This window comes from Sphingomonas sp. GW821-FHT10C01 (assembly GCF_059415525.1).
Genome location: NZ_JBWKNK010000003.1, coordinates 57672 through 172161 on the forward strand (window position 1 = coordinate 57672; position 114490 = coordinate 172161).

Genomic DNA, 114490 nt, shown 5'->3' on the forward strand with positions numbered 1-114490 from the left:
GAGTCGATGGAGGGCATGACGCTCGTCTGCCTGCCGATGACCAACTCGTCGACGGCACCGGCCGAGCAGGCGACACAGCGCAATCAGCGCGACGGGTTCGTTCGCAACCTGAACCGGCTCCTCGACGCGATCGCGGCCGAGTCCCGCGCCGACGCCACCGTCAGCACACCGCTCCAGACGCTACTACGCTCGATCTGGCAGAAGGCGCGCGACGTGCTGGGGCTGCGCACGGTCGCCGACCTGCACGCGTTCCTCGAAGCATCCCTGCCGGAATCGGTCGGCGACAACCTCGGCGTCGGATCGACGCAGACCCTGGACATGCTGGGCGACAGTCTCGACGAACTCGACGGCTTCATCCTGTCGGCGATCGAGGAGATGGAACGCCTGTCTGGAGCGCCGGCGGACGTCGAAGCGGCGATACGCGACATCTGGAGCCGGTCCTTCACCCGATACGCCGGCGTCGCGGAGGAATGGCTAGAGGCAGCCTTCGTGAAGCGCGGCGAAGCGCTAGCCGCACGGCTGTATCCCGATCCCGTCCAGCGACGCGCGCTCTACCAGATCGGCTTCACGCCCTACGTCGGGCGGCAGTTCCAGCAGGTGTCGCCCGCCATCCTGGAAGCACTTCGTGGTGCAGCCGACTACGGTACATGGGGCAACGCGGATCGGTTCGCGCTCGTCGAGCGGCTGGGCGAACTCATGCGGGACGGTAGGGGCTTCGGCTTCACGGCGCGTGGAGCGACCGAGCAGGCGCTGATCGACCGGTGGCTGGATGTCGCTGGATGGTGGGTGCAGCGTGACGGTGCGTCGCCGCCGGCGACCGGCGAGCTCCGCCGCTGGCAGGGCTTCGTGGCCAACAACCTGGAGTTCAGGCTCGGCGTCTCTGTCGGCGCGGCGGTCGCGGAGGCATGGAACGCCAACGCCGGCGAGGCCGAAGTCCCCAACCTGACGGAATGGCGCGAGACCACGAAGCTGCCGTGGATCGGTTTCTGGTTCCGCGAGCTGCTGCGCTGGGGCACGCTCGATCCGTTCGTCGCGTTCGCCATGGCGCAGGGGTTGGCCGGGACGCGCGAGGCCGCGACCGTGCTGCGTGCTGAATACGAGACCTGGCTCGCGAGCCGCACGTTGGTCCCCACGGCCGAGGAGCGGATAGATCCGCAGCTCTTCCTTGCCTGGATGGAGGCGCGGCCGCGGGGGATCGTCCCGCCGGCGGTGCCGACGACGGTGGCCGCGGGTCTGACGAGGGTGACCGGTTCTCGCGCCTCGTATGCCGTTCGCCCGATCATTCGCGACGGCACCGTGACTTGGATAGATCCCGCTGGTTTCGAGGTTGGGACCGGGCAGGCGATCCCGGGCGCCGGCGCCGCGCGACCATCCGGGCACGACTATGTAATCGCGAATGATCAGTTCGGCGTGCGGGTTACGCGGACCTTCTGAGCTCCGCCGCAGTGGTTCATCCGAACCGCTTTTTCAGGTCGGTTGCGCTCGCTTCCAACGCCGTCAGGAGCGCGGTCATCATCGCTTCGCAGTCGCGCGGATCGCCGACCCCGAGCTTCGCGGCGACGTCGAGCAGCTTCTTGTCGCCCATTGCATGGTCGGCCCAGAGCCGCAGGTCGTATAGATAGAAGAACGGCGCGATCGCGTTTGCGGTATCGCCGAGGAAATCCTTGTAGACCAACCCGAGCAGCTTGTTTCCCTTCGTGTCCGGCGGCACCGTGATCGATGTCGTCGCAAGGAAAGCCCGCACCGCCTTGTTGTCCACGTCCTCGTTGATGATCTCGTTGAGCTCGCTGACGTAACGGACAAAGTCGTCCTCGCGGTTGATGATGAGCGACCGGTAGCGCCGGACATCCTCGAGCCGCTCGTCGAGGTCGCGACCGCGGTAGAGCTTGGATCCGTGCTTCGCGGCGAAGGCGTCGTTCCATCTGGTCAGCGAGTTGAGCGCGCGCACCCCTACCGGTGGCTCGGTGAAAACTGCTTTGATCTGCGCATCGTAAAACTCGGACCGCACGTCGTGATCCGACGGGACGTTGGACCCCGCCCAGTGGTGCTGCTCGACGACGGGAAGGTCCTCGAGATCGCCTAGCCACGCGACGACTGAGCGCTTCGCGTTGAGCCCGAAGGATATCTGCCAGTCGTCGCCGAAGACGGTTCCGTAGGTTTCGCTGGCGAAGTCCACCGCGATGCGCGGGTCGTAGAGATATTTCACCAGCACGTGTCGGTCGAAGTAGACGGGGCGCAGGAACGGCGACATGCCCTCCGCCGGGTCGAAGGTGAAAGTTGGACCGGCGGTGGACGCCATCATGCTCTCCGTTTTCTCTTTCATTCGCCCCCCCGAGCATGGCAGTAACGCCGGTGCCCGGGAAGGCCGCCACCTCAGCTTCGATCATGTCTCACGCCGCCTCCGCCGAGGTTCCCCGAAGTCGAGCCACGGCGTCGTCGACCGTCTCGACCGACGGGTCCAGCATCTCGCCCATCACGTCGACGAGACGCGGCAGGCAGCTGATGCGATGGACCTCGAGATGGGCGAGTGCCAGCTCCCGCGCCCTGCCACCCGCCCAGTCAATGCTGCCCGCCTGCAACGAGAAGTGGGCTTCGGACTTGATGCCCTCAATTCGGAGCCAGGGGTCCATCCGCTCGGTTCCGTCGTTCGCCGAGCGCCACATCGGCATGTAGTCGCGCGAGAACGTGACGATCGACCCGTCGGCCAGCGTCCAGAACCCGTAGGGCAGCCAGAGCCGGCTCGGGACGAAATCGGGCAGGGCCGACCGGGGCGTCGTGACTTCGAAATCCGCGCGCATGCCGATGCCGCGGTCCAGCATGACGTAGGTCGCACGGCCGGGCCGAAGCAAGTAGCCCGGCTGGTCCTCGCCCGGCGACCGCACGCGCACGACGGTGCCAGCGCGCCCACGTCCGCCCGCGCCGAACAGTCGTGCGCGCCAAATGCGAGCCTGGATCTCCAGCGAACGCGCTAGCGTCATGCCCGTCAGGACCCGCGACTTCGTCAGGGCGTATTGAATGGCGCCGGTCCCGACGCCGAGCTCATCGGCGATGGCGATGACGCATGCGATCGCCGCTTCGTCGTGGACCAGTCCGTTCGCTTCCGTCGTCACGCGCGCGAGGTCGTGCCAGTCGCGGTGACCTGTCGCCTTGGCGATCGCATCTTGCGCCTCGTTCAACCTGACCCCGCTGGCGGCCCGGACGATGAGCTTGGCGGCGGCCTTAGGCCGGTCGGTGCCTTTTAATGTAATCCGCATCGAACCACTCCGCGGTGCTTTTCGAGGCGTGTCCACTAGGCCCGCGCGCACCCTGGAAGGTCCGTCGGTGGCGATGATCTCCTGCCCTCGGGCTTCGCCAACGTGGACGGCGTGGCCGGATCAGCCACAGGTAGGATGGCATCGACCACGGCGACGCGCAAGCTGCGATCGCGCCGCCGGCCGTGTCAACCGTCAGGGGCTCCAGCTGCGCAGCGAGTGGATCGCCCGGTCGGCCTGACCCATGACCTCGTCAAGGGGCGGGCAGTCCGGATAGTGCCGAACGAGGATCGTCTTCACACGTTCGAGCCGCGACACCATGACGCCGCGATCCGCCGTCGGCACGGGGCGTTCGCCCTTGGTATTGTAGTAGAGGTTCGAGAACGTCTCGTGGTCGAGTTCGGTCGTGTCGTATTCGCGCATGACCCATTCGTCGAGGTCGCTGCGGATCCGGTCTACGCGGTTCCGCGCGCCGTCGCGCTTGCGGGCATCGGAGATCACCGACTGAAGCAGCGCACCGACTTCCTGATGCGCGTCGATCGGCATCCGCGCGTCGGGTCGCAGCCGCCGGCCTACGAAGGTCATGTTGTAGGGGACCGACGCCCGCTTGCGCGCTGGGCGTCGCTCCCTCGGCTTGGCGTCACGCTTCGCATCCTCGGCGGCGCGCGTCCCCGGCGTATCCACCGCGGCGTAGTATTCGCCCGACGTTCCTGCCCAACGCGTGGCGGTCACCGGGCGCGGCGACTTGTCCAGCGCCGCCGCCAGATCCGCGACGGTCGGCCCCTTCCCCCGGTCGGCCATGAGGAAGATCGAGCAACCGTGGTCCGGCCAGTAGATGCCGCCCCACCGCGGCTTTACGATCTCCCAGCCGTGACGCTCCGCCCAGGCGATGCGCTCGGCGTTCACGGGCTCATCGTGGTCGACGTAGGGCTCGTCGGTGCGGACGTGCCGGCGGTTCAGCGGATCCCACCAGACGGCGCTGTGGTCCTGTCCGGGGACGCGGTAGTCGATGCGGCCGTCCGGGTATGTGCGTTTCGAATCCGAAGGCTTGAGACCCGTCGCCTCGATGAACTGCAACGTGCGGGCCACCTCGCAGACCCGCCGGCGCGCGAGTTCGGCGTTCTCCGACATCGACATAAGCACAAGGTGGTCGGGCACCTCCGCGCGCACGTTGCCCAGGTATCGGTCGCACCGCGCCTGGGCGGGTGTCAGCAATTCCGCGTAGGTCGCGCCGAGCCCGATCCTGAGCGTTTCCTGTCCCCGCTCCTTGGTCCTGCGATCGAACCAGCGCGCCGTGATCCAGATATCGTGGCGCGGGCGATCCGCGATCGCGCGGTTGGCATGCACGAAGTTCGCGAAGCCGGCAGCGACGGCGGCCCGGTCCAACGCCTCGGCGTGCTTGATTCCCTGCTCGCGCTTGAAGTTCTTGGCGAGGCTCTTGATGCCGTCGATCGTCGACGGCCGAACGGTGTTGTCCGACATGCCATTCTCCAGCCCGTGTCGAAGCGTCGCCCGCCAACCGCCCCTCGAGCCCGAGAGACAAGTTCATTCCGTATCGTCGGCAGTGCTGCTTGCAGCTTCGCTCCTGGCAGGCGGCTGGCTCCTACCTGAGAGCGCCCGCGCATCTTACAGGAAAGGGGCATGCCAGGGAAGTGCGAAGCACGGCCACTGTCCGAGCCGCCCTTCACAACCCGCCACGGATGGTGATGTCTCTCTGGGGTGGCCTGATGTGGGCTCCGCGTGGAATCCCATCGACATGGGAGGACCGGTATGATTGCTATCGACAACATGGACGTCGGCGAGAACATCAGGGCGCTTCGCGCATCCCGGGCAATGACACAGGAGGATCTAGCCGCGTCGGCGGGTGTCGGCATAGCGACCGTGCAGCGAGCCGAGGCGGGGCGCACGATCGCCGCGGCGTCGCTCGCCTCGCTGGCCGCGGCCCTCGGCGTGCCCGCGTCCGAGCTTGGCTCGGCCGGGTGGGGTTCCGACCAGCCTCACGTGCCGCTCGATCGGATCACGTCTGGCCGTGGGGTGATCGGTTTGCTCCGCCGCGGTCGCAACATCGACTTCGGGTTCTGCGAACTGGACAGCATCGACGACGCCCGCTCGATCCAGCTGTTCCAGGAGCATTGCGAGGCGGTGGCTGCGATCGAGGGCGCCCTGCGCCCCGTCGATCAGCTCGTCCGGGAACTTGAGGCGAAAACGCTGCTCGACGGCCTAGCCGCGCGCGGATTCCTGGTCGGCGGCGCCAGCTTCGACGTCCAGTGCTACGACGTGGACGACGACGGTGGTGGCGGCTTGGCGATCCTGATGGCGCAGTGGACCGAGACCAGGATCGCGCTACGCGTCGCCCGGGACGCATCAGGCATCTCGCGCGCTTTCGTGATGGACAGCCTCGGCGAATACGAGGCGCCGCGCGATGGTGTGGTCTTCCCGGAGCGAACCGGGGATGCCGCTGCGTCGACCGATGGGGGGGATTGAGGCGGCATGTTCAACGTGATGATCACTGCAGGCGACAACGCCTGGGAGGAAGGGGCCTACGTCTGGGACCGCAGCCGGGTGCTCGAGCACACCGCCGAGGACATCCGGGCGGCGCTGCTGGCGCTGACCCCCGCGGTGCTGGAGGAACTGGCGAAGCTCCCGACCCTGTTCATGTATGAGCAGTCGGCGGACGGCGTCCCTCGCATCGGGCACATCCGCCGCATCCAGCAGCGCGGCAGCGACATCCGCGTCATCTTCGAGTTCGACGATTTCATACCCCCGCTGACCGATGAGGCGATCCAGGAACTCCGCTGGGACCTGCAGCTGGCGGATTTCGAGTTCAGCCGGACGCATTGGGCCGTGAAGGACGGCGACTTGTTCGCCATCCTTCGCGAGCATGGCCTCATCGGCGCGGTCGCCGCCGAGGCGCCCCGCGTTGAACGCGAGCCGGTGGCCCCGGCAGTCGACGTTACGCCGGCGAAGGTGTTTTTGGTGCACGGTCGGGACGAGGCGGCCAAGCATGCGGTCGCACGGTTCCTCGAGCGCCGGGTAGGCGTCGATGTGGTCATCCTGTCGGAACGGCCGAACCGCGGACGGTCGATCCTCACCAAGTTCCGCGAGGAGGCCGACGGTGCGGCCTTCGCCGTCATCCTTTTGACCGGCGATGACCTCGGTCATCTCCGGCCCGAACTCGTCCCGGCTGGCGAGGCCGCGCCGGTCGCGGTCCGCCGCCCGCGCCAGAACGTGCTTTTCGAGATGGGCTTCTTCATCGGTCAGCTCGGTGTCGAGCGGGTGTGCGCGCTCGTCTCGCCGGGCGTCGAGCGCCCGTCCGATTACGACGGCGTCGTCTACGTCCCGCTGGACGATCAGGATGGGTGGCAGCGGCGGCTGGTGACCGAGCTGCACGCCGCCGACGTGCCCGTGTCCGCGACTTGGTGGCAGGCCTAAGGTGGCCACGCGGAACGAGCTCTACGCGAAGTTCGGCGTCACCGCCGAGGCGGCGCAGCTCTTCGAGACCGAACTCGGCACGCTGATCCTGTGCTTGCGCGGGCTCGAGGCGGGCTGGCACGCCGAGCCTGACGGCGATGCGGCCATGCGGCTGCTGCTCGACATCAACCGCAAGACGCTGGGCGGACTGCTAGCCAAGTTGCGCGAATCTTTCCTGTTCGACGAGGATCTCACCGACCTTTTCGCCACGGCGCTGCACTGCCGGAACCGGCTCAATCACGGCTTCTTCGAACGGCACAACTATGCGATCGCCACCGCGGAGGGCCGGGACGCGATGATCGCGGACCTGGAGGAGTCGCACCAGCGTCTCTTCAACGCGTGGCAGATGGCAAGCCGCATCACGACGACTTTCCAGGAGGCGTTCCTCGCCGCGCGGGAGCAGGCGACCGGCATCCCGAACCCCATATCGAAGGATCTGCCGAAGCGGCCGGTTATGCCAGGCGGCTGAAAGACCGTCAGGCCGGGCCAATCCGCTAGCGCAGGATTTTTCCGAGCAGGCCCGTCGGCTTCTTCCAACCGAAAAGCATCTTCTTGCCCTCGGTGTTGGCCTTATCCGCCGCCTTCTCCAGACGCTCACCGACTTCGCCGCCCATGAGCCTCAGGTCCGGGGTGACGCGCCGTGCGGCATCCATCAGCTGCCGCCGATCGGCCGCCGCAATCGCAAGTTCCAGGTAGCGCCAGCGCTCGTGCGGATGGTTCGCGGCCGCGGCCTGGGCGAACCAGTGGTCGGAATGGCGCGACCTCGCGTAGCTGGTCCGTCCCGCCCTGGCCGCATCGCCGAGGAAGCCGCGCTTCCAGTCGCGTCCGAGCACGGCGTCGGAATGCGGGTTGGCGGGACGCATCGACGCCGCAGTTATCCCCAGCGCCTGGTCGGCCGGCGTGGCGGAGGAGAGCCGTCCGTCGATGTAACCGTCCAGCCACTGGCCTGCGCCCGCCGCCTCCGCAGCGAGCACCACGGTCGCTAGCTGGCCATCGTCGGACGCCTGCTCCAGCACCCTGCCTCGCAACGCGTCGATCTCTTCCGACGCCACCGCGCTGAACAGCGACGTGAAGCGTATCGGATGCTTGGCCGGACCCATCGTCACCGTCACGTGCGGGTCGATGCGCCATAGATGGGCGAAGGTCCTGGCCGAGAGGTCGGCGTCGATCTCGGCGTAGTGCTGCGCGAGGGCGAGGCCGACGTTCTGGAGGTTGCGAAGTGCGCGCTCATCGGTGGTCGAAAGGATGCTGCGCAGCCACCCGGCATATCTGTCCGGTTGCGACCACGCGAGCACGTCCAGGCCGATCGCAAACGGCCGGCGGGCGACGACGAGCGCGCCAGCGCTCGCGAGGCTGTCGAGGAACTGCTCGAGCTGCTGGCCGAGGAGCCGGCGCCTGCTGGCGAAACGGGCGCCCGACGTATCGGACATCGCCTCCTTCAGGCCCTCCATCGGATTGTCGAACTGCTCGCCCCGGTCTTCCATGCTGATGCGGGCGGCGGTCTCCGGCTGCTCGACCTCGAGCGTCAAGATCGCATCCGCTGGTGCCTCGACGTCGATATGGCCCGTGAGCATTTCGACTGTCGCCTCGATCGTGTCCGCCAGGCGGTTGAGTGCCGCGGGCATGCGGGACGCGACCCAGTCCAGATGCTCCACGGGAATGTCCTCGACGAGATCCTCACGGCCGCGTCGCGCGATGGCGGCCGAGATCGCCGCGGAGACGGTTCTCGCCCGCCACGTGCGGTCGACGTCGTTGGGACGCGGGAGCGCGAGCACCACGTCGTCGATATCGGGATCGTCGTGCGTCCTGGCGAACTCGGCCGCCGCCGCGACCACCTCGGCCTCGTCGCTGCCCAGGCAGCCGATGACGAGATCCCGCATTGCCGGCGTGACCTCGACGGCCCCGTCGGAGAGGAAGATCAGCGTCCGTTCGAGGATGTCGGGATCGCCGTCGATGACCGCGGCCAACCGGTCCGCGGCCTCGGCGCCCGTCAGCGGCTTGGCCACCCGCGAGTATCGGAAATAGTAGGGCGCGTCGTTGGGCAGTGACTGGAGGACGTCGAGCTGCGCGGCGCCGTCACGGGTGGGCAGGACGCTCTCCACCATCGTGCCCGTGATCCAGTCGGTGTCGTCCGACGGCGCCAGCGACGGGTTGGCCGCGATGTCGGCGACCCGCTGGTCGATCGCCTCGATGGTCTCGGCGTCGAGGATGGGGCTGAGCCAGGGCAGGTGCCATGCGAGTTGCCGGAGCGGGAGCCCCGTCCGGGTTGAGATGGTCCGCGCGATCCGGTCCAAAAATTCCCGCAGGGTCTCGAACTCGAAGCGGACGAGGCTCCCTATGTTCCGCTCGAGGTCGTGGTCCTCGGCCGTGGTGCTCATGTGGTTCCATATCGCGGCGGGGTCGATTGCCGCTATGCGCCCGGCAGCCTCCGCGATCCCGGCGGGCGGTTCCGAGGCGGGGTCTAGCGGGTCCGGTTCGGGCGCGCCCTTGGCATGCGGCGAGGGTCTCGGCGCGAGCCCCTCGGCCATGTCCTCGTCGGCCTCGGTCCCCATCAGTCGCAGGGCGAACGCGACGGCCTGGCCCGCGAGCGTCGAGGAACCGGGAGCGACGAAGCGTGCGACGTCGTTCCGCACCGCGGCCGCGAATTCCGCCGGATCGATCCGGTTCAGCCGGAGCACCCAGGCGAGTTCGTCGTAGGGCGAATTGTATGTGCCGCCGACCTTGTAGGCGAACGCAAACGCGACCAGCCCGGGCGCGAACGGCGTCTGCGCCCTGCCGGTGAGGTGCAGCGTCGCCGCCATCGCCAGACCGCTCGGCCTCGCGAGTTCGGGGCAGTTCGCGGCGAACCAGGCCCGCTCGTCGGGCGTCAGCGACGCGAGACGGGCGTCGATCTGCTCGTTCCTTTCAGTCTGGCGGCGTTCCCGCTCTGGCCCGTCGGCGCTCTCGGGCAGCGCCCGGGTCCAGCTGCCGAGCCAGCGCACGACGCGCTGGTTCAGCGCGTTCCGCACGCTCTCCCGTTCGGCGGCCGCCTCCAGGATGAAGCGGAGGAAGCGTCCCTCGTCGCGGTCAGTGTCCCGCGATTCGTAGGCGTCGAGGAACGGGCCGGGCCTGGCGGCGATGTGCGGCATCAACTCATCGAACGCGTCCTCGACGTGGTTCTGCAACGATATCCAGACCGCGACGAGCGCGGCGACCCCTGCGTCGGGGTAGCCGGCGTCCATCACGCTCACCGCGACGGCCGCAGTCAGGATGTCGGCGGCCGCGTCGAAGCCCCTGATCGGGTCGATGATCGGCGCGAGCGCTTGGTCTAGGTCTTCCCCTGCGTCGACGTGCGCCCTCAGTTCGTCAGCGATCAAGAGACCGAGAGCGAACCGCAGACTCTCCGGCCGGAACTGATAGGTGTTGCTGGCGCCGTCGAAGAAGCGCCCTTCCTCGATCTCGGTGAGGTCATTCCTGATATCGCGGCCGTCGTCGCGGGTCGCCGCGCCCGAGCGGGTGCGCCACTCGTCCCGGTTGAAGTCGGCGCCCTGGCGTTCGCGGTATTCGCGCGCGTGGCGGACGAGGAGGTCGCGGAAGTCGGTCTCGTTGTGCGCAATCAAGTCGTCGCGCTCCTCGAGCCGGTGCCGCCAGAACTCCATGAGCAGGCGCTCGACGCTGAGGTCCTGCACGCCAGCGAGGCGGGGCAGGATCGTCAGCGCCAGCGCGCAGATCCTCGGATTGCGCATGAACGCGTTGAGGCGCGGGTTCAGATCGTCCGGATCGACGCCGTTCCGGCGTAGCACGTCGGCGAACTCGGCGTCGTCGTAATCGTTCACCTGAACGCGGATGGTCGTGAGGTAGCGTGGCAGGCGGCCGTCAACCTCGCGGTTCCAGTATTGCTCGCGGCAGGTGGCGACGAGGACGCCGCCCAGGTCGCGGACGGCGGGCATCAGGTCGCGCAGTATCGACGCCCACGCCTTGCCGCTCGTCTCGTTGAGGCCGTCGACCACCAGCACGAACGCGTCACGAGATCGGCCACCCTGTAACCACCGCTCGATCCGCCGTCGCCAGCGTGCGACCGCGGTGTCGTCGCGCGGTCCCGACTGGTGCGCCGCAAGCCGTGCGAGTATCTCGACCGGCTCAGTGCCGGGCGAGAGCTGCTCCGCGATCCGCCCGATGGACAGCAGCAGGATCGGGCGTGGGTCCGCGGAAAGCCACCAGTTCGTAACCGCCCAGGTCTTGCCGGAGCCCTCGCCGCCCGCGACTAGCACGAGCGTGTCGCCCTCCGCGTCGGCGCGCGCGGTGTCGACCGCCTCGCCGATCGAGCGCCGCAGCGTCGGCCGGTCGGCGGTGAGCGCCCGGTCCTCGAGCGGCACCAGGAACTGGGAGAACTGGCGCTGAGCGAGCCGCCGGCTTCCGAGGGTGGAGTTCGCCCAGTCGGCGTTGCTGTGGCGGAAGGCATCCAGCCCGAGCAGGCCGGGCGACAGTTTACTGCGGATCTCGGCGAGGCTGGCGTCGAACCCAGGATCGGCGGCGATGTCGGTGAGGCCGGCGGCGAGCGCCGCGTGCTTGGAGGGATTGAGATGCAGCTTCGCGAACGCCTCCACCCGTTCCGGCACCGCCGCGAGCAGGACGGCGAGCGGCGGCAGCCCGGCCGCCGTCCAATCGAGGGTGAGAAGGCTGATGCCGCCCTTGTCGAGGATCTGCTCGAGCTGCCGTTCGGTCGTCTCGCCGACCTCTACGGTGGCCGCGAGCACCCACAGGTCGACGCCCTCGGCAAGCGCGAAGGCGGCGAGCGTCGACTTGCCGACGAGCTCCTGCAGCGGGACCGAGTTCGTGTAGCGCTTCGCCTCCATGGCGATCGCGAACCGGCCCGCGGTGGTTGCGGCGTCGCGGCCGAACTGAGACCCCGACTTGGCGAGCCTAAACGTGTATCCCGTAAAGCCGGCAAGCGCGTCCGCGACTAGGCCCTCGAAGCCGATCGCGCCGGCCGCCGGTTCCCACGTGCGCAGGATCTCGTGCAGGGCTTCGCGTGCGGTGGCGGGAGGTGTCGGCGAGGTGATCGTGATCGTTTTCCGGCGCATCTCGTCGTTCTAATGGCACCGCTGAAGCCCGCAAGACGAAGCGGATACGCTGACAGGATGACGTGAATTCGACTTGTGCGTCGGACATAGAGAAAGACTGCTTCCGGGGAGCGAAAATCTTTTGATCAACGACCGACATGGGGGCGCATAGGTGTCAATCAAGCTGCGCCGTCGTACGCTTGCACGCCCGGCAATGTCGCGCCAGAGCGATGCTATGCTCACTAGCCAATTGCAGGATCTGATTGTCTTCACTCTGGTCAAGCAGGTGGGCGGCACGCAGCGCCGCTGGCGGATCGCACTTGGTCCGATCAGGCTACGCGACCCGCTCAGCTATGTGCATTGCAATTGGGAAGTGGTGCCCAGCGGCACACCGCGCGAGAATGCAGCAATCGAACGTCTGCTGGATACCATCCGCCTCGAGCACCCGACCGCCTCGCCCGGTTGAGGGCTACGGTCAGCTACGCCCCCGCCGCGCGTCCAAAAACGCGCGAAGCGCATCAACGGGCACCAGTGTCATCGCTCCGACCTTGATCACCTCGATGTCACCGGAAGCGATCAGTTCGTACAGCTTAGAACGGCCGATCCCGGTCATTTTGCATGCTTCCTTGATGCGGACCGACAAGGGAGGGATCTGCTCAATCATGTCGTTTCTCCGTTGCGCCGGTAAGCCGCGCGACGATGCCGCCGCTAACCATGCGCCGCTCGACCAAGTCGATGAGCCGAATGTAACGATCACGGCCAAGTTGCCCGGTCTCGTCATCGAACGGCGGCTGATGTGCCACCAGGGTTAGCTGATGCTGGACGAACACCCCAACCAGCTCGGTGAGTGCCTCGACCTTGCGCTCGACCCGTTCGGCGGCGCGGCTCTGCCGGTCGAGCCTTGGTCCGAACCGCTCGTCCAGTTCCTTGTGGCCCGACCGTTCGATCCAGGCGGTAAGCGCATCGGTCAGGATCGCGGTCTTCGATGCCCCGGGTTTGAGCGCCAGCGCATCGAGCTTCTCGGACAGTGCATCAGGCAGGTAGAACTGGTGCCGGGTCTTGGTGGTCCGCATCGCGATTTCCCGAAGGTTTGGACACGTGATGATCGCACTGGTTCGACGAGGACAAAACTACGCTCATTAAGCGCCAAGACGCGCCTTAGCGCAGGTCCGAATCCTCACATGCCGATCGTCGGGCCGCGGCTGCGTCCGATCGTCCAGTCGATTCCGCCCTCGCGCATGATGCCGACGACCTGCTTGCCGATCGCGCGCTCGAGCACTGGCCGCCACGGCACCAACGTGAACTCGTGGGATTGCTCGATCAGCGCGAATTTGCGGTCTCCGATCTGCACGGCGCGGCCGAGCTTGCCTTCGACCGGCTCGCCTGGCGCAGCCGGGGCATAGTGTAGCCTCAGTTCGCGGCTGAGCTGTCCGGCAACGCGCGTTAGCTCGCGCTGCTGCAGCCGGGCAACGGCACTAGGCTTCAGCCGCACCCTGTTGCTCTCGATCTGCGCCAGTTCCTGCTCGACCAGCCATTGCTGGCGCAGGACCAGCGCCGTGCGAACCTCGGTCCCGAACCCGCGTCCAAACGACGCCGGTTTTGCCGCGGACAGCTCACGATCGAGCCATGTCGCGCCGTCATGACCAGGCAGTCGTTCCAGCGGCTGCTCGGACAGGGTTTCGATCGACACCGGATTGTTGCGCGCGACCGAGCGCTCATAGGCCTCGGCACGGGCCAGATGATCGGGCGCGACGATCCATGTACCGTCAGGCTGGCGCTCCACGCCGCCGGTGGTTCGGCGGATCGCCTCAAGCCTGCGGACATGCTTTTGCGCAAAGGCTTCACTTGCCTGCGGGTCACGGCGCAGATGATCGTCAATCGTGTAACGCCCGCCATTGGCGGCAGCGATCTCGGCGACCGTGCGATCGACCTCGCGCGCACCAATCGAGCGCGGCTCGATCCTCACGATACCGCCGTCAGGGATCGGCTCATTGCTGGTTCCGATATCGACATAGCGGCTGATGCCATCGACCCCGTCGACGAGCAGGTAGCGGCGATCATAGAGCTCGTCCGAAAGACCACGGGCAACTACCCGGCCGATTATCGGCGCTGCCTTGCCCTCTCCCGGCTCATAGATCGCATAGTCGGATAGCGCGCGCTGCGGCAGCCGCTCGCGCATAGCGCGGTTCATGGTGCGGATGATGTCGCCGCGCTCGCCCATGCGCCGCAGCGCCGGCTCGAGCTCGGGATCGAGCGCCCAGGTCCCCTTGCTGACCTCGCGCGCCAGCTGCAACCGCGCCAGCGTCTGCAAGCGACCTGCGCGGAGCGACTGCTCGATGCCATCGCGATGGATGGCGCGGACGTGGCCCATCGCATCGGCCGAGCGAATCAGGCGCCGGTCGATCCCGGTGAAGCGTTTCTGGGTGATCTCGGCCTGCTGGCTGCGCGCAATCTCAAGGTCGGAGCGCGGCCCCAGATCGAGGTTGACCAGGGCTGCCGCGCGCTCGCGCAGGCCATGGGTCAGATAGTCGCGTGCGATCACCAGATCCTTGCCGCGCTCGTCGACGCCGCGGACGATGACATGGCTATGCGGGTGACCGGTGTTGAAGTGATCGACCGCGACCCAGTCGAGCCTGATTCCGAGATCGCGCTCGGCATCCGCCATCAGCCGGCGGACCAGGGGCTTGAGATCCTCATATTCCGCGCCATCCTCCGGCGCGACGATGAAGCGGAACTGGTGACGATCCTCGCTGCCGCGATCGAGGAATGCCTTGCCGTCGACGCCCTCCCTCTCGCGTCCGTAAAGCTGACCCCGCTCGCCCTCCCGCGTCGTGCCGTCGCGCTGCAGATAGCGCAGGTGCGCACGCGCCGCATCGACGCCCTTCCCCGCGAGCTTGACGATGCGGGTCTTCACGACGACGCGGCGGGCACGCAGACCGGCGCCGCGGTCGCGGCTCGAAAGCACCCGCCCGACGCCCGCGCCGCGACCGATGCGAGCGCCGGTGAATTTGCTGGCGCGACCACTCGCGGTCCGCAGCTGGCGGCCGGCACGATTGGCGGCAACACGAAGCCTTGCGCCGAGCGGCTTGTCGCTACCGATCCGCCCCAGCCAGAGCCCGAAATCATCCTCGCCCGCCATGGTCGCATCCTTGGAATGCCAAAAGGATTGTCGATGAGGGGCGTGGTGTGGGGCACTTCAAGGGCCTCCAACCGGTCTTGCGGAAAGCCCGCAGAAATCTGCCGCTTTCGCGCAAGCGCGCGACATATGGAGGCAAAGGGTTGCGCATGCCTCCACCAAAAACGCTGTGCAGACCTCGCCTGCCGCTACCTTTGGAGGCAGGCCTTTCATCTTGCCTTACCTGCTCACCTGCCCCGAACCCGCCGCCCCTTCCTGTTGTTCTCATTATGTTCTATTCATCACTGCCAGTGAGTCGGGAACAATGAGGATCAAGATGGGCGTTCGGATTGAAGCACGCGAAGGCGGTCGATTGCTGATGTCGGGCGATGTCGAAACCGCAGTTCAGCTCTCGCCGCGCGCGCTGCGCGACGGGTTTGCCATCGCGGTTTCGGACGGGACTTTGGTGCGGGGCTGCTATGATGAAGCGGCCAATGCATGCCGGTTTTCGGTAGCCACTGAGGGCGCGGCATTGGGCTCGATCAAGCGCGAACAGCGCGGGGATGTAGTCGATCTGGCGTGGCGGATCGACTGGATCAGCATCGCGCCGGATAGCGATGCGCTATGCGTTACCGCGTCGCAAATCGACGACCGGCAACCGGAATTGGGGTTTGCAATGCCGTCGAGGCAAGCCGCTTAAGCGGCGTTGGCGAGGGTCTCGATCCGCTCTTCGCAGATGGTGCGAACAAGGTCGCGCAGTGCCGCGATCCGCTCGCCGAGCCAGTCCAGTTCCTCGGCGGTGATGCGATAGTGGCGCGAGTAGCGCGCCTTCACATAGGCCGCGCGCAGCAGCTCATAGCAGCGCCGTTCGAACTTGGTTTCAGAGGTCCAGATCGTCTTCAGGCGCGGCTCGATCTCCTCGCTCATCGAGCGCAGCCGGTTCAGATTATGGGTCTTTGGACTGTACAGGGTCCGGACCAGAAACAGGCAGTGGTAAAGCCGTTCTGCCGTTTGATGGAGGTCAAAAGCTGCCACCTTCGGGGCGTTATCCGCAACCGCGTGCTCGTACTGTCGATAGAACTGGAGAGCACTTTCGAACCACTCTTCATAGTACTCGCGCGTCTCGGCAAGCGCCTGTTCGGGCGACAGCGGCTGCGGCTTCTCGAACGGGTGTCCGGGTTCCTCGAACAGCGCAATGCCGTCGCGTAGGATGTCCATGAAGAAATAGCGGCCAAGCCGCAGCTTCTCGTTCACATCGTCCAGGCTGTGATAGACGACGCTGACTGGAGTGCGCAGATGCTCGCCCGACGAGAGCTCGGCAAGCAGCCGCTCCTCGGTCCTGATCCAGAATTCGGGAACGTCGGTCAGGTCTTCGTGATCGACCACCACGAGCAAATCATAGTCGGAGAAATAGCGGCCCACCGGATCCTCGACCCAGTCGCCGCGCGCATAGCTGCCGAACAGGATGATCTTGAGCAGCTTGCCGTCGCGAAAGCGCGGGGCGCGCCGCTCTGCGACCGCCTCGGCGAATCCCTCGCGCAGCAGATCGGCCACGAACTCGAGCTCGCGGCGCTTGCCTTCGGGAAGATGATCGAGCCGTCGCTTCATGGGATCAACCTCACCTCTAGAGCGCGGATTGCCAAGCGCAAATAGGTCCGGCGGCGTGAACCAAGCCGCCCGGACCTAGGGCAAGTTTTGGTGAAGTCAGGTGTCTTCATTCATGCCACGTATGCTGACCGACCAGACCGAAAGCTTCGGCGATGTCGATTTGCTTGGGTTCGATGATCCTTCTCCTTCAAACCACGCTGGCCCCGGAAAAAGGGGGGGGGGGCGGCAAGGAGCGGACCGGCAGTCCCGCTTGAGCGGCGTGCCGCACCCGCAGGGCCGCAACGCAAGTGGAGGACCGGCGCAGCCGGTTGCGCCGCGCCGCGGCGGGACTAGAGGGCAGCGCCGCCCAGCCCCCTTGGCCGCGGCCGGACCAGCAAACGCCAGCGCGCCAGCGCTGACCGCAGCATCTCAGCGCAAAGTGCTGCCGGCGCCGCCAGGCGCCCAGCAAACAAGCACTCTCGCAGCCGGGCGTCCGACGCGGCGGCGTGCGCGCGCGACAAGTGCGCCAGCCGCTGCCGCGTCCTCCGCCCGGATCGAATGTGCCACGCGGCAAGCAAAAGCACTGCGACCTCTGGCGGCTGCGCAGCCGTCCGCCAGTGCGCGCTCGATCAAACCGCGTTCTGCTTCCCGGCGGCCCGCCAGCCGCCTTCCGCGTTAGTGATCGTCATCCGAACGGGCCGAGCCCCCCAGGGGCTCGGTGAAGCGCAAGCGGAATATAGCACGATCGCGTCGCAGCGCGAAACGCACGTCTGTACCCCGCACCCGACGCCAAGTGAGGTAAGCGCCGACTTTGCGGATTCCCAACACGATCGGCTCGACTAGACGGCACGTGAATGTCAGGAATTGCGAATGACCAGATTCACGAATGCGCGCAACGCCTACCACGCGGCGCTGAAGTCATCGAACGCGTACGCGCTTATAAGCGGGGAAAAGGGTATCGCCGCCTCGAACGCGGACAAGGACAGCAAGCCGAGCGTCCACATTGCTGCCCATCTTGCAGACGCACTTGGCGTCACAAATATCTTGCCAAAGCGCCTACCGGGCCAGACGGTCGGCGCTAGGTTCGAAAACCATACCGCCGAGTTTCTGCGGGCAACCTTCCTCCACCTACACGGGTTGCGTCCGGGAAGTTGGGACATTGATAGAGTCAGCTCGCGAGGTGGCCTCAATATCGCAACGTACGACCAGTATTCGCACCTTCAAGATGTGAACGAAGCAGCGGAAGATAACCCTTCACTTCGTGTGCTGCTCGGCGAAGACTATATCATCGCGTCTGACGTGGTGGTCGCCAGACGCCCCGAGAGCGACGGCTTCATCAACGTTAAGGAGGCCCTGGTTGACGGCTCCGTAGCAGCTCGCACTTCGATGCGCCTCGCGAACACGGAGAAGCCATCGCTTCATGCTTGTGTGTCGTGCAAATGGACGATGCGAAGTGATCGGGCTCAGAATTCGCGATACGAGGCCCTTCGCTTGATCCGCAGCCGCAAAGGCAGGGTGCCGCATCTGGCCGTAGTCACCGCAGAACCGTTACCTTCGAGACTGGCGTCGATTGCGCTCGGCACGGGCGATATAGACTGCGTGTATCACATCGCCCTGCCGGAGCTTATCAATGCGGTAGCAACCCTCGGCGAAAGCGAAGCCGTGTCTCTTCTTTCGTTGATGGTTGATGGCCGCAGGCTGAAGGATATCGCCGACCTGCCGCTTGATCTGGCTATCTGAGTGGACCGGATTTCGCCTGAGAAGCGAAGCGCCAATATGCGGGCCGTGCGCGGCCGCAACACCAAGCCGGAGATCCGCGTTCGGAGCATCCTTCATCGCGCGGGCTATCGATTCAGACTTCACCGCCGCAATCTGCCTGGCTCCCCGGATATCGTACTGCCGAAATATCACACAGCCATCTTCGTTCATGGATGCTTTTGGCACGGGCATGAGCGGTGTCGGCGATCGAAACTCCCGTCGACGCGCACCGGCTTCTGGCAGTCAAAGATTGAGCGCAACAAAGAGCGAGACGCAGCAACCGGAACGGCATTGATTGATCTCGGCTATCAAGTGGTGACTCTCTGGGAGTGCGAACTTAACAGTGCGACTTCTATTTTAGACCGCGTGAACAACGTTACCGGGCGAGGCGAAGAATCGAATGGCGAGGCGATCACGGCAGCATGATTCGGAAGCGCTTCGGCAGGAATTGATCGACCTTCTCACGAACTTCGAACATCATCTGAGAGACAGCGGCCTACGTGAGCAGGTTCGCGCGCTGGTGCCTGCGCACAAGCAGCTCCAAGATCTCGGCTCATCGCTTGTCCCGCTTGGCGCGCAGCTGTCGGCGCGCGAACGTATCCTCGCCTATCTTCGTGCATTTCCCCGGCAGGTGATCGACGGCGACGAGCTCATGATCGTGGCCGGGATCAGCGAATATGCCCGACGGTTGCGAGAGCTTCGAGTGGAGGAAGGTTGGCCGATCCTGTCCGGAATGACTGCGCGGGAGCAACGGGACGCCGACGAGGAGGGAGGAGATGCAAGTGGTCTTCCCCCCGCTATGCGTCCCGATCAATATCTGCTTCAGGAAGACCGCCAGGACCGCGATGCAGCGCACCGCTGGAATATGGCAAACCAGATCCGCAAGAGCGACGCGGGCGTACGCGACAAGCTCCTGCGCTTTTTCCGGGCGAATGTCGGAAAGCCGATTACCTCGGAGGAACTGCGCTATGTGGCGGGCAATGTCAGCGAATGGGCGCGACGTACGCGCGAACTGCGTACAGAGGAAGGTTGGCCTGTAGTCACGCGGACGAGCGGCGACCCTTCTCTGCCGGTAGGTGTCTATGTCCTGATGCGCGATGAGCAAGCACCGGCACACGATCGTCACATTCCCGAGATTATCCGACGCGAGGTTATGCGTCGCGATAACTGGTCATGCCGCTGGCGAGATTGCGGCTGGCCGAACGGTTTTCCTGAAGCTGATCACAGGTACCTTGAAGCGCATCATATCAAGCAACACGTGCATGGCGGAGCAAACACTGCTGAAAACCTCGTCACTCTATGCAACTTGCACCATGACGAGACCCACCGAACGGGCGTTCTGGATATCGTGCCGCTCTAAGCGGCAGCCCTAATCTTTCCGTCCAGAGCTTGGCGCACTACTGACGCGATTGCTCCGGCCAAAGGCGGCGGCACTGCGTTGCCGATCTGACGCGCGATTTCGATCTTGGTACCAACAAACTCGAAATCATCGGGGAACCCCATGATCCGAGCGGCCTCGCGATGGGTGATCGGGCGATCTTGATCAGGATGCAGGTAGCGTCCCTTTTCCGGCTTAAAAAACTCCGTACGAATCGTGACCGAGGGACGGTCCCACCATAGCCGGCCGAATAGATCGGTCCCGCCGGAGGTTTTGCGGATCCAACAATCCGGCGTGATCTCGGGCGCGTTGCGTTGAAGATCGAAACGATTGCCGCCGGGAGGCACCGCTTTGTATCGCTTAAGGCTCTTTTCCGTAGGCGTCCGCCCGAAATGGAGATTGAGCGGGGCCTTCGCCTTGCGGACCTCAGTTCCTACGGGCTTCGGAAGGTCAGCAATCACATCACGAACCGTCCGCCACACCGGAAGATTGGTAATAGAATTGGGCTGAGCGTGCGTCGGCAGCGGCGGGAACTGGGGAGCTGCCATTTCGCGCTTGTAGCCGACTATAACGGTCCGCTTGCGCGTCTGCGCAGCGCCATAGTCGGCAGCGAGCAGAATTTCCTTCACCGTATTGAAGCCGAGCTTACGAGCGTGCTTCTCGATTTCGGCGCATTCGGGCGATTTCAACAACTCGGCGACATTCTCGATTACGAACATCGATGCGCCGCTACGCTCGACGACATCCATAAACGGGAGCCATAGGGCTCGGCGGCTGTCGCCGGCGCGGCGCTTATTTAGAAGACTGAACCCTTGGCAAGGGGGGCCACCGATAACGACATCAGCGGCAGGTATCGGGCGATTGGAGGACACCCACTCTTCAATGTCGCCGCAATCCGCATGAGGCCCGAAGTTAGCTCGATGCGTCAGGACGGCCGCAGCGTCAAAATCCAACGACCAAACGCTTTCGAAGCCGCCACAAAACCGGCGATCTGTGAAGCCCAGCGTGAGTCCGCCTGCGCCAGAGAACAAATCAATAAGCCGGTATGCCAAGCTGCCCTCCGCGCGCGCTACCTCGCAAGGAAATCCTCCCGATAGGCTACGAGTGCCTACATTGCCTTGGCGCGGTGCGCAATGAGTTCCTCCTATGTTCCACCCCTCGGTCTCCACCTATCTGTGAAGACACCGGCGGAGCGCCTGTCATGACCCCGTCGACAAAATAGCGTTACGCGGCATGTCCCCTGCGCCTCTTCGGCGCAATCTCGCAAATCTCCAGAAAGGCATCGGAGAAGGCGGCTCTGCTCCAATCGTGCGGGTCCGCGATCTCATACAGGTGGAGTTCGATCCCCGTCTTCGACAACGCTTCTGCCAACGCAGGTGTCGGTCGGCCCGGAAGCAGCAGTACCTTGCGGTGACCTTCGAGGCGCCGGAGCATCTTTGCGTAGAGCAGCAGTTGTCCGACCCCGGCATATACGTCGACTGCCGAGCGACCGGTCTTGATTTCAATCAAGACGCTTCCCGATTGCCCGATGATCTCTCCGTCGGTCTCATAACCGCGAGCGGGCGCGGGCTTCCTAAGCTTACGGTTCGATTTTTCGAGAAGCGCGCTTAGTGCTCGCCATACCTCGGCATGCCGCCGCCGCATCAATCGGCTACCGCCTTTCGCCCAGTAGGCCGAGGTCCCGCCCTGTTCATCCTTTCCGAACCGATCCGCAAACTCGGCGACATCGCTCCTGCTCTGCGCCTTGTCCATCGCATCGGGAACACGGATGTTTGCGCATATACGGACGAAACTAGCGGTGCTGCGGCGCATCTCCGCATCATCGTCGGTGATCCGCGTAACTACATACCAGGTGCGGCGGGCAGGCGCGTCGCCGATAAAAACAGCTGCGGGCCTCAGCCCGCTCAGTGCGAGGAAATCGTCCTCGGTAACTAGGTCGGACTGATTATTGGATTGAAGCCTCCCCTGTCGCAGAAGATACATTTGCCCTTCACTGTCACGCGCGACCGCACTCAATCCGTTCTCGGTCGTCGGTGCAGACGGGATATTGATCTGAACCGACCAGTCAGCGCCAGTCGGATCGATGCCGAGCGCGGCCTTCTCGCGCAGCTTTCCGGGCGAGGCGTTACCATAGTCGGCCACCGCAATTTCTTCCTCGGGCAGCCAACCGACCGCACCGGCATAGTCGGCAGTCTTGAGAAGAGCATCCTGCCAGCGCCGAAACCCGCGCGTAACCTCGGCCTTACTGGTGATGATCGTGAGCCGTTCGGCCCGCGCCCAAATGTCAGCGATGATTGCCTCAAGGCGCGGCCGGACGGCGCCGACGTTGTTGAGCGGCGCATAGCCCACGACCGGCTCGACGCCCATGTCGGCTACGACTGCGGAAATATTCTGCATGCGGCGCTCATAGGCTCCCTCGCCCCGACGACTGAGCAACCCACGCACAACCTCGCGCCGGAGCGCCGTCTTGTCGAGCTTCAGTCCCTGCAACTCCGCAGCCCACAATCGACGATAGGCTACAACGCAAGCGAGAAGCTCTTCGTCGCTCCAACTCTTACCCGCCGCGGCACGCTCGAACCGGACCTGTCGGCTATTGCGCTCGTAGTAAGCCAAATAGCCTGCTTCGAGCCACATCCTCCGCCTTGCTAAATGGTGCCGCGTGTTCGCCCAGAATTGGGGAGTTGCAGCATCCTGAGGCAACGGCCCTACCATTTGCTCTATTGTCGCCAAGTCGAGGAAGAGCGTCTCCTCCTGCTGGCGGTCAAGATAGTCGCGGAGGGGTTGATATTTGGTCTGAGATTCTGCGGCCTCGGGCATGCGGATATATACCTCGGTTATCTTATCTCACCTGGTCGATGGTATCGCAATCTACATCGGACAGTAGCTGATCAATGCATAGTGAGTAACATTGCAGCTCCCTGGAATCTAAATTACCCGCAACAACAAATGATTCTATCGTTCTCAATTCAAGTTATAACCGCTTCCGGTGTGAACCTACCGCCTACGACGCTCCTCACAAATTAAGTTGCGTTGCGCCGCCGAAACTCGCCAGACAGGACTTGGCCGCCTTCGCGGAGCTGGTCGAGATAATCCGACCAGTGCTGCATCATGCGGACACGCTCCTCCCAATATTGGCCACGCGCGTAGGCGCGTCGCACACCATTGTTCTCTAGGTGCGCCAGCTGTCGTTCAATCGCGTCGGGGTTCCATATGCCCATCTCATTCAGAAGCGTTGCTGCCATTGCGCGAAACCCATGTGCGGTCATTTCGTCTTTGCCGTAGCCCATGCGACGAAGCGCGAATGTGATCGTATTTTCCGACATCGGGCGCTTCCAGGTGTGACAGGCTGGAAACACATAGGGGCTATGTCCAGTGAGAGGTCGCACCTCATCTAACAGGGCGAGCACCTGTCTGGATAACGGAACCCGGTGCGGCCATCGCATCTTCATCTTTTCGGCGGGAATGGACCAGATGCCGCGATCGAAATCGAACTCCGACCATTCTGCCCTGCGCAACTCACCGGGCCGCACGAATACGTGCGGCGACATTCGCAGCGCGTATTTGGTGATGCCGTAGCCGGAGAACTCCTCGATCCTCCGGAGCAGTTCGCCGACGTCTTTGGGATTGGTGATTGCCGCATAGTGTCTGGTCTTGGGCACAACGATCGCGCCCCTGAGATCGACGGCAACGTCACGCTGAGCTCGCCCGGTCGCGATGCCGTAGCGAAGAATGCGGCTGATCACGCTGCGCATCCGTCTGGCACTTTCATAGCGCCCCGTCGCTTCGAGCTTGCGCAACACCGCGAGCACCTCAAGCGCCTCGATTTGGTTGATTGGCCGCGAACCGATGAGCGGATAGGCCATCCCCAGCAGCCATTGCACTTTCTCAATGGTGATCCCTGCTCGCCCTTCGCGCGTGATCTTCGTGATCCACTCCTCCGCAACCGACTTGAAACTGTTGCCGGCGTCGAACCGCGCGCGCATCCGCTGAAGCTTCTTCTCCGCGGCCGGGTCGATGCCGTCGGCGATCAGCTTACGCGTGGTGTCACGCTTTTCTCTGGCTTCCGCAAGGCTCACCTCGGGCCAAACGCCGAGTGCGAGCACCTTATCCTTGCCGAGATAGCGGTATTTCAATCGCCAGTATTTCGACCCGGTTGGGGTGATGAGGAGGAAGAGCGAACGCTCGTCGAAGAGCTTGTACGCCTTTGCCCGAGGCCGGGCATTCTTGATGGCCAGAACGGTAAGAGCCATGGGGTAATCTCCATCCGAAAACCGGGTGGATTGTGAGCCCCGAAAGTACCCCAAATGCGGGGTATCTGTGGGCAAACCCACCCGAACCTCGCCGGACAAAGTAGCAGAAAAAGCGCTTGCTTTCCAGTCGCTTGGCGGACGCCTATGGCCGCCCGTGGACTGAAAAATGGTGCCCAGAAGAGGACTCGAACCTCCACGGCCTTGCGACCGCCAGCACCTGAAGCTGGTGCGTCTACCAATTCCGCCATCTGGGCACGGGGTAGGCCGGCGCCTCTAGGGGAGGGTCGGGGGGCCTGTCAACTGCTTCTCGCAACAGATTTTGTGATGGTTGCCCTTTCTCTCCGCGCGCGGCATGGGGGACGCATTGGAATAGATTTTCGAGGGCGTGATGAAGGACAGGCTGGTGACGTTGATCGGCGGCGGCGGGTTCGTCGGACGCTATGTCGCACAGGCGCTGCTCAAGACCGGCGCGCGCGTCCGCATCGTCCAGCGCGACCCGCGTTCGGCATGGTTCCTGAAGCCGCTGGGCGGCCTCGGCCAGACCCAGTTCGTCGCCGGCGACATCCGCAAGCCCGATTCGCTCGCCCGCGCGCTCGCGGGATCGGATGCGGTCGTGAACCTTGCCGGCGCGTTCGGGCGTGAGGCGGATGCGGTGAACGCGATCGGCGCGGAGAATGCGGCCAAGGCCGCCGCGGCCGCCGGCGCGACCGCGTTCGTGCAGATTTCCGCGATCGGTGCCGATGCCGAGGCGCGGTCGGACTATGGCCGCTCCAAGGGCGAAGGTGAAGCGCTCGTCCGCGCCGCCTTCCCCACCGCGACGATCCTGCGCCCTTCCTTCATCTTCGGACGCGAGGACAAGTTCGTGAACCGGTTCGCCGGGCTGATCGCGCGCGCGCCGGCGGTGCCGGTTCTGCGCGGCGCGATGCGGATGCAGCCGGTCTATGTCGCCGATGTCGCGGCGGCCGTGGTCAAGGCGGTTGCCGGACCGGAAGCGTTCGGCGGCAAGATTCTCGAACTGGGCGGGCCCGAGGTGATCACCTTCACCCAATTCCACCAGCGGCTTTCCGATGCGATCGGCCGCCTTCCGCTACTGATCGACCTGCCTGATTTCGCGGGCGCTGGGATCGCGACGCTGGGCTTCCTCCCCGGCATGCCGATCACCTGGGACCAGTGGCTGATGCTGCAGACCGACAATGTCGCGACGGAGGATGGGCTGGCGCAACTCGGCGTCGCGCCGACCCTGCTCGGCGCGGTCGCCCCCGGCTGGCTGGTCCAGTATCGCCGCCACGGACGCTTCGCCGGCGCGCATCAAGCCGCCTGAACCCAGACCTTCCGGCACAGTCAAGACCGGGTGATCCCCGGCAGGGGAACCATCCGGCATGAGTAACACGCTGACCTATATCCTCCTCGGCATCATCGAGGGGCTGACCGAGTTCCTGCCCGTCTCGTCGACCGGGCATTTGATCCTCGCGGGCGAGCTGTTCGGGTTCAACGACAGCAGCTCGATCACCTTCAAGATCGCGATCCAGTTCGGCGCGATCCTGGCGGTGCTGGTCGCCTATTGGCGCACCTTCTGGGACCGCGGCACCGGCCTCTTGCGCGGCGAGCCGCAGTCGGTTGCGTTCGTGCGCAACATCCTGATCGGCTTCGCGCCCGCGCTGGCGATCGGCGTCGTCGCCTATGACGCGATTCGCGCGGCGATGCAGACCCCGGTGATCGTCGCCGTCGCGCTGATCGTCGGCGGTTTCCTGATCCTGCTGATCGAACGGATGGTGAAGACGGTTCGCTACAACCGCGTCGAAGCAATCCCGACCGGTACCGCGGTGTCGATCGGGGTCGTCCAGTGCCTGGCGATGCTGCCCGGCGTCAGCCGGTCGGGCGCGACCATCATGGGATCGCTGCTGATGGGGGTCGAACGCAAGACCGCGGCCGAGTTCAGCTTCTTCCTCGCGGTGCCGACGATGCTGGCGGCGACCACCTATTCGCTGTGGAAGGACCGCGCGCTGCTGAGCATGGACGATCTGAGCGCGATCGCGATCGGGTTCGGCGCGGCATTCGTGGTGGCGCTACTGGTGGTGCGGGCGTTCGTGAAGGTGGTCGGGCGCTATGGCTTCGCGCCCTTCGCCTGGTACCGAATCATCGTCGGCAGTGCCGCTCTGATCTGGCTCCTGGCCAGGTAAGTCCGAAACGGCCATTATTATTGAGAGCGGATCGCAACTACCGCTGAAATCGTGATCGATTGTTGCTAAATAGGTCAGCACTGCTTACCTAATTGCCGATTTTCACGTGACTCGCTTCGCGCGAACTGTCACGGCGCGGGCATGGCAAACGAAGTCATGCTCAAATTCGTCGATCGTGCGCAGGCGTTTCCGCCCAAGCGTGAGGCTCAGCTGCGCGCGCAGGATTTCCGCGAGATCGCGGAACGCTATGCGCCGCCCTCGGCCGAGGAACAGGCCGGGCGCTGCTCGCAATGCGGCGTCCCCTATTGCTCGGTTCACTGTCCGCTACACAATCACATCCCCGACTGGCTCCGCCTGACCGCCGAAGGCCGGCTGCGCGAGGCCTATGAGCTCAGCAATAGCACCTCGACGATGCCTGAGATCTGCGGCCGCATCTGCCCGCAGGATCGCCTTTGCGAGGGCAATTGCGTCATCGAATTCTCGCAACACGGATCGGTCACGATCGGGTCGGTCGAGAAGTTCATCACCGACACCGCCTGGGAAGAAGGCTGGGTCGAGCCGCTCGTCCCCGGCCCCGCGCGGGGCCAATCGGTCGGCGTGATCGGTGCGGGTCCGGCAGGGCTCACCGCCGCCGAATATCTGCGCAAGCTTGGCTATGACGTCCATGTCTATGACCGGCACGACCGGCCGGGCGGACTGCTGACCTATGGCATCCCCGGCTTCAAGCTGGAGAAGGAAGTCGTGATGCGCCGCACCGACCGGCTGGCGGCGGGCGGTATTGTCTTCCACCAGAGCTTCGAGGTCGGTCGCGATGCGACTTTGGAGCAACTGCGCGGCAAGCATGACGCGGTTCTTATCGCGACCGGCGTGTACAAGGCGCGCGCGATCAAGGCGCCGGGCGTCGGTGCGGACGGCGTGGTCGAGGCGCTCGACTATCTGATCGCGTCGAACCGCAAGAGCTTTGGCGACGCGGTGCCGGCATTCGACGACGGTAGCCTGAACGCACAGGGCAAGAACGTCGTCGTGATCGGTGGCGGGGACACCGCGATGGACTGCGTCCGCACCGCGGTGCGCCAGGGCGCGGCATCGGTGAAGTGCCTCTATCGCCGCGACCGCGCCAACATGCCGGGAAGCCAGCGCGAGACCGCTAATGCCGAGGAAGAAGGCGTCGAGTTCGTCTGGCTCTCAGCCCCTGAAGCGTTTGAAGGCAGCGACAAGGTAACGGCGGTGAAGGCTGTCGGCATGCGCCTCGGTGCGCCCGATGCCAGCGGGCGCCGCGCGCCCGAACCCGATCCTGGCTCCGCGTTCGACGTGCCTGCCGATCTGGTGATCAAGGCACTGGGCTTCGACGCGGAGGACCTGCCTGTTCTGTTCGGCACCCCCGAACTCGGCGTCACCCGCTGGGGCACGGTGCGCACCGACGCGCGCACGATGATGTCCAACCTCGACGGCGTCTTCGCAGCAGGCGACATCGTCAAGGGGGCGAGCCTGGTCGTGCAGGCGATCCGCGACGGCCGCGACGTCAGCGAGCGGATGCACAGCTGGCTCAAGGCACAGGCCGCTGCGCCGGTGCGCAAGGAGCGGGCGGCGGCATGATGCGCCTGGCCCTCTCCGCCGCTGCGCTGTTGCTGACCCAGCCCGTGCTTGCTCAGACCGCGCCGCCACCCGCGGCTGCAACCGATCCCGCGCATAGTGCCGCTGCGGAAAGGGCCGTCGCGGCACTGGTGCCCAACGGCGTCTACATGAAGATGATGCGCGACCAGTTTCCGCGCATGATGGATACGATGATGACCGAGATGATGGGCATGAGCCCGTCGGAGCTCGGCCTCCCCGAAGAACGCGGTGAGAATGGCAGGACGATGGGCGCGGCGATCGCCACCGCCGATCCCCATTTCCAGGAGCGCATGCGGATCATGACGCGCGTCATGGGCGACGAGATGGGTGCGATCTTCGGCAAGATCGAGCCGCGCATGCGAGCCGGTCTTGCACAGGTCTTTGCGCGCAAATTCACGACACAACAGCTCAATGAGCTGAACACCTTCTTCGCCAGCCCCACAGGCAGCACGTTCGCGGGCGAGTATCTGTCGATGCTCGTCGAGCCGGAGGTCATGAAGGAGATGATGGCCGTCACGCCCGAAATGATGAAGGCGATGCCAGCGATCATGGCGAAGGTCGAGAAGGCCACCGCTCACCTGCCAGAGCCGCCCAAGGCGAAGGCAGTCAAATGATCGCCGCAGCACTTCTTCTGCTGGCCAGCCCACAGGCCGTGGCGGTTGCAGCACCCATAGCGCGCTCGGACGTGGACCTCGACGCACGGATGGTCAAGGCGCGAACAATCGTCGAGCGGACCATGCCTGTCGCGCAGCGCGAACAACTGTTCCGCCAAATGCTCGACGGGATGATGGCCAACATGGTCTCAGGCATGATGCAAGGTGACCCGAAGCTGGCGAAGATTCTTGAGTCCAACGCCGATGCGACAAAGGTGCTCGCGGAATTCCTCGAGCGTCAGAAGAAACTTACCCTGGATGATCTCAGGGAAACCGGTCCGGCGATGATCGAGGCGATCGCGAGCGCGTACGCAAAGCGCTTTACATTGGCCGAGTTGTCCGAGGTCGAAACATTCGTGATCACGCCAACGGGCGCGCGCTTCCTTCAAACGGGGATGCAGGTCTTCAACGACCCGGCCATCGCCGAATGGCAGCGCCAGCTGTTTGCACGAACGCAGGCACGCAAAGCCGACGAGGTGCGCCGCCTGATGGAAGAACTGACCCCCATATTGGAAAAGCAAGATGCCCAGCCGTCCCACTCTTGAGCAGGAACGCCTTCGCCTGGCCGACGAGGGCATGTATCGCCCCGAGTTTGAGGGCGATGCCTGTGGCGTCGGTATGGTCGCAGCGATCGACGGTCAGCCGTCGCGCCGCGTGGTGCAGAGTGCGATCGATGCCCTGAAGGCGGTGTGGCACCGCGGCGCGGTCGATGCCGACGGCAAGACCGGCGACGGCGCGGGCCTCCATGTCGATCTGCCACTACGCTTCTTCGACGACGCGGTGCTGGCGTCGGGCCACCGCGTGCTGCCCAACCGGCTTGCCGTAGGCATGATCTTTATGCCGCGCGTCGATCTCGGCGCACAGGAAGCCTGCCGCACGATCGTCGAGAGCGTGATCATCGAGGCCGGCTATACCATCTATGGCTGGCGTCAGGTACCGGTCGACGTCTCGGTGATCGGCCAGAAGGCGCAGGCGACCCGGCCAGAGATCGAGCAGATCATGATCGCGGGGCCGATGCCCGACGACGTGTCGCAGGACGAGTTCGAGAAGAACCTCTACCTCGTCCGCCGGCGGATCGAAAAGCGCATCATCGCGGCGCAGATCAGCGGCTTCTACATCTGTTCGCTGAGCTGCCGTTCGGTGATCTACAAGGGCTTGTTCCTCGCGGAATCACTTTCGGAATTCTATCCCGATCTCAAGGATGAACGCTTCGTCAGCCGCGTCGCGATCTTCCATCAGCGCTATTCGACCAACACCTTCCCGCAATGGTGGCTGGCGCAGCCATTCCGTTGCCTCGCGCACAATGGCGAGATCAACACGATCCGCGGCAACAAGAACTGGATGCTCAGCCACGAGATCAAGATGGCGAGCCTCGCCTTTGGCGGGGATTCGGAGGACATCAAGCCGGTGATTCCGGCAGGCGCATCCGACACCGCTGCGCTCGACGCCGTGTTCGAGGCGATCTGCCGCTCGGGCCGAGACGCGCCGACCGCGAAGCTGATGCTGGTGCCTGAGGCGTGGCAACTGATCGACGCGATGCCGCAAAAGCATCTCGACATGTACAAGTACCTGGCATCGGTGATGGAGCCGTGGGACGGCCCCGCCGCGCTGGCGATGACCGATGGCCGCTGGGCCGTCGCGGGGGTCGACCGCAACGCGCTGCGTCCACTGCGCTACACCCGCACCGCCGACGGTCTGCTGGTCGTCGGGTCCGAGACGGGCATGGTCCAGATCCCCGAATCCACCGTCGTCGCCAAGGGGCGACTGGGGCCGGGACAGATGATCGCTGTCGATCTGGAAGAGGGCCGCTTCTACGACGACCTCGAGGTCAAGGACCGGATCGCTGCGGAATATGACTATGCCGCGATGATCGGCGAGTTCGTCGATATCGACGGGCTGCCCGGCGTGGACGATACCGGGCCGCATTTCGATCGCGCCGAACTGACGCGCCGCCAGGTCGCCGCCGGCCAGACGCTGGAGGACATGGAGCTGATTCTGTCGCCGATGGTGACCGACGCCAAGGAAGCGGTCGGATCGATGGGCGACGACACCCCGCTCGCCGTCATCAGCGACAAACCGCGGCTGATCAGCCAGTTCTTCCGCCAGAATTTCAGTCAGGTCACCAACCCGCCGATCGACAGCCTGCGCGAGCGGCATGTGATGTCGCTCAAGACGCGCTTCGGCAACCTCGCCAACATCCTCGACACCGGGGAGACGGCAAACAAGGTGCTCGTGCTCGACAGCCCGGTGCTGACCAACAACGACTGGGCGCGATTGAAGGGCCATTTCGGCGATCTTGCCGCCGAGATCGACTGCACCTTCCCCGCCGGCGGGGGGCCGGAGACGTTGCGCGCCGCCATCGCGGACGTCCGCTTCAAGGCCGAACAGGCCGTGCGCGCCGGCGCGACCGAGTTGTTCCTGACCGACGAGCATGTCGGGCCGGATCGCGTCGCGATCGCCGGCGTGCTGGCGGCGGCGGCAGTGCACACGCACCTCGTCCGCAAGGGATTGCGCAGCTATGCCAGTGTCAACGTCCGCTCGGCCGAGTGCCTCGACACGCATTATTATGCCGTACTGATCGGCGTCGGCGCGACCACGGTGAACGCCTATCTGGCCGAAGCCTCGATCGCGGACCGCCACGCGCGCGGGCTGTTCGGCGACACGAGCTTCGAACAGGCGCTGAAGAACCACCGCAAGGCGATCGACGAGGGCCTGCTCAAGATCATGTCGAAGATGGGGATCGCGGTGATCTCCAGCTATCGCGGCGGCTACAACTTCGAAGCGGTCGGCCTCAGTCGCGCGCTGGTCAACGACTTCTTCCCCGGCATGCCCGCGAAGATCTCGGGCGAGGGCTATGCCTCGCTGCACCTCAATGCCAAGCTGCGCCATGACGCCGCGTTCGACACCGGCGTCGCGACGCTGCCGATCGGCGGCTTCTATCGTCAGCGTCATGGCGGCGAGACGCACGCCTATTCGGCGCAGCTGATGCACACGCTGCAGACCGCGGTCGCGACCGACAGCTATTCGACTTATCTGCAATTCTCGCGCGGCGTGCGCGATCTGCCGCCGGTCTATCTGCGCGATCTGCTTGAATTCAACTTTCCCGCGGAAGGCGTCGGCATCGACCAGGTCGAGGCGATCACGGAGATCCGCAAGCGCTTCGTGACGCCCGGCATGTCGCTCGGCGCGCTCAGCCCCGAGGCGCACGAGACGCTGGCGATCGCGATGAACCGGATCGGCGCCAAGGCGGTGTCGGGCGAGGGCGGCGAGGATTCGATCCGCTACAAGCCCTATGAGAATGGCGACAACGCCAATTCAACGATCAAGCAGATCGCGTCGGGCCGCTTCGGCGTCACCGCCGAATATCTCGGCGCGTGCGACGAGGTCGAGATCAAGGTCGCCCAAGGCGCCAAGCCCGGCGAGGGCGGCCAATTGCCCGGCTTCAAGGTCACCGAGTTCATCGCCAAGCTGCGCCATGCGACGCCGGGCGTAACGCTGATCAGCCCGCCGCCGCATCACGACATTTACTCGATCGAGGATCTGGCGCAGCTCATCTACGACCTGAAGCAGATCAACCCGCGCGCGCGCGTATGCGTGAAGCTGGTCAGCTCCGCGGGCATCGGAACGGTCGCGGCGGGCGTCGCCAAGGCGCATGCCGACGTGATCCTGGTCGCCGGCCATGTCGGCGGCACCGGCGCCTCGCCGCAGACGTCGGTGAAATATGCCGGCACGCCGTGGGAAATGGGCCTTTCCGAGGTCAACCAGACGTTGACCCTCAACGGCCTGCGCGGCCGCGTGAAGCTGCGCACCGATGGCGGCCTCAAGACGGGACGCGATATCGTGATCGCCGCGATCCTGGGTGCCGAAGAATATGGCATCGGTACGCTGAGCCTGGTGGCGATGGGCTGCATCATGGTGCGCCAGTGTCACAGCAACACCTGCCCGGTCGGCGTATGCACACAGGACGAGCGGCTGCGCGCCAAGTTCACCGGATCGCCCGAGAAGGTCATCAACCTGATGACCTTCATAGCTGAGGAAGTGCGCGAGATTCTGGCCCGGCTTGGGGCCAAGAGTCTCGATGAGGTGATCGGCCGCACCGAGCTGCTCCGCCAGGTCAGCCGCGGCGCCGAGCATCTCGACGACCTCGACCTGAACCCGATCCTCGCCAAGGTCGATGCCGAGGAGAGCGAGCGCCGCTTCAGCCTCGACACCTGGCGCAACGCGGTGCCCGACAGCCTCGACGCGCAGATCATCGCCGACGCGAAAGCGGTGTTCGAGCGCGGCGAGAAGATGCAGCTCGCCTATAATGTCCGCAACACGCACCGAGCAGTGGGCACTCGCCTGTCGAGCGAGATCACCCGGGCCTTCGGCATGTCGAAGCTCAATGACGGCCATGTCCAGGTGCGCCTGCGCGGTTCGGCCGGCCAGTCGCTCGGCGCGTTCCTGTGCAAGGGAGTCACGCTGGAGGTGTTCGGCGATGCCAACGACTATGTCGGCAAGGGCCTGTCCGGCGGCACCATCGTGGTGCGCCCGCTGGTGAGCTCGCCCTTGGCCAGCCAGAACAACACGATCATCGGCAACACCGTCCTGTACGGCGCGACCAGCGGCAGGTTGTTCGCGGCGGGCCAGGCGGGCGAACGCTTCGCGGTGCGCAACTCGGGCGCGCGGGTCGTGGTTGAAGGCTGCGGCGCCAATGGCTGCGAATATATGACGGGCGGGGTCGCCGTGGTGCTGGGCAAGACCGGCACCAATTTCGGCGCGGGCATGACCGGCGGCATGGCGTTCATCTATGACGAGGATGGCGTGTTCGAGGCCAACGCCAACCCCGACAGCATCGTCTGGCAGCGGCTGTCGTCGGCGCATTGGGAGGCGGTGCTCAAGAACCTGGTCACCGAACATCATGCGGCGACCGACAGCGGCTGGTCGGGCGGCCTGCTCGAGGATTGGGACCGCATCAGCGGCCATTTCTGGCAGGTCGTGCCCAAGGAAATGCTCGAACGGCTGTCGCATCCGCTGGACGACACGCAGCAACTGGTAGCGGCCGAATAGTCCGCGCCTCGTTGCACATGTGAAACGATATCGCCTTCCGGTTCACGCCGGGAGGCGATAGCATCGTCCCACGGCTTCGATGGGGGCAATCATGGGCTATACCGGCTTCTTCGTGCGCGATCAGCTCGGCCAGCAGCCGGGCCAGCAGGGCGGCGGCTTCGACGGGTCGCCCGACATCGTCCTGATGCAGCAACCGGTGCCGTCCACGCAGTTCGCGACGCCCGCCGCCTATGGAACCGACTATGGTTCAGCCGTCGGTACCGGTTCGCCAACCTTCGTCTATCCCCGCGCACTCGCGTCGCAGATCGCCGACACGACCGGCCAGGCCTGGTTCTTCTGGACGATCGGGTCGTTGCTGCTTTGGCCTCAGGAGTGGCGGAGCGACCAGGTCAGCGTCGGCGGCCAGGCGATCAACTATCAGCCTATCTCGGCTGGAGAAGCAGACCAGCCGTGCATCGTTTCAACGCCGTTCGAATGGACCCCGCAACCCGACACGAGCGGATCGACCGACTATTATGCGATCATCTGGATCGATGGATCGGGAACGGGCGGCAATCCGCTGGACATGCTCCAGCCGTTCACGGGGATCGACGCGATCCAGGCATTCGTGACGCAGACACCGAATGTCGGGATGCGCCAGTGTAACGTGCTGGGCGGGTTCGCCGAGCCGCCGACGGAGCGGAGCGGCTGCTTGCCCTTCGAGAAACTGCTGCGTCCCAGCGCATTGCGCTGACCAGAACACCATCGACGTAGCGGGCACGTCACAACTGCGCGATAGCGGGTACCATGCATTTCGACCTGATTCAAAACATCAGCCTTGCTGGCTCCGCCGCCACGCCCAACGACGATCGCTGCGGCGCAACCGCGCGCCTTGCCTGGATGATCGATGGCGCGACCGATCTGGGTCCGCCCGGCCTGATGGGCAGCCAGCCCGGCGCGGCATGGCTAGCCGCAACCGCTTCGCGGGCGTTCGCGGCGCAAGCCGATACGCTCGCTGATGTGCTCGACCATGTCTTCGCCCGGACCGCCGCCGCCTATGCGGCCGAGCGAACCCGCGACCCCATCGATGACTGGGAACTGCCGAGCGCCGCCTTTCTGGCGATCGCGCTGACGGACCGCACGCTCGATCTCGCCTGGCTCGCAGATTGCGTGTGCCTGATGCTGCGCGGCGATACCGTCACACGCCTTGGCTCACAGCCGAGCGCCGATGAGACCGAGGAAGCGCGTGTGCACGCGACGGGCGAGGAACGGCCGCTGGAAATGCTACGTGCAAAGCGGATGCGGCCGGGGCGCTATATCCTGGGAGTGGATCCCGCCCATCGCGCTTTTGTCGAGTCGCTTCGTGTTCCTGTGGCGCCGGGTGACGAAATCCTGTTGATGACCGACGGGATGGCGGCGCTGATCGACGATTACGGCATGTCGCCGGATGCATTCATCGCCATATTGCGAGCGGACGGATTGGCCGCGCTCGCAACGCGGCTGCGCGCGATCGAGGCCGAGGATGGCGACCGGGTGCGCTACCCGCGTTTCAAGCGAAGCGACGACGCCACTGCGCTATGGCTGGGCATCGCCCACTGATCAGCAAAACCCGCGCTTGCCGCCGCCTGCTTCCGCCGCCTAAAGCCTTGGGTCATGTGGCAGCTCTACCAATTCCCGCTTTGCCCCTTTTCGCGCAAGGTCCGGCTCGTTCTGGGTGAAAAGGGCGTCGGCTATGAGCCCGTGCGCGAATCCCCCTGGGCGCGGCGCGACGAATTCCTCGACATGAACCCGGCCGGCCAGACGCCGGTGATGGCCGATGATCGCGGCGTTGTGCTGATCGATTCGGTCGCAATCTGCGAGTTCTTCGAAGAGACGGTGAGCAAGGCCGCCCTGCTCAACGGCACCGCCGCCGACCGCGCCGAGATTCGCCGGCTGGTCGCATGGTTCGACGTCCAGTTCTTCCGCGACATCACGGGGCCGCTGCTGCACGAGCGGATGCTCAAGCGCATCGTCCACCGCGCGACACCCGATTCGACCGCCCTGCGCGAGGCGATGAAGGCGGCGGTCGCGCATCTCGACTATATCGACTTCCTGCTCGATCACCGCACCTGGCTGGGCGGCGCGACGATGAGCCTCGCCGATCTCGCCGCCGCGGCACAGATCAGCGTCGCCGACTATCTGGGCGGAATCGACTGGAAGAGCCACGAACAGGCCAAGCGCTGGTATGTCGGCATGAAGAGCCGCCCCAGCTTCCGCCCGCTGCTGGCCGAGCGGATGGAAGGGATCAACCCACCGCCCGAATATGAGAAGCTGGACCTCTAGATTCGGCCCACTCGCCTCTGCCCTTCTTCGTCACCCCGGCACAGCGCCGGGGGACGGTCGGTCGTCAGGGAATCGAAAGCGCCTCGGGCTGCTGCGCCGGGAAGCTGCGGACGGCGGCGCTGGCGAGCTTGGGCGCGAGCGTCGCGGGCGCATCGGCTTGCGTTCCTTCGGCCTGGGCGGTGAGCGCGCGGCCGCGCCATATCGGCTGCATCCCCTCCCGCAGGACCAGCTCGACCTCCAGCTCAGTGACGATCAGGCCACGCAGCTGCTGTTTGTTCGAGGGCAAGGTAACGGCGATCGCGCCACCCCAATTGCCCACGGCGGCACCGGGGCCTGGCGCCTTCCCCTTAGCGGTGACCGCGCCGCGCGCGGTACGCGTCACCTTGACCCGGGCGATGTAACGGCTGCGGCTGGTCGCGGGCAGCGCCATGAAGCGCGCGTCGGCCAGCGCCCGCTCGACCGCGTCGGCGAAGACCTGTTTGATCGGCGCGGGAATGGCGGGATCGGCGACGGACTCGATCGCGACGGTACCTGGCCGTAGGGCTTCAGGCTCAGCCTGAGGTGCCGCGGCCAACAGGATCGAGGCAATCATCGCAATGGCTGTCATCTACGCAACTCCCGCTTTTGACGGCTGCCCCCGCTGGCCGGTTCCCTGACATAACGGACTCAGCCCGGTCGGCCAGTAGATTGTCGTGCTTGACCATCGCAAATTATCTGACTTAAGTCAGATATATGATCACCAACCCCGTCAGCCGCTTCCGCCGCTTCGCGCGCGCAGTGACCCGCGAAGTCGGCGCGCTCGATTCCTCCTTCCTCGGTCGCGGTCGTCCGCTGGGTGCGGCGCGCGTCATCAATGCCATCGGATCGGGACGAACCGACGTGGCCGAGCTGCGCGCCTATCTCGGCCTCGATTCAGGACTGATGAGCCGATTGCTGCGCGGGTTGGAGGAGGAGGATCTGGTCGAGACCACGCCGCATCCGCACGATGCGCGGCGGCGGATCGCGGCACTAACCGCGACCGGCGAGCGCGAGTTCGAGGCCTATGAGTCGTTGTCGGACATCCGTGCGGCATCGTTCCTGGAGCGAGCGCCGAACGCCGGCGCGCTGCTTGACGCCATGGACCTGATCGCTTCCGCGTTCGGTCGTGAGGGCGTCGTGATCGAGGAAATCGATCCGGCGAGCGAGCCCGCCCACCATTGCCTCGGCCGCTATTATGCCGAACTCGACGCGCGCTTTCCGGGCGGGTTCGAGGTAACGCGGTCGTGCGATCCGGATGCGATCGACATGATCCGTCCGCGCGGCGCCTTCTTCGTCGCGCTCTCCGACGGGATGCCAATCGGGTGCGTCGCCGTGAAGGGCGAGGGCGACGGCCATGCCGAGATCAAGCGGCTATGGGTCGATCGCGGCGCGCGCGGGCTAGGGCTGGCGCAGCGCCTGATGGCCGCCGCCGAGGACACCGCCCACATTCTGGCCATCCACACGCTGCGGCTGGACACCAACCGCGCGCTACCCGAGGCGGAACGCTTCTACCGCAGCGCGGGCTGGATCGAGATCGAGCGCTACAACGCCAACCCCTATGCGGAAGTCTTTTTCGAGAAGCGGCTCTAGGGACCTTCGCCCGGCGCCGGTTCGCGCCGCCGCCGATCGCGTTCGGCCGGCGGTGCTTCCGCTTGAGGCTCGTCGGGCCGGGTCATTTCGAGGCTGCCGTCACGATTGACGCGGACGCCGATCGACTGGCCGCCAATGCTGCCCTCGATCTCGATCGGTTCTGCGATGACATTATCCCCTTCGTCCACCAGCGCATCGGAAAGGTTCTCAACCACCGGTTCGGGTTTGGGCTGTACGGCAACGCCCAGCGCCTGCGCCATGAAATCGCGCCACACCCGCGCGGGTGCACCACCGCCGGCAAGTCCGGGGTTGGGTTTGTTGTCATCATTGCCCATCCAGACCGCGGTGACGATGCCGTCGGCATAGCCGATGAACAGCGCATCGCGATTGTCCTGCGTCGTCCCGGTCTTTCCAAACGTCTCGACCGAGAGCGCGGCGCCGCGGCCCGTGCCCTCGCTCACCGATGCCGCAAGCAGCTCGCGCATTCCATCCAGCTCGCGCTGGCCGATCGCCCGCTGAGAGCCGGTCAAACGATCGAGCCAGCCCGGCTCGTCGGATTCGGACAGGCCGCGCGCGCGCACCGGCGCTTCGCCATTGGCGATCGCGGCATACGCGGCGGTGAGTTCGAGCAACGACACGGTCGAGGTACCGAGCGCAATCGACGCCTCCTCCGGGATCGGGGTCGAGATGCCGAGGTCGCGCGCCGCCCGGATCACCGCCTTCGGCCCGACGTCCTTGATCAAACGCGCCGCCGCGACGTTGCTCGACCGCGCGAAGGCCTGACGCAGGGTGATCTCCCCCCGGTAGCGACCGTCGCTATTCTTCGGCTTCCACTCGCCGATGGTCACTGGTTCATCGAGCACGGTGGAATCGGGGGTCATTCCGCTCCGCAGCGCCGCGAGATAGACGAACAATTTGAAAGTCGACCCCGGCTGACGCCGCGCCTGGGTCGCGCGGTTGAAGGGCGATTCGCCGTAGTTCTTGCCGCCGACCATCGCGATCACGCGGCCGTCGGGGCGCATCGCCACGATCGCGATCTGTGACTGACGCAGTCCCGCATTGCGTACCGCGCGCTCGGCAGCCCGCTGCATCCGGGTTTCGAGCGTCGTCGTCACCTCACGCACCGCACCCAGCTCACCCGCCTGATCGCGCGCTTCGGGCAGCACCCAGTCGGTGAAATAGGTGCCGCTGGGCAGCGCCTTGCTCTTCGCGAGCCGCAGACGCGCGGGCGCGACCGCCTTCGCCTCCGCCGTGGTCAGCAAGCCGGCATCGACCATGGTGCCGACGACCACTGCCTGCCGGTCCTGCGCGCCCTTGAGATTGCCCGAAGGGGCGAGTCGCGAGGGTGCCTTGACCAGTCCGGCCAGCATCGCCGCCTGTCCGGTGGTCAGTTCGGTGGCTGGGCGGCTGAAATAATGTCGCGCGGCGGCATCGAGGCCGTATTGGTTGTCGCCGAAATAGACGTTGGACAGGTAGCGGGAGAGGATCTCGTCCTTGGTCAGCCAGGCTTCGAGCCAGAAGGCGATCAGCACTTCCTGGAACTTGCGGCCGAAGGTGCGTTTCGAGCTTAGGAACGCGTTCTTGGCGAGCTGCTGCGTGATCGTGCTGCCACCCTGCGAGCTCTTGCTCGTGAAGACGTTGTTGACGAAGGCGCGGGTGATACCGCGCGGATCGATACCCCAATGGCTGCGGAAGCGGCGATCCTCCACCGCGATGAAGGCATCGACGACATGGGCCGGCAGCTTGGTCGCATCGACCGGCTTACCGACCTCCGCGCCGGTCCTGGCGATCGGCGTTCCCTCCGCCGAGAGCAGCGTGATCGACGGCGGGACCGGCGGCTCGAGCGACTTCGAAAGCGGGGCGGTGAAGATCAGCCAGCCGATCGTGATGAAGAAGAGCACGATGAAGGCAGCAAGCCCGCGCATCGTCCAGCGCCACCATGGGCGCTTGCGCAGCGGTAGCCGCGGGCCGGGCGGCGGAATGTCGCCGCCGTTCAGGCCGCCAAAGGGATCGGAGGGCGGAACCGCGGGTGCGCGGGGATCCGCGACCTCGGGATAGAGTGTGTCGTAGCGCATGGAACCGGGCACTGTATTACCCCGCCACGACAGCGCGTTCAAGCGCCCGCCGCCCCACTCTGGGCGAGACGGCGGGCGCCCGTGTCACTTGGCCGCCGGAGCCTCTGCCGCGACCTTGGGCGCGGCTTCGGCGAGGCCTGGCACCTGGGCCGCACCTTCCAGCACCTGCAGGCTCGAACCCGCGAAGTCCCCGCCGATCGGCTGCGCCCGACCGCCCAGACATTTGGCCAAGAACCCGTCGGCGATGCCGAAGAAGCTCAACCGGTTCTCCGGCCGTACGAAACCATGCCCCTCATCGGGATAGTTGATGTAGGTGACGGGCAGCCCCTTGGCCTTCATCGCCGCGACGATCTGGTCGCTTTCGGCCTTCACCACGCGCGGGTCGTTACCGCCCTGCCCGATCAGCAACGGCCGCTTGATCGCATCCACGCGGGTAATCGGCGACTGCGCCATCATGCGCTTCAGATCCTCCGGCTTCGAAGGATCACCGATATGCTTGTAGAAGGTCCCTTCGAGGATCGGGCGCCAATAGGCCGGGAAGCTTTCCATCAGCGTCTTCAGGTTCGACGGGCCGACGATATCGACACCACAGGCGAAGGTGTCGGGCGTGAAGGTGAGACCCACCAGCGTGGCATAGCCACCATAGGAGCCGCCGAAGATCGCGACCTTGTCCTTGGTGGTGACGCCGCCCTTTACCGCCCAATCGACCGCGTCGAGCAGGTCCTGATGCATCTTGCCCGACCACTCGCCGATCGCGGCGTTGATGAAGCCCTTACCGAAGCCGGTCGAGCCGCGATAATTGACCGACAACACTGCATAGCCGCGATTGGCGAGCCACTGATGGCCGCTATTATAGCCATAACTGTCGCGTGCCCACGGGCCGCCATGAACGTTGAGGACCAGTGGGACCGGCCGGTCGGGCTTCCCGTCATTGTTGGCGTCGGCGCCAGCAGGGAGCGTCAGGTAGCTGACCAGCGTCTTGCCGTCGCCCGACGGGATCTCGACCGGCCACATCGGACGCAGCTTGTACGCGGCAAGATCGGGCCGCGTTTCGTAGAGCTTGGTCAGCGTCTTTGCCTTGCGGTCGTAGATATACGCCGTCGCGGGCGCTTCGGCCGCGCTCGCCGCGACGAGCAGCTTGGACCCGTCATCGGTTGCCGAGATAATCGACACCTCGCCCGGCAGCTTCGACTTGAGAAAGTCGAGATCCGCCTTCGCTTCCGCATTCAGCGGGGTCCATTCACTCTTCAGGTAATTCACCGAATACGCGGTCGGCTCATAGGTCTCAGGATCGGTGAGGAGGCCGGCGATATCGGCCCGTTCGCTCGCGGCGATCACCTCGGTCTTCAGGCTCGCCGCGTCCATTTTGACCAACGCCGCCTTGTCGCGGCCGCGACTGTCAACCCAATAGAGGGTCGTGCCATCCTTGTTGAAGCCGATCGGGTTGGTGGTGAAGAAATCCTCGTTCGCGATCGAAAACACTTCGGCCCATTTACCGTCGGCGCCGAGGCGGAAATATTTGCTGCCGCCGCCCGGCACCTGCTGGAAGGCGAAACGGGGTTTGAGCTGGTTATCGATCACCCAGCCGCCATAGCCGGGATTCTGCATCACCAGCTTCTTCGCGCCGGTCTTGTAGTTGATCTCGTACAGGTCAAAGAATTGCGGGCTGCGGTCGTTGAGGCCGATCAGCACGATGTCGGGGCGCAGTTTGCTCACCCCCTCGATCTGCGCGCGGACCTTGTCTCCCGCCGCAGTCAGCGCGGTATCCTTGAGCGTCGCGATCGCAACGGAATGGGCGCGGAAGTTCTCGTTCCCGCCGCTGTCCTGCAGATAGATGATGTGCGCGCCGTCCGGTGCCCAGAAATAGCTCTGCAGACCACGCTTGCTTTCCTTCGTCACCGCCTTGGCTGCTGCAAGGTTGGAGATCGGGGCAACCCATACGTTCATCACGCCACCGACAGGGGCAAGCCAGCTTACATGCTTGCCGTCAGGGCTGATCTGCCCGCCCGAACGGCTCGCATTACCGAAGATCTTTGCGCGCGGAATCAGCGTATCGGCGCCCGCTTGCGGCGGGGTCGCGACGGCGGCGCCGGCGCTCATGAGTACGGCGCCCGACAGCAGGGCAATAGCGAGTCGTTTCATCGATGATCCCTCCGTTGAAATAACCAGCCTAACCCCGCCAGTGTATTATTGCAATAATACGCCTAGCGGACCGGTACGAAGTCGAGATGGTGGAAATCGTAGCTGAAGTCGGCGAGCGGTGAGAGCGCCTTCATCTTGATCCCCGCCACCTTGCCGTCCGTGACCGCAAAGCTCACCACCGCATCCTCGCCCGCGCCAACGGGGAAGCGGGTGCGGAAGGTGTCGGTGCCCCAGGGTTCGAGCGCGCTCTTGAAGACCGGCGTCGGCACGAACTGGATGCTCAGCCCCTTACCCTTCACGGTAACGACGATGTCGCCATACCAGACATCGCGATAGCGTCCGGCATAGGCGGTGAGCGGCAGGCTCGGCGCACCCTCGGGCGGCTTGGCTTCGCCCGCGGCAAGACCCGCGATCGCCTCATCCTGGGCGGCCTTGTTCCGCGCGACATAGCTGGCCACCCAGTCATAGGCGGGAGCGCCGAGCAGATGATCGAGGATCGCGTTGCGGATCCCGCCCGAAACGCCATCCTCGGTATTGCTGAGCACGACCACGCCGATCCCGGCCGACGGGATCATCGCGGTCTGGGTCACCTGTCCCGACAGGCCGCCCGAATGGCTGATCAGGCGGCGGCCCCGGAAATCCTGTACGAACCAGCCGAGCGCATAGCCCGCCATCACGGCACGGGCCGGATTGGTGTCGGTGCCGCCGTCGCTCGACGAGACAATCACCTGCGGCTTCCACATCTCGGCGGCGGACTCCCTGCTCCACAGCCGTTTGCCACCGGGCAGCTCGCCGAGTGCAAGCTGGACTTCGAGCCATTTAGCGACGTCCGCGACGCTGGCGTTGATCCCGCCCGCGGCATCGATCAGCGGGCCTTCGTCGGGCTGGATCACCTTCATCGGCCCGATCCCGCGCGCTGGCGGCCCGAGCCGCGCGTGACGGCCGGCAACATTGGGCGTCCGCAGCAATTCGCGGGAGGGCACCGCATCGGCCATGCCCAGCGGCTGGAGGATGCGCGTGGCGATGAAGTCGCGCCATGACAGGCCCGACATCCGCTCAATCAGCATACCCGCGACGATGTAGAGGATGTTGTCGTAGTCATAGCCGGCACGGAAGCCGCGAGCAGGGCGCAGGAACTGGAGTGCGCGCAGCACCTGCGCGGTATCGGCGCTCGACTGCGGGAAATACATGAGGTCGCCCGCGCCGAGCGGAAGCCCCGAACGGTGGACCAGCAGATCGCGCACGGTGAACATGCCTGTCACCGCCGGGTCGGCCATCTTGAACTCAGGGAGATATTTGATCAGCGGCTCGTCCCAGCCGAGCTTCTTTTCCTCGACCAGCATCGCCAGCGCGGCGCCGGTGAACGCCTTGGAATTCGACGCGATGCCGAAGCGGGTATGCGCATCGACCGGATCGGGCTTGCCCATCGTCCGCACGCCATAGCCCTTGAGCCAGGGCGTCTGTCCCTTGCGTACGATCGCGATGCTGACACCGGGGGTTTCGAACGCTTTCATGAAGTTGGCGACAATGGTGTCGACCGCCGCGTCCAGACCGCCCGGAGCCGCGCCCTGCGCCCAGGCAGGGAGCGCCAACCCGGCAACACCGCCAAGCCCAAGCACCAGCGCGCCGCGCCGGTCGATCGTCAAACCGCTCATTGAACCCCTCCAGAATCCAGCCGTCACCCCGGCCTTGCGCCGGGGTCTACGGCGCCCCCGAGCACAGCACGAGAGCCTTTATGACTGATCTTGCCGACAGGTGGCCCCCGGAACAAGTCCGGGTTGACGGGAGGGGAGAGTTCAAGCTTCGAGCTCGACATCCCAATAGAGCCAGTCGTGCCAGGTTTCGTGAAGATGGTTGGGCGGGAAGCGGCGCCCATGCTCCTGCAGATGCCAGCTGGTCGGCCGGATCGGCGCGACGTGCAGCGGCATCGCCGCCTGTCGTGGCGTGCGCCCACCCTTGCGCAGGTTGCACGGCGCACAGGCGGTCGCGACATTCTCCCATGTCGTTCGCCCGCCCTGCGCGCGCGGAATGACATGGTCGAAGGTCAGATCGCGCGGGCTGCCGCAATATTGGCATTCGAACTTGTCGCGCAGGAACAGGTTGAAGCGGGTGAAGGCCGGGAATTGCGACGGCTTCACATATTGCTTGAGCGCGATCACCGACGGCAGCTTGATCGCCGCGGTGGGGCTGCGCACCTCCCGCTCATAATGGCTGACGATATCGACCCGTTCGAGAAACACCGCCTTGATCGCCGTCTGCCAGGGCCACACGCTCAGCGGATAATAAGAGAGCGGGGTATAATCGGCATTGAGCACAAGGGCGGGACACCCGTCGGGATGGCGGATCAGATCGGGATGGTACATGGTCCCCCTCGTGCCCGTTACGCCTATCCGCCTCTCGCCACGAAGCGTTACGCCGTCATGACAACATATGCCGCGACTCGCGGTCAAGAGCCGCGTTCATGATTGTCACGCGTTTCGCGCCAAGTCCCACCGGACGGTTGCATTTGGGCCACGCTTTCTCGGCGATCCGCGCGCACGACTTCGCGCGGGAGCATGGTGGACGCTTCCTGCTGCGGATCGAGGATATCGACGGAACGCGCAGCCGGCCGGAGCATGTCGAGACGATTTTGCGCGATCTGGCATGGCTGGGGCTGAGCTGGGATGGCGAGGTCGTGTTCCAGTCGCAACGGCTGGAGCTGTACGAAGCGGCACTGGAACGGCTGAAGCTGGCAGGATTGCTCTACCCCTGCTTCTGCACCCGCGCCGATATCGCCGCGAGCACCAGCGCGCCGCATGGGCCGGAGGGCGCCCTCTATCCCGGCACGTGCCGCGGGCTGGAGGCGCCAGATCTGTCGCGGCCGCATTGCTGGCGGATCGACATGGCGAAGGCGGTCGCCTCGATCGCCTATACGCTGACCTTCGAGGATTCGGGACGAGGCATGGTCGAAGCCGACCCCGTGTCACATGGCGATGTCGTGCTCGCGCGCAAGGATGCGCCCGCCTCCTATCATCTCGCGGTCACGATCGACGACGCCGCGCAGGGCGTCACCGATATCGTGCGCGGCGAGGATCTGTTCGCCGCGACCCATGTCCACCGGCTGCTTCAGGCGCTGCTCGGCCAGCCTGTGCCACGCTATCACCACCACGCGCTGTTGACCGGAGCGGACGGTGAGCGGCTGGCCAAGCGACATGGCGCCCCCACCCTCGCCGCGCTGCGCGAAGCGGGAGAGGACGGGCAGGCGCTGGCGGATGTGCTGCGCCGGGGCGAACTCCCGATTGGATTCGCAGCGGCAAAGGCCTAAAGTCACATCCATGAAACTTTTCCTCATCCTGCTCCTGATCGCGGCGATGATCGCGACCGTGGTCGCGCTGGTCCGCGGGATCATCACCTTCCTCCGCGTCACCGAGGCGGATTTGAAGGAGGGCAGCGGTCCGAGCACCTCGGCGCTCAAGTCGAACCGGATGATGCAGCAGCGCATCCTGTTCCAGGGCATCGCGATCGCGATCGTCGCATTGCTGCTGATCATGGCGAGCAACAGCTGAATTGAGCCGTCATCCCGGCCTTGTGCCGGGGTCCACCGTGCTGCAAACGGTCTCGTCCGGGGCCGCAGCCGCATTGCGTGTGGCTCGGTGAATCCCGGAACCAGTCCGGGATGACGAAGGCGCATGGTCAAGCTCAATAAGATCTACACTCGCACCGGCGACGACGGCACCACGGGGCTCGTCGATGGATCGCGCGTCACCAAGAACGATCCGCGCATGGCGGCGATCGGCGATGTCGACGAGGCGAACAGCGCGATCGGGGTCGCGATCGCGGCGATCGGCGGCGGCTATCCCGCCGACCTGCTGGAGAGCGTGCAGAACGACCTGTTCGACCTGGGTGCCGATCTGGCGACGCCGGGCGAGGATTTCACACCGAACGAGATGACGCTGCGCATCGTGGCGGCGCAGGTAACGCGGATCGAAGCCGCGATCGATGAAGCCAATGCCAAGCTGGAACCGCTGCGCAGCTTCATCCTGCCCGGCGGATCGGAGCGTGCGGCGGCGATCCATCTTGCCCGCGCGATCACGCGCCGGGCCGAACGCACCGCCGTTGCGGCATCGCGCGAGGTTTCACTGAACCCGCAGGCGCTGGCCTATCTCAACCGCCTGTCGGACCTACTGTTCGTGCTGGCGCGCGCGGCGAACATCAACCGCGGCGGTGACGTGCTGTGGAAGCCGGGCGCGAACCGTTAAGTTCCGGAATTTTCTCGGGAAGGGGTTGGAGCGGGTAGCGGGAATCGAACCCGCGTATTCAGCTTGGAAGGCTGCTGCACTACCATTGTGCTATACCCGCCCATGAAGCGCAGCATATCCCGCTAGGGGAGATGGTGGAAGGGACTGGATTCGAACCAGTGTACGCTCACGCGGGCAGATTTACAGTCTGCTGCCTTTAACCACTCGGCCACCCTTCCATGCGGCACGCCGAAGCGAGTGCGGCCCATTGCCGAAGCACGCCGCCCCTGTCAACGCCTTGCGCGGGAGAATTGTGCCGCCTAGCGTCTTTCGATGAATAGAGGATCACGACGCGGGCATCGCCCATCGGGCAATTCGGGCAACAGCAATCGCCCCCGTTTCTGGGGCCGCCATGCCGTGACCGCGGCGCTGGCGAACCCGGAACGGACCGTACGCAAGGTATGGGGCACGCGTGAGGCGCTGGGCGCGCTCGATCTGCCGCCGGTACTCCCGATCACTTATGCCGACGTCGCCGACCTTGCCCGGATGGTGCCGAGCGATGCGCCACATCAGGGCGTGGTGATCGAAGTCGATCCGCTTGAGGATATCTGGCTGGGCGACCTGCTGGAACAGGGCGCCGACGATCGGCGGCCGTTGCTGGTGCTCGACCATGTCACCGACCCGCATAATGTCGGCGCGATTCTGCGATCGGCCGCGGCGTTCGATGCGCTGGGTATCGTGACGCATGACCGGCATACACCGCCCGAATCGGGGACGCTGGCGCGCTCGGCATCCGGGGCGCTTGAGATCGTGCCGTGGGTGCGCGTGGTCAATCTCGCCCGCGCGCTGGACGAGATCGGCGAGGCGGGCTTCTGGCGGATCGGTCTGGCGGGCGAGGCCAAGGGCACGCTCGCCGAAGTGATGGGCGACACCCGCCCCGCGCTGGTGCTGGGCGCCGAGGGCGAAGGGATGCGTCATAATACCGCGCAGCATTGCGACGAGCTTGCACGGCTGCCGATCTCTCCCAGAGTCGAGAGCCTGAACGTATCGAACGCCGCGGCGATCGCGCTCTACGCCGCGATCTCTCGCTGAGCCCGAAGGAGGAATGGTGATGTTCGGACGGATCAAGGGCCTGACCCTGGCACTACTCGCGCCGCTGGTACTGATCGGCTGCGCGTTCAGCCCGGGCAAGTTCACCTCGTCGCTCACCCTCCTCGCCGACCGCAGCTTCACCTTCAGCTATCAGGGCGAAGTCATCGCCGTAGATCTCGCCAGCGAAATGGCGAAGGGCATGGGCGACGCGTTCAAGGACAAGGACGAAGACAAGAAGGAAACCAGCGACACCGCGATGCTGCGGCCAGCGGCGTGGCAGGCGAAAACCCCAGGCAACAAGGAAGAGCCCGTCGAGGAAGCGGATTCCGCCGCCAACGAGGCCAAGAAGGAAGCCAAGTTCAAGGCGATCGGCGAGGCGCTGACCAAGGAAGCCGGCTATCGATCGGTCGTCTACAAGGGCAAGGGCGTGTTCCTGATCGACTATCAGATCAGCGGCAAGCTCACCCATAATTTCCTGTGGCCCTATAATCTCGACGCCGAGGTGATCTTTCCGTTCGTGGTGATCGAAATGCGCGGGCGCGATCAGGTCCGCATCAAGGCGCCCGCATTCGGCGACGATGATTCGCCCGCCAAGGGCAAGGGCGACGACAGCAAGGCCAAGCTCGACGGTGTCTTCACCCTGATCACCGACGGCGAGTTGGTGAGCCAGAATAACGAAGATGGCGCGACGAGCGCCGGTGGCCGAAAGACGGTGACCTGGAAGGCGACTCCGCTCAGCAAGGACGCGCCGATGGCGGTGGTCAGGGTCGCGCCGCTGCCCTGAGGCCGATCGGCACAAGTCCACGATGGGATAGCGATAAGTTACGCGGAATACGTCCTTTTCCGTGATCCTCCGGGAATAGTTGCTCCCGTAACGATGGGTCGATATGCGATACGCAGTCACACATCTTAATCCGTGGATCACCCGAACAATGCTGAATAGATTTTCTGCCGCAATCGGCGCGATTGCGGTCATGAGTGTCGTTGGCGGCAGCGCGAATGCGCGCCCCCAGGCCGTCGCGAAGGCGGAAGATAAGGCCGTTGCGATCGAACGCCTGGTCCAGAGCGAGATGGCCGCCCGCGGCATCCCCGGGGCTCAGCTGACGGTCGTCCAGCGCGGGAAGATCGTGTTCACTGGGGCCTATGGCCAAGCGAATGCCGAGGCCGCAACGCCCGTCACCAAGCAGACGACCTTCGCGATCAATTCGATCAGCAAGGCATTCGCCGGTGTGGCGGCGATGCAGTTGGTCGAGGCCGGCAAGCTCGATCTCGACGCCCCGTTCACAACCTATCTCGACGGACTTCCCGAAGCCTGGAAGGGCATTACCGTCCGGCAGCTTCTTACCCATGTTTCCGGCCTGCCCGAGATCGTGGACGACAATCTGCGGACCCGCGATGGCGCCGAGCCCGATGCCGCCTGGGCGAAGGTGCAGGAACTGCCCCTGAAGTTCACGCCGGGGACGAAATTCGAGTACACCCAGACTAACTATGTCGTGTTCGGGAAGATCGTCGAGAAGATCACCGGGAAGACCTATGCCGACTTCGTGCGCGCTCGGCAGTTCAACCCGGTCGGCTTGAAGCAGACCGGCTTTGCCGGCGCCGCCAATGTCCAGCCGCATGTGGCCCAGCTCTATACCCATGTCACGCTGCGGGTCGAAGACATGAAGACCGTCGGCGTGGAACGCAGCAAGGTGCCGTTCGTGCGTCACGAGCCGTGGCGCGACTATATGTTCCCCGCCGGCGGCATACACACGACTTCCGCCGACCTGGCGAAGTGGGCGATCGCGGTGCAGAAGCTGAAGCTAGTCGACAAGAACAGCGTTGAGCAGCTGTGGAAGCCGCAGGTGCTGGCGGATGGATCCATCCGCGGACTGAATGCCACCATCAACGGCTATGGCCTGGGCTGGCCGTCGATCCGGCGCGCCGAACATGCCCCGATCACGCTCACCGGCGGCGCACGCGCAACCGTGTTCATCTATCCCAAGGACGATCTGACGGTTGTCATCCTGACGAACCTGATGGGGGGAGCCCCCGAGAAGTTCGCCGACAAGATCGCCGCGCTGTACATTCCGGATATGGCCGCAGCGAAGTAAGGACACGGCGATCGCGCCGGTTATGGTCGCGCCGCTGCCCTGAGGGGCAGCGGATGCTGCCGGGCGGAAAGCCGACTGGCAGTTTCCAAGAGCGAAGTTAGAAAGGCCACGATCCGGTAAGAGCTTTTGCAGAGCCCATGGCTAAATCCGACCGCATATACATTCGTTTCGTATGCTATCAGTTGGTTGAATCGCAACGTCAGCGCCTTGGTCTATTTCAAGCGCTGGACGAGGCGAGAGACTGTGATTTTGCGCCGTCTTGGGCCTTGAGCCAGCTTGGTGAAATCTACGGCTGGTTCAAAAGAATCTGACAGTTCCCAGCCAGTTCTCGCGCGGGGGCTGGAAAGGGCGCGGACAGCCGGGTCTGTCATGGTTCAAACCGATTGCTACGGAACACATCCGGCAAATGCACCAGCTGAAGCTGGTCTTGGAAGCCTGCGGCGTCCATGTCGATATTCTCACTACCCGTGACCCGGGTCATGTGATTTGGCAGGATCAGTATCAGCTGGTGGCCGAACCCGGAGCACGAAAATTCTAGGCTAGCGTCCTGTCGCTCTCCGTCATCCCGGCCTTGTGCCGGTACCCAGCGGGAGGCCAGCTGGGAGCAAGAGGCTCCGTCGCATAGCCGATGGCAGCGTGGATCCCGGCACAAGGCCGGGATGACGGCTGATGGGAAGGTTGCCCTGCCCTCTACGCGGCGCCCGGGGTCAATCCTCGGCGGCGATCGTCACCTTGAGGCCGTCGAGCGCGCTGGTGAACTGGATCTGGCAGGACAGGCGCGAGGTCTCGTTGCGGTCGGACGAGCTGTCGAGCAGGTCGTTCTCGTCCTCGCTCATCGGCGTCAGTTTGCCCGCAAACTCCGGATCGACATGGACGTGGCAGGTCGCGCACGAGCAACAGCCGCCGCACAGTGCGAGCAGCTCGTCGAACCCATTGTCCCGGATCACTTCCATGACGCTCAGGCCCACTTCGCCCTCGACCTCGCGTTCTTCTCCTTCACGCGTGACGACGATAAGCTTGGGCATCGGATTCTCCTGTCTATGTCGCGCCAATGCCGGGGAACGCCCCGGCTTTCAAGTTTCCCTCTTCAAAGGTTTCACCTGATGGGCCTGAGCGCCGAACAGCTTCGCACCTCGCTCGATACGCTTGCGGCGTCCGAACCCCTCATCGCCGTCGCAGTCGATCGCGTCGGCTATCCCGAACCGCGCATCCGCGACCGCGGTTATGAGACGCTGCTGCGCACCATCGTCGGCCAGCAGGTTAGCGTCGCGGCGGCGGCCTCGATCTGGACCAAGCTCGGCGCCGCGTTGGGTGACCTGACCAGCCCGGAGATCGTCGCGGCAGCGAGCGACGATGAACTGCGCGCGGCGGGTCTTTCGCGGCAGAAGGCGAGCTATGCCCGCAGCCTGGCCGACGAGGTGACGAGCGGGCGGCTCGACCTTGGCGCGCTTCCCGCCGATGACGAGGAAGCGATCGCGCAGCTGATCCGGATCAAGGGCATTGGCCGCTGGTCGGCGGAAATCTACCTGCTCTTCGCCGAGGGCCGCCCCGATATCTGGCCCGCCGGAGACCTTGCCGTCCAGATCGAGGTCGGGCGGATCATGGGCCATGCCGAACGGCCATCCGAGAAGCTGACGCGAGAGATCGCCGAACCCTGGAGCCCGCATCGCGGCGCCGCGGCGATCCTGGCCTGGCACCACTATAAGGCCGACATGGACGTCATCTGATCTTCCTTTGACGCGATTTCCGAGTCGGCAGCTGTTCCAGCTGCCTTGAAATCGCTGGGGGGCTGGCGCGTTGCTGCGTCCCTTGCCAAAGAGCGCGGGACAGCAAGGAGGCCTGACCCCATGAAGACCCGCGCCGCCGTCGCCTTTGAGGCGAAGAAGCCGCTCGAGATCGTCGAGCTCGATCTGGAAGGGCCCAAGCCCGGCGAGGTGCTGGTCGAGATCATGGCTACGGGCATCTGCCACACCGACGCCTATACGCTCGACGGGTTCGACAGCGAGGGCATCTTCCCGTCCGTGCTCGGACATGAGGGCGCGGGCATCGTCCGCGAGGTCGGCGCCGGCGTTACCAGCGTGAAGCCGGGCGACCATGTCATCCCGCTCTACACGCCCGAATGTCGCCAGTGTAAGTCGTGCCTGTCGGGCAAGACCAACCTGTGCACCGCGATCCGCGCTACCCAGGGCAAGGGGCTGATGCCCGATGGCACCACGCGCTTCAGCTACAAGGGCCAGCCGATCTTCCACTATATGGGCTGCTCGACCTTCTCGAACTTCACCGTGCTGCCCGAAATCGCGCTGGCGAAGATCCGTGAGGACGCGCCGTTCCAGACCAGCTGCTACATCGGCTGCGGCGTCACAACCGGTGTCGGAGCGGTGGTCAACACCGCCAAGGTACAGGTGGGCGAGACGGTCGTGGTGTTCGGGCTGGGCGGCATCGGCCTCAACGTCATTCAGGGCGCGAAGATGGTGGGCGCGGACGTGATCGTCGGCGTGGACATCAACCCCGACCGCGAGGAATGGGGCCGCAAGTTCGGCATGACCCATTTCATCAACGGCAAGGGCAAGAGCCGTGAGGAAGTGATCGCGGAAGTGCTGGTGCTGACCGATGGCGGCGCCGACTACAGCTTCGACGCGACCGGCAATACCGAGGTGATGCGTACAGCCCTCGAATGCTGTCACCGCGGCTGGGGCGAGAGCATTATCATCGGCGTGGCCGAAGCGGGCAAGGAGATCGCCACCCGCCCCTTCCAACTCGTCACCGGCCGGGTATGGAAGGGTACCGCGTTCGGCGGCGCCAAGGGCCGGACCGACGTTCCCAAGATCGTCGACTGGTATATGAACGGGAAGATCGCGATCGACCCGATGATCACCCATGTCCTGAGCCTCGAGGAGATCAACAAGGGGTTCGACCTGATGCACGCGGGCGAGAGCATCCGCAGCGTCGTCGTCTATTGACCATAAGGGAGAGGAGCCATGTTCAGTCACGTTATGCTCGGCGCGAACAACGTCGAGGAATCCAAGGCGTTCTATGACGCCACGCTCGGCGTGTTGGGTGCCCAGCCCGGCCGCGTCGATCCCAAGGGTCGCGCCTTCTACATGCATAATGGCGGGGTCTTCATGTTGAGCACGCCGATCGACGGCGAACCGGCCTGCCACGCCAATGGCGGCACGGTCGGCTTTGCGGCTGCCGATCCGACGACGATCGATGCCTGGCACGCCGCAGGGCTGGCACATGGCGGGACCGCGATCGAAGACCCGCCCGGCGTGCGCGAGGGCGCATTCGGCAAGCTGTATCTGGCGTATCTACGCGATCCGGCGGGGAACAAGGTATGCGCCATGTTCCGGATGCCTGCGTGAGCGAATGGATCCTCACCCTCACCTGCGTGGACCGGGTGGGGATCGTCGCGGGGGTGACCGGATTCCTGGCACGGAATGACGGCTTCATCCTCGACAGCCAGCAATATGCCGATCTGGAGACGGCGCACTTCTTCATGCGCGTCGTCTTCACGGCCGGCGGGACCGGATTCCCGCGAGACCGCGAGGCGCTGGTCGCGGCGTTCGCGCCAGTCGCGGACGAGTTCGGGCTCGACTGGGGACTGTCGGCATCGGATGAGAAGCCGAAGCTGGTGGTCGCGGTGTCGAAGGGGTCGCACTGCCTCAACGACCTGCTCCACCGCCAGCAATCGGGGACGCTGTCGGCGCAGATCGTCGCGGTCGTCTCCAACCACGACAAGCTCCGCAGCCTGACCGAATGGCATGGCGTGCCCTATCACCACGTGCCCGTCGGCGAGGGCGGCAACGCGGAGCAGGAAGGGGCGATCGAGGCGGTCATGGCAGCAGCTGGGGCGCCCTACCTGATCCTTGCCCGCTACATGCAGGTGCTCACCCCCGAATTCGCGGACCGGCTGGCGGGGCGGTGCGTCAACATCCACCACAGCTTCCTGCCCGGCTTCAAGGGCGCGAAACCCTATCATCGCGCGCATGAGCGCGGCGTCAAACTGATCGGCGCCACCGCGCATTTCGTGACCAGCGACCTCGATGAGGGGCCGATCATCGAGCAGGCGGTGGAGCGGGTCGACCATCGCGACAGCGTCGACGACCTCATCCGCATCGGCCGCGATATCGAAGCGCAGGTACTGGCCCGCGCCGTCGATGCGCTGGGCGAACGTCGCCTGTTCCTCAACGGCAACCGGACTTTGGTGTTCAGATGACCCTCGAAACGCTTTCGACCAGCAAGGCCCATGGCGGCACCCAGGGCGTGTATCGTCACGCGAGCACGGCCACCGGCACGCCGATGACCTTTTCGGTCTTCATCCCCGACCATGAAGCGGGCGCGAAGCTGCCGGTGCTGTGGTATCTCTCCGGCCTCACCTGCACCCACGCCAATGTCACCGAAAAGGGCGAATATCGCGCCGCCTGCGCCGAGCATGGCGTGATCTTCATCGCACCGGACACCTCGCCCCGCGGCGACGATGTGCCCGATGACGAGGGCTATGATTTCGGCAAGGGCGCGGGCTTCTATGTCGATGCGACGCGGAAACCGTGGTCGGCGAACTTCCGGATGCGGTCGTACATCGAGGACGAGCTGCCCGCGCTGATCCTGCGCGAATTCCCGCAGGCCGACCTTTCGCGGCAGGGGATCACCGGCCATTCGATGGGCGGGCATGGCGCGCTGACCATCGGCCTGCGCAACCCCGACCGGTTCCGCTCGGTAAGTGCCTTCGCCCCGATCTGCGCGCCGAGCCAATGCGCATGGGGCGAGAAGGCGCTGACCGGCTATCTCGGCGACAATCGCGAGGATTGGCGCGCCTATGATGCCTGCGCGATGATCGAGGATGGTCTGAAAGTGCCCGAATTGCTGGTCGATCAGGGCGATGGCGACGCCTTCCTGACCGACCAGCTCAAGCCCCAGTTGCTCGAGAAAGCGTGCAAGGCGGCGGGAATCGATCTGACGCTGCGCATGCAGCCCGGTTACGACCACAGCTATTATTTCATCTCGTCCTTCCTGCCTGACCATGTCGCCTGGCACGCGCAACGGCTGAAATGATGCCTGACCCGCATTGCTGATCCGCTCGCGCCCCTCTAGCCTGCGCGCAAAGTAGCGAGGGGATAGCGTATGCGTTCGATGATTGCGGTGTTGGCGATGACGGTAGCGGCGGCGGGTGTCGCCCATGCACAGAAGACGGCGCCCGAGGCGGACGCACAAGCGCTGGAGCTGCTCAAGCGGGCGATCGCGTTTCGCACCGTCGAAGGCCCCGGCAACCAGACGCCCGAATACGCCAACTATCTGCGCGACGCGCTGGTCGCGGGCGGCTTCGCGGCGGAGGACGTGACGGTCGAGCGGATGGGTGACACCGCGATGCTGATCGCCCGCTATCGCGGCACCGCCAAGCCCGGCGCGCTCAAGCCGGTCGGGATCATCGGCCATATGGACGTCGTCGCCGCCGATCCCAAGGACTGGGAGCGCGACCCGTTCACCCCGGTGATCGAGAATGGCTATATCTTCGGCCGCGGCTCGACCGACAACAAGTTCAGCGTGTCGGCGATGGTCGCCGCGCTGATCCAGCTCAAGAAGGACGGGTTCAAGCCCAAGCGCGACATCGTCTTCATGGGATCGGGCGACGAGGAAACCGAGATGAAGACCACTGCCGCGCTGGCAGAGAAATATACCGGCCTTGAGCTGCTGCTCAACATCGATGCCGGCGGCGGACGTTACTCGCCCGAGGGCAAGGCCGAATATTACGGGCTGCAGGCGGCGGAGAAGACCTATGCCGACTTTACCCTGACCGTCACCGATCCCGGCGGCCATTCGAGCGCACCGCGCCCGGTGAATGCGATCGTCACCCTCTCCCGTGCCCTCGAGCGGATCGGCAATTACAAGTTTGCGCCCGAGGTGAACGAGATCACCAAGGCCTCGCTCGCCGTCGCGGCGGAGACCGCCAAGCCCGAGGACGCCGCGGCGATCCGCGCCTTCCTGGCCAATCCGCAGGACGAGGCCGCGCTCAAGGTGCTGCGCGCCAATTACGGGCTGGTCGGCCAGATCGGCACGACGTGCGTGCCGACGATGGTCAATGCCGGGCACGCCCAGAACGCCCTGCCCCAGCGCGCCACCGCCAACATCAACTGCCGCATCTTCCCCGGCAATTCGATCGAGAGCATCCAGGCCAGGCTCAAGGAGGTTGCGGCCGAGCCGAGCCTGACGATCGTCAAGGACGACAGCGGCGGCAAGCCCGGCCCCGCATCGCCGCTGCGGGCCGATGTGATGAAGGCCGTGGCCGACGGCATCCATGCCCGCTTCCCCACGGTGAAGGTCATTCCGAGCATGTCGTCGGGGGCGACCGATTCGATGCATTTCCGGGGGCGCGGCGTGCCGAGCTACGGCATCGCGCCGATCTTCATGAAACAGTCCGACCAGTTCGCCCATGGCCTCAACGAACGCACGCCGCTGAGCGAGCTGGCGCCGGCCGTCACCTATTTCCGGCGGGTGGTGGCCGAGCTGTCCAAGTGACCCGCTGAGGTGACCGCCCGCTACGACGCGCTGATCATCGGCGGGGGCCATAACGGCCTGGTCTGCGCCTTCTACCTCGCCAGAGCGGGGCTGAAGGTACGGGTGCTGGAGCGACGCGCAGTGGTGGGCGGCGCGGCGGTGACCGAGGAATTCCACCCCGGATTCCGCAATTCGGCGGCGAGCTACACGGTCAGCCTCCTCCAGCCCAGGGTCATCGCCGACATGAGGCTGGCCGAGCGCGGGTACCGCGTCATCGAGCGGCCGGTCAGCAACTTCTTCCCGCTCGAGGACGGGCATCTGATCCTCGGTGGCGGGGCGGAGCGGACGCGGGCGGAGTTTGCGCGCTTCTCGGAAAGGGATGCCGCCGCGCTCGCCGGATATGAGACGGCGCTGGAGCGGGTCGCGGACATGCTGCGGTCGATGGCGCTCAAGACCCCGCCCAATGCCGGCGGCGGCATCGCGGCGCTGCTCGCCGCCGCCGCGCAGGGCCGCGAGCTGGCCAAGATGCCGATCGCGGGGCAGCGCGACGCGCTGGCTTTGTTCGTCCAGTCGGCGCGCGAGTTCCTCGACCAGTGGTTCGAGAACGAGCATGTGAAGGCCGCGTTCGCGTTCGACGCGGTGGTCGGCAACTTCGCCGGGCCGTCGGCGCCGGGATCGGCATATGTGCTGCTGCACCACGTCTTTGGCGAGGTGAACGGCAAGAAGGGCGCCTGGGGCCATCCTATCGGGGGCATGGGCGCGATCACCGGATATATGGCCGATGCCGCGCGGGAAGCCGGGGTCGAGATCAGCCTGGAGGCGCCGGTCGAGCGCGTCCTTGTCGATGGCGGCAAGGTCGCCGGCGTACGGCTGGCGAGCGGCGAGGAGATCGCGGCGAAGCTGGTCGTGGCCAATGTCGGGCCGGCCTTGCTGTACCGGCAGATGATCGACGCCAGCGATCTGGACGACGATTTCCGGCGGCGGATCGCGGGGTTCAAGACCGGATCGGGCAGCTTCCGCATGAACGTGGCGCTATCCGAACTGCCGGACTTCACCGTGCTGCCGGGGAAGGACGGGGAGCACCACCGCAGCGGGATCATCATCGCGCCGACCATGGACTATATGGACCGCGCGCATGCCGACGCGGTGACGTACGGCTGGTCGAACGCGCCGGTGGTGGAGATGACCATCCCCTCGCTGATCGACGACAGCCTCGCCCCACCGGGCGCGCATGTCGCCAGCCTGTTCTGCCAGCATTTCGCGCCGACCCTGCCCAATGGCCGCAGCTGGGACGACGAGCGCGAGACGGCCGCCGACGACATCATCGACACGCTGACCGAACATGCCCCCAATTTCCGGGACTCGGTCATCGCCCGGCAGATCCATTCGCCCACCGACCTGGAGCGCAAGTTCGGGCTGGTCGACGGCGACATCTTCCACGGGCGCATGTCGCTGGACCAGCTGTGGGCGGCGCGGCCGGTGCTGGGGCATGGCGATTATCACGGGCCGATCCATGGCCTCTATATGTGCGGCGCGGGCACGCATCCGGGCGGTGGCGTGACCGGGGCGCCGGGGCATAACGCCGCCAAGGAGATTTTGCGCGACCGCTCGCTGATCGGGCGGTGGCTGCGGCGCTAGCATGTCCCATGACGGCGATCCTTCGTTCGAGATCGAGGCCGAGCTGTGGCGGTGGACGCCCGAGCCGCCGGCCAAGGCCAGCTGGTATTTCGTGACCATCACCGGCGAAGCGGCAGATGCGATCCGCGCGCTGGGGTTCGAGCGGCGCGCGCTGGGCGGGACACGCGGGTTCGGATCGGTCCGCATCCGGGCGAGCGTCGACGGCGCCCCCTTCGAAACCTCCGCCTTTCCGCACAAGACCAGCGGCGGCTATCTGATCCCGGTCAAGGCCGCGATACGCAAGGCCGCCGGGGTGAACGAGGGCGACACGGTGACCGTCGAGCTGTGGCTCTAAGCGGCGTCAGAGCCGCCCGAAAGTCCCAAAAGTCACGCTCCTACGCGCGCGCGAGTCAGGTCGCCCCGCTCCAGAACGCATGCCACGTCACATAGAGCAGGACCGGCAGGCCGAGCATGTCGGCCATCGCGATGGTCTTGAGCGCGGGGGGCATACCCGACAACCACCAGATCACGACGAAGGACGCCATGCTGATCCCGACGGCGATGCTGGCAAGCTGACGCACTTCCGGGCGGAACGCCGCCCAGACACAGACGACGACGACCACCAGGAACAAAGCGGCGCGATGATGCAGCAGGGTGAAATTGTCCGTCCCGGCACCGACGCCATAGAGCCGCGAGATGAGCGCGGGTCTGAAGAAGGCCAAAGCGGGCATCGCGTGAACCAAGCCCAGCGCGATCCAGCAGATCCGTTCGATCATGTGACGGCTCCCCCTCCATTCCGGCCGACCGACGCCGACGCCCCGGCCATGCTGCTTCATTCGTCGTCCTCGGCATAGTCGTAATCGTCCTCGTCGAACGGAGGGGCCAGGGCTTCGCGGCCATCGCCGATGGGTGGCGCCTGATAATGGACCGGGGTGAGCGGATCGGCGGGAACGGCGCTGTCGGCGAGGGAGTCGAGCGTGGCGTCGAGACCCGTGCCTGCGGTGGTGCTCCAGTTCATCACGCTCTGCCAATGCGCGCCGGTCGGGTGGTGATAGGTCGCGGCGAAGCGGTTGAGCAGCCACACCAGCAATCGGTCCGACGGCTCGCGCACCTCGGCGACGATCTTGCCATTCCGCCACATCTCGCGAATGCCGCCCTTGAGCGCGCGCTCATAGGCCGTGGTCATCAGCCGCGCGGCGGCGAGCTGAAGCGCGCGATCCCAGGCGGCGGCGAAGCCCCTGCCCTCGGGATGGTGGCGCAGGCGATAGGCCGAACGCGGCGTGATGCCGGTGAGGTGCGCGGCCTCGCTGATGCAGCCGGTATCGGCGAGCGCGCGCAGGAAGGCACGCTGGCGCTCCGCGGTCCAGCCGTCGTGGCGGGCGCGCAGCGGGATCGGGGTGTAGGTTTCGAACGGGTCGTCGATGGTGCCGGGCGTGGGATGATCGTGTTTCATGGTCGACTCCTTTGGTTAGAGAAGTCGATACATTTAACCTAATTGGTTCGTGTAGGAAAATGCCTCAGTTCGGTATCAGCGTCCGTTCCGCAAGCTTCGCCTCGCGCCTGCAGCCGTGGCAGAAGACATAGTCGAACGCGGCGCGCAGCACCCATTGCTGCTTCTCCTCATCCCACTCCGCCCAGGCGTCACGGGTGACCAGCTTGCTGCCGCAGCTGTCGCAGGCGAAGGTGATGCGCATGAGGACGGCCCCGCATTGTTGAGGCCCGAGGTTAGCGGGATCGAGCGCGTGTATCGGCGGAGTGGGTCCGTTTTGGATCAGATTTGGTGCGTTTTGGAGGGAGTGCGCGGCGGGTTGGGTCTGGGTGGTGAGGACGCGATGCGTGCGGGCGGCGCTGCGAGATGCGCGGCCGCAGGGGTGGGACGGGAGCCTCGGCGGCATTGCGAGGGACGAAGTGGATCCCGGCACAAGGCCGGGATGACGAAGGGTGTGAGTGAGGGCAGTCCGGGTGCGGGATGCTGCCGGCTTGGGTCGGGATCACGGCGGTTGGCGATGACGAAGCAGGTCGGGTGAAGCGGAGAAGCATCCGTTCCGAACCCAAGCCCGTCACCCCGGCCTTGTGCCGGGGTCCACCGGGCGGCAGCCCTTGCGGCCGATGAGAGAGCGCCTCCCCTGCGTCTACATCCTCGCCAGTGGCTATAACGGCACGCTCTATGTCGGCGTGACCTCCAATTTGATCGGCCGGGTGAGCCAGCATCGCGAGGGAACGCTCGGCGGCTTCACGAAGCGCTATGGCGTGCACCGGCTGGTGTGGTTCGAAGCCGCCGATACGATGGAGGCCGCGATCGCGCGTGAGAAACAGGTCAAGCGCTACCGCCGCGAGTGGAAGCGCAACCTGATCGAGCGCGAGAACCCGATGTGGAACGACCTGGCGGTGGGGTTGGGGCTGGAACCGCTGGCGGCGGTGACGCGGGGCGAAGTGGACCCCGGCACAAGGCCGGGGTGACGAGCTACTATTTCAGTTTTCGGCCTGCAACCGCAAACAGATGCTAAATAGATACTGGATCTCGTGGCGACGCGATGGCTCAAGCAAGCCTCGATACGCGCATGACCACTGAAGTGAAGCCAACGCCAATCCGCACACTTCTCTAACAAATGACTTAGTACCGGTCCTTAATATAGTCATTAAAGTATCGGCCCGCCGATGCAGCGGAGATCAATCCTAGGTAAATTGACTCCGGAACTCCATAATAAATATAGAGTCCGGTATCGCGAAACAAGATGTCCAGCTGCATAGAAGATTTGTCGTACTCAACACGGGCAATAGCGGATGAGTTGAGATACGGCATATGCACCTATTCCGCAGCCACCGTCCCATCGAACAGCCCGCCCTCACCGGCAGCGTCTTCGTTCGCCGCCGGAACGACCTTCGCCTTCTGGCGCTTGTCGAACGAATCCCACACTTCGTTCCAGTTCCCCTTGGTCGCGCCCTTCGAGTACTCGGTCGCGCGCGTTTCGAAGAAGTTGGCGTGCTCGACGCCGTTGAGCAGCGGGGTGAGCCAGGGGAGCGGGTGTTCGTCGATCATGTAGATCGGCTTGAGGCCGAGCTGGTTCAAACGCCAGTCGGCGATGAAGCGGATATACTTCTTGATCTCCTTGGGCGTCATGCCGGGGACCGGGCCCTGTTCGAACGCGAGGTCGATGAACGCGTCCTCGAGCCGCACGGTCGTCTGGCAGACGTCCATGATGTCGTCCTTCACCGCCTTGGTCAGGCAGTCGCGCTCCTTGGTGAAGGCGTGGAACAGGCGGGTGATGCCTTCGCAGTGCAGGCTCTCGTCGCGGACCGACCAGGAGACGATCTGGCCCATGCCCTTCATCTTGTTGAAGCGCGGGAAGTTCATCAGCATCGCGAACGACGCGAAGAGCTGAAGCCCCTCGGTGAAGCCGCCGAACATGGCCAGCGTCTTGGCGATGTCCTCGTCATTGTCGACGCCGAACTTCTGGAGATAGTCGTGCTTGTCCTTCATCTCCGAATATTCGAGGAACATGCCATACTCGCTCTCGGGCATGCCGATCGTGTCGAGCAGGTGGCTGTAGGCCGCGATGTGCACCGTCTCCATGTTGGAGAAGGAGGCGAGCATCATCTTGATCTCGGTCGGCTTGAACACGCGGCCATATTTCTCGTGGTAGCAATCCTGCACCTCGACATCGGCCTGGGTGAAGAAGCGGAAGATTTGCGTCAGCAGATTGCGCTCGTGATCGGTCAGCTTTTGCGCCCAGTCGCGGCAATCCTCGCCCAGCGGCACCTCTTCGGGCAGCCAGTGGATCTGCTGCTGACGCTTCCAGAACTCGAACGCCCAGGGATATTCGAAGGGTTTGTAGGTCTTGCGGGCTTCGAGAAGAGGCATTGGATTACTCCGGGAAACTAGGAAAATTCACAGCGATATTGGCGAGCGCGATAAGAATAACGACGATCCCCGTGACGCGTCGGCTCTGACGGGTGGCGATCCGTGCTGTCGGAGGAGGATCGCGATGGATGAATGCGATATCGATACCATGGGCGATGAGGATGCTGCCGGTGAGACCGGCAAGGATGAGATGCCAAGTCATGCCGCGCTCGCGATGCTGAACACCAGCGCGAAGCCGGTGAGGAACAGGCAGAGCGCGACCAGCATCATGCCGGCGATGCGCGTGGCGTAGACGCCCTCTGGCGTGGCGGCGCGGCGGCGCAGCAGGACGAGGCCCGCGACGCCGCTGACGATGCCGATCCCGGCCTGAAGGGCGAGCGCCCTTGTCATGACAAAAGGCTCGTCATGGCTCGCGGATGATCACCTTCTCTCGCACCACGACCTTCTTGCCGCGATTGGCGCCGACGCCGAACACGCAGATGCCGAGGAAAAAGCCGAAATCATACCAGCCGCCATTGTTGGGCACGGCATAGACCGCGACGTCGGGCATGAAGAGCGACAGCACCCAGGCGACCGGGAAGATGAAGCCGTGCCACAGGCCGAGCAGGAAGCCGGGCGAGCCGGGCTCCACCGCGGTCGACACCTGCTGCGCGCAGGCGGCAAGCAGGACGAACGCCCCGAGCGGGAGAAGGCGGAGGGATCGGGTCATGGGACGGTCTCCATCTGCCTTCTCCCCGCCGGGAAGAAGGCGCTCAGCGCGTGCGGGCGCTTACTGGCAAGCCAGGCACTCATCGTAATCGGTGCTCTCGCCGAGGTTGAACTGCGGCGCGTCGATGGTGTTGTCGGCCTCGACCCCGCCCGCGAAGCCGGCGCGCTGCACCGACTTGGAGCGGAGATAGTAGAGCGACTTGATGCCCAGTTCCCAGGCGCGGAAGTGGAGCATCAGCAGATCCCACTTCTCGACATCGGCCGGGATGAACAGGTTCAGCGACTGCGCCTGATCGATGTACGGCGCGCGGTCGCCGGCGAGTTCGAGCAGCCAGCGCTGGTCGATCTCGAAGCTGGTCTTGTAGCAGTCCTTCTCTTCCTGGCTCAGGAAGTCGAGATGCTGGACCGAGCCGCCGCGCTCGAGGATCGAGTTCCAGACATTGTCCGAGTTCTTCGACTTCTCGATGAAGATCTTCTCGAGATAGGGGTTCTTGACCGAGAACGAACCCGACAGCGTCTTGTGGGTGTAGATGTTGGCCGGGATCGGCTCGATGCAAGCGCTGGTGCCGCCGCAGATGATCGAGATCGACGCGGTCGGCGCGATCGCCATCTTGCAGCTGAAGCGCTCCATCACGCCCATGTCGGCGGCATCGGGGCACGGCCCGCGCTCGACCGCGAGCTGCATCGACGCTTCGTCGACCTGCGCCTTGATGTGCTTGAAGATGCGCAGGTTATGCGTCTTGGCCATCGCGCCTTCGAACGGAAGCCCGCGCGCCTGAAGGAACGAATGGAAGCCCATCACGCCAAGGCCGACCGAGCGCTCGCGCGCCGCCGAATAGGCCGCCTTCTCCATGCCCGGCTCGGCACGGTCGATATAGTCCTGCAGGACGTTGTCGAGGAAACGCATGACGTCCTCAACGAAGCCCTTCTCGCCCTTCCACTCGTCCCACGTCTCGAGGTTGAGCGAGGACAGGCAGCACACCGCGGTGCGTTCGTTGCCGAGATGGTCCTTGCCGGTCGGCAGGGTGATCTCGCTGCAGAGGTTCGAGGTCGAAACCTTGAGGCCCAGATCGCGGTGATGCTTGGGCATGTTGTTGTTCACGTGATCGGCGAACACGATGTACGGCTCGCCGGTCGCGAGGCGGGTCTCGACCAGCTTCTGGAACAGCGCGCGCGCATTGACCTGGCCGCGCTCAGACCCGTCCTTGGGCGAGCGCAGCGTCCATTCCTCGCCGTTGCGCACGGCTTCCATGAAGGCGTCGGGGATCAGCACGCCGTGGTGCAGGTTCAGCGCCTTGCGGTTGAAGTCGCCCGAGGGCTTCCGGATTTCCAGGAATTCCTCGATCTCAGGGTGCGAGATGTCGAGATAGCAGGCGGCCGAACCGCGACGCAGGCTGCCCTGCGAGATCGCGAGGGTCAGCGAATCCATCACGCGGACGAACGGGATGATGCCCGACGTCTTACCGTTGAGGCCGACCGGCTCGCCGATGCCGCGGACATTGCCCCAATAGGTGCCGATGCCGCCGCCGCGCGAGGCGAGCCAGACATTCTCGTTCCAGGTGTCGACGATGCCGTTGAGGCTGTCGGGCACCGAGTTGAGGAAGCAGGAGATGGGCAGACCGCGACCGGTGCCGCCGTTCGACAGAACCGGCGTGGCGGGCATGAACCACAGCTTCGAGATATAGTCGTAGATGCGCTGGGCGTGCGCGGCGTCGTCAGCATAGGCCGAGGCGACGCGGACGAAGAGGTCCTGGAAATTCTCGCCGGGCAGCAGATAGCGGTCCTTGAGCGTTTCCTTGCCGAATTCGGTGAGCAGCGCGTCGCGCGAATGATCGACCTCGACCGGGAAGATGTGCGGCGCGACCGACTTGGTGTCGAGCCGCTTCTTGACCTTGGCCGCCGCCTTTTCCGGCGCTGCCTTGGTCTCGGGAATTGCTTCTGCGGTATCGGTCACGGTCTCACTCACGCTTGCTTCCTGCTGTTCCCTGAAGTCCATCGTCGCTCGCCCCTAAACCGTCCAGATCACGACTCGGGGGCGGCTGGCGATGGTAGCACCGCGCGCACGGACGTGAGAACAAAAGATGTCCATCCGTCCCTCCCGGCACGCAGCAGACCCTGCCGCGAATATGGGTTCGCGGGTGGCGTTCCACCAGTGCTTGGGTTTGTCCCCCTGTGTGACCACTAGAGATTGTGGCAGATCGGCGTTGGAGGCAAGACCGTAAATGAAAGTTTGAAGACTCGGTTCGTCGCCGATTTGAGTCGGTTCATCGGTGCATAACCACGTTCCATCGTACGCGACGCGCGGACCTTCCTCGCCTTTTCAGAATGCAAGAGAACGAAGGCGGAACTCACAAAAATTTCATGCACCGATTCATCCACAGGAATCTGACACAACATATTGGGTAGAAGCCGTCCGCGTCGCGGGGCAGCGCGCCGAAACGATCGGCTTGCGGACGCGGTGGCGGCCAATGGCTGCGAATCGCATGCCGAACCCCCGTTCAGGACCAAGGAGCGATTGCGGTTCGCCCGCGTCCCGTTAGGCTGACGCAAAACCAACATAAAAGGGGCGAGAGATGCATAATACCAATGGCACGATCGGTCGGCGCGCGATGCTCAAGGCCGCGGCGGCGGGCGCGGCGCTGACCGCACCCGGCGCGGCGCTGGCGGCCGACCCGATGAGCGACGTGAAAAAGGCGATCGCCGCCAATCACGACGCGGCGCTCAAGCGGCTGCAGGACTGGATCCGCCTCCCCTCGATCGCCGCCGAGGATCGCGGTTACCCCGAAGGCCCCAACCATATGAAGCAGCTGGCGCTCGACGCCGGCTTTCAGCACGCCGAGATCGTCCCGTCCAAGGGCAAGCCGGGCGTGTTCGCGACGCTGGACGCGGGCGCCAAGAAGACGCTGGGCATCTACTTCATGTACGACGTCAAGCAGTTCGACCCGGCGGAGTGGGAGAACCCGCCGCTGGAGGCACGGCTGGTCGACAAGCCCGGCTTCGGCAAGGTGGTGATGGGCCGCGGGGCGGTGAACCAGAAGGGGCCGCAGGCGACCTTCCTGGCGGCACTGCACGCGATGAAGACGGCGGGGCGCAAGCTGCCGGTCAATCTGGTGCTGATCGCCGAGGGCGAGGAGGAGATCGCCTCCCCCAATTTCCACGAGATCGTCACGGCCCCGCAGGTTGCCGCCGCGCTCAAGAAGACCGTCGGCGTGATCATCCCGACCGGCTGGCAGAGTCCGGCGACGGGTGGCGTCACACTGGCGCTGGGCGCCAAGGGCGCGGTCGAGTTCGAGCTGACCGTATCGGGCGAGAAATGGGGCCGCGGACCCAAGGGCGACATCCATTCAAGCGAGAAGGCACGCGTCGACAGCCCGCCCTGGCGGCTGGTCGCGGCACTCTCCACCCTCGTGTCGAAGGACGGCAACACCGTCGTCATCGACGGCATCCAGGAGAAGGTGCAACCACTGACGGCGCGACAGCGGCAGCTGATCGCCCAGACCGCCGCCAACACACGCGAGGAGGACGCCAAGAAGCAGCTCGGCGTCTCACGCTGGATCGACGACATGAGCTGGGAAGAGTCGATGGTGCGGCTGGCGCAGGTGCCGACGGTCAACATCCAGGGGCTGGTGTCGGGCTATATGGGCCCGGGCGGCAAGACCGTGCTGCCGGGCAAGGCGACCGCCAAGATCGAGATGCGGCTGGTGCCCGACATGACCAAGGACGATACGCTCGCGAAACTGCGCGCGCATCTCGACAAGCGCGGCTTCACCGATGTCGAGATCAACGTCACCGGCGGTTATGGCCCGACCCAGACCGACGAGAACAGTGCACTGATCCGCGCCGAACTGGCGACCTGCGCGCGACTGGGCGTCCCCGCGACCCTGCATCCGCGCCTCGCGGGGAGCTGGCCGGGCGTGATCTTCACCGGCCCGCCGCTCAACCTGCCCGCCGGCCAGTTCGGCTTCGGCCATGGCAGCGGCGCGCATGCCCCCAACGAATATTTCGTGATCGAGAGCAGCAACCCCAAGGTGATGGGGATGGACGCCGCGACCTTCGGTTTCGTCGACTTCCTCTATCAGGTCGCGGCGACCGCCTGACCCATCCGGCCGCGCCGCGCGTTGCACAACGCGCGGCGTTTGGAGAGCGAACATGAGCAAGGTGCGCGTCAACGGATTCAGCATCTCGGCCGACGGCTATGGCGCCGGGCCCGAGCAGAGCCTGGAACATCCGCTGGGCAAGGGCGCGAACTTTCACCAGTGGCTGGTCGGAAGCCGGTACTTCAAGGCGATGACCGGCCAGGACGGCGGCGAGGACGGCATCGACAACGGCTTTGCCGAACGATCCATGGCCGGGCTCGGCGCCTGGGTGATGGGGCGCAACATGTTCGGGCCGGTGCGCGGACCGTGGCCCGACGACCAATGGAAGGGCTGGTGGGGCGACAATCCGCCCTATCACTGCCCGGTCTATGTGCTGACCCACCACGCCCGGCCGCCGCTGGAGATGGAAGGCGGCACCGTGTTCCACTTCGTCACCGAAGGGCCGGACCGGGCGCTGGAACTAGCGCGCGCGGCGGCTGGCGAGCAGGACATTCGCATCGGCGGCGGGGTCGCGACGGTTCGCCACTATCTGAAGGCGGGCGCGATCGACGAAATGCACGTGGCGATCGCGCCGTCGCTGCTGGGCAAGGGCGAGGCGCTGTTCGAGGGGATCGACCTGCCCGCTTTGGGCTATCGCGTCGCCGAAAGCGTACCGGGCGAACAAGCGCTGCACATGGTGCTGACGCGGAGTTAATTCGGGCAGCAATGCGGCGGCGCGCTGAACCCCGGATGAAGGGGGGCGGCCGCCGTCATTTTCATGCGTGTTCGACCCGTCCCTTGCCCGCCACGCCTTGCCCCGCCCCGCTCATAGAAACCGGCCCCGGCGTTCGTTTGCATTAGCAACCGGGCGGGTCGGGCAACCGTTCCTCTCCCCGGTTCATGGCAACATGAGGAGACGAACGATGCGAACCCTGACCCTGACCGCCGCGGCGCTGACCATGCTGGCCGTCCCGGCGTTGGCGCGTGATCGCGTGAAGCCGGTCTTTGACGACAGCAACAGCCATTATCTCGATTACAAGACGTCGATCAGCGAGGCGAAGCGCGAGCTGCGCAAGGATCTGGCCCGCGCCGATGACGAGGCCGACCGGATCGACGCCTATGCCGAATATGAGGCGGAGCTTGCCGACGCCGAGAAGGATTTCCGCAAGGAGATGGCCGAGCGCGGCATCCGCATCCCCGCCGGGCGAGTGAGCGTGGAAACCGAAGTGTCGATGCGTTCGCCGCGCTGATGCGCCGCTGATACTCTGAAATACAGGGTCCGGACCGAGAAGGTTCGGGTGGGCGGAAGCAGCCACCGCGCGGACAGCATCTCGTGGACGCGGCTTCCGCCCTTAATCACACCAACCTTTGCGATAGCCGCCGGTGTAAGGGCGGGCGAGGCCTTCGGTTACCAGCGCCTCGCCGACGCCGTGGCCGTCGACCGACACCAGGCGCAGCTTGCGGCCATAGCGGTCGGCATCGCGGCCGACCGTTTCGAGCGACACCGCCCCCGAATTGAGCAGCGCGTGGAGCCGGTTGGTGGCCGCCGCGCCCAGCTCCGCCTCCCGCGCGCAGCGGGCGGGGTGGGTTTCGGGCGTGTCGATATCGGCGATGCGGATCTTCTCCCCACCCATGCGGAAGGTGTCGCCATCGACGACGCAATTCGCCCCGCCGCCGCTGTGGCAAAGGGTGAAGCGGACACGCGTACCCGGCGCACGGCGATCGAATAGCGTGGCCGGTGCATCGGCTACGGCACGCGCCTCCCCCAGCACCAGCGGATACGCCGCCCAGCCAAGCCCGCCGACGATCCCCGCCAACGTCATTGTGACCAGCGCCGTACGGCCGAAGCGGCGTCGCGGACGCCGGTCGAGTTTCATGCCATGCCGGCGCGCCTGATTCCGGTGCCAGCGATTGTCGAAATTCATCGCCGCTATCTAGCTGCGATGCCTCATCAAATCCCTTCGGGACGGCGCGGATGCGGGGCAGCTTGCCGCCATTTCGGAGTAACCGGCGATAGATCCATTTCGGAGCCGACAATCCCCAAATCGGCGCGATCCGCCGCTAAGGCTGCGCAAGTGAGCGAGCGGATCATCTTTGTATGCGAGAGTTGCGGCACGCCGGGCGTAACGCGTGAGGCATGGGCAGCGTGGGAGGTAGCGACGCAGGCCTGGGTATTGGCCGAGATGTTCGACTATGCCTTTTGCCATCGTTGCCACCGGCGGACGCAGCTGGTGGAGCGGAAGGTTGAGGGGGAATAGGCTGGTTCACGGCTCGTAGGCACCCATCAGGGGCCTGTCGGGATCTCTCCTACGCCACCCCGGCCCCCTGCCGGGGTGGTACTTTCTCTGGCCGGTCGCCTGAGACTATGCCGCCTGCGCGAGCGGCAGGAACGGGCGCACCACCCCCAGCGCCCGGTCCACATACTCCGCCTTTTCGCCGACCGGGGCGACATAGTGGATCGCCTCCTCGGCATCCCGCAACGAGCCGAGGCGAGCGATCATCCAGGCGGCGAGATATTGCGAGGCAAGGCAGCCGCCCGCCGTCGCGACATTGCCATGGGCGATAAAGGGCGCGTCGATGACGTTCACGCCGGCCTCGATCACCCAGGGCTTGGTGGTGACGTCGGTGCAGGCGGGGAGGTTCCCGACCAGCCCGAGCTTCGCGAGCAGCAAGGTACCCGAGCATTGCGCACCGATCAGCTGGCGTGCGGGATCGAGCCGGATGGCCGACAGCAGATCGGCGTCCACGGCATGGTCGCGGGTGCGGATGCCGCTGCCGATCAGCACGGCATCGGCTTCTTCGAGGAAGTCGAGGCCACGCTGGGCGCGGACGGTGACGCCGTTCATCGACGTCACTTCCGTGGTGGGTGAGGTGATGTGCGCCGCCCAGCCCTTGCCCCGCATCCGGTTGAGGATCGCGGCGGCGATGAACGAGTCCAGCTCGTTATAGCCTTCGAGGGTGAGGACGGCGATCTTCATGGCTACTCCACTTCACTCAAACCCAGCTGCCAGAGGACGAAGGCATTCTCCTCCGCCGCCTCGTGCAGGCTTTCCCAGCGGCCCGACTTGCCGCCATGGCCGGCGCCCATATTGGTCTTGAGCAGCAGAACATTGCCGTCGGTCTTGGTCGCGCGCAGCCTGGCCGCCCATTTGGCCGGCTCCCAATAGGTCACGCGCGGATCGTTGAGGCCGCCCGAAATGAAGATCGGCGGATAGGCCTGGGGTTTGACGTTGTCGTAGGGCGAATAGCCGCGGATCAGCTCGAACGCCTCCTTGTCGGTGATCGGGTTGCCCCATTCGGGCCATTCGCCCGGAGTGAGCGGGAGCGTATCGTCGAGCATGGTGTTGAGCACGTCGACGAACGGCACGTCGGCGACCACCGCGCCCCACAGGTCCGGGTCGGAGTTGATCACCGCGCCCATCAGCTCACCGCCCGCCGATCCGCCGGCGATGGCGAGGCCGCCCTTATGGGTGAAGCCGCGGTCGATCAGCCCCTTTGCGACGTCGACGAAGTCGTTGAAGGTGTTGGTGCGCTTCTTGAGCTTGCCGTCGAGATACCATTGCTGGCCGAGATCGTCGCCGCCGCGGATATGCGCGATGGCGAAGGCGACGCCGCGATCGAGGAACGACATGCGCGAGGTCGAGAAGCCCGGCGGGATCGCGATGCCATAAGCACCATAGGCGTAGAGATAGACTTTCCCCGTGCCGTCGCGCGGAAAGTCCTTGGGATAGACGATCGAGCAGGGCACTTCGGTGCCGTCGCGCGCGACGATCCTAAGGCGCTCGGTCGCGTATTTCGATGCGTCATAACCCGACGGGATGATCTGGACCTTGCGCACTTCGAGTTCGCCGGTCGCGACGGTGTAGTCATAGACGGTACCGGGCGTGACCATCGATTCATAGCCGATGCGCAGCACGTCCATCGCATATTCGGGATTGTCGCCGAGGCTGGCGACATAACTCGCCTCCGGGAAGGCGATGCGCTTGCCTTCGCCGCCCGAATATTGGTGCAGCTCGATCTGATCGAGGCCGTCCTCGCGCCCCTCGACGATGAAGAAGTCGGCGAAGGTGGTGACGCCGGTCATGTAGAAATGCGGCGACGGCGCGATCCGTTCGACCCACTCACCCGGCGCATCGATGCTGGCGGTGCACAGCCGGAAATTGGTGTGGGTGTCGTTGGTGTGGATGAAGAGCGTGCCGTCATGCTCCTCGACGTCGTATTCGCGCCCTTCCTGGCGCGGGGCGACGAGGATCGGCTCGGCGAAGGGGTTGTCGGCGGGCAGCAGGCGCACCTCGCTGGTCACATGGTCGCCGGTCGAGATCACGATCCACTTGCGCGACTGGGTTTCGCCCACGCCCACGCGATAGCCCTCGTCATTCTCGTGATAGAGTTCGACGTCTTCGGAGGGGTCGCTGCCGAGACGGTGATAGCGGGCATTGTCGGTGCGCCACTGATCGTTGGCGAGGCCGTAGAGGAAGCCCGCGTCGTCGGCGGACCAGACGATGTCGGAGAGCATGCCGGGGATCTCGTCGGGCAGATGCTCGCCGGTCTCGAGATCCTTGACCTTGACCAGGAAACGCTCCGAGCCGTTGTCGTCATAGGCATAGGCGAGCCAGCGGCCGTTGTTGGAGACCGAGAAGCCGCCGAGACGGAAATATTCCTTGCCCTTGGCCAGCGCCGGTTCGTCGAGGATCAGGCTATCCTCGCCGCCCGCGACGGGCTTGCGCCACCAGCGGCGATATTCGCCGCCCTGCTCGAAATCGGCCCAGTAGAGCCAGTCGCCATCCTTCTGGGGGACGGTGGCATCGTCTTCCTTGATGCGGCCGCGCATCTCCGCGAACAGCGTGTCGGCGAGCGGTTTCAGCGGCTTCATCACCGCTTCGTAATAGGCATTCTCGTCCTTGAGATAGCCAAGCACTTCCTCGCTGGTGACGTTGGGATAGCCCGGGTCGCGCAGCCAGTTCCACGGATCGTCGATCGTCACGCCATGGCGTTCGAAGCTGTAGGGACGAGTGGCGGCGATTGGAGGCTTGGGAAGATCGGTCATGGCACGGCTCTAGCCGCTCGCCTTCGTCCAAGTCGAGGCGGCATTGCTCACCACGCACTTGCCGCGAACGTAAGCCCCGCGCATCATGACCGAAACAGTCGGGAGTGGGCGTATGAAACAGGCGATGATGGCGGGCGCGGCACTGGTGGCGCTGGCGGGAACGGCGCAGGCGCAGCGATACGAGGCGAAGATCGTCCGTACCCAGCACGGTATCCCGCATATCACCGCCAAGGATTGGCGCGGGGCCGGCTATGGCATCGGCTATGCCTATGCGCAGGACAATCTGTGCATGATCGCCGAGGAGTTCGCGACCGTGGCGGGCGAGCGATCGCTGCATTTCGGGCCGAAGGAAAGCGCGACGCTCGGCTTCCAGAAGGTCGACAATTTGAGCTCCGACATCTTCTTCCGCAGCGCGATCGACCTGCCCGCGTTGCGCAAGGGCGTACGAGCTCAAGGGCCAGAGGCGATGGCGATCGTCCAGGGCTATATCGCCGGCTATAACCGCTACCTGCGCGATATCGGGCCGCAGGGCGTGCCCGCCGAGTGCCGGGGCAAACCGTGGGTGCGGCCGATCACCGCCGACGATACGCTGCGACTCAACGAGAAGCAGATGCTGCTGGCGAGCTCGCTGGCGCTGGCGCCCGGCATCGCCAATGCGGTGCCGCCGGGAACGGCGAAGCCGGCGGCGCTGAGCCGCGCGGTGCTACCCGATTTCAGCAAGCTCGAGATTGCGAGCAACGGCTGGGCGTTCGGCGGCGACGTCACCGCGGACGGCAAGGGGCTGCTGGTGGGCAATCCACACTTCCCCTGGCACGGACCGAGCCGCTTCTGGGAGATGCACGTCACCATTCCCGGCAAGTTCGACGCGGCGGGCGCGGGAATCGCGGGAACGCCCTTCCCCACGCTGGGCTTCAATCGCGACATCGCCTGGACGCATACGGTGACCGCGGCGCGGCACTTCACCCTCTACCAGCTCGCGCTCGATCCCGCCGATCCGACCAGCTATCTGGTCGACGGCAAGCCGGAGAAGATGATCGCCCGGACGATCAGCGTGCCGATGCCCGACGGGAAATCCGTCGAGCGGACGCTCTATTCGACCCGCTTTGGAGCGGTGGTGGTGATGCCGCAGGCGATGGTGCAGTGGACTGACAAGATGGCGTTCGCGGTGCGCGACGCCAATCGCGGGAATCAGCGGGCCGTGGGCACCTGGCTGAAGATCGCGCGCGCGCGCAATGTCGGCGAAATCCGCGACGTCGTGACGCAGAGTCTGGCGATTCCCTGGGTCAACACCATCGCCGCCGACCGGCATGGCGACGCGCTGCACGCCGATGTCACCGCGGTGCCCAATGTCTCGGCCGCAAAGATCAAGGCGTGCGCGACGCCATTGTCGCCCGCCGTGGCGCGCGCGGCGGTGCTGCTAGACGGATCGAAATCGGCCTGCGCCTGGGACGAGGCGGCGGGGACGGCCGTGCCCGGCCTGATGCCGGCGAAGGACCAGGCGATCTACCAGCGGCGCGATTACGTCGCGAACATGAACGACAGCTATTGGCTGAGCAATCCGCGCGTCCCCCACGCGCCGCTGTCGCCGATCCTGGGCCCGACCGAGCAGCAGGTGAGCCTGCGCACGCGATCGGGCTTCATCGAGACCGACGCGCTGATCGCGGGCGGCAAGGTCGACCACAAGCGCGCGCAGGACATGGCCTTCGCCAACAAGAGCCTGGCCGCCGATCTGGCGCTGAAGCCGCTGCTGGCGCTGTGCGCGGGCAAGGCCGAGGTCGCCGAGGCGTGCGCGGCGCTGGGCAAATGGGACGGACGGTTCGAGAATGACAGCCGCGGCGCATGGCTGTTCGACCGCTTCTGGATGAAGGCGCGGGGCATAGCGGGCCTCTGGGCGGTGCCGTTCGACGTCAAGGACCCCCTCCACACACCGCGCGATGTCGTTACCACCGGCGACACCGCGACCAAGCTGATCGCGACGCTCAAGGCCGCCGCCGAGGAAGTGACCAAGGCGGGCGTGGCGCTCGATGCGCGCTGGGGCGATGTGCAATATGCCCAGCGCGGAGCCGAGCGCATTCCGGTGCATGGCGGTGACGGACAGCTGGGCGTGCTCAATGTGCAGATGTCCGACCCCGCGCCGGGCGGCGTCAGCCCGCGCCACGGATCGAGCTATGTCCAGGTGGTCGGCTTCGACGCGCAGGGACCGGTCGCGGATACGGTGCTGAGCTATTCGCAGTCGCCCGACCCGGCATCGCCCTGGTATGCCGACCAGACGCATCTCTATGCCAAGAAGGCCTGGGTCCGCTTCCCCTTCACCCCGGCGCAGATCGAGGCGGCGAAGGTCGGGGAAGCGGTGACGATCAAGGAATAGGCGTCAACGTCAGGCAGCTTCGAGGTCGAGCAGCAGTCGCTTGGCCTCGAGCCCGCCGGCAAAGCCGGTGAGCGTGCCGTTGGTGCCGATCACGCGATGGCACGGCGCGATGATCGAGACCGGATTGCGACCATTGGCGGCGCCGACCGCGCGGCTGGCGGTGGGGCGGCCGATCTGGTCCGCGATCTGTGCGTAGCTGCGCGTCTCGCCGAACGGGATGGTGAGCAAGGCCTGCCACACGCTGCGCTGGAAGTCGGTGCCACGGAAATCGAGCGGAACGTCGAAGGCGCGCAGCTTGCCGGCGAAATAGTCGTCGACCTGTACGGCGGCGCGGACGAGGATCGGGTGATCGGCATCCTCGATCGTGGGACCGAGCGGGACGCGGCCCGGGCGCTCATTCTGCCAGAGGATGGCGACGAGGCCCGTGTCGCTGGCGACGAGGCGAAGCGTGCCGACGGGCGAGGCGATGTCCTTGTGTGCGAGGGTCATGCGAAGTCTCCTGCGGATATGCTCCGCAAGATAGGCGTGATGCAAATGCCTTGCTTCCCGCGGCTTGCGGGCAAAGCCGTCAGTTCCCGATCGTGCCGCCCATGCCGAGGCGCTTGCCGCGGGTGATGATGACGCGGTCGCCGAGCTTGGCCTGGGCGAAGATCAGCTTGGCGAAGGGCAAGGGCACGCCGATGCAGCCATGCGTCGCCGCGCCCATCTGAACCTCCGACGCATGGATCGCGACGCCGTCATTGGTGAGGCGCATCATGTACGGCATCGGCGCGCCGTAGAGGTTCGAGATGTGGTGCACCTTCTTCTGCGTGATCTTGTGCACGCCGAGCGGAGTCGGCTTTTCGTCCGCGCCATAGAGGATCGCGGTGGCGCCGATCTCATAGCCGTCGCGGAAGACCGACATCGTCTCCGCCTCAAGATCGATGGTGATCGTCAGCGGGCCGTCGGCGGGGACATCGTCGGTGTTCCAGAAATACTCGCCGAAGCGGATCGGGCCGGGGATGTCGAGGATGCGCTTGACCACCAGCTGCGGCTCCGCAGGCGGTTCGGCGGGCTTGGGCGCGGGCGGCTGAGCCGCTGGCTTAGGTTGCGGCGCGACGGCGGCTGGCTTGGCTGGCGCGGCTGCGGGCGCATTGCCGGGCACAAGCGCGGCGGCGCCCATCGCGGCGGCCACACCGCCGACGAGAAGCCCCGTCCTGATCGCCCAACCACTCCAGCGCACCTGCCGACTCCCTGAAACTACCCCGCCATGATCGGCGATTCGGGCGGCGGGGACCACCCCCGATTTGCCGGCGTTCCATGCTGGCACAGGCCGGAGAGCCGTTAACCCCCGTCCGCGCCCCCTTCCAAAACCGCGCCGACCGGCCTAGCCATTCGCCATAACCGGACGGCTTCACAGGCGGGCATCCCGCCCCCAGATTGGGAAACGGAGCCGCCGGACCCGCGTTTTTTGAGGATCACATCATGTCCACCTATGCCGATCGCCTGAACGCGCTGCGCGCGCAGCTGAAGCGCGAGCAGCTCGACGGGTTCGTCGTGCCGCTGACCGACGAGCATATGAGCGAATATGTCGGCGGTTATGCGCAGCGGCTGGGCTGGCTGACCGGGTTCCAGGGCAGCGCGGGCAGCGCGGTGGTGCTGCCCGAGGCGGCGGCGATCTTCACCGACGGCCGCTACACGCTGCAGGTGCGCCAGCAGGTCGACGGCAATCATTGGGACTATGTCCCGGTGCCGCAGGTGAGCATCGCCAGCTGGCTGGGCGAGCACGCGGCGCAGGGCGGACGGATCGGCTATGATCCGTGGCTGCACACGCGCGGCTGGGTCGAGGAAGCGCGCAAGGCACTGGCCGAGAAGGGCGCCGAACTGGTCGCGGTGGAGCGCAACCCGATCGACGCGGTGTGGGACGACCGCCCCCTCCCCTCCGACGCCAGGCTGTCGGTGCAGGGCGACGATGTCGCCGGGCAGACCAGCGCCGCCAAGCGCGCGGGGATCGCCGACTGGCTGAGCGAGCGCAAGGCCGACGCGGTCGTGCTGTCCGCGCTCGATTCGATCGCCTGGGCATTCAACGTGCGCGGCACCGATGTCAGCCACACGCCGGTCGCGCTCGCCTATGCCATCGTCAATTCGGACGGCACCGCCGACCTGTTCGTCGCCAAGGACAAGGTGGGCGAGGATGTCGCCAAGCATCTGGGCAATGCCGTGCGCGTGCATGACCGCAGCGCCTTTGCCCCGGCGCTCCGGCAATTCACGGGCAAGCGCGTCGCCGCCGATCCGGCCGGGTCGGTATCGGCGATCTTCGACGCGCTCGACGCGGGCGGCGCGAAGATCCTGGCGGTGCGCGATCCGGTGGTGCTGGCCAAGGCGATCAAGAACGAGGCCGAGATTTCCGGCCACCGCGCCGCGCAGGCGCGCGACGGCGCGGCGCTGGCGCGGTTCCTGAAATGGGCCGAAGCGGAGATGCCCAAGGGTGGCGTGACCGAGATTTCGGCGGCGAACCGCCTGCAGGCGTTCCGCGAGGAGACCGGTCTGCTCAAGGACCTGTCGTTCGACACGATTTCGGGCACCGGCCCCAATGGCGCGATCCCGCATTACAAGGTGACCGAGGAATCGAGCCTGCCCGTCGAGAACGGCCAGCTCTATCTGGTCGATTCGGGCGGGCAATATGCCGACGGCACCACCGACGTGACCCGCGTGATCCCGGTCGGCGAACCCAGCCAGGAAATGTGCGACCGTTTCACCCGCGTGCTCAAGGGCCATATCGCCATCGCCACCGCGATCTTCCCCGCCGGCACCACCGGCGGCCAGATCGACAGCTTCGCGCGGCGGCCGCTGTGGGAAGTGGGCTGCGACTATGGCCATGGCACCGGCCATGGCGTCGGCGCCTATCTGTCGGTGCATGAAGGACCGCAGCGCATCGCCGCGCCCAATTATCCGGGCGGCGGCCCGGCCGAGCCGCTGCGCGCGGGCATGTTCCTGTCGAACGAGCCGGGTTACTACAAGGCCGGCGAGTTCGGCATCCGCATCGAGAATCTGGTGCTGGTGGTCGAAAAGGACATTCCCGGCGCCGAATCGCCGATGCTGGGCTTCGAGACGCTGACCTTCGCCCCGATCGAGCGCGCGCTGATCGAGCCGGGCCTGCTCACCGAGGAGGAGCGCCGCTGGCTCGATGCCTATCACGCCAAGGTGCTGGAAGTGCTGGGGCCGCAGCTGTCGCCCGAGGAGCGGGTGTGGCTGGAGGCCAAGTGCCGGCCGATCACCGCTAGGTAGAGCAAGTCGGCCCATGCGGGCCTGCCCGGACCAAATGTGACCCCGCTCTAGTCGTCCTCGGGTGGAACGAGGGCGTTCGCTCCAACCCGTCACCCCGGCCTTGTGCCGGGGTCTACCGGGCGGCATGCTTTGGGAAAGAGGCTCGAGGACAGCCGGTGCGGCACCGTGGACCCCGGCACAAGGCCGGGGTGACGAAGAAGGATCAGTCCTGATTCCGCTTCATCTCGGACAGGTCGCGATCTTGCGCTGCTGTCCCACGCGCCTGAGCCTTGCGCTTGCGCAGATTCTCACGGAGCGCGGCGGCGAGGCGGGCCTTCTTGTCGGCATCGTTCATGGCGCGATGCGATAAACCCGGCGTGTTCGCCTTGACAAGCGGCCGGCCCTGCGCAAAAGGGCCGCTCCCGCCGCGGGGCCGGTCATGCCGCCCGCGCCGAGTGCTGCCGTAGCTCAGTGGTAGAGCGCATCCTTGGTAAGGCTGAGGTCGTGAGTTCAATCCTCACCGGCAGCACCATTTTTTCAACGCCTGCAAGGGCTTGACGTCGAGATCGGCGTCGAGCCCCCCGGCTAGATTCCAAGCCCCAGCAATTTGAGCCGCAACGGGCGCAGCCCCGTGCCGCGCGCGGCGGGATTCGCGCCTCGCGCGATAGGCGTCGCATTGGCCGCCGCACATACTCATTTTGGAGATTCCGCCGATCGCTTGCCGATTCCAGAAGCCGATTTCGGGAGAAACACGGCCGATTAGTCATGGCGGCGCTGCACGGCGAGCCGGCCACCGACAAGGTCGTACAGGGTCAAGGATACGTCGCAAGCCAGGATATGGAATCTTGAGAAGCGGATCCACCACCTGGATATCCGCAAGCGCGCGCCTTGCGCGGCTAGACTTTCATCGCAAGGCGTATGACCTCCATTTCCTGAATGAGGCCCCGCTCCCGTCGATGCTTGATTCTTATTGACTTTGATTTGCAATAATAGCCGTGAAAATGAATTTTACCCATAACGATCTATTCACGAAATAAATTCGCATTGAACAGTGTTTTCTGTTGTTGCCCAGAAATCATGCCCATATGTGTAGCATATATCGGGGGATATTACTGGTATTAGTTACCCCCGGCCCAGCATTATCCGGACCTGAGGGGGCTCCCATGGACATGCCTGATCCAGTCACGCCGCTCACGCCAGCCGAACTGGCGTTCGTGGCCACGCTCAACGCCACATGGACTCGAGACCAGGTGCTCACCCGTCTGAAGGCCGATCTTCAGACCGCGGTCGAGATCGAACTCGCGACGATCCCGATCTACCTCTACACCTATTACTCGCTTGTCCGGAACAACGAGAGCGGCGAGACGATCAGCGATGCCCAGCTCTTCGCCAACAAGGCGGGCGGCGTGATCATGAGCGTGGCGGTGGAGGAAATGCTCCACATGTCGCTCTCGTCCAACATCCTGTGGTCGATGGGCGTGATGCCCCAGCTCTACGGCAAGGCGCCGGGCGCCTATCCGACCGGGCTGCCCTATCACAATCCGCAGGGGCCGGCGGGACCGGACGGCAAGACCGCCGTGCTGATCCCGCTCGGCAAGCTGAGCTTCGAGCAGCTGTGGCACTTCCTCCAGATCGAATATCCCGAGCAGTGGAACGCCCCGCCGCAGGACAGCAACTGGGATACGATCGGCCAATTCTATTCGTATATCCGCTGCCTGCTGAGCACCCAGTTTCTGGACGATTCCGACTTTCAGCGCGGGTCGGTCGACAACGCGATCCAGCCGTACAACTACTCCCCGAACAACGTCGACACCGTCTATCCCTCGGCGGGTTTCGATCCGTGGAAGCCGGCACCGCCGGCAAGCGTCACCTGGGCCGACCCTGTACAGGGCGCGGCGGCCGCGGCGGTCTATCCCGACTATGCCGACAGCCATGCCGGCCAGAGCCAGCTGGTCGCGATCCGATCGATCCAGGACGCGGCGACCGCGATCGACACGATCTGCGATCAGGGCGAGGGCGTGCCGATCCCGGATGTCGGCCCCAGCCCCTATGACGATCCGTCGAAGGACGAGGAATCGCACTATGTGAAGTTCCTGACGCTCCAGGCGCAGTTCGCCGACTATGCCGGCACCACCGAAGTGCGCCCGCCCCAGCCGCCCGCGCCGACCGACGTGATCCAGCCCGCCACCGACGGCCAGGCGCTGCTCGATGCCGGGGTGCTGGTGAACATGCCCGACAGCCCGCTCGCGGCGAGCTATCCCGAATATTATGTCGACATCGCCAATTTCTGCAGCGCGTGCTTCCAGTATATGCTGGTGATGACCGAGACGGTCTATCTGGTCCCGCCCGAGAAGCAGAAGGTCTTCTTCAACGAGGGGCTGCACCGGTCGATGATCTGGGTGCTCGACAAATATATCCGCACGATCCGTCAGATCCCGATCCCGAGCGGCGCCTATGCGGGCACGATGATGGGGCCGACGTTCGAGAATGTGTCGCTGGGCGATCGGGTGGTGTCGTTCCAGGGGCTGACCGACTTCGGCAACAAGGCGATCGCATCGGCCAATGCGCTGATCGCGCAGCTCAACGCCGACGAGGTGGTCGAGCATGTCCAGGCACTGTTCGCGCCCGGCAGCACCACCGCCGATGCGGCCAAGATCGAAAAGGCCGACAGCGCGCTGATCGGCGTGCTCCAGAACGTCATCTACTATGTCGGTGTCGCGATCACGAAGACCGGCACCAACAACGTGCCCATGCACCTGCCCGATGTCGGTCCCTATTGGACCGCCGCCCAGCAGCGCTGACGCCCACGCGAGAGGAAAGACCCATGGCATCCTGCTCCACCCCGACCCCGTCGCCGGCGCCCGCACCGGGCGTTCCCGTGCCGACCCCCTATCCCTATGCCGCCGAGCCCGCCTTTCCGGGGCCGGGCGTGATCGGCCCGCAGCCCGAGGGCTTGCCGCTCCACGCCTGTATGGGGCTGAACGCCTGCGCGGGATCGGATCGCTTCGGCATGTTCGGCGCGCCGGGCCGCGCGCCCAATGCCTGTGCCGGGCAGGGCTATTGCTCGACCGGCACCGACCATACCTGCCACGTCCAGAACGAGTGCAAGGGACAGGGCGGCTGCGGCCTCTATGGAACCGGCGAGGAGATGAACAATCCCGGCGCCAATGACTGCCGCTCGCAAGGGTCGTGCGCCACGCCGATCAATGCCGAACGCTTCAGCACCAACGGGCCGAACCAGGGGCAGAGCGTCTGGCTGCGCGCACGGGCGGTGTTCGAGGCGAATTGGGAAGCGACCCGGCTGGAGCTGCTCGCGGCGCAGGCGCTGCAGAAGGTTCCTTCCGGCCAGCCCCTTCCGGCGGCGCTCGGCGACGCGCCGGCGGCGTTCGCGGCGACCGGGCCGACCTATCTGTGGATCTCGGCCGACAACAATGAGCGCGGCAACATGACCGCCTGTGGATCGAGCGGGATGAGCGGCGCCGGTGGCTGCAGCTGAGGATGCACTAGCGGGTCTGCCCCGGCTGGGACTGGGGCTGGGCCTGCGCAACGTCCATTTCGATGCGATCCTGTCGGGCGAGCGCCAGGACCTGTGGTTCGAGGCGATTTCCGAGAATTTCATGGACTCGGGCGGACGGCCGCGCGCGATCATCCGCGCGGTCGCCGAACGCTATCCGATCGTCCTGCACGGCGTCTCGCTGTCGATCGGCAGCACCGACCCGCTCGACAGGGCCTATCTCGCCTCGCTCAAGCGGTTGGCGGATGAGGTTCGCCCGGCCTGGATCAGCGACCATCTGTGCTGGACCGGCGTGAACGGGCATAATTCGCACGACCTGCTGCCGATGCCGCTGACCGAAGAGAGCCTGAACCATGTCGCGGCGCGGGTGCGCCAGGTGCAGGACATTCTCGAACGTCCGCTCATCCTCGAGAACCCCAGCTCCTATGTCCGCTTCGCCCAGTCGACGATGGAGGAACCGGCGTTCCTGCGCGCGCTGGCCGATCAAACCGGTTGCGGCCTGCTGCTCGACGTCAACAATGTCTATGTCAGCTGCTTCAACGCCGGCACCGACCCGGTCGCCTATCTCGACGCCTTTCCGTGCGACCGCGTCGCGCAGATGCACCTGGCCGGGCATCAGGATTTCGGCACGCACCTGATCGACACGCATGACCGCCCGGTGCGCCCCGAGGTGTGGGAGTTGTTCCGCATCGCCTGGGCGCGGACCGGAGGCGCCTCGACCCTGCTCGAGTGGGACGACCATATTCCGGACTTTGACGGCTGCCTCGCCGAACTGCACAAGGCCGAGCGCTACATGGCGGGAACCGCCGCGCCGCTTGAGGCCGCTGAACCGGGAAATCACGGCGAGGGCGTTTCGAACCCGGTCGGGTTCATCATCCCGCGCGCCATGGACAGCGTGATGGAGGATGCCGCGTGACCGCGCTGGCGGGAGCGCAGGATCGGATGCACGCGGCATTGATCAACCCCCATGCCGATCCCGACGCGGCGCGGGCGCTGTTCGCGACCGGCGGCAGGCTCGGCGCGGCGGGCGGATTGGCGGTCTATCAGCGCGGCTATTTCCTGCGCATCGCCGCCTGCATGCGCGAGCAGTTTCCCGCGCTGTGCCACGCGCTCGGCCGCGCGCTGTTCGACGATTTCGTCGCCGACTACATCCGCGACTGTCCGCCCGAACGGCACACCCTCTATGATCTTGGCCGCCGGTTCCCGGACTGGATGGAAGCCAACCGGCCCGATGCGCAAGCGCGCGAGGCCTGGGTCGATTTCATGATCGATCTCGCCCGGTTCGAGTATCTGGCGTTCACGATGTTCGACGCGCAGGGCAACGAGGGACGCCCCTTCGCGACACCCGATACCGCGGACAGCGCCTTGCGCCTGCAACCCGCTTTCGCACTGGGCAGCTATCGCTTCCCGGTCGCCGGCTATTACCACGCCGTGCGCCGCGGAGAGGCGCCGTCGCTGCCCGTGCCGGCGCCCTGCCACATCGCCCTTGTTCGCAGCGATTACGTCACGCGCACCGTCGCGTTGAGCGAGCCGCAGCATTGTTTTCTCGCCGCGATGCTGGACGGGAACGATGTCACGGCCGCGCTCGCCAATGCCTCGGCGCGCTACGGGCTCGATCCGGCGGCGCTGGACGGGATGTGGCGCGGAGCACAGGGCAGCCGCCGGCGCTGGATCGAATGGGGCTTCTTCGCCGCCGCCGATTGTGACCCAGCGAGCCGTTCGCGCTCATGATCGGATACGGCCCGCTAAGCGAACATCAGCGGGTCGCTGATCCCGTCGGCTCCGCGCTCGACACGACCGGCAAGGCGGATCTCGATACCCGGCTGCGACACCGTCAGGTCATACCAGCCATGATCCCTAGCGAGCTTCCATAGCTCGACGGTCGCGCGCCCAGCGGCAATCGTCACCCCTCGGGACGCCGACGGATCATAGGCGTCATTCCCGATCACCGCTTTACCCGCGCTGGTATCCGCGAAGTCGAGTCTGAGCGCATGCGCCTTGATATCGTAGCGAGCGGAAAGACGCGCCGCGACCGAGGCGGCGCCGAGCGTGCCGCGAAAGCTCCGGTGAAATCCGTTAGGGCCGAGTACCCACAGGTCAAACCCGCCGTCGGACCCGGCAGCCCAGCTATCGTCGATCCGCTTGCCGGCCTCGACCGTATAGCGGCGCGGAATGCGGTCCAGGGCGCTGCGGTCATAGACGTGGAACACCGCCCCCGCCTTGCCGTCATTGATGAAGTCGAGCGTGATGGCGTTGCGCGCCTTGTCGATCCGCGCATCGACATGGAGCAGATAGGGCAGCGCGCGGGAGCGGCGCAGACCCCTTTCCTGAAACAGCGCCTCGGCGGCACGCGGCGGCAGGGCCTTGCCGCGCTTGAGGTGCGCCGCGAGGATCGCACCCGATCCGCTGACATCGGGCAGTGCCGGGAAGGTCGCGTCCGCCGCCTTGGAGAAGTCGAAGCATGAGGTGAGGTCGCCACAGACCGCGCGATGCCAGGGGCTGATCGCCGGAATGGTGACGCCGAAGCGCTGCTCGATGAACTGGCCGACCGAGGTATGATCGAACACCTGGCTGTTGACCCAGCCACCCTTGCTCCACGGCGAGACCACATACATCGGCACGCGCGGGCCCAGGCCGAAGGGGCGCGTGGTGCCGGTTATGGTGTCGTCGCGCGAGGTGTATTTGTCCTCATGATCGTCGAAATAATGTCCGGGCAGCGGCAGCGTCGCCTTGCCCGCGAGCGTGCCGTCGGCGTTGTAGGAAGGCGGCGCCGAGGGCGGGAGGTGATCGAACAGCCCGTCATTCTCGTCGAAGGTCTGGAAGAACACCGTGCTGGCCCAGGTGTCCGGATTGGCGGTCAGCGCATCGAGCACGCGCGCGGTGAATTCGGCCCCTTCGATCGGGGTCGAGGCGGAGGGATGCTCCGACCATTCCTTTGGCGGCAATACCCAGCTGACCGCGGGCAGCGTGCCGTTCCTGGCGTCTTCCGCGAGCGTTTCGAGCGAGTGATGCGACATGCCGCGCTCGAACAGCGGCGATCCCGGTTTCGCCTCGCGGAAACCCTTGAAGGCGAGGCCGCCGTGCATCGCCCCGGTCCAGTTGTCGTTGGGATCCTGATAGATGCGCCAGTCGACCCCGGCGGCTTCCAGGACTTCGGGGATTGTCGCCCATTCGAGCGCGTTGCCGGCATAGGTATAGCCCGGCTCGGGCAGTGCGCCCTTGATCCAGCAGCGCAGATTATTGGGCTCGGACCGATCGTCGCGACAGTTGATGCCCTTGGCCGCGACCGCTGGATCGAAGTTGGAGCCCGACCAGAAGACGATGCGGTTGGGATCGGTGCCGGTGGTGATCGAGCAATGATAGGCGTCACAGATCGTGAACGCTTCGGCGAGCGCGAACTGAAACGGGATGTCCTCGCGCCGGTAATAGCCCATCGAGTAATCGGTCTTGAACTTGGGCCACAGCCCGAACTTGCCCTGGTTCCACGCCGCCTGCGCGTCGGCGAAGCTGTGCGGCGTGCCCGGCACCTTGAGCGCATTGGTCGTCGCGGTATCGAGGTGGAAGGGCGGCAGGTCGCGCGCGCCGTTGCTCTGCGCCCACACCGTCTTGCCGCCGGGCAGCGGGATCGGATGGCGATCGCCAAAGCCACGCACGCCCTTCATCGTCCCGAAATAGTGATCGAAGGAGCGGTTTTCCTGCATCAGGATGACGATGTGGCGGACGTCGCGGATCGTGCCCGTCGTCCGCTTCGCCGGAATGGCGAGCGCCCGGCCGATGCTGGCGTGAACGGCGGCGGCGGACCCGGCGACGCCTGCGGCCTTCAGGAAATCGCGTCTCGACTGGCTCATGGTTGGTGCTCCGGAGGAAAGGGGGAATGAGCAATCACTGCCAGACCCGGCGCGCGCGCGCGGCGATCAGGTCAAGCGAAAGGATGACGAGGAAGATCGCGATCAGGATCGTGCCGACATGACCATATTCGTAGAGGTCGAAGCGGCCCTTGAGCTCCTGTCCGATGCCGCCCGCGCCGACGAGCCCGATCACCGTCGCCATGCGGACGTTGCGATCGAGCGCATAGAGGGTGCAGGCGATATGCTGGGGCAGGACTTCGGGCAGAATGGCGAAGCGCCAAATGGCGATCCGCCCGGCGCCCATCGCCTGCAGCGCTGCCTGCGGGCGCGGATCGGCATCCTCGATATCGTCGGCATAGAATTTGCCGAGAAAGCCCGCGGAGTGAAAGGCGAGCGCGAGCACGCCGGCGATCGGCCCGAAGCCGAATGCGATGACAAGGAACAGCGCCGCGATCAGCTCGGGCATGGCCCGCAGGAACGCGGCGATGGCACGCGCGCCCGCGCCGATCGCGGGGTGCGGCGTCAGGTTGCGCGCGCCCATGAAGGCGAGCGGCCAGCCGATCGAGACCGCGAACAGCGTTCCCCAGAGCGCGATCTCGATCGTCTCGAGCATCTTCGCCGCGACCAGGAACAGATAGCCGAACGGTTCGACCAGCCAGCCGGTGCGGACGGTGCGGGTCTCGCTGCGCAACGTATCGGGGTTGAGTTCGGCGACGCGGGTCTCGACGGTCTCGATATGCGCGAACGGGGGCAGACGGCTGGGGTCGAACCCCTCGATCCGCGCGATCTCACGCCGGGTCGAAAGCTGGATCGGCACCAGCTGGCCCAGCGTGGCGCCAAGTCCGTCGCCAACCTGCGAACGCTCGGCCAGCCCCAGCGGCACCAGCACCGCTTCGCTGGTGAGTGCAACCATGCGCGGGATTTCCACGCGTTGAGCGGTGATCCAGAGGACAGCCAGTGTGCCGAGCAGCATCGCGAGCGTGCGATGTCCGAATAGCGGGGGAAAACGCCAGGGTGTGGCCGGGCTGGTCATGCCTGTACCCTCCGCATTCCCGCATCGTGACCGGGCACCGTCTCGACGATCGTGCCACGGTCGATCGTGATGACCCGGTCGGCGAAGCGTCGCGCGAGTTCGGGCTGGTGAAGCGTGCACAGGATCGTCGTGCCGCTCCGCCGCGCTTCTTCGCGCAGCACGGTCAGCGCTCGCTCAGCGGTTGCGGGGTCGAGGCTGGCCACCGGTTCGTCCGCCAGAATCAGCCGGGGCGCGGGCAACAGCGCGCGCGCGATCGCGACCCGCTGTTGCTGGCCACCCGACAGCGCGTCGGTACGGCGGGCGAGCTGGCCCTCCTCCAGGCCGAGCGCTGCGAGCAGGGAAGTCGCCCGCTCGCGGTCCGCCGCTCGATAGCGGCCGGCCAGCGCACGCCAGAGTGGCCCATGCGATGCTTGTGCCGCCATGACATTGGTGGCGACGCGCGCGCGGCCGGACAGGCCGAAGGCTTGCGGAATCACGCCGATCTGTCGCCGAAGCGTCGCGGAGGGGGCAATGCCGTCGATCGTCACGCGACCGGTTTTGAGATGCCCCAGCCCGCTCACGCAACGCAGCAAACTGGACTTGCCCGCGCCCGAACCGCCAAGGATCGCACAGAACTGGCCCGTCGGAATTTCCAGCGTCAGGCGATCAAGGGCCATAAGCTCGCCGAACGCCACCGTCACATCATCGAAGCGGACCTCCATCCGTCTAGCGCTCCGCCGCCTTGCGCAGCAGCGCCGCCTTCAGCGGGCCGCTCACCTGGGCCATCCTGATCTCGGCCGACCGGAAATGCGCCGGCGTGACGTCTGCATCGTAGCCGTCGACCTGCGCGCCGCCATAGCCGCGGATCATCTCGGGGGTGACGCCCGGACTGTGGCTGATCTTTTCAAAGGCGTCGCGCAGCTTCGCGCGCGTCGCGGCGGGCAGGCGGGTGCTCAGGATCAGCGGCGGATAGGGGATGGGTTCGCTGCGCGCGAGCACGCGGACCTTGCGGACACCGGGCAGATCGGCACGCACCGCCTTGTCATAGGATTCGAAAGAGAGCGCCGCTGCGTCGACCTTGCCCGCGAGCAACGCGGTCAAGCTCGCCGAATGCGAGCCCGCGATCCGCACTTCGGACAGGTCGCGCGACGGATCGATGCCCGCATCCATCAGCATGGTGACGGGAAACAGGAACGCCGCGGTCGAGTTGAGATCCCCGAAGGCCACGCGATGGCCACGCAGATCGCCGATCGCCCGGAACGGCGCGTCGGTGCGGACGAACAGCCCGGAATAATAGACCGAGCGGCCGCCCTTGACCGCGACGGCAAGCAGCTCGGCGCAATGGCGTTCGCGTGCTTGCAGATAGGTGACGGGGCCGACAAAGGCGATGTCGGTGGCGTTGTTGCACATCGCCTCAACCACCCCGCCATAGGATTGCGCGACCCTGAGGTCGAAGCGAAGCCCGGTTTGGTGCGCGATCGCGTTGAAGATGGGCCGATAGTCGGCGAGCGTCCCGCTCTCGGTGCCGCCATCGGCGGGGATCAGGAGTACGCGCAGCGCGGCTGGTGGTGGCGTGCCGGGCGTCTTCGCAAACCAGCCGGCACCGACAGCGAGCAGCGCCGCCAGTCCGATCGCGATCGTCTTTTGCAGCATACGCACTCTCCCTCGTCCGGCGGGACGGGTGCGCGCTACGCTTGAGCTGTGACAGCGCCATGAACCGGAATCCTTCGCGATCGCACGGGCCGGCGCCGTTTCCGGCACCGGCCCGAAACGTCAGAACTTGGTGGTGTAGGAGGCGTAGATGCTGCGCGGCTTGCCCTCGAACGCATAGCCGTAGAAATAGGCCGGGGTGTTGACCTTGATGTCGCCGCGGATGAACGCCGAGCTGAAGCGCATGTTGCCGTAGCCGTAGCGCTCGCCATATTTCTCGTCGAAGATGTTGACGAGGCGCAGCTGGAACCGGTGTTGCTGCTTGTCCCCGGCCCAGAAGCCGATCGATCCGTTGAGCAGGAAATAGTTGCCGAAATTGTGGCGCAGCGCGTTGTTGACGCCGCCGGTGGCATATTCGGGGCCCTGGTAGCGCGGATAGAGCGTCAGGTGGAACCGGTTGTCCGGGCTGTGCCAGGCGACATTGCCGCCGATCATATACTCGGGCGTCTCGTTGATCTGCAGGTCGCTGTCGGCGAGATGCGCCTTCTGCCGGGTGAAGTTGACGTTGAGCGAGAAGTTGCGGCCGATCAGGACGTCGAGATCAGCGGTGAGGCCGCGAATCTCCGTCACCGGCGTGTTGTTGAAGAAGATCGACTGGCCGGGCTTCCAGTTGATGACACCCGCAGCCGCGGCTTCGGCGGCGTCCTTGGGCAGCTTGGTCTGGATGCGGCCGGTGACATTGGTGCGGAAGGCGCCGATTTCGGCGTTGATCTGGACGTCGCCGAGCGTCTTCGTGAAGCCGATCCCGCCATTGAAGGTTTCGGTCTGCTCGGTCTTGAGGTTGGGGTTGCCGATCGAGGTCGGGGTTTCGAGGAAGAGCTCGTTGGTGCGCGGCAGGCTGTAGGACGTGCCGCCATTGCCACGGATGTAGAAATCGCCAACCGGCTGGCGGAAACCGAATTTCCAGATCGTGCGCGAGCCGAAGCTGTCCGCGAAATCGGTGCGGACCGCCAGCGACAGCTTGGTTTCCGGACTGAACGGAATGACCGGGCGCAGATCGGCATAGAGGCCGGTGATCGTGTTCGACTTGTTCGAGATCGGGAAGACCGGATCGGAATCGTTCTTGTACGAGACGATCTGAACGCCGGTAACCAGCTCCAACAAATTGGGCAGGGTCAGCGTGTTGCGAAAGTTGAAGCCCAGCTCGCGGAAACCGCCGACCTTCGAATCCTTGCCGAACCCCTTGTTGGGATAGGGGATCGATTTCCCGGTGGCGTTGCCGAACGGGATCAGCTTGCCGCCCGACGGGTCGGGGCAGCCCGTGGCGATCTTGCAGATTTCGGCAAAGGTCTCGGTGTTGTTGAGCTGGGGATTGCTCCAATAACCCGCGATCTCGGTGTACAGCCGGTCCGACCAGCGGCGATCGAGCGTGAAGTCGACGATCGGATAGCGCACGCGATTGGGCGAATAGGTCTCGTTGTCGGGGAACGGGTCCTGGAACTCGATCTGGGTGTACTGGCCGCCGATGCGGAACTCGCTCTTGTCGTCGACCTTGAACAGATATTTGAGGCCGATATTGCTGCGGTTGAGCGGGTATTTCTGGATGCCGCCCGCCGCCGCGACATTGTCGACATAGGATTCAGGCGCGAAGATGCGCGGGCCGTCGGTCTGGATCGTGCCGCCATAGACCATCACGCTGTGGCGTCCCGCTGAATCGAGCGGGAAGCTGGCATTGCCCCAGATCTCGCGCGTGTTGAACGAGCCGTACTGGCCGCCAAACTCGAACTTGCTGGTCCCATCGGGGCGCTTGGTGACCAGGCTGATCACGCCGATCCCGCCATTGCTGCCAAAGAACAGGCTGTTGCCGCCGCGAAAGACCTCGACCCGCTCGATCATGTGCGGATCGATCGTGGTGGTGCCCCAGATATCCTCGAGCGCCGGGCCGCGATCGTACAGCGGGACGCCGTCGAGCACGACCAGCGTGTCGCGATCGCTGCCGCCGTCGAGACGGATCGTATATTCGCCCTCATCCGGCGAGTAGCCGACATTGGCGCCCTTGATCAGGAACTGCGCGATCTCGGCGAAATTGGTCGCGCCCGTCGTCGCGATCTGCTGCGAGTCGATGATCTGCACCTGGTTGCCATATTCGATGGCCTGCGCGGCGAGCGGGGTTTCCTTCTCCTGCTTGCCGGTGACGACGACCTCGTCGGAGCGCTCCTCGGTTTCGGCGGTTTCCCTGTCGGTCTTGGCATGCGCGATGCCCGGAAGCACGCTGGCGGTCGCGAGCAGGCCAAGACAAAGGGCGGAGCGGAATGTTGAAGGCATGTGCACGGTGAAACCCCCGTTTGAGAAGCGGTGCACCGCAACTGGGGCCGACCCGCGCCGGAATGGCGATTCGATGTCGGCACCGCAGCGGCGTGCCGGGTCCGCCTAGGGAGGGCCTGTGACACAAAAATGAATATGAATCATTTTTGTGATTATAGAATTTGAGCTCGATTCAATATTGAACTGGAGGCCAGCGCTGATATTATCGCGATTCCGATCAGCGACAGGGCGGCTCAAAGCAGAAAAATGCGCAAGCTGGATGACAAGGCGGGTGACGGTTCGGGCAAAGTCGTCGATGACGGCCCCGTGGAGAACGCGCTCTCAAGAATGAGGATTGCGCAACCTTCAATGTCCAAGGGCGCGCGCCGGATCGCCGACTATATCCTGGCCCAGCCCGACGAGATCGTTCGCATGTCGGTGACCGAACTGTCCGACGCGGTCGGGGTCAGCGAAGGCAGCGTCATCAATTTCTGCCGCGGTATCGGGCTGACCGGCTTCCAGCATCTAAAGCTCAGCCTGGCGCGGGAAATCGTTCAACCGGTGCAGTTCATCCACGAGGATGTCGCGCGCGATGACGATATGGGTACGATCTGTCGCAAGATCTTCCACTCGGGGATCCAGGCGCTCAGCGACTCGCTGTCGGTGCTCGATCCCCAGGCGCTGGGCAAGGCGGTCGGCGTCATCCGCAACGCGAAGCGTGTCGAAATCTATGGCATCGGCTCGTCGGCGCCGATTGCCGAGGATACGCATTACCGGATGATGCGGATCGGGCTCGACGCGCGGGTGGTGATCGACAGCCATGTCCAGGCGATCAGCGCCTCGCGCTGTGATCCCGATGTCGCGGTGCTCACCATCTCGCACAGCGGCGCGACGCATGAGACCGTGGCTTCGACCCGGCTGGCAAAGGAGGCGGGCGCACGCACGATCGTGATCACCAACTTCGCGCGTTCGCCGATTCAGGCCTATGCCGATATCGTGCTCTTCACCATGGCGCGCGAAACGCGATTTCGGACGGAGGCGATGGCAAGTCGGATCGCACAGCTTTGTGTGGTCGACGCGCTGATCGCGGCGCTTGCACTCAACGATTATGACCGTTCGACCGAAACGCTCCGCCAAACCTTCGAGGTCTTGTCGATCAAGCGATTCTAGGTCGTGAACCCGCCGCGGATCGGGGAGGCTGCCGTACCGCATAGCTCGCATTGACAGCCGCACATCTTTTCTAGGCTTCAAATCCCACTTCTGAAGTATGATTTGGAACCCCTCATCGAAAAGGGGTTCCCATGCGTAACGTGCCGTTCAAATTCCGCCTCGCGGCGACCGTCGCCCTGGTGGCGGGCACGCCTGCCTATGCCGTCGCCCAGGAAACGGAAGGCACGACAGCGCAGGAGACTGGCGATAGCGAGATCGTCGTGACCGGCACGCGCGCCACGGGTCGCTCGCGGCTCGACACCGCATCGCCGGTCGATGTGCTCGGCGGCAACACGCTGCGCAATCAGGGCACGACCGAGCTTGGCGCGGCGCTCGCGGCGGTCGCACCCTCGATCGATTTCCCGCGACCCTCGGCGGTCGACGGCACCGACGCGATCCGGCCCGCCACGCTGCGCGGCCTGCAGCCCGACCAGACCCTGGTGCTGATCAACGGCGTGCGCGCCAACAGCTCCGCGCTGCTCAACACCAACGGATCGGTGGGTCGCGGTTCCTCGGCGGTCGATCTCAACACCATTCCGACTGCGGCGCTCGATCGGATCGAGGTGCTGCGCGACGGCGCATCGGCGCAATATGGCTCGGACGCGATCGCGGGCGTGATCAACCTGCGCCTGCGCGAGGCACGGTCGGGCGGCGGCGCCACGCTGACCTATGGCTTCTACAATACCGAGATCAACACGGCGCGCGGATCGCGCAGCACCACCGGTGAACCATCGATCACCGCCAGCGTCTGGCAAGGCTTCGGCTTTGGCTCCGACGGCTTCGTCACCGTTTCGGGCGAGTATCTGAAGCGCGAGGCGACCAACCGCGCCGATTACGATCCGCGCGTGACACCGACCCGCATCACCGGCCGCTTCGGCGACCCGCGCGTCGAGCAGTTCACCGGCTTCGTCAACGCGGGCACCAGCATCTCCGACACCTGGAGCCTCTATGGCTGGGCCGGCTATCAGGACCGTGACAGCCGCAGCGTCGCCTTCCCGCGCCTGCCCGCCGCCGCCGCCGCGGTGTCGGGCATCTGGCCCAACGGCTTCCTGCCGGTGATCAACACCAAGTCGCGCAACCTGAACACCGCCCTCGGCCTCAAGGGCGAGTTGGCCGGGTGGAACGTCGATCTCAACGTCAGCTACGGCCGCAACCAGATCGACTTCCACACGCTCGATTCCGCCAACTACGCCTATGGCAATGCGTCGCCCAAGAACTTCTATGACGGCGCGATCACCTACGATCAGTGGGTCGCCGGCCTCGACGTCGCGCGGACCTTCGACATACTGGGGTCGCTCAACGTCGCCTTCGGTGTCGAAGGGCGCCGCGAGGGCTACAAGATCGAAGCGGGCGAACTGGCCTCCTACGGCTATCCGACCAGCGGCGCGGTGCCGGGTCAGGCGCCGGGCGCACAGGGCTTTGGCGGCTTCTCTCCGCTCAACGCGATCCAGCGCAGCCGCCGTGCTGCCAGCGCCTATCTCGACCTGGAGGCGCAGCTGACCGACACGTTCCTGATCGGTCTGGCCGGACGCGTCGAACATTATTCGGACTTTGGCGAGACCGCGAACGGCAAGATCTCGCTGCGTTACGACATCACGCCCTGGCTGGCGCTGCGCGGTACCGCGTCGACCGGTTTCCGCGCGCCGAGCCTGCAGCAGCAATATTTCACCTCGGTCGCGTCGGTCATCCAGAACGGGTCGCCGATCCTGACCGGTACCTTCCCCTCGGTCAGCCCGGTCGCGGCGGCGCTGGGCGGCAAGCCGCTCGAACCGGAAAAGTCGACCAACTTCTCGGTCGGCACCGTGATCCGCAGCGGCGGGTTCGATCTGACCGTCGACGCCTATCAGATCCGGCTGCGCGACCAGCTCGGCCTGTCGGAGAATATCCAGGCGAGCTTCAGCCCGCAGGTCGCTGCGATCCTGGCGCCGTTCAACGTCCAGGCCGCGCGCTTCTTCATCAACGGGCTGCGCTCGCGCGTCCGCGGGATCGACGTGGTGGCGCATTACCGCCTCACCACCGAGAGTGCGGGCAAGTTCGACCTGACGCTGGCGGGCAATGTCAACCAGACCAAGGTGACCCGCGTGCCGACCTCGACCGCGACGATCAATCCGGCGCCGGTGCTATTCGCGCGCAGCCGCGTGCTGACGCTGGAGCAAGGCACACCGGGTGAGAAGGTCAGCGGATCGCTCGACTGGTCGCTCGACGGAATCGGGGTCACCGCGCGCGCGACCTATTATGGCAACGTCAACCAGCCGGGTACGACGCCCACCGCCGACATCAACACCGGCCGCCACGTCGTCACCGACCTTGAGCTGCGTTACCAGCCGGTCAAGGGCGGGCAGTTCGCGATCGGCGTCAACAATCTGTTCGATGTCTATCCCGACGCGGCGCTGGCGAGCCAGAACACCACCGGCGTGGTCGCCTTCCCCTATTACTCGCCCTTCGGCTTTGGTGGCCGTTACCTCTACGCCCGCGTCGGACTGAGCTGGTGAGCAAGGTGACGGCAGCCGGTGCCCGGCGGCGGCTGCCGTCGTTCGGGGTCCAGGTGCTCGCGGGCATGGCGCTCGGGCTGCTGCTCGGGCTCGCCGCGCGCGCGCTGGGTCCGGACCAGCTCGCGGGCGCGGCACTGGGAGAAGGGCTGCGCACGATCGGGCAGATCTTCGTCCAGCTGCTGAAGGCGCTGGTGCCGCCTCTGGTCTTCACCGCGATCGTCGCGTCGATCGCGGCGCTGCGCGATCTCGACAATGCCGCGCGGCTGGCGTGGCGGACACTGTTCTGGTTCGCGGTCACCGCGCTGATCGCCGTCACGATCGGCATCACGCTCGGCCTTGTCATCCAGCCGGGGCTTCATGCCGGGATCGATCCTGCGGCGGCCAAGGTGCCGGCGACCAGCGGGTCGTGGCTCGACTTCCTCAAGGGGCTGGTGCCCGCCAACTTCCTGGGGCTCACCGCTTCGACCACGCTGAACGATGGCCGCGCGACCACGGGGCTGTCGTTCAACATCCTTCAGATCATCGTCGCGGCGGTCGCGGTCGGCGCGGCGGCGGTGCGGATCGGCGAGAAGGGCGAACCGTTCCTCGCCTTCAACGCCTCGGCGCTCGCGCTTTTCCGCCGCCTGCTGCTGTGGGTGATCGCGCTGACCCCGATCGGCAGCGCGGCGCTGATCGGTGACGCGGTCGCGCGGTATGGCTGGGATGCGCTGTCGGCGCTCGGCGCGTTCGCGGGCGCGGTCTATCTCGGCCTGCTGCTGGTAATCGCCCTGGTCTATCCGACGCTGCTCGCCGCGAACGGGCTCAACCCGTTGCGCTTCTTCGCGGGGGCGTGGCCGGCGATCCAGCTCGGCTTCGTCTCGCGCTCCTCGATCGGCACCTTGCCGGTGACCGAGGAGGCCGCCGAACGGCTCGGCGTGCCGCGTGCCTATGCCAGCTTCGCCGTGCCGCTCGGCGCGACGACCAAGATGGACGGCTGCGCGGCGATCTATCCCGCCATCGCCGCGATCTTCGTCGCGCAATTCTACGGGATCGAACTGACCCTGGCGAGCTATGTGCTGATCGCCTTCGTCTCGGTGATCGGATCGGCGGCGACCGCCGGGCTGACCGGTGCGACGGTGATGCTGACGCTCACCCTGTCGACTCTCGGCCTTCCGCTGGAGGGTGTCGGACTGTTGCTCGCGATCGACCCGATCCTCGACATGGGGCGGACCGCGGTGAACGTCGCGGGACAGATTCTGGTGCCGGCGATCGTGGCCAAGCGGGAAGGCGTGCTGGACGAAGCGCGCTTCGACGGCACCGAGCGGTTGCCGCAGCCCGCATAACGTGGCGGGCCGCCCCGGCGGGCGGCCCGTCCTGCATTTATCTGGCGCGCGCGGCCTGCGCCGCTCCCCAGACACGCAGGAAATTCCCACCCCAGATCGCGTTGATCTGCTCGGCGGAATAGCCGCGCCGCAGCAGCTCGGCGGTGACGTTGGGCGCTTCGGCCTCGCTGTCGAAGCCGGTGACGCCCGCGCCATGGTCGAAATCGGTGCCGATGCCGACATGCTGCCAGCCGATCCGCTTCGCGACATAGTCGATATGGTCGGCATAGTCGGCAAGCGTCGCGCGCGGCGCGGCGGCGCTGGCGGCGTCGAGATAGGCTTCGCGCTTCGCGGGCGGCAGTGTGTCGCTGTCGTCATAGGCGGTCTTGTAGGCAGCGGGCAGGCCGAAGCGGACACGGACGGCGGACACCTTGGCCCGCTCCGCCTCCGTCGCGACATGCAGATAGGCGGAGAAGGGCGTGAGCTGGACGATCCCGCCCTTTGCCTTGATCGCGTCGAGCTCTGCGTCGCTCAGGTTGCGGGTGTTGTCGATCAGCGCGCGGACGTTGGAATGCGTCGCCGCGACCGGGGCCCGGCTGAGCGCGAGGGTTTGCAGCAACGCGTCGGTCGAGAGTTGCGACACGTCGATCAGCGCGCCCAGATCGTTGAGCCGCTTCACCGCCGCGCGCCCGAGCGGCGACAGGCCCTTATGCTCCGCCACCGGCTCCTTGTCGGGACGCGAGCTGTCGGAGAATGCGTTATGCCCGGCATGGTTGAGCGCGAACACGCGCGCGCCGTCGCGATAGAAGCTATCGAGCTGCGACACGTCGCCGCCGATCGAGCGCGCGTTCTGGAAGCCGATGATCAGCGCGATCTTGCCCCGTGCGTGCAGCGCCTCGACTTCGGCGGGTGAGCGCGCGATCCCGACCGATGCCGGATTGTCGGCGGCGAGCTTCCGGATCAAGGCGAGCTTGGCGTCGGCTTCCTTACGCGCCGCCGCAACCCCCGCCGCGTCGCGCGGTCCCGGGCCGACGGCGACCGACAGCACCACCGCATCGACCCCGCCGGCCTTGAGGCGCGGAACATCGACGCGCGACCCGCCATCGGGGAGATAGTAGCGTCGCGGCGTTTCGGGCAGCAGCACATCGGCATGGCCGTCCAGCACCAGCGCCTTGGCATGGACTCCGGCCGCCGCCGGGAGTGGGGCATCCTTGGCCCCCGCGGCCGGTACCAACGTGAGTGCGGTCGTGGCGATCAGCCCCGTGAGTAGAAACCTGCGCATCGAAACGATTCCTCCGATAGGGTCAGGCTCCATCCTCAATCTATAGTGATTGAGTAGGATTTACGCGGAAATTCGGCTTTCAGCCGGTGAAGTCAGGCCATTGGCCGGAACTGTTACCGTCCATCGCCGCAGTTGTATTATGGGTCGCATTGAATTATATACCGCCCGATATGGAAAGCGTTGCCACCCTCCCCGCCAAGGGCCGCCCCCGCGAATTCTGCGTCGATGCCGCGCTCGCCGCGGCGCTGCGCGTGTTCTGGAGCAAGGGCTATGAAGGCGCCTCGCTCAACGACCTGACCGAAGCGATGGGGATCACCCGCCCCAGCCTCTACGCCGCGTTCGGCAACAAGGAGGCGCTGTTCCGCAAGACGCTCGACCTCTATGAGGCCGAGAAGCTCTGTTACATCAGCGCCTCGCTCGAACAGCCCAGCGCGCGCGAAGTGGCGCACCATCTGCTCAACGGCAGCATGAAGAACCAGACGAGCAAGAGCGAGCCGCATGGCTGCCTGGGCGTGATCAGCTCGGTCGCGTGCGGCGAGGAGGCGGAGTGTATCCGCCAGGAAGTGCTCGAACGCGGCAAGGTCGCGCGCCGCGCGCTCGTCGCGCGACTGGAGCGCGCCCGGGACGAGGGCGATCTGCCCGCCGCCGCCGATATCGAAGGGCTGACCAGCTTTCTCTATGCAATCATCCAGGGGATGGCGGTGCAGGCCGGCGCCGGCGCGACGCGTGCGGACCTCGAGCGGTTGATCGATACCAGCATGGCGATGTGGCCGTCCAAATAAGGACTTTCAGCCGGTATCGATAAAAATATATCGAGCGGTACGAAAAGCCATTGACGCAGCGCAGCACGATTTCTATACCGTGTGGTATAGAAGATGGGCGAACCTCCCCGGGGACGCCTCAGGCATCGAAAGGGAAAGCGATGCGTCGATGTACGATTTTCTGAGGACTGACTTCGGGCGCTGACGCCCGGTCCATCCGATATCCAATTCCGGCAGCAGCTCCGGCGAACCGTGTTTCGCCGTGTGGGGGCATGCGTTCCGCCGACCATCTTGTTCAGGAACACCGCGCTTTGGCGGCCGATGACGCTCGCCCCGCGCGCATGGAGGAGACACGACCATGGCTTATCTCGCTTTTGCCGAAGCCGGCGTCCCGGTTGCCGCACCGTCCGCCGTTTTCACGTCCCCCAAGCCCACCGCCCCTGCTGCACGGGCGCAGTTCTCTGCGCTCGAATGGTCGGTGGTCGCACTTGCCGAGCGCGATTCGCTCTCCACCTTGCGAAACCCCAGCCGCATGGCGGTCGCGCTCGGCAATCTTTTCGGGGACACCCGTAATCCCAAGCTCGCCGACCCGAAGCTTGAGGCGCTCCGTCGCCTCGCGGTGCTGACCTGGCACCATGGCTATCGCGTCGCGGAGTCCGCCGTGCGTGCCTTCGTCGCCGCCGGCTTCACCCTTTCACAGTATGAGCTGCTCGCGGGCAGCATCGTCAGCGCGCGCGCCAAGCGCCGGAGCAATTCACGATGAACATGATCACCCGTATCGAACCCGTTGAGGAAGTCTCGAAGCGCCGCTTCCGCGATCTGCCGCTGTGGCAGCGCGTGTCGGCGGTCGTGCTGCCGCTCGCCGCCATCGGCGCGGGCGTCGGCCTGTTCAACCGGGAGGCGCCGGCGCTCGCCGCGCCGCCGCCGCCCACCGTCACCGTCGCCACCCCGCTGGCGCGCGACCTTACGCAATGGGACGACCATGTCGGCCGGTTCGAGGCGTCGAAGAGCGTCGAGGTGCGCCCGCGCGTCTCGGGCGCGGTGACCGCCGTCCACTTCACCGACGGCGCGATCGTGCAGAAGGGCCAGTTGCTCTTCACCATCGATCCGCGTCCCTTCGCCGCCTCGCTCAACGAGGCGCGTGCGGGTGTGGCTCAGGCGCAGAGCGATCTCGCGCTCGCCGATGCCGATCTCGCGCGTGCCAGCCGGTTGCTGACCGAGGATGCGGTGTCGAAGAGCGACTATGATCGTCTCGCCGCCCGCGTCCGCGCGGCGCGGGCTTCGCTCGCCGCGGCGCAGGCCCGTGTCGGTGGCCGCGCGCTCGACGTGCAGTTCACCCAGGTCCGCGCACCGATCACCGGTCGCATCTCCGACCGTCGCGTCGATGCCGGCAACCTCGTCTCCACCACCGATGCGGGTGGCGGTACGTTGCTGACCACGATCAACGCGCTCGACCCGATCTACTTCACCTTCGACAGCTCCGAGGCGCTCTACCTCAAGGCGCAGCGCGAGCGGAGCAAATCGGGTGCGGCGGCGCAACAGGTCGAGATCAAGCTGCAGGACGAAAGCGGTTATAGCTGGAAGGGCCGGGTCGACTTCACCGACAACGGGATCAGCGCCCAGTCGGGCACGATCCGCGCACGCGCGGTGATCGACAACCCGGACTATTTCCTGGCCCCCGGCATGTTCGGCAATATGCGCCTGACCGGCGGATCGCCCGAGCGCGCACTGCTCGTCCCCGATGCGGCGGTGCGTACCGACCAGGCGCGCAAGGTCGTGTTCGTCGTCGGCAAGGACGGCACGGTCGCCGCCAAGCCGGTGACGCCGGGTCCGCGCATCGGCAGCCTCCGCACCATCCGCGCCGGCCTCGCGCCGACCGACAAGGTGGTGATCCAGGGGCTGCAGATGGTCGCGCCGGGCGCCAAGGTGACCGAGCGTGCGGGCAAGATCGAACTGCCCCGTGGTCCGGCGGCCCAGCCGTCCGCTCAGGTGAACGAACCTGCCGCGTCGCAGGCGACTATCGCGCGCTGAGCGTCCGATTGCGGTGCCAGCCCGCTCCCCCACCCGGCCACCCATAGGGTAGCTTTGCCGGGTAGCCGGGCGGGGGAGCGGGCCGACACCGCCAACATCAAGAGAATGTCCCACTCCGCCCGCAGTCTTGCGGGCGGAGCTAGCCAAGGCTTTGCCCGATGCGCTTCAGTCATTTCTTCATCCGCCGCCCGATCTTCGCGGGCGTGATCGCGATCCTCATCACGATCATCGGCGCCTTCGCCTATTTCGGGCTGCCGGTATCGCAATTCCCCGCCGTCGTCCCACCGACGGTCACGGTCGCCGCCAATTATCCCGGCGCCTCGGCCGAGACCGTCGCCGACACCGTCGCCGCGCCGATCGAACAGCAGATCAACGGCGTCGACAACATGCTCTACCAGTCGTCGCAATCGACCGGTGACGGGCGGGTGACGATCACCGTCACCTTCAAGCTCGGTACCGATCTCGATACCGCGCAGGTGCTGGTGCAGAACCGCGTCGCGCTCGCCGAACCCAGCCTGCCCGAGGAAGTCCGGCGGCAGGGCGTGGTCGTGCGCAAGACGTCGCCATCTTGGCTGATGGCGGTCAACGTGCTCTCGCCCGACAACTCGCTCGATCGCGGCTATGTCTCCAATTACGCGCTGACCCAGATCAAGGACCGGCTGACCCGTGTCGACGGGATCGGCGACGTCCAGGTGTTCGGCGCGCGCGACTATGCGATGCGCGTATGGATCGATCCGGGTCGAGCGTCCGCGCTTGGCCTCACCGCCGGCGAGGTGGTCGCGGCGCTGCGCGCGCAGAACGTCCAGGTTGCCGCCGGCACCGTCGGCCAGCCGCCGTTCGACACCGGTGCCTCGCAGCAGCTCAGCGTCGAGACGCAGGGTCGCTTCAAGACCGCCGACGAATTCGCCGACCTGATCGTGCGCACCGATGCGTCGGGCGCGATCACGCGCGTCCGCGATGTCGCGCGGGTCGAACTGGGTGCCGAGGATTATGGCGTGAACGCCTATCTCTCGGGCCAGGACTCGATCATCATGGGCATCACCCAGCGGCCGGGCACCAACGCGCTCGCCGCGGCGGAAGGCGTCAAGGCGCAGCTGGCCGAAGCGTCGAAGAGCTTCCCCAAGGGGCTTGAGTACCGGATCATCTGGAACCCGACCGAGTTCATCAGCGAATCGATGGACGCGGTGATCAAGACGCTGTTCGAGGCGGTGCTGCTCGTCGTCCTCGTCATCCTCGTCTTCCTGCAGAGCTGGCGCGCCGCGGTCATCCCGATCGTCGCCATTCCGGTGTCGCTGATCGGTACCTTCGCGGTGCTGGCGGGGCTGGGCTATTCGCTCAACACGCTGTCGATGTTCGGGCTCGTGCTGGCGATCGGCATCGTCGTCGACGACGCGATCGTCGTGGTCGAGAATGTCGAGCGCAACCTCGAACACGGCATGTCGCCGCGCGAAGCTTCGCACAAATCGATGGACGAAGTGTCGGCGGCGCTGGTCGCGATCGTGCTGGTGCTGTGCGCCGTGTTCGTTCCGACCACCTTCCTCACCGGCATCACCGGCGAGTTCTACCGCCAGTTCGCGGTGACCATCTCGGCCGCCACGATCATCTCGCTGATCCTCTCGCTCACGCTTTCGCCCGCGCTCGCCGCGCTGCTGCTCCGCCCCAAGGCGGAAGAGGCACCGGCCAGCGGCTGGCGGCGCGTGGTGTGGCGCGCGGGCAACTGGTTCAACCGTAACTTCGATCGCCTCGGCGACTGGTATGCCGGCATCACCCAGCGCTTCGCCACGGCGCCCAAGCGGATGTTCGTCGTCTATGCCGGCCTCGTCCTCGCGACCGGCGCGATCTTCACCTCGACCCCGGCCGGGTTCATCCCCGCGCAGGATCAGGGCTATGCGCTCGCCGCGATCCAGCTGCCCGCGGGCAGCTCGATCGAGGAGACCGACCGCGTGCTCAAAAAGGCGGTGAAGAAGCTGCTCGAGGTGCCCGGCACCGAGGCGGCGGTGATGTTCTCCGGCTTCGACGGCGCATCGGGCACCCAGGCGTCGAACGCCGCGGCCGCCTATGTCACCTTCAAGCCCTTCTCCGAGCGCGCCGGCACCGACCGGACCGAACTCAATATCGAGAACGACATGCGCGCCGCGCTGGCCGACATCAACGAAGCGATGGCGTTCGTCATCCCGCCGCCCGTCATTCAGGGCGTCGGCAATGGCGGCGGCTATCGCATGATGGTGCAGGACCGCAGCGACGCCGGCTATCAGGCGCTCGAAGCGGCTGCGGGCGGCGTGATCGGGGAGGCGCACAAGAGCAAGGAGCTCGCCAACGTCTTCACGCTGTTCAACACCGCGACCCCGCGCATCTATGCGAACATCGACCGCGCCAAGTCCGACATGCTCGGCGTCCCCGCGAGCCGCGTGTTCGAAGCGATGCAGGTCTATCTCGGCTCGTCCTACGTCAACGACTTCAACCTGCTCGGCCGCACCTTCCGGGTGACCGCACAGGCGGATGCCCAGTATCGTGACGATCCGGCGGACATCGCGCTGCTCAAGACCAAGTCCAACGCGGGCGGGATGGTGCCGATCGGCGCGGTCGCGACGTTCGAGGACCGCACCGGGCCGTATCGCGTCACCCGCTTCAACCTCTTCCCCGCGGTCGAGGTCGATGGCGACACCGCGCCGGGCTATTCCACCGGTCAGGCGCTGGCGCGGATGGAGGTCATCGCCAAGGATCTGCCCCAGGGCTTCACGGCGGAATGGACCGACCTCGCCTTCCAGCAAAAGGCGGCGGGCAACATCGCGGTGCTGATCTTCTCGCTGTCGGTGGTGTTCGTCTTCCTGGTGCTGGCGGCGCAGTTCGAAAGCCTGATGCTGCCAATCTCGATCATCCTGATCGTGCCGATGACGCTGCTGGCCGCGATGCTGGGCGTCAACTTCAGGGGGCTGGATAACAATATCCTCACCCAGATCGGCCTGATCGTGCTGATCGGCCTGGCCGCGAAGAACGCGATCCTGATCGTGGAGTTCGCCAAGCAGGCCGAGGAACGCGGCGCCACCGCGCTCGAGGCGGCGGTCGAGGCGGCACGGGTCCGGCTTCGTCCGATCCTGATGACCAGCTTCGCCTTCATCCTGGGCGTGCTGCCGCTGGTCACCGCTTCGGGTCCGGGCTGGGAGCTGCGTCAGGCGCTGGGCACGGCGGTGTTCTACGGCATGATCGGCGTCACCGCCTTCGGCCTGATCTTCACCCCGACCTTCTACGTCGCGTGCCGCGCGCTCGCCGACCGGATCAAGCGCCGCCCGCGCGGCGGTGCCCCGGTGGCCGAAGTGCAGCCCGCGGAATGATGAAAACAGGAAAGGAGCAAACCATGCTTCGCAATCTGATGATCGCCGCGTCGTCGCTGGCGCTCGCCGCCTGCGCCACCGGCCCCGACTATGCCGCTCCCCAGACGCCGTCGGCGGCGGCGGGCAAGTTCGTCGCCGCCACCGGTCCCGCCGTGGACCCGCTCGCGCCGGTGCAGGGCGAGTGGTGGAAGCTCTACGACGATCCGGTGCTCGACCAGCTCATCGCCGACGCCCAGGCGGCCAACACCGACATCCGCGTGGCGGTGGCCCGGCTCGATCGGGCACGCGCGTCGTTGCGGGCGGTGAAGACCGACCGGCTGCCCGATGTCGGGGTCGGCGCAGGCGCTAATTATGGCCGCTCGCCCGCCGGGCAACGCGCGCCGGGTGCGCCGCGTGAGGACTGGTCGATCGATGCGGGGCTCGAGGTCTCGTACGAGGTCGATCTGTTCGGCCGGGTCTCGCGCGGCGTCGAGGCGGCGCGTGGCGATCTCGGCGCGGCCGAGGCCGATGTCGAGGCGGTGCGTGTCGCGATCACCGCCGAGACCGCGCGCGCCTATGCCGATGCGGCGGCGACGGCGGAGCGGATCGCGGTGGCCGAGCGCATCGTCGCCTTGCTCGACCGTTCGCTGGGGTTGACCGAGCGGCGGCATCAGGTCGGGCTGACCACCAGCCTCGATACCGCGCGGATCGCGACGCTGCGCAACCAGCGCCGCGCCGACATCCCCGCGCTCGCCGCCGAGCGCGACGCGGCGCTGTTCCGCCTCGCCACGCTTACAGGCCGCGCGCCCGCGGACCTGCCCCGGATCGCGGCGCAGCGCGTCGCGACGCTGCGGCTCGACCAGCCGATCCCGGTCGGCGACGGCGCACAGTTGCTCGCGCGCCGTCCCGACGTCCGCGCGGCCGAGCGCCGGCTCGCGGCATCGACCGCGCGGATCGGCGTGGCGACCGCCGATCTCTATCCGCGCATCACCTTCGGTGCGTCGATCGGCTCGACCGGGCCCGATATCGGCGACGTCTTCGGCGGCGGCCCCCTCCGCTGGCTACTCGGTTCGCTACTCGATTGGTCCTTCACCGACCACGCCCGCGCTCGTGCGCAGGTCGCGGGTGCGGAAGCCGATAGCCGCGCCGCGCTCGCCGAGTTCGACGGCACCGTGCTGCGCGCGCTGCAGGAGACCGAGACGGCACTGTCGGCCTATGCCCGCACGCTCGACCGGCGCATTGCGCTTCAGGCCGCGCGCGACGCTGCCGAGAAGGCGGCGCGGATCGTCCGTGCGCAGCAGCGCGAAGGGCAGGTCGACGGCCTCGTCCTGCTCGACGCCGAGCGCAGCTTCGCGGAAGCGGAGGCCGAGCTGGCCGCGATCGACGCCGGGATCGCGACCACGCAGATCAACCTGTTCAAGGCATTGGCGGGCGGCTGGGGGGCGCGCGCGGCCAGCTGATCCGTCTCGTTTGTTGGTAATAAGGAGGTCATGTCCACTGTAGCACATCGCGCAGTGGACATGGCCTCTTTGCGCGATATGGTTGTGCCGGAGTTTCCGAACGGATCCGATCAATCAGAACTGGAGAGCGCGATGAGGGCAAGCCGGGGGATGTTGCTGTTATTGGCCGGGACAACGTTGTCCATGGGCCTCATTCTTTCCCCCGCCGCAACGGCGCAGAACAGCCCGGCCTCGACCGCCAATCCGGCGAACTGGCCCGCTGCCAAGAGCGTCGGCCTGGTCGACCCGGCGACCGAGAAGAAGATCGACGATCTGCTCGCCAAACTCTCGATCGAGCAGAAGGTCGGCCAGTTGATTCAGGCCGACATCAACGCGATCAGGCCCGAGGAGCTGCGCCAATATCCGATCGGCAGCGTCCTGGCGGGGGGCAGTTCGCCGCCGCTCGACGCGCCCGACCGCTCGCCGATCGGCCCCTGGCTCGCCACGGCGCAGGCGTTCCGCGCGGTCTCGCTGGAGGCGCGGCCGGGCTATGTGCCGATCCCCAACATCTTCGGCATCGATGCGGTCCACGGCAACAGCAACATCGTCGGCGCGACGATCTTCCCGCACAATATCGGGCTGGGCGCCGCGAACGACCCCGTGCTGATCGGCAAGATCGGCCGTATCACCGCGATCGAGACGGCGGCGGCGGGCATGGACTGGGCGTTCGGCCCGACGCTGGCCGTGCCGCAGGACGATCGCTGGGGCCGCGCCTATGAAGGCTATTCGGAAAAACCCGATATCTCGAAAGCCTATGCCAAAGCACTGATCGACGGGCTTCAGGGCGCACACGCTTCGGGTACGATCCAGAAGGGCAATGTCGCCGCATCGGCCAAGCATTTCCTGGGCGATGGCGGCACCAGCGGCGGCATCGATCAGGGCGACACCAAGGTTGATGAGAAGACGCTGATCGCGACCCATGCCCAGGGCTATGTCTCGGCAATCGATGCCGGGGTGATGACGGTGATGGCGTCGTTCAACAGCTGGAACGGCGAGAAGATGCACGGCAACCGATCGATGCTGACCGATGTGCTCAAGACCAGGATGGGCTTCGACGGCTTCGTCGTCAGCGACTGGAACGGGCATGTCCAGATCGCGGGCTGCTCCGCGACCGATTGCGCGCGCGCGATCAATGCAGGCGTCGATATGCTGATGGCACCCGACACGTGGAAGGGGCTGTACGAAAGCACGCTCAAGCACGCCAAAGACGGCACGATCCCGATGCGCCGGATCGACGACGCGGTGCGCCGCATCCTGCGCGTCAAGTTCAAGCTCGGCCTGTTCGATGCGCCGCGCCCCTATGACGGGCGCGCGGAATTGCTCGGCGCGCCCGAGCATCGCGCGGTGGCGCGCGAAGCGGTGCGCAAGTCGCTGGTGCTGCTCAAGAACGAAGGGAGCGTGCTGCCCATTCGTGGCGGCGCGAAAGTGCTGGTGGCGGGCGCAGGCGCCAACGACTTCGCCTCACAGGCGGGCGGCTGGACACTGAGCTGGCAAGGCGACGGCAATGCGCGCAGCGATTTCCCCAACGGCCAGACGATCTGGGAAGGCATCGACGAGACCATGCGTGCGCAAGGCGGCACCGCGACGCTCAGCGCCGACGGCAGCTTCACGGCCAAACCCGATGTCGCGATCGTCGTGTTCGGTGAGGCGCCCTATGCCGAGATGCGTGGCGACATCCGCACACTCGAATTCGAGCCGGGCGACAAGGAGGCGCTGGCGGTACTTAAGAAGCTCAAGGCGGCGGGCATCCCGACCGTCTCGGTGTTTCTCTCCGGCCGTCCGCTCTGGGTGAACCCGGAACTCAACGCGTCGGACGCATTCGTCGCGGCCTGGCTTCCGGGCAGCGAGGGTGGGGGTATCGCCGACGTGCTGATCGGCGACACGGCGGGCGAGCCGCGTGACGACTTCCGTGGGCGGCTCAGCTTCTCCTGGCCGAAGACTGCGGGGCAGTTCGTGCTCAACCCCGTTCAGCCGGGTTACGATCCGCTGTTCGCCTATGGCTTCGGCCTGAACTATCGCACGCCGGGCAAGCCGCTCGGCAGACTGAGCGAGGTGTCCGGCGTCGATGCCAGCCTGTCGAACCGGACGATCTTCTTCGCGCGCGGTGTGGCGCCCGCGCCCTATGCCATGCCGCCGGTTGCCGGGATTACCCGCAGCGCGGTCGATTCGGCGACTCAGCAGGAAGGCGCGATCCGCCTGAGCTGGAGCGCGCCTGCCGCATTCACGCTGACCGGGCCGGAAACCGACTGGTCGCGGGAGAGCAATGCCGATCTGTCGCTGCACATCGTCTATCGCGTCGACGCCGCGCCGACCGTGCCGGTCGAAATCGCGATCCCCGACAGCGCCACCGGCAAGGGCCTGTCCGCGGCCGCGATGTTCAGCCGCCGGCCGGGCGAGTGGCAAACCGCGACGCTCGGTCTCAAATGCTTCGCCAAGGTCAATCCCGACCTGCGCAAGGTCGCGGCGCCGCTGCGGATCGCCGCCGCCGGGCCGTTCGCGCTCAGCATTTCGGATGTGCGGATCGTGTCGGATCCGCACGAGAGCCGCTGCCCCGAATAGCGATACCAGCCATCGAAGATTCGACCCTGCGGGATCAGCAGGAGACGCGCGACATCAGCCAGTGAGCCGTCAATCAGCGCCATCCCACCCGGTGTGCGCCGTCGGGCTGGTCCCTGAACACCGCGCGCTTACCGGTGAACCGTTCGATCACGTCGCGCGCGGTCAGGCTGTGCTGGCTCGGTTTGACGGTGGTGAAGACGCCGCCGCCTGCAAGTGCGAACGGAAGAAGCAACTGATCCTGCAGATACGGACCGGCGAACGCGGCGGACTCGAGATAGCCGGCCATCCGCCCCGCCGCCTTGCGCGCCACGGCCTCGGCCGGCACGCCAAGCTGCCCGAAACCGCTCACGATCTCGGCCACATGCTCGAACCCGGCCTCGATCAGGACGATGTTGCCCGGCCCCTGATCCTCGGGCAGCTGGCGCACCGCGAAGATTTCCTCGGGCCAGTCAAGCGCCTGGCGCGCCGCCTTGATCTCCCGATCGGCGATCCGATAGGGGATGCCCGCGACCAATGCCGTGACCGATCGTTCGCGCAGCGCACCGCGATCGATGCATTCGATCGGGGTCAATGACGCCGGGGTGATGTCCACCTCGATCCGTCCGCCACCACGCGGGTAGAAGCCGTGCCGCACCAGCCGCGCCTCGACCGTCGGTCCCATCCGATTGAGGATCGGAAGAAAGGTCCGCTCGATGAACTCGAACGGCGGAGCGAGCATGTTGTGCGTGCCCCCTTCGAGAACGAGCCGCGAGGGCGCATCGGCAAGGACGAGCGGCATCAGCAGCGTCTGGAGCACCAGCCCCGTGCTGCCCGCCGTCCCTACCGCGAAGCGATATTCGCCGGGCACGACTTTGCCCGGCATGAAGGCGATCTCGGACGCCCCCACCGCCAGCCCCTCACACATCGCGTTGCCGAGCACGCACGCGGCCTCCACCGCGGTGACGTGCTGGCGCATCAGCCCGGGCTTCGAACGCTTGCCGCGCGCGTTGATGATGCGGAAGGGCTGGCCGGTGATCAGCGACAGCGCGCACGCATTGCGCACCACCTGTCCCCCACCCTCGCCTTCCGATCCGTCGATGACAATCATGAATTCACCAGTTCGATAAAGAGTTCGTCGGCACGCTCCGCCCATTCGGACGAAGGCGCGCGCGCCGCCAGTTCGGTGGCGCGGCCCAGCTCGTCTGCGATCAGCGCGTCGAGCAGGGACACACGCGTGCCGTTGCTGCGCTCGTTGGTCCGCGCCTTGGCCTCAACCAAAGCAGCGATCGCCGCCTCGGCTTCTGCCGTCAGATCCGCGAGCGCGACCAGCGCCTGCAGGTTCATTGGCGGACGCTGGTGGGGATGCAGGCGCAGCACGCGGATCGCGAGCGCGGGGCGGAGCGAATAGAAATACCGCTTCACCGCCACATCGTCGTCGCCGTCGAGCCAGTGGTCCGCAGCCGTCCGCCCGAGCCGCGCATAGTGATGCGCGAGCGCCCGGGCATCGAGCATCGCGTCCGCCAGCGCAGCGAACTTCGCGACAAACGGATCGTCCGGGCGATAGCGGATCGGGGATTCGATCCACTCGCTAACCACCGCGTTCGACTTGAGCAGCAGGCCGAACGCCTTGCGCACGTCCCACCCGTTCAGATCGATCTCGTCGACGATCGGCCGTTCGATCACGTCGCGGCCCGGCTGAAGCGACAGATACCAGTCGCGCGGGCGGACATAGATGAAGCGGACATCGTAGTCGCTGTCGGGCGAGGGAAAGCCCCAGGCGCGCGAACCGGATTCGACCACCATCAACACGCGCACGCCATCCTCGCGTTCAATAGCGCGCAGGCGGGTCTCGACTTCGCGGCGCACGTCGGGCGCGATGCTGGGGTTCAGATCAATGGCGGTCATTCCAATTCTCTTCGTTCCATTCGGTCGATTCCGGTGCCGGAATAAAAACTCGTGGGGTCATACAGTCGTCTTGTCGCGTGCCGATCTCGGCGCCGCACTGGCAGATCATGTTCGGTCCGGAAATTCCGGAGACGCCACAGCAGCCACCCAGCTGGCGGCGGTTGCGTGTCTCGTGGATCAGCCCCGTCAAGTCTTCCGGATCCAGCCAGTATTGCGGCACGAAGTGCAGCGGATGCCCAGCTTCGGTGTAGAACCAAGGAGTCGGCTTCCATGCCTTGAACGCTGTTCCGCGGGGGACCAGCGGATGCCGATCCAATATGCCGGGGTGCGCCACCGCCGGATCCTTGCCTGACGCGATCGTCAGCGGCGCGGACAGGCGCGCATGGCAATGCTTGCAATAAAGCGATTTGCGCACGCGCGCCTCCCCGATGCGTCGCAGGCCTCAACCCTTCACGCACACCACCTGTTTCAGCGTGTGGACGATCTCCACCAGATCGGCCTGGGCGGCCATCACGGCTTCGATCGGCTTGTAGGCGCGCGGCGTCTCGTCGATTACGCCCGCGTCCTTGCGGCACTCGACCCCCGCGGTGTCTCGGATATGCTCGTCGAGCGTCACCAGCTTCTTCGCCTCGGTACGCGACATCACGCGCCCCGCACCGTGCGAGCAGCTGTCGAAGCTGTCGGCATTGCCGAGGCCGCGGACGATGAACGACTTGGCCCCCATCGATCCGGGGATGATACCCATCACGCCCTTCGCCGCACGAACCGCACCCTTTCGCGTGACCAGCACATTCTCACCGAAGTGATTCTCGCGCTGGACGTAATTGTGGTGGCAGTTCACCGCTTCGGCCTCCGCCTCGAAGGGCTTGGCGATCTGGCCCCGGAGCGCGGTGATGACATTGGCCATCATCACGCGCCGGTTGAGCGCCGCGAAGTCCTGCGCCCAGCCGACCGCTTCGACATAGTCGTCGAAATGCTCGGTCCCCTCGGGGAAATAGGCCAGATCCTCGTCGGGCAGGTTGATGTGCCATTTGCGCATGTCCTGCTTCGCCAGTTCGATGAAGAAGGTGCCGATCGCATTGCCCACGCCGCGCGATCCCGAATGCAGCATCACCCACACCCGCGCCTCTTCATCGAGGCACAGCTCGATGAAGTGGTTGCCGGTGCCGAGCGTACCGAGATGAACCAGATTGTTGGTCTTCTCGAGCTTTGGGTATTTATCGACGATGCGCTGGAAGCGCGCAGCAAGCGTCGCCCACGCCTCGACGATCGGCGCCGGGGGCATTCCCCATGCGCCCTTGTCGCCGCGCTGGCCGCGCCCGACCGAACGGCCGTGCGGGACGGCGCGCTCGATCGCGCTGCGAATGCCTTCCAGGGTGTCAGGCAAGTCGTGCGCCATCAGCGAGGTGCGCGCCGCCATCATGCCGCAGCCGATATCGACGCCAACCGCCGCCGGGATCACCGCGCCCTTGGTCGGGATCACCGAGCCCACGGTCGCGCCGATGCCGACATGCACGTCGGGCATCGCGGCCACATGCTTGAAGACGAACGGCATCTTCGCCGCACGCGCGAGCTGGTCGCGCGCCTTGTCGTCCACGGGCACACCGCGGGTCCAGCTCTTGATCGGCACGCCACCCTCGACATGCTGGTATTCGAAATTCTGGGTCATGCCGACCTCCTGCTTTCTATCATGGTGCCGACGACGAGATGTGGCGAGACGTTTTCCCTGAGCTACTCGGCTGTGCCGGGGCGGGCTCGAACCGCCGACCTCCCGCCTTGCGGCGGGTGCTCTGACCCATATAGTCCCACCGGCATTCGCCGGCCTGGCATTGGTACTGGCGACGAGATTGGCGGGACGTCCGGGCCGAAGCCCGGCGGGGACTCGAACCCCTCGGCCCGAAGGCCTCTACCGATGTAGTCCCGCCGGCATTCGCCAGCTTGTTGGTGTCACGGCGACGAAGATTGACCAGACGGTTTACGCGCTCTGCCGCTGAGCTACGGGCCCCCATTGGTGGACCCGGCGGGATTCGAACCCGCGACCTCGGGATTACGGTTCCATGTAGTCCGGCCGGCATTCGCCGGAGAAAATTCGTGGGCCGTGGCGACGAGAGTTGGTGAGACGATGCGTCCTTAAGCTACCTCCAATGGGCGGGATTTGAACCCGCATCTCCCCGGTGCCTTGCAGCGATCCTGGGCGCTTTACTCTCCAGACTATCGTGGTGGATGTAGTCCCACCAGCATTCGCCACGGCCCTGTATTTGTTCAAACCTCCACTTGCTTGACGATGCGCACCCAGTCGCGCGTCTCGCCACGGGCGAAGCGTGCAACGGTGTCGAACACCGCGTCGGAGAAGCCTCCGACATTGAGAATGTCAGCCCGCCCGGTGGCCTGGGTGGTCCCGTAGGGCTGGATATCGATGCACACGAGCTTCGCGCCCGAATTGCGCCGCTTGATCTTGTCCCACTGGCGCATCGTCTCGGTCGTGCCGCGGCGGTTTGCGTCCACCCACGACTCATTGTCCGAAACGATCACCACCAGGTCGACCGCCGCATTCTCCGACACGAGCTGCGCCAGCGGTGCCGTCACATTCGTTCCGCCGCCCCCGACCGCCGCCAGCTTCGTCGCGTTGACGGCAAGACGGGCACGCGGATCGAGGTTCAGGCGAACCACGCACTGCTCGAATGGCAGCACGCGCGCCTGCGCGTTGGTCCGCAGCATCGCCGAAGCGACCAAAGCCGCGATGTCGATGCAGCGCACCTTGGTCGTGGCGCCCTTGCGGACCCCGGTGACCGGCGAGTTCATCGACCCCGAGACGTCGGGGCACACCACCACGTTGCCGCGGATCACCGGAACGTTGCGAAGCGACGTTTCCAGCGCATCCTCGAGCGCGGCCTGGACCTTGAGCGGAACGCCCTCGCCGGCGGAGTTCAGCGCGACCATCAACTGGTAGGGCAGAACCCTTGCCTTAGTGAGCGCCTCCGGATCGGCGAGCCGTTCAGCGACCGCCTCGGCCACCCCCTTCACCCCGAACGCGCCATTGCGCGCCAACGTGTTGAGGTTGATCCGCAGCGCCTGCCAGCCCATCCGCCCAGCCAGCTCCCCCCACTGCACGTCGCGCAGCGGAAAGGCGGTCAGCCATTCGAACGGCACCGGCGGCAGCGTGATCCCTCGCGGGTTGTTCTTCCACGTCTCGAACGCGGCGATCTCGGCGGGCAAAGCGGCGACATCGTACGGCTTGCCGATCAGCCAGCCGTAAAAGGCACGCCGCTCCGCATCCGCGGGCTTCGGGTGAACCATCCGCACGATGTCGGCGAGCGAGGGCGAATTGCCCGTCGCGGCCGCCATCAGGTCGCGCATCGACGCCTGCTCCAGCCAGCGCTGGACCAGCCGCTTCGGACGCGAGCCGAGCGAGGTGCGCCCGACCTGACCCGAGCGAAGGATCTGCACGAAGTTGCGCAGCATCCGGCCATTGTCGATCACGCGGTCAAAGACGCGGACCGACAGGTCCGGATCGGCAATCGTCATCCACGCGGCGATCAGCGCCGGCATGTCCTTCATCGCGCCGGACTTGCGGGCATAGGCCGCGACCTGCGCCGCATAGAGCGGATCGACCGCGGCAAGCGCGTCGAGCGTCTGCTTCAGCTGCTCTTCAGCGGTCGTGTAATAGGCATCACCGAGCGTTCCGGTCGCGGCGAGCTGCGCAAGCAGCACTTCCGGCTCATAAGCATAAGCGGGCGCGCCCTCCCGGTTGACGGCATTCGCCGCCGGCAGGAGCTTCGCAATCGCAGTGGCGAAGAGGCCCTTGTTGGCCATGGCACTTCCCTTTTCAAATCCTTCGCAGGTTCCGGGGCGGCCGGCCTATTCCGGCCGCCCCTGCCTCTGCGCTGCCGGCCAATCGTGCCGACGGGGTAGAGATTGCAGACCGCGTGCCAGCTTCTAAAGACAGGAACGGGAAATCACCTAATATATTGATTATACAGTATTTATTATCGCGCCTTGGCTGCAGACCTCTCATGCAGCGCCTTAAACCACCTTAGAAAACTATCGATTGCGATACATATTTATACATTTGTATAAGTCAGGCATGAAACCCTTGGTCGTCATCGGCTTCCTCGGCTCGACTTTGGATGCGAGCCAATTCGGCCCCTCGCGCTGGAGCAAGTGGCGTCCGTCGGTGGCACTGACCATGCACGAGGATCTGCGCGTCGACCGCTTCGTGCTGCTCCATGGCAGCAAGCACAGCCGGCTCGCCGACTATGTCATGGCGGATATCGCCGCTGTTTCACCCGAGACGCGGCTGGAACCGCAGCAGATCGAGTTTGCGGATCCGTGGGATTTCGAAGAGGTCTATGGCAAGCTGCTCGACTTCGCGCACAGCTACGCCTTCGATCCGGAGGCCGAGGACTATCTGATCCATATCACGACGGGCACTCACGTCGCGCAGATCTGCCTCTTCCTGCTTACCGAAGCACGCTATCTGCCCGGCCGGCTGCTCCAGACCCAGCCCGCGGCCAAACTCGAGAGCGGCACCGCACCTGGTCGCTGGACCGCCATCGATCTCGATCTGTCACGCTATGATAGCATCGCCACCCGCTTCGCCGCCGCGAGCGCCGAGAGCAGCTCGTTCCTGAAATCGGGGATCGAGACTCTCAACCCCGGCTTCAACCGGATGATCGATGAGATCGAGCATGTCGCATTGCGCTCCAAGGCGCCCATCCTGCTCATGGGGCCGACCGGTGCGGGCAAAAGCCATCTCGCGCGCCGGATCTATGAACTCAAGCGCTTCAAGCACCAGATTGCCGGCACATTTGTCGAAGTGAACTGCGCGACACTCAAGGGCGACGGCGCGATGTCGGCGCTGTTCGGGCACCGAAAGGGGGCATTCACCGGCGCGATCGCCGATCGTCCAGGACTGCTCCGCGCTGCGGACAAGGGGATGTTGTTCCTCGATGAGATCGGCGAGCTCGGACTCGACGAGCAGGCGATGATTCTACGTGCAATCGAGGACAAACGGTTCCTGCCGGTCGGCGCGGACAAGGAATCCAGTTCAGAGTTCCAGCTCATCGCCGGCACCAACCGGGACTTGGGTGCCGCCGTGGTAACGGGCGCATTCCGCGAGGACCTTTTCGCCCGGCTCAACCTCTGGACGTTCGAGTTGCCCGGCCTTGTCGAGCGCCGTGAGGACATCGCGCCCAACCTCGATTACGAACTCGACCGGTTCGCGCAACGTGAGGGCGAGCGCGCCAGCTTCAACAAGGAGGCACGGCAACGCTATCTCGCTTTCGCGACGGGACCGGATGCCCATTGGCCGGGTAATTTCCGCGACCTCGCGTCGAGCGTTACGCGGATGGCCACCCTCAGCTCCAAGGGACGGATCGACATGGAGTGTACCGATGCGGAGATCCAACGGCTGAAACGCCTCTGGTCCGGCCAGCACGAAGGCGGTGGCGGTGCGTTGATCGACCTCCTCCCGCCCGATGCACTCGCCGAGATCGATCCCATCGACCGTGTGCAATTAGCCGAGACAGTTCGTGTCTGCAGGCGGAGCCGCTCGCTGTCCGAAGCCAGCCGCACCCTCTTCACGGCCTCACGCGCACGTCGCAGCACGACAAATGATGCCGATCGCCTGCGCAAGTATCTCGCACGCTTCGGACTGGATTGGGCGACCGTGCAATCCCGTTGAGTAGTTTCCGGCAACGCACGCTTTGGGCCAAGGACGCTTCGCACGGTCCATGACCGCTATAAGGGCACGGAGCGTGCCAACGGTCTAGCGGGCGTTTCGTTCGAAACCCGAAAATCGATCGCATAGCATCCGATTGTTCGGCGCAGCGCGCTCGACGGGGTCGCGTAAACGTGGCCGATGCACGCTCTAAACCCTAGTCGCTGAGGATAGGCTCCCCACCGACTAGGGTAACGGCACTACCGCGGGCGGCAACGTCGGCGCCGGCTGGCCGTAGTTGAACGTGCCCGTGCCAATGCTGATCTTGGTCGTATCGTTGAAGCCGTTGGCGTCGTCGAGCTCGCTTGCAATGGCGCTGGCCGTGGCCTGCCCCTGAGTGATGTTGATGGTACCGCCGCCCGAGGCGGAGAGGCGCAGATACTGGCCATTGCCCGCCTGCCCGGCGATGCCCGAGAAGCTGTTGCCCGACAGGCTGACATTCACCGTCGGGAAGCCGCCGGTATTCTGGTTGTTGTTGATCACGAGCCCGCGGCTGCCGTTGATGTTGCGGATCGTGTTGTTGAGGATCGTGACGTTGGTGGTGCCGTTGCCCGTCGCCTGACCGACCAGGCCGACATTGACCACGATCCCCTGCGACGTCTGGATCTGCTGAATGGTGTTCCCGCTGATCAGATAGTTGGCATTGACCCCGCCTTCGTTCGAGATGCTGATGCCGTTGCCGACATTCGAACCCGAATTTGTGACGGCGTTGTTGCCGATGATGTTGTTGGTGATCCGGCCGTTGACGAGCCGCGTGAACGGCGAGTTGCCGTTCTGGAAATCGTTGATCGCGGTCGAACGGGTGCCGGTGAAGGTGTTGCCGTCGATGCTGTAGGTCAGCGTCGTCGAACCCGGGCCGGTCGACATATTCACACCGTTGTTGGTGTTGGTGAAGAACGAACCACTGACCTGCACGGTCATGCTGGTGCCGGAACTGTCGGTAAACAGGCCGCTGCCGACGATCGTGGTCGGCGGGCTGGCCGCGTTCCAGTTGCCGGTGAAGTTGCTGCCCGAGACACTGATCCCCATCGACGACGTGCCCGTGCCGAGGAAGTTGAAGATGTTACCGTGCGGGCTGGTGCCATTGCCGTTGATGCCCACGCCGTTCGACGAGAAGGTCGAGTTCACCACCTGGAAATTGGTCAGCGTGCCGGTCGAGTTGGTGATCTGTACCTCGAACTCATTGTTGTTCCGGATGGTCGAATTGAAGATGCCGGTCGGTCGCGCGCCGTTCGAGGCGGTGCCGGACAGGTTGGCGAGGTTGATGCCCGATTCATCGGTGCCGGCATCGTTGCCATTGCCCTCGATCAGCATGTTGTCGATCAGGAAGCCGTTGACGGTCGAGCCGCCGATGCCGTCGCCCAGGTTATTGGTGACGTTCATATAGGCGAGGCGGACATTCTCGGTGCTGGTCAGGCTGATGCCGTCGCCGCTCGAGTTCTGGATCGTACCGCCCGAGCCCGCCGCGCCGGTGCCGGTGACGTTGATGCCGCCCGACGTGCCGGTGTTGTTGAGGATGATGCCGCTAGCGGCGCCGTTCGACGAGATGCTCTGGAAACGCAGCCCGTTCGTGCCGATCGTCGTGTTCACGACATTGAGCGCAGTGCCGGTGGTCGAGGCGATCGTGTTGCCAGTGCCCTCGACCGTGACCGTTCCTCCGCCGGTGGCGGTGAAGCCGGTGCCGGCGGTGGTGTTGATCGCCAGATTGCCGTTCAGGAAGGTGATCGTGCCGCCGGTGTTGTTGAGCAGGTTCACCGCGGCATTGGCGCCCGTGGTCAGCGTCTTGTTGCCGGTGAAGCTGACCGTGCCGGAATTGACGTTC

The 114490-nt window shown here is 65.5% G+C and carries 98 protein-coding genes and 5 tRNA genes (2 of these 103 only partly in view); 55 read left to right on the plus strand and 48 right to left on the minus strand.

All coding sequences use genetic code 11. The features are described from left to right. Positions 1-1434, plus strand: partial view of a DEAD/DEAH box helicase gene (locus AC07M1_RS14270; protein ID WP_495163291.1) — the 3' portion only. Its footprint begins 2238 nt before the window's first position; only the last 1434 of its 3672 coding nucleotides appear in the window; its start codon lies off the left edge, out of view; its stop codon occupies positions 1432-1434. Between the two features lie 16 nt (positions 1435-1450). Here the strand turns inward: AC07M1_RS14270 and AC07M1_RS14275 are convergent, their stop codons facing one another. From AC07M1_RS14275 to AC07M1_RS14285, 3 genes are all read right to left on the minus strand, one after another. Further along, positions 1451-2299: a hypothetical protein gene (locus tag AC07M1_RS14275; protein WP_495163292.1), complete on the minus strand. Its 849-nt coding sequence runs from the start codon at positions 2297-2299 to the stop codon at positions 1451-1453. A 91-nt stretch (positions 2300-2390) separates the two neighbouring features. Then, positions 2391-3254: a hypothetical protein gene (locus AC07M1_RS14280; protein ID WP_495163293.1), complete on the minus strand. Its 864-nt coding sequence runs from the start codon at positions 3252-3254 to the stop codon at positions 2391-2393. Positions 3255-3446: 192 nt separating this feature from the next. After that, complete coding sequence (locus AC07M1_RS14285; RefSeq protein ID WP_495163294.1) at positions 3447-4733, minus strand: DUF5623 domain-containing protein; 1287 nt, start codon at positions 4731-4733, stop codon at positions 3447-3449. Positions 4734-5021: 288 nt separating this feature from the next. Between AC07M1_RS14285 and AC07M1_RS14290 the strand changes: the two genes are divergently transcribed. The 3 genes from AC07M1_RS14290 to AC07M1_RS14300 are packed head-to-tail and all read left to right on the plus strand — an operon-like array spanning position 5022 to position 7191. Then, positions 5022-5735: a helix-turn-helix transcriptional regulator gene (locus AC07M1_RS14290; RefSeq protein ID WP_495163295.1), complete on the plus strand. Its 714-nt coding sequence runs from the start codon at positions 5022-5024 to the stop codon at positions 5733-5735. A gap of 6 nt (positions 5736-5741) precedes the next feature. Further along, entirely contained in the window at positions 5742-6683 is a 942-nt protein-coding gene (locus AC07M1_RS14295) for a TIR domain-containing protein (protein WP_495163296.1), read from the plus strand. A 1-nt stretch (position 6684) separates the two neighbouring features. Continuing rightward, positions 6685-7191, plus strand: a complete 507-nt coding sequence (locus AC07M1_RS14300) for a hypothetical protein (RefSeq protein ID WP_495163297.1) — start codon at positions 6685-6687, stop codon at positions 7189-7191. Between the two features lie 25 nt (positions 7192-7216). On the opposite strand, the gene AC07M1_RS14305 is transcribed toward AC07M1_RS14300, so the two are convergent. After that, positions 7217-11785 carry a hypothetical protein gene (locus AC07M1_RS14305; RefSeq protein ID WP_495163298.1) on the minus strand — a complete coding sequence of 1523 codons (4569 nt, stop codon included), beginning with the start codon at positions 11783-11785 and terminating at the stop codon, positions 7217-7219. A 151-nt stretch (positions 11786-11936) separates the two neighbouring features. Between AC07M1_RS14305 and AC07M1_RS14310 the strand changes: the two genes are divergently transcribed. Further along, positions 11937-12230: a hypothetical protein gene (locus AC07M1_RS14310; protein ID WP_495163299.1), complete on the plus strand. Its 294-nt coding sequence runs from the start codon at positions 11937-11939 to the stop codon at positions 12228-12230. A gap of 9 nt (positions 12231-12239) precedes the next feature. Here AC07M1_RS14310 and AC07M1_RS14315 read toward each other — a convergent pair whose 3' ends face one another. From AC07M1_RS14315 to rlxS, 3 genes are all read right to left on the minus strand, one after another. Beyond that, the gene (locus tag AC07M1_RS14315; RefSeq protein WP_495163300.1) at positions 12240-12428 is read right to left on the minus strand and encodes a helix-turn-helix domain-containing protein; all 189 of its coding nucleotides are present in this window, start codon (positions 12426-12428) and stop codon (positions 12240-12242) included. After that, positions 12421-12837, minus strand: coding sequence for a CopG family transcriptional regulator (locus AC07M1_RS14320; RefSeq protein ID WP_495163301.1), 417 nt, complete (start codon positions 12835-12837; stop codon positions 12421-12423). The genes AC07M1_RS14315 and AC07M1_RS14320 overlap by 8 nt, the downstream gene beginning before the upstream one ends. A 104-nt stretch (positions 12838-12941) precedes the next feature. Then, complete coding sequence (gene rlxS / locus AC07M1_RS14325) at positions 12942-14903, minus strand: relaxase/mobilization nuclease RlxS (protein ID WP_495163302.1); 1962 nt, start codon at positions 14901-14903, stop codon at positions 12942-12944. Positions 14904-15114: 211 nt separating this feature from the next. On the opposite strand from rlxS, the gene AC07M1_RS14330 reads away from it, so the two are divergent. Beyond that, positions 15115-15579 (plus strand): hypothetical protein, encoded by a 465-nt coding sequence (locus AC07M1_RS14330; RefSeq protein WP_495163303.1) that lies wholly within the window; start codon positions 15115-15117, stop codon positions 15577-15579. Here AC07M1_RS14330 and AC07M1_RS14335 read toward each other — a convergent pair. Beyond that, complete coding sequence (locus AC07M1_RS14335) at positions 15576-16487, minus strand: HEPN domain-containing protein (RefSeq protein WP_495163304.1); 912 nt, start codon at positions 16485-16487, stop codon at positions 15576-15578. The genes AC07M1_RS14330 and AC07M1_RS14335 overlap by 4 nt on opposite strands. An 849-nt stretch (positions 16488-17336) precedes the next feature. Between AC07M1_RS14335 and AC07M1_RS14340 the strand changes: the two genes are divergently transcribed. The 3 genes from AC07M1_RS14340 to AC07M1_RS14350 are packed head-to-tail and all read left to right on the plus strand — an operon-like array spanning position 17337 to position 19584. Beyond that, positions 17337-18206 carry an NgoMIV family type II restriction endonuclease gene (locus AC07M1_RS14340; RefSeq protein WP_495163305.1) on the plus strand — a complete coding sequence of 290 codons (870 nt, stop codon included), beginning with the start codon at positions 17337-17339 and terminating at the stop codon, positions 18204-18206. After that, entirely contained in the window at positions 18207-18650 is a 444-nt protein-coding gene (locus tag AC07M1_RS14345) for a very short patch repair endonuclease (RefSeq protein ID WP_495163306.1), read from the plus strand. Positions 18651-18672: 22 nt separating this feature from the next. Continuing rightward, the gene (locus tag AC07M1_RS14350) at positions 18673-19584 is read left to right on the plus strand and encodes an HNH endonuclease (RefSeq protein ID WP_495163307.1); all 912 of its coding nucleotides are present in this window, start codon (positions 18673-18675) and stop codon (positions 19582-19584) included. Here the strand turns inward: AC07M1_RS14350 and AC07M1_RS14355 are convergent. The 4 genes from AC07M1_RS14355 to AC07M1_RS14370 form a co-directional block, all read right to left on the minus strand. Beyond that, on the minus strand, positions 19581-20654 hold the full coding sequence (locus tag AC07M1_RS14355; RefSeq protein WP_495163308.1) for a DNA cytosine methyltransferase: 1074 nt from the start codon (positions 20652-20654) through the stop codon (positions 19581-19583). The genes AC07M1_RS14350 and AC07M1_RS14355 overlap by 4 nt on opposite strands. Positions 20655-20826: 172 nt before the next feature. Next, positions 20827-22419, minus strand: coding sequence for a DUF7662 domain-containing protein (locus tag AC07M1_RS14360; RefSeq protein ID WP_495163309.1), 1593 nt, complete (start codon positions 22417-22419; stop codon positions 20827-20829). 203 nt (positions 22420-22622) lie between these two features. Beyond that, positions 22623-23852, minus strand: a complete 1230-nt coding sequence (locus AC07M1_RS14365; RefSeq protein WP_495163310.1) for a tyrosine-type recombinase/integrase — start codon at positions 23850-23852, stop codon at positions 22623-22625. Positions 23853-24019: 167 nt separating this feature from the next. After that, positions 24020-24106 (minus strand) — tRNA-Leu (locus AC07M1_RS14370). A gap of 134 nt (positions 24107-24240) precedes the next feature. Here AC07M1_RS14370 and AC07M1_RS14375 point away from each other — a divergent pair. The 9 genes from AC07M1_RS14375 (at position 24241) to AC07M1_RS14415 (ending at position 35649) form a co-directional block, all read left to right on the plus strand. After that, the gene (locus AC07M1_RS14375) at positions 24241-25173 is read left to right on the plus strand and encodes a complex I NDUFA9 subunit family protein (protein WP_495163311.1); all 933 of its coding nucleotides are present in this window, start codon (positions 24241-24243) and stop codon (positions 25171-25173) included. Positions 25174-25231: 58 nt separating this feature from the next. Beyond that, positions 25232-26032, plus strand: a complete 801-nt coding sequence (locus tag AC07M1_RS14380; RefSeq protein WP_495163312.1) for an undecaprenyl-diphosphate phosphatase — start codon at positions 25232-25234, stop codon at positions 26030-26032. Between the two features lie 141 nt (positions 26033-26173). After that, positions 26174-27628, plus strand: coding sequence for an NAD(P)-dependent oxidoreductase (locus tag AC07M1_RS14385; RefSeq protein WP_495163313.1), 1455 nt, complete (start codon positions 26174-26176; stop codon positions 27626-27628). Beyond that, on the plus strand, positions 27625-28260 hold the full coding sequence (locus AC07M1_RS14390; protein WP_495163314.1) for a DUF2059 domain-containing protein: 636 nt from the start codon (positions 27625-27627) through the stop codon (positions 28258-28260). The genes AC07M1_RS14385 and AC07M1_RS14390 overlap by 4 nt, the downstream gene beginning before the upstream one ends. Beyond that, a complete protein-coding gene (locus tag AC07M1_RS14395; protein ID WP_495163315.1) occupies positions 28257-28844 on the plus strand; it encodes a DUF2059 domain-containing protein in 588 nt (195 codons plus the stop codon). The genes AC07M1_RS14390 and AC07M1_RS14395 overlap by 4 nt, the downstream gene beginning before the upstream one ends. Next, positions 28822-33348, plus strand: coding sequence for a glutamate synthase large subunit (gene gltB / locus AC07M1_RS14400; RefSeq protein WP_495163316.1), 4527 nt, complete (start codon positions 28822-28824; stop codon positions 33346-33348). Before AC07M1_RS14395 ends, gltB begins: the two co-directional genes overlap by 23 nt. Before the next feature lie 91 nt (positions 33349-33439). Further along, positions 33440-34081 carry a hypothetical protein gene (locus AC07M1_RS14405; RefSeq protein WP_495163317.1) on the plus strand — a complete coding sequence of 214 codons (642 nt, stop codon included), beginning with the start codon at positions 33440-33442 and terminating at the stop codon, positions 34079-34081. A gap of 53 nt (positions 34082-34134) precedes the next feature. Further along, positions 34135-34926: a protein phosphatase 2C domain-containing protein gene (locus AC07M1_RS14410; RefSeq protein ID WP_495163318.1), complete on the plus strand. Its 792-nt coding sequence runs from the start codon at positions 34135-34137 to the stop codon at positions 34924-34926. Positions 34927-34980: 54 nt separating this feature from the next. Further along, positions 34981-35649, plus strand: a complete 669-nt coding sequence (locus tag AC07M1_RS14415) for a glutathione S-transferase family protein (protein ID WP_495163319.1) — start codon at positions 34981-34983, stop codon at positions 35647-35649. A 64-nt stretch (positions 35650-35713) separates the two neighbouring features. Here the strand turns inward: AC07M1_RS14415 and AC07M1_RS14420 are convergent, their stop codons facing one another. Beyond that, a complete protein-coding gene (locus AC07M1_RS14420; RefSeq protein WP_495163320.1) occupies positions 35714-36256 on the minus strand; it encodes a hypothetical protein in 543 nt (180 codons plus the stop codon). 125 nt (positions 36257-36381) lie between these two features. Between AC07M1_RS14420 and AC07M1_RS14425 the strand changes: the two genes are divergently transcribed. Then, complete coding sequence (locus tag AC07M1_RS14425) at positions 36382-37257, plus strand: bifunctional helix-turn-helix transcriptional regulator/GNAT family N-acetyltransferase (RefSeq protein ID WP_495163321.1); 876 nt, start codon at positions 36382-36384, stop codon at positions 37255-37257. Here the strand turns inward: AC07M1_RS14425 and AC07M1_RS14430 are convergent. The 4 genes from AC07M1_RS14430 to AC07M1_RS14445 form a co-directional block, all read right to left on the minus strand. Then, positions 37254-39332 carry a transglycosylase domain-containing protein gene (locus tag AC07M1_RS14430; protein WP_495163322.1) on the minus strand — a complete coding sequence of 693 codons (2079 nt, stop codon included), beginning with the start codon at positions 39330-39332 and terminating at the stop codon, positions 37254-37256. The two genes, AC07M1_RS14425 and AC07M1_RS14430, sit on opposite strands and share 4 nt — an antisense overlap. A gap of 84 nt (positions 39333-39416) precedes the next feature. Beyond that, positions 39417-41474, minus strand: a complete 2058-nt coding sequence (locus AC07M1_RS14435; protein ID WP_495163323.1) for a S9 family peptidase — start codon at positions 41472-41474, stop codon at positions 39417-39419. A 62-nt stretch (positions 41475-41536) separates the two neighbouring features. Next, positions 41537-43129, minus strand: a complete 1593-nt coding sequence (locus AC07M1_RS14440; RefSeq protein ID WP_495163324.1) for a serine hydrolase — start codon at positions 43127-43129, stop codon at positions 41537-41539. Between the two features lie 141 nt (positions 43130-43270). Continuing rightward, on the minus strand, positions 43271-43837 hold the full coding sequence (locus AC07M1_RS14445) for an HNH endonuclease (RefSeq protein WP_495163325.1): 567 nt from the start codon (positions 43835-43837) through the stop codon (positions 43271-43273). Positions 43838-43935: 98 nt separating this feature from the next. Between AC07M1_RS14445 and gluQRS the strand changes: the two genes are divergently transcribed. From gluQRS to AC07M1_RS14460, 3 genes are all read left to right on the plus strand, one after another. Beyond that, on the plus strand, positions 43936-44778 hold the full coding sequence (gene gluQRS, locus AC07M1_RS14450) for a tRNA glutamyl-Q(34) synthetase GluQRS (protein WP_495163326.1): 843 nt from the start codon (positions 43936-43938) through the stop codon (positions 44776-44778). A gap of 10 nt (positions 44779-44788) precedes the next feature. Next, a complete protein-coding gene (locus tag AC07M1_RS14455) occupies positions 44789-45019 on the plus strand; it encodes a twin transmembrane helix small protein (protein ID WP_495163327.1) in 231 nt (76 codons plus the stop codon). Between the two features lie 123 nt (positions 45020-45142). Then, complete coding sequence (locus AC07M1_RS14460; protein WP_495163328.1) at positions 45143-45712, plus strand: cob(I)yrinic acid a,c-diamide adenosyltransferase; 570 nt, start codon at positions 45143-45145, stop codon at positions 45710-45712. Between the two features lie 26 nt (positions 45713-45738). On the opposite strand, the gene AC07M1_RS14465 is transcribed toward AC07M1_RS14460, so the two are convergent. Next, positions 45739-45812, minus strand: a tRNA-Gly gene (locus AC07M1_RS14465). 32 nt (positions 45813-45844) lie between these two features. Further along, positions 45845-45930 (minus strand) — tRNA-Tyr (locus AC07M1_RS14470). Positions 45931-46024: 94 nt separating this feature from the next. Between AC07M1_RS14470 and rlmB the strand changes: the two genes are divergently transcribed. The 3 genes from rlmB to AC07M1_RS14485 all read left to right on the plus strand — a co-directional run bounded on the left by rlmB (position 46025) and on the right by AC07M1_RS14485 (position 48876). Then, positions 46025-46783: a 23S rRNA (guanosine(2251)-2'-O)-methyltransferase RlmB gene (gene rlmB / locus AC07M1_RS14475; RefSeq protein WP_495163329.1), complete on the plus strand. Its 759-nt coding sequence runs from the start codon at positions 46025-46027 to the stop codon at positions 46781-46783. 19 nt (positions 46784-46802) lie between these two features. Further along, entirely contained in the window at positions 46803-47567 is a 765-nt protein-coding gene (locus tag AC07M1_RS14480; RefSeq protein ID WP_495163330.1) for a hypothetical protein, read from the plus strand. A gap of 190 nt (positions 47568-47757) precedes the next feature. Beyond that, a complete protein-coding gene (locus AC07M1_RS14485; RefSeq protein WP_495163331.1) occupies positions 47758-48876 on the plus strand; it encodes a serine hydrolase domain-containing protein in 1119 nt (372 codons plus the stop codon). A gap of 707 nt (positions 48877-49583) precedes the next feature. On the opposite strand, the gene AC07M1_RS14490 is transcribed toward AC07M1_RS14485, so the two are convergent. Beyond that, a complete protein-coding gene (locus AC07M1_RS14490; protein WP_495163332.1) occupies positions 49584-49901 on the minus strand; it encodes a 2Fe-2S iron-sulfur cluster-binding protein in 318 nt (105 codons plus the stop codon). A gap of 78 nt (positions 49902-49979) precedes the next feature. Here AC07M1_RS14490 and AC07M1_RS14495 point away from each other — a divergent pair, with 78 nt between their 5' ends. The 8 genes from AC07M1_RS14495 to AC07M1_RS14530 all read left to right on the plus strand — a co-directional run bounded on the left by AC07M1_RS14495 (position 49980) and on the right by AC07M1_RS14530 (position 57340). After that, positions 49980-50603 (plus strand): DNA-3-methyladenine glycosylase family protein, encoded by a 624-nt coding sequence (locus tag AC07M1_RS14495; protein WP_495163333.1) that lies wholly within the window; start codon positions 49980-49982, stop codon positions 50601-50603. A 120-nt stretch (positions 50604-50723) separates the two neighbouring features. After that, entirely contained in the window at positions 50724-51836 is a 1113-nt protein-coding gene (locus AC07M1_RS14500) for an S-(hydroxymethyl)glutathione dehydrogenase/class III alcohol dehydrogenase (RefSeq protein WP_495163334.1), read from the plus strand. 18 nt (positions 51837-51854) lie between these two features. Further along, positions 51855-52238, plus strand: coding sequence for a VOC family protein (locus AC07M1_RS14505; RefSeq protein ID WP_495163335.1), 384 nt, complete (start codon positions 51855-51857; stop codon positions 52236-52238). Further along, on the plus strand, positions 52211-53092 hold the full coding sequence (purU, locus tag AC07M1_RS14510; RefSeq protein ID WP_495163336.1) for a formyltetrahydrofolate deformylase: 882 nt from the start codon (positions 52211-52213) through the stop codon (positions 53090-53092). Before AC07M1_RS14505 ends, purU begins: the two co-directional genes overlap by 28 nt. Beyond that, entirely contained in the window at positions 53089-53928 is an 840-nt protein-coding gene (gene fghA, locus AC07M1_RS14515; protein ID WP_495163337.1) for an S-formylglutathione hydrolase, read from the plus strand. Before purU ends, fghA begins: the two co-directional genes overlap by 4 nt. A gap of 69 nt (positions 53929-53997) precedes the next feature. Continuing rightward, entirely contained in the window at positions 53998-55389 is a 1392-nt protein-coding gene (locus AC07M1_RS14520) for a M20/M25/M40 family metallo-hydrolase (protein WP_495163338.1), read from the plus strand. Between the two features lie 9 nt (positions 55390-55398). Beyond that, a complete protein-coding gene (locus tag AC07M1_RS14525) occupies positions 55399-57006 on the plus strand; it encodes a phytoene desaturase family protein (protein WP_495163339.1) in 1608 nt (535 codons plus the stop codon). 1 nt (position 57007) lies between these two features. Further along, positions 57008-57340 (plus strand): DUF1905 domain-containing protein, encoded by a 333-nt coding sequence (locus AC07M1_RS14530; RefSeq protein ID WP_495163340.1) that lies wholly within the window; start codon positions 57008-57010, stop codon positions 57338-57340. A 55-nt stretch (positions 57341-57395) separates the two neighbouring features. Here the strand turns inward: AC07M1_RS14530 and AC07M1_RS14535 are convergent, their stop codons facing one another. The 3 genes from AC07M1_RS14535 to AC07M1_RS14545 form a co-directional block, all read right to left on the minus strand. After that, entirely contained in the window at positions 57396-57761 is a 366-nt protein-coding gene (locus AC07M1_RS14535; protein ID WP_495163341.1) for a hypothetical protein, read from the minus strand. Positions 57762-57817: 56 nt separating this feature from the next. Further along, positions 57818-58438: a helix-turn-helix domain-containing protein gene (locus tag AC07M1_RS14540; RefSeq protein ID WP_495163342.1), complete on the minus strand. Its 621-nt coding sequence runs from the start codon at positions 58436-58438 to the stop codon at positions 57818-57820. A gap of 64 nt (positions 58439-58502) precedes the next feature. Next, positions 58503-58679, minus strand: a complete 177-nt coding sequence (locus AC07M1_RS14545; RefSeq protein WP_495163343.1) for a hypothetical protein — start codon at positions 58677-58679, stop codon at positions 58503-58505. Between the two features lie 415 nt (positions 58680-59094). Here AC07M1_RS14545 and AC07M1_RS14550 point away from each other — a divergent pair, with 415 nt between their 5' ends. Beyond that, positions 59095-59445 (plus strand): GIY-YIG nuclease family protein, encoded by a 351-nt coding sequence (locus AC07M1_RS14550; RefSeq protein WP_495163344.1) that lies wholly within the window; start codon positions 59095-59097, stop codon positions 59443-59445. 154 nt (positions 59446-59599) lie between these two features. Here AC07M1_RS14550 and AC07M1_RS14555 read toward each other — a convergent pair whose 3' ends face one another. From AC07M1_RS14555 to AC07M1_RS14580, 6 genes are read right to left on the minus strand one after another with little or no spacing between them, the layout of a single operon-like run. Next, positions 59600-59788 (minus strand): KTSC domain-containing protein, encoded by a 189-nt coding sequence (locus AC07M1_RS14555; protein ID WP_495163345.1) that lies wholly within the window; start codon positions 59786-59788, stop codon positions 59600-59602. A 6-nt stretch (positions 59789-59794) separates the two neighbouring features. Continuing rightward, complete coding sequence (locus AC07M1_RS14560; protein ID WP_495163346.1) at positions 59795-60847, minus strand: ribonucleotide-diphosphate reductase subunit beta; 1053 nt, start codon at positions 60845-60847, stop codon at positions 59795-59797. Between the two features lie 4 nt (positions 60848-60851). Continuing rightward, the gene (locus AC07M1_RS14565) at positions 60852-61049 is read right to left on the minus strand and encodes a hypothetical protein (protein WP_495163347.1); all 198 of its coding nucleotides are present in this window, start codon (positions 61047-61049) and stop codon (positions 60852-60854) included. After that, positions 61046-61237, minus strand: a complete 192-nt coding sequence (locus AC07M1_RS14570) for a hypothetical protein (RefSeq protein WP_495163348.1) — start codon at positions 61235-61237, stop codon at positions 61046-61048. Before AC07M1_RS14570 ends, AC07M1_RS14565 begins: the two co-directional genes overlap by 4 nt. 13 nt (positions 61238-61250) lie before the next feature. Then, positions 61251-61556: a hypothetical protein gene (locus tag AC07M1_RS14575; RefSeq protein ID WP_495163349.1), complete on the minus strand. Its 306-nt coding sequence runs from the start codon at positions 61554-61556 to the stop codon at positions 61251-61253. Positions 61557-61616: 60 nt separating this feature from the next. After that, a complete protein-coding gene (locus AC07M1_RS14580; protein WP_495163350.1) occupies positions 61617-63551 on the minus strand; it encodes a ribonucleoside-diphosphate reductase subunit alpha in 1935 nt (644 codons plus the stop codon). 577 nt (positions 63552-64128) lie between these two features. On the opposite strand from AC07M1_RS14580, the gene AC07M1_RS14585 reads away from it, so the two are divergent. The 3 genes from AC07M1_RS14585 to AC07M1_RS14595 all read left to right on the plus strand — a co-directional run bounded on the left by AC07M1_RS14585 (position 64129) and on the right by AC07M1_RS14595 (position 66881). Further along, positions 64129-65652: a M20/M25/M40 family metallo-hydrolase gene (locus tag AC07M1_RS14585; RefSeq protein ID WP_495163351.1), complete on the plus strand. Its 1524-nt coding sequence runs from the start codon at positions 64129-64131 to the stop codon at positions 65650-65652. Positions 65653-65704: 52 nt separating this feature from the next. Continuing rightward, positions 65705-66346: a dihydrofolate reductase family protein gene (locus AC07M1_RS14590; RefSeq protein WP_495163352.1), complete on the plus strand. Its 642-nt coding sequence runs from the start codon at positions 65705-65707 to the stop codon at positions 66344-66346. A 208-nt stretch (positions 66347-66554) separates the two neighbouring features. Beyond that, positions 66555-66881: a hypothetical protein gene (locus AC07M1_RS14595; RefSeq protein WP_495163353.1), complete on the plus strand. Its 327-nt coding sequence runs from the start codon at positions 66555-66557 to the stop codon at positions 66879-66881. A gap of 102 nt (positions 66882-66983) precedes the next feature. Here the strand turns inward: AC07M1_RS14595 and AC07M1_RS14600 are convergent, their stop codons facing one another. Continuing rightward, positions 66984-67556: a thermonuclease family protein gene (locus tag AC07M1_RS14600; protein WP_495163354.1), complete on the minus strand. Its 573-nt coding sequence runs from the start codon at positions 67554-67556 to the stop codon at positions 66984-66986. 150 nt (positions 67557-67706) lie between these two features. Here AC07M1_RS14600 and AC07M1_RS14605 point away from each other — a divergent pair, with 150 nt between their 5' ends. Further along, positions 67707-67889 carry a hypothetical protein gene (locus AC07M1_RS14605; protein WP_495163355.1) on the plus strand — a complete coding sequence of 61 codons (183 nt, stop codon included), beginning with the start codon at positions 67707-67709 and terminating at the stop codon, positions 67887-67889. Between the two features lie 105 nt (positions 67890-67994). On the opposite strand, the gene AC07M1_RS14610 is transcribed toward AC07M1_RS14605, so the two are convergent. Both AC07M1_RS14610 and AC07M1_RS14615 read right to left on the minus strand, forming a co-directional pair. After that, positions 67995-68609, minus strand: a complete 615-nt coding sequence (locus tag AC07M1_RS14610; RefSeq protein ID WP_495163356.1) for a DJ-1/PfpI family protein — start codon at positions 68607-68609, stop codon at positions 67995-67997. 2 nt (positions 68610-68611) lie between these two features. Then, the gene (locus AC07M1_RS14615) at positions 68612-70678 is read right to left on the minus strand and encodes a S9 family peptidase (RefSeq protein WP_495163357.1); all 2067 of its coding nucleotides are present in this window, start codon (positions 70676-70678) and stop codon (positions 68612-68614) included. Positions 70679-70790: 112 nt separating this feature from the next. On the opposite strand from AC07M1_RS14615, the gene AC07M1_RS14620 reads away from it, so the two are divergent. Next, positions 70791-73046, plus strand: coding sequence for a penicillin acylase family protein (locus AC07M1_RS14620; RefSeq protein ID WP_495163358.1), 2256 nt, complete (start codon positions 70791-70793; stop codon positions 73044-73046). 9 nt (positions 73047-73055) lie between these two features. On the opposite strand, the gene AC07M1_RS14625 is transcribed toward AC07M1_RS14620, so the two are convergent. Then, positions 73056-73535: a methylated-DNA--[protein]-cysteine S-methyltransferase gene (locus AC07M1_RS14625; protein ID WP_495163359.1), complete on the minus strand. Its 480-nt coding sequence runs from the start codon at positions 73533-73535 to the stop codon at positions 73056-73058. A gap of 79 nt (positions 73536-73614) precedes the next feature. Beyond that, positions 73615-74268 carry a L,D-transpeptidase family protein gene (locus AC07M1_RS14630; RefSeq protein ID WP_495163360.1) on the minus strand — a complete coding sequence of 218 codons (654 nt, stop codon included), beginning with the start codon at positions 74266-74268 and terminating at the stop codon, positions 73615-73617. A gap of 242 nt (positions 74269-74510) precedes the next feature. On the opposite strand from AC07M1_RS14630, the gene AC07M1_RS14635 reads away from it, so the two are divergent. Then, the gene (locus AC07M1_RS14635) at positions 74511-76313 is read left to right on the plus strand and encodes an aminopeptidase P family protein (RefSeq protein WP_495163361.1); all 1803 of its coding nucleotides are present in this window, start codon (positions 74511-74513) and stop codon (positions 76311-76313) included. A gap of 202 nt (positions 76314-76515) precedes the next feature. Here AC07M1_RS14635 and AC07M1_RS14640 read toward each other — a convergent pair whose 3' ends face one another. Further along, positions 76516-76647, minus strand: a complete 132-nt coding sequence (locus tag AC07M1_RS14640) for a hypothetical protein (RefSeq protein ID WP_495163362.1) — start codon at positions 76645-76647, stop codon at positions 76516-76518. 102 nt (positions 76648-76749) lie between these two features. On the opposite strand from AC07M1_RS14640, the gene AC07M1_RS14645 reads away from it, so the two are divergent. The 5 genes from AC07M1_RS14645 to AC07M1_RS14665 all read left to right on the plus strand — a co-directional run bounded on the left by AC07M1_RS14645 (position 76750) and on the right by AC07M1_RS14665 (position 81537). Beyond that, positions 76750-76824: transfer RNA gene (locus AC07M1_RS14645), tRNA-Thr, on the plus strand. A gap of 637 nt (positions 76825-77461) precedes the next feature. Further along, positions 77462-79093: a ferritin-like domain-containing protein gene (locus tag AC07M1_RS14650; protein ID WP_495163363.1), complete on the plus strand. Its 1632-nt coding sequence runs from the start codon at positions 77462-77464 to the stop codon at positions 79091-79093. 23 nt (positions 79094-79116) lie between these two features. Next, positions 79117-79788, plus strand: a complete 672-nt coding sequence (locus AC07M1_RS14655) for a hypothetical protein (RefSeq protein WP_495163364.1) — start codon at positions 79117-79119, stop codon at positions 79786-79788. Further along, the gene (gene bufB, locus AC07M1_RS14660; protein WP_495163365.1) at positions 79775-80722 is read left to right on the plus strand and encodes an MNIO family bufferin maturase; all 948 of its coding nucleotides are present in this window, start codon (positions 79775-79777) and stop codon (positions 80720-80722) included. Before AC07M1_RS14655 ends, bufB begins: the two co-directional genes overlap by 14 nt. Continuing rightward, on the plus strand, positions 80719-81537 hold the full coding sequence (locus tag AC07M1_RS14665) for an HvfC/BufC family peptide modification chaperone (RefSeq protein WP_495163366.1): 819 nt from the start codon (positions 80719-80721) through the stop codon (positions 81535-81537). The genes bufB and AC07M1_RS14665 overlap by 4 nt, the downstream gene beginning before the upstream one ends. A 14-nt stretch (positions 81538-81551) precedes the next feature. Here the strand turns inward: AC07M1_RS14665 and AC07M1_RS14670 are convergent, their stop codons facing one another. From AC07M1_RS14670 to AC07M1_RS14690, 5 genes are all read right to left on the minus strand, one after another. Continuing rightward, entirely contained in the window at positions 81552-83654 is a 2103-nt protein-coding gene (locus AC07M1_RS14670) for a phosphocholine-specific phospholipase C (protein ID WP_495163367.1), read from the minus strand. Between the two features lie 34 nt (positions 83655-83688). Then, a complete protein-coding gene (phnE, locus tag AC07M1_RS14675) occupies positions 83689-84687 on the minus strand; it encodes a phosphonate ABC transporter, permease protein PhnE (protein WP_495163368.1) in 999 nt (332 codons plus the stop codon). Next, entirely contained in the window at positions 84684-85388 is a 705-nt protein-coding gene (locus tag AC07M1_RS14680) for a phosphonate ABC transporter ATP-binding protein (protein ID WP_495163369.1), read from the minus strand. The genes phnE and AC07M1_RS14680 overlap by 4 nt, the downstream gene beginning before the upstream one ends. Positions 85389-85392: 4 nt before the next feature. Next, entirely contained in the window at positions 85393-86319 is a 927-nt protein-coding gene (locus tag AC07M1_RS14685; RefSeq protein WP_495163370.1) for a phosphate/phosphite/phosphonate ABC transporter substrate-binding protein, read from the minus strand. Between the two features lie 120 nt (positions 86320-86439). Continuing rightward, complete coding sequence (locus AC07M1_RS14690) at positions 86440-88641, minus strand: TonB-dependent receptor plug domain-containing protein (RefSeq protein WP_495163371.1); 2202 nt, start codon at positions 88639-88641, stop codon at positions 86440-86442. A 246-nt stretch (positions 88642-88887) separates the two neighbouring features. On the opposite strand from AC07M1_RS14690, the gene AC07M1_RS14695 reads away from it, so the two are divergent. The 3 genes from AC07M1_RS14695 to AC07M1_RS14705 all read left to right on the plus strand — a co-directional run bounded on the left by AC07M1_RS14695 (position 88888) and on the right by AC07M1_RS14705 (position 93643). Beyond that, positions 88888-89790, plus strand: coding sequence for a MurR/RpiR family transcriptional regulator (locus AC07M1_RS14695; RefSeq protein ID WP_495163372.1), 903 nt, complete (start codon positions 88888-88890; stop codon positions 89788-89790). 131 nt (positions 89791-89921) lie between these two features. Next, positions 89922-92321 (plus strand): TonB-dependent receptor plug domain-containing protein, encoded by a 2400-nt coding sequence (locus AC07M1_RS14700; protein WP_495163373.1) that lies wholly within the window; start codon positions 89922-89924, stop codon positions 92319-92321. Beyond that, positions 92318-93643, plus strand: coding sequence for a dicarboxylate/amino acid:cation symporter (locus AC07M1_RS14705; protein ID WP_495163374.1), 1326 nt, complete (start codon positions 92318-92320; stop codon positions 93641-93643). The genes AC07M1_RS14700 and AC07M1_RS14705 overlap by 4 nt, the downstream gene beginning before the upstream one ends. A 37-nt stretch (positions 93644-93680) precedes the next feature. On the opposite strand, the gene AC07M1_RS14710 is transcribed toward AC07M1_RS14705, so the two are convergent. Continuing rightward, the gene (locus tag AC07M1_RS14710) at positions 93681-94904 is read right to left on the minus strand and encodes a dipeptidase (RefSeq protein ID WP_495163375.1); all 1224 of its coding nucleotides are present in this window, start codon (positions 94902-94904) and stop codon (positions 93681-93683) included. 170 nt (positions 94905-95074) lie between these two features. Between AC07M1_RS14710 and AC07M1_RS14715 the strand changes: the two genes are divergently transcribed. The 6 genes from AC07M1_RS14715 to AC07M1_RS14740 all read left to right on the plus strand — a co-directional run bounded on the left by AC07M1_RS14715 (position 95075) and on the right by AC07M1_RS14740 (position 105065). Beyond that, on the plus strand, positions 95075-95686 hold the full coding sequence (locus AC07M1_RS14715; protein ID WP_495163376.1) for a TetR/AcrR family transcriptional regulator: 612 nt from the start codon (positions 95075-95077) through the stop codon (positions 95684-95686). A gap of 337 nt (positions 95687-96023) precedes the next feature. Beyond that, positions 96024-96428 (plus strand): hypothetical protein, encoded by a 405-nt coding sequence (locus AC07M1_RS14720; RefSeq protein WP_495163377.1) that lies wholly within the window; start codon positions 96024-96026, stop codon positions 96426-96428. After that, complete coding sequence (locus AC07M1_RS14725) at positions 96425-97696, plus strand: efflux RND transporter periplasmic adaptor subunit (RefSeq protein ID WP_495163378.1); 1272 nt, start codon at positions 96425-96427, stop codon at positions 97694-97696. Before AC07M1_RS14720 ends, AC07M1_RS14725 begins: the two co-directional genes overlap by 4 nt. Positions 97697-97854: 158 nt before the next feature. Continuing rightward, positions 97855-101028: an efflux RND transporter permease subunit gene (locus AC07M1_RS14730; protein WP_495163379.1), complete on the plus strand. Its 3174-nt coding sequence runs from the start codon at positions 97855-97857 to the stop codon at positions 101026-101028. A gap of 23 nt (positions 101029-101051) precedes the next feature. Continuing rightward, a complete protein-coding gene (locus AC07M1_RS14735) occupies positions 101052-102467 on the plus strand; it encodes an efflux transporter outer membrane subunit (protein ID WP_495163380.1) in 1416 nt (471 codons plus the stop codon). A gap of 183 nt (positions 102468-102650) precedes the next feature. Then, positions 102651-105065: a glycoside hydrolase family 3 protein gene (locus AC07M1_RS14740; RefSeq protein WP_495163381.1), complete on the plus strand. Its 2415-nt coding sequence runs from the start codon at positions 102651-102653 to the stop codon at positions 105063-105065. A 73-nt stretch (positions 105066-105138) separates the two neighbouring features. On the opposite strand, the gene rtcA is transcribed toward AC07M1_RS14740, so the two are convergent. The 6 genes from rtcA to AC07M1_RS14770 form a co-directional block, all read right to left on the minus strand. Beyond that, complete coding sequence (gene rtcA / locus AC07M1_RS14745; RefSeq protein ID WP_495163382.1) at positions 105139-106152, minus strand: RNA 3'-terminal phosphate cyclase; 1014 nt, start codon at positions 106150-106152, stop codon at positions 105139-105141. Then, the gene (locus AC07M1_RS14750) at positions 106149-106949 is read right to left on the minus strand and encodes a nucleotidyltransferase domain-containing protein (RefSeq protein WP_495163383.1); all 801 of its coding nucleotides are present in this window, start codon (positions 106947-106949) and stop codon (positions 106149-106151) included. The genes rtcA and AC07M1_RS14750 overlap by 4 nt, the downstream gene beginning before the upstream one ends. Continuing rightward, entirely contained in the window at positions 106936-107364 is a 429-nt protein-coding gene (locus AC07M1_RS14755) for a hypothetical protein (RefSeq protein ID WP_495163384.1), read from the minus strand. Before AC07M1_RS14755 ends, AC07M1_RS14750 begins: the two co-directional genes overlap by 14 nt. 27 nt (positions 107365-107391) lie before the next feature. After that, complete coding sequence (locus AC07M1_RS14760; protein ID WP_495163385.1) at positions 107392-108618, minus strand: RtcB family protein; 1227 nt, start codon at positions 108616-108618, stop codon at positions 107392-107394. A 71-nt stretch (positions 108619-108689) separates the two neighbouring features. Beyond that, positions 108690-108763 (minus strand) — tRNA-Cys (locus AC07M1_RS14765). Positions 108764-109211: 448 nt separating this feature from the next. Further along, positions 109212-110762 carry a vWA domain-containing protein gene (locus AC07M1_RS14770; RefSeq protein ID WP_495163386.1) on the minus strand — a complete coding sequence of 517 codons (1551 nt, stop codon included), beginning with the start codon at positions 110760-110762 and terminating at the stop codon, positions 109212-109214. Positions 110763-111033: 271 nt separating this feature from the next. Between AC07M1_RS14770 and rtcR the strand changes: the two genes are divergently transcribed. Continuing rightward, positions 111034-112632, plus strand: a complete 1599-nt coding sequence (gene rtcR / locus AC07M1_RS14775; RefSeq protein ID WP_495163387.1) for an RNA repair transcriptional activator RtcR — start codon at positions 111034-111036, stop codon at positions 112630-112632. Between the two features lie 222 nt (positions 112633-112854). Here rtcR and AC07M1_RS14780 read toward each other — a convergent pair whose 3' ends face one another. Continuing rightward, positions 112855-114490, minus strand: partial view of a hypothetical protein gene (locus AC07M1_RS14780; protein WP_495163388.1) — the 3' end only. Its footprint extends 15686 nt past the window's final position; only the last 1636 of its 17322 coding nucleotides appear in the window; the start codon falls outside the window, past its right edge; it ends in the stop codon at positions 112855-112857.

Excerpts from the sequence above, each read along its gene's own strand:
- AC07M1_RS14690 (WP_495163371.1), bottom strand. The coding sequence starts at position 88,641 with ATGCCTTCAACATTCCGCTCCGCCCTTTGTCTTGGCCTGCTCGCGACC.
- AC07M1_RS14490 (WP_495163332.1), bottom strand. The coding sequence starts at position 49,901 with ATGCCCAAGCTTATCGTCGTCACGCGTGAAGGAGAAGAACGCGAGGTC.
- AC07M1_RS14710 (WP_495163375.1), bottom strand. The coding sequence starts at position 94,904 with ATGCGCAGGTTTCTACTCACGGGGCTGATCGCCACGACCGCACTCACG.
- AC07M1_RS14640 (WP_495163362.1), bottom strand. The coding sequence starts at position 76,647 with ATGAACGATGCCGACAAGAAGGCCCGCCTCGCCGCCGCGCTCCGTGAG.
- AC07M1_RS14360 (WP_495163309.1), bottom strand. The coding sequence starts at position 22,419 with ATGCCCGAGGCCGCAGAATCTCAGACCAAATATCAACCCCTCCGCGAC.
- AC07M1_RS14600 (WP_495163354.1), bottom strand. The coding sequence starts at position 67,556 with ATGAATTTCGACAATCGCTGGCACCGGAATCAGGCGCGCCGGCATGGC.
- AC07M1_RS14570 (WP_495163348.1), bottom strand. The coding sequence starts at position 61,237 with ATGACAAGGGCGCTCGCCCTTCAGGCCGGGATCGGCATCGTCAGCGGC.
- AC07M1_RS14485 (WP_495163331.1), top strand. The coding sequence starts at position 47,758 with ATGAGTGTCGTTGGCGGCAGCGCGAATGCGCGCCCCCAGGCCGTCGCG.
- AC07M1_RS14315 (WP_495163300.1), bottom strand. The coding sequence starts at position 12,428 with ATGATTGAGCAGATCCCTCCCTTGTCGGTCCGCATCAAGGAAGCATGC.
- AC07M1_RS14305 (WP_495163298.1), bottom strand. The coding sequence starts at position 11,785 with ATGCGCCGGAAAACGATCACGATCACCTCGCCGACACCTCCCGCCACC.
- gltB (WP_495163316.1), top strand. The coding sequence starts at position 28,822 with ATGCCCAGCCGTCCCACTCTTGAGCAGGAACGCCTTCGCCTGGCCGAC.
- AC07M1_RS14530 (WP_495163340.1), top strand. The coding sequence starts at position 57,008 with ATGTCCCATGACGGCGATCCTTCGTTCGAGATCGAGGCCGAGCTGTGG.
- phnE (WP_495163368.1), bottom strand. The coding sequence starts at position 84,687 with ATGACCAGCCCGGCCACACCCTGGCGTTTTCCCCCGCTATTCGGACAT.
- AC07M1_RS14635 (WP_495163361.1), top strand. The coding sequence starts at position 74,511 with ATGTCCACCTATGCCGATCGCCTGAACGCGCTGCGCGCGCAGCTGAAG.
- AC07M1_RS14395 (WP_495163315.1), top strand. The coding sequence starts at position 28,257 with ATGATCGCCGCAGCACTTCTTCTGCTGGCCAGCCCACAGGCCGTGGCG.
- AC07M1_RS14340 (WP_495163305.1), top strand. The coding sequence starts at position 17,337 with ATGACCAGATTCACGAATGCGCGCAACGCCTACCACGCGGCGCTGAAG.
- AC07M1_RS14720 (WP_495163377.1), top strand. The coding sequence starts at position 96,024 with ATGGCTTATCTCGCTTTTGCCGAAGCCGGCGTCCCGGTTGCCGCACCG.
- AC07M1_RS14385 (WP_495163313.1), top strand. The coding sequence starts at position 26,174 with ATGGCAAACGAAGTCATGCTCAAATTCGTCGATCGTGCGCAGGCGTTT.
- AC07M1_RS14365 (WP_495163310.1), bottom strand. The coding sequence starts at position 23,852 with ATGGCTCTTACCGTTCTGGCCATCAAGAATGCCCGGCCTCGGGCAAAG.
- AC07M1_RS14650 (WP_495163363.1), top strand. The coding sequence starts at position 77,462 with ATGCCTGATCCAGTCACGCCGCTCACGCCAGCCGAACTGGCGTTCGTG.
- AC07M1_RS14380 (WP_495163312.1), top strand. The coding sequence starts at position 25,232 with ATGAGTAACACGCTGACCTATATCCTCCTCGGCATCATCGAGGGGCTG.
- AC07M1_RS14730 (WP_495163379.1), top strand. The coding sequence starts at position 97,855 with ATGCGCTTCAGTCATTTCTTCATCCGCCGCCCGATCTTCGCGGGCGTG.
- AC07M1_RS14480 (WP_495163330.1), top strand. The coding sequence starts at position 46,803 with ATGTTCGGACGGATCAAGGGCCTGACCCTGGCACTACTCGCGCCGCTG.
- AC07M1_RS14695 (WP_495163372.1), top strand. The coding sequence starts at position 88,888 with ATGCGCAAGCTGGATGACAAGGCGGGTGACGGTTCGGGCAAAGTCGTC.
- AC07M1_RS14595 (WP_495163353.1), top strand. The coding sequence starts at position 66,555 with ATGCGAACCCTGACCCTGACCGCCGCGGCGCTGACCATGCTGGCCGTC.
- AC07M1_RS14550 (WP_495163344.1), top strand. The coding sequence starts at position 59,095 with ATGAGAGAGCGCCTCCCCTGCGTCTACATCCTCGCCAGTGGCTATAAC.
- AC07M1_RS14275 (WP_495163292.1), bottom strand. The coding sequence starts at position 2,299 with ATGGCGTCCACCGCCGGTCCAACTTTCACCTTCGACCCGGCGGAGGGC.
- AC07M1_RS14585 (WP_495163351.1), top strand. The coding sequence starts at position 64,129 with ATGCATAATACCAATGGCACGATCGGTCGGCGCGCGATGCTCAAGGCC.
- AC07M1_RS14375 (WP_495163311.1), top strand. The coding sequence starts at position 24,241 with ATGAAGGACAGGCTGGTGACGTTGATCGGCGGCGGCGGGTTCGTCGGA.
- AC07M1_RS14700 (WP_495163373.1), top strand. The coding sequence starts at position 89,922 with ATGCGTAACGTGCCGTTCAAATTCCGCCTCGCGGCGACCGTCGCCCTG.
- AC07M1_RS14420 (WP_495163320.1), bottom strand. The coding sequence starts at position 36,256 with ATGACAGCCATTGCGATGATTGCCTCGATCCTGTTGGCCGCGGCACCT.
- AC07M1_RS14615 (WP_495163357.1), bottom strand. The coding sequence starts at position 70,678 with ATGACCGATCTTCCCAAGCCTCCAATCGCCGCCACTCGTCCCTACAGC.
- AC07M1_RS14410 (WP_495163318.1), top strand. The coding sequence starts at position 34,135 with ATGCATTTCGACCTGATTCAAAACATCAGCCTTGCTGGCTCCGCCGCC.
- AC07M1_RS14425 (WP_495163321.1), top strand. The coding sequence starts at position 36,382 with ATGATCACCAACCCCGTCAGCCGCTTCCGCCGCTTCGCGCGCGCAGTG.
- rtcA (WP_495163382.1), bottom strand. The coding sequence starts at position 106,152 with ATGATTGTCATCGACGGATCGGAAGGCGAGGGTGGGGGACAGGTGGTG.
- AC07M1_RS14590 (WP_495163352.1), top strand. The coding sequence starts at position 65,705 with ATGAGCAAGGTGCGCGTCAACGGATTCAGCATCTCGGCCGACGGCTAT.
- AC07M1_RS14495 (WP_495163333.1), top strand. The coding sequence starts at position 49,980 with ATGGGCCTGAGCGCCGAACAGCTTCGCACCTCGCTCGATACGCTTGCG.
- AC07M1_RS14445 (WP_495163325.1), bottom strand. The coding sequence starts at position 43,837 with ATGTACCATCCCGATCTGATCCGCCATCCCGACGGGTGTCCCGCCCTT.
- AC07M1_RS14625 (WP_495163359.1), bottom strand. The coding sequence starts at position 73,535 with ATGACCCTCGCACACAAGGACATCGCCTCGCCCGTCGGCACGCTTCGC.
- AC07M1_RS14455 (WP_495163327.1), top strand. The coding sequence starts at position 44,789 with ATGAAACTTTTCCTCATCCTGCTCCTGATCGCGGCGATGATCGCGACC.
- AC07M1_RS14770 (WP_495163386.1), bottom strand. The coding sequence starts at position 110,762 with ATGGCCAACAAGGGCCTCTTCGCCACTGCGATTGCGAAGCTCCTGCCG.
- rlmB (WP_495163329.1), top strand. The coding sequence starts at position 46,025 with ATGAATAGAGGATCACGACGCGGGCATCGCCCATCGGGCAATTCGGGC.
- AC07M1_RS14715 (WP_495163376.1), top strand. The coding sequence starts at position 95,075 with ATGGAAAGCGTTGCCACCCTCCCCGCCAAGGGCCGCCCCCGCGAATTC.
- AC07M1_RS14575 (WP_495163349.1), bottom strand. The coding sequence starts at position 61,556 with ATGACCCGATCCCTCCGCCTTCTCCCGCTCGGGGCGTTCGTCCTGCTT.
- AC07M1_RS14545 (WP_495163343.1), bottom strand. The coding sequence starts at position 58,679 with ATGCGCATCACCTTCGCCTGCGACAGCTGCGGCAGCAAGCTGGTCACC.
- AC07M1_RS14610 (WP_495163356.1), bottom strand. The coding sequence starts at position 68,609 with ATGAAGATCGCCGTCCTCACCCTCGAAGGCTATAACGAGCTGGACTCG.
- AC07M1_RS14405 (WP_495163317.1), top strand. The coding sequence starts at position 33,440 with ATGGGCTATACCGGCTTCTTCGTGCGCGATCAGCTCGGCCAGCAGCCG.
- fghA (WP_495163337.1), top strand. The coding sequence starts at position 53,089 with ATGACCCTCGAAACGCTTTCGACCAGCAAGGCCCATGGCGGCACCCAG.
- AC07M1_RS14285 (WP_495163294.1), bottom strand. The coding sequence starts at position 4,733 with ATGTCGGACAACACCGTTCGGCCGTCGACGATCGACGGCATCAAGAGC.
- AC07M1_RS14740 (WP_495163381.1), top strand. The coding sequence starts at position 102,651 with ATGGGCCTCATTCTTTCCCCCGCCGCAACGGCGCAGAACAGCCCGGCC.
- AC07M1_RS14620 (WP_495163358.1), top strand. The coding sequence starts at position 70,791 with ATGAAACAGGCGATGATGGCGGGCGCGGCACTGGTGGCGCTGGCGGGA.
- AC07M1_RS14430 (WP_495163322.1), bottom strand. The coding sequence starts at position 39,332 with ATGCGCTACGACACACTCTATCCCGAGGTCGCGGATCCCCGCGCACCC.
- AC07M1_RS14415 (WP_495163319.1), top strand. The coding sequence starts at position 34,981 with ATGTGGCAGCTCTACCAATTCCCGCTTTGCCCCTTTTCGCGCAAGGTC.
- AC07M1_RS14500 (WP_495163334.1), top strand. The coding sequence starts at position 50,724 with ATGAAGACCCGCGCCGCCGTCGCCTTTGAGGCGAAGAAGCCGCTCGAG.
- AC07M1_RS14580 (WP_495163350.1), bottom strand. The coding sequence starts at position 63,551 with ATGGACTTCAGGGAACAGCAGGAAGCAAGCGTGAGTGAGACCGTGACC.
- AC07M1_RS14505 (WP_495163335.1), top strand. The coding sequence starts at position 51,855 with ATGTTCAGTCACGTTATGCTCGGCGCGAACAACGTCGAGGAATCCAAG.
- AC07M1_RS14725 (WP_495163378.1), top strand. The coding sequence starts at position 96,425 with ATGAACATGATCACCCGTATCGAACCCGTTGAGGAAGTCTCGAAGCGC.
- AC07M1_RS14555 (WP_495163345.1), bottom strand. The coding sequence starts at position 59,788 with ATGCCGTATCTCAACTCATCCGCTATTGCCCGTGTTGAGTACGACAAA.
- gluQRS (WP_495163326.1), top strand. The coding sequence starts at position 43,936 with ATGATTGTCACGCGTTTCGCGCCAAGTCCCACCGGACGGTTGCATTTG.
- AC07M1_RS14680 (WP_495163369.1), bottom strand. The coding sequence starts at position 85,388 with ATGGAGGTCCGCTTCGATGATGTGACGGTGGCGTTCGGCGAGCTTATG.
- AC07M1_RS14565 (WP_495163347.1), bottom strand. The coding sequence starts at position 61,049 with ATGACTTGGCATCTCATCCTTGCCGGTCTCACCGGCAGCATCCTCATC.
- AC07M1_RS14320 (WP_495163301.1), bottom strand. The coding sequence starts at position 12,837 with ATGCGGACCACCAAGACCCGGCACCAGTTCTACCTGCCTGATGCACTG.
- AC07M1_RS14335 (WP_495163304.1), bottom strand. The coding sequence starts at position 16,487 with ATGAAGCGACGGCTCGATCATCTTCCCGAAGGCAAGCGCCGCGAGCTC.
- AC07M1_RS14520 (WP_495163338.1), top strand. The coding sequence starts at position 53,998 with ATGCGTTCGATGATTGCGGTGTTGGCGATGACGGTAGCGGCGGCGGGT.
- rtcR (WP_495163387.1), top strand. The coding sequence starts at position 111,034 with ATGAAACCCTTGGTCGTCATCGGCTTCCTCGGCTCGACTTTGGATGCG.
- purU (WP_495163336.1), top strand. The coding sequence starts at position 52,211 with ATGCGCCATGTTCCGGATGCCTGCGTGAGCGAATGGATCCTCACCCTC.
- AC07M1_RS14290 (WP_495163295.1), top strand. The coding sequence starts at position 5,022 with ATGATTGCTATCGACAACATGGACGTCGGCGAGAACATCAGGGCGCTT.
- AC07M1_RS14460 (WP_495163328.1), top strand. The coding sequence starts at position 45,143 with ATGGTCAAGCTCAATAAGATCTACACTCGCACCGGCGACGACGGCACC.
- AC07M1_RS14295 (WP_495163296.1), top strand. The coding sequence starts at position 5,742 with ATGTTCAACGTGATGATCACTGCAGGCGACAACGCCTGGGAGGAAGGG.
- AC07M1_RS14760 (WP_495163385.1), bottom strand. The coding sequence starts at position 108,618 with ATGACCCAGAATTTCGAATACCAGCATGTCGAGGGTGGCGTGCCGATC.
- rlxS (WP_495163302.1), bottom strand. The coding sequence starts at position 14,903 with ATGGCGGGCGAGGATGATTTCGGGCTCTGGCTGGGGCGGATCGGTAGC.
- AC07M1_RS14440 (WP_495163324.1), bottom strand. The coding sequence starts at position 43,129 with ATGAGCGGTTTGACGATCGACCGGCGCGGCGCGCTGGTGCTTGGGCTT.
- AC07M1_RS14560 (WP_495163346.1), bottom strand. The coding sequence starts at position 60,847 with ATGCCTCTTCTCGAAGCCCGCAAGACCTACAAACCCTTCGAATATCCC.
- AC07M1_RS14655 (WP_495163364.1), top strand. The coding sequence starts at position 79,117 with ATGGCATCCTGCTCCACCCCGACCCCGTCGCCGGCGCCCGCACCGGGC.
- AC07M1_RS14435 (WP_495163323.1), bottom strand. The coding sequence starts at position 41,474 with ATGAAACGACTCGCTATTGCCCTGCTGTCGGGCGCCGTACTCATGAGC.
- AC07M1_RS14390 (WP_495163314.1), top strand. The coding sequence starts at position 27,625 with ATGATGCGCCTGGCCCTCTCCGCCGCTGCGCTGTTGCTGACCCAGCCC.
- AC07M1_RS14735 (WP_495163380.1), top strand. The coding sequence starts at position 101,052 with ATGCTTCGCAATCTGATGATCGCCGCGTCGTCGCTGGCGCTCGCCGCC.
- AC07M1_RS14685 (WP_495163370.1), bottom strand. The coding sequence starts at position 86,319 with ATGCTGCAAAAGACGATCGCGATCGGACTGGCGGCGCTGCTCGCTGTC.
- AC07M1_RS14540 (WP_495163342.1), bottom strand. The coding sequence starts at position 58,438 with ATGAAACACGATCATCCCACGCCCGGCACCATCGACGACCCGTTCGAA.
- AC07M1_RS14750 (WP_495163383.1), bottom strand. The coding sequence starts at position 106,949 with ATGACCGCCATTGATCTGAACCCCAGCATCGCGCCCGACGTGCGCCGC.
- AC07M1_RS14670 (WP_495163367.1), bottom strand. The coding sequence starts at position 83,654 with ATGAGCCAGTCGAGACGCGATTTCCTGAAGGCCGCAGGCGTCGCCGGG.
- AC07M1_RS14280 (WP_495163293.1), bottom strand. The coding sequence starts at position 3,254 with ATGCGGATTACATTAAAAGGCACCGACCGGCCTAAGGCCGCCGCCAAG.
- AC07M1_RS14535 (WP_495163341.1), bottom strand. The coding sequence starts at position 57,761 with ATGATCGAACGGATCTGCTGGATCGCGCTGGGCTTGGTTCACGCGATG.